This is a genomic window from Bacillus hominis (assembly GCF_030348325.1).
Lineage (GTDB): Bacteria > Bacillota > Bacilli > Bacillales > Bacillaceae_G > Bacillus_A > Bacillus_A hominis.
In genome coordinates, this window is sequence record NZ_JAUCFS010000005.1 from 2266752 (window position 1) to 2382094 (window position 115343).

The 115343-nt window shown below is 32.4% G+C and carries 104 protein-coding genes and 10 pseudogenes (1 of these 114 only partly in view); 84 read left to right on the forward strand and 30 right to left on the reverse strand.

All coding sequences use genetic code 11. The annotated features are described in order from the left end of the window. Nucleotides 1–37, reverse strand: the 5' end (the start) of a protein-coding gene (locus tag QUF93_RS14205; RefSeq protein ID WP_289375487.1) for a LysR family transcriptional regulator substrate-binding protein. 302 nt of this gene lie to the left of the window's left edge; 37 of the gene's 339 nt are visible here — the first part of the coding sequence; it begins with the start codon at nucleotides 35–37; its stop codon lies off the left edge, out of view. A 202-nt stretch (nucleotides 38–239) separates the two neighbouring features. Between QUF93_RS14205 and QUF93_RS14210 the strand changes: the two genes are divergently transcribed. The 4 genes and pseudogenes from QUF93_RS14210 to QUF93_RS14225 all read left to right on the forward strand — a co-directional run bounded on the left by QUF93_RS14210 (nucleotide 240) and on the right by QUF93_RS14225 (nucleotide 5052). Then, a complete protein-coding gene (locus QUF93_RS14210) occupies nucleotides 240–1124 on the forward strand; it encodes a GNAT family N-acetyltransferase (RefSeq protein ID WP_289375488.1) in 885 nt (294 codons plus the stop codon). A gap of 19 nt (nucleotides 1125–1143) precedes the next feature. Further along, nucleotides 1144–1257: pseudogene (locus QUF93_RS14215) on the forward strand (DUF1349 domain-containing protein); the annotation flags it as partial. Between the two features lie 251 nt (nucleotides 1258–1508). After that, a complete protein-coding gene (locus tag QUF93_RS14220; protein ID WP_289375489.1) occupies nucleotides 1509–3263 on the forward strand; it encodes an ABC transporter ATP-binding protein in 1755 nt (584 codons plus the stop codon). Next, on the forward strand, nucleotides 3256–5052 hold the full coding sequence (locus QUF93_RS14225) for an ABC transporter ATP-binding protein (protein WP_289375490.1): 1797 nt from the start codon (nucleotides 3256–3258) through the stop codon (nucleotides 5050–5052). The genes QUF93_RS14220 and QUF93_RS14225 overlap by 8 nt, the downstream gene beginning before the upstream one ends. 68 nt (nucleotides 5053–5120) lie before the next feature. Here the strand turns inward: QUF93_RS14225 and QUF93_RS14230 are convergent. Beyond that, nucleotides 5121–5348, reverse strand: a pseudogene (locus QUF93_RS14230) (tyrosine-type recombinase/integrase); the annotation flags it as partial. 42 nt (nucleotides 5349–5390) lie between these two features. Then, entirely contained in the window at nucleotides 5391–6614 is a 1224-nt protein-coding gene (locus tag QUF93_RS14235) for an ATP-grasp domain-containing protein (protein WP_289375492.1), read from the reverse strand. Nucleotides 6615–6737: 123 nt separating this feature from the next. On the opposite strand from QUF93_RS14235, the gene QUF93_RS14240 reads away from it, so the two are divergent. Further along, the gene (locus tag QUF93_RS14240) at nucleotides 6738–7835 is read left to right on the forward strand and encodes a YheC/YheD family endospore coat-associated protein (RefSeq protein ID WP_289375493.1); all 1098 of its coding nucleotides are present in this window, start codon (nucleotides 6738–6740) and stop codon (nucleotides 7833–7835) included. Nucleotides 7836–8116: 281 nt separating this feature from the next. After that, nucleotides 8117–8647, forward strand: coding sequence for a hypothetical protein (locus tag QUF93_RS14245; RefSeq protein ID WP_289375494.1), 531 nt, complete (start codon nucleotides 8117–8119; stop codon nucleotides 8645–8647). A gap of 680 nt (nucleotides 8648–9327) precedes the next feature. On the opposite strand, the gene QUF93_RS14250 is transcribed toward QUF93_RS14245, so the two are convergent. Further along, nucleotides 9328–10188, reverse strand: coding sequence for an exosporium protein D (locus tag QUF93_RS14250; RefSeq protein ID WP_289375495.1), 861 nt, complete (start codon nucleotides 10186–10188; stop codon nucleotides 9328–9330). A gap of 292 nt (nucleotides 10189–10480) precedes the next feature. After that, on the reverse strand, nucleotides 10481–11065 hold the full coding sequence (locus QUF93_RS14255; RefSeq protein ID WP_289375496.1) for a LysE family translocator: 585 nt from the start codon (nucleotides 11063–11065) through the stop codon (nucleotides 10481–10483). Between the two features lie 112 nt (nucleotides 11066–11177). Here QUF93_RS14255 and QUF93_RS14260 point away from each other — a divergent pair, with 112 nt between their 5' ends. Continuing rightward, nucleotides 11178–11735, forward strand: coding sequence for a helix-turn-helix domain-containing protein (locus QUF93_RS14260; protein WP_128280042.1), 558 nt, complete (start codon nucleotides 11178–11180; stop codon nucleotides 11733–11735). Nucleotides 11736–12258: 523 nt separating this feature from the next. Continuing rightward, the gene (locus tag QUF93_RS14265) at nucleotides 12259–13218 is read left to right on the forward strand and encodes an exosporium glycoprotein BclB-related protein (RefSeq protein ID WP_289375499.1); all 960 of its coding nucleotides are present in this window, start codon (nucleotides 12259–12261) and stop codon (nucleotides 13216–13218) included. Nucleotides 13219–13761: 543 nt separating this feature from the next. Here the strand turns inward: QUF93_RS14265 and QUF93_RS14270 are convergent. After that, nucleotides 13762–14394, reverse strand: a complete 633-nt coding sequence (locus QUF93_RS14270; protein WP_289375501.1) for a cupin domain-containing protein — start codon at nucleotides 14392–14394, stop codon at nucleotides 13762–13764. A gap of 280 nt (nucleotides 14395–14674) precedes the next feature. After that, nucleotides 14675–16063 carry an HD domain-containing protein gene (locus QUF93_RS14275; RefSeq protein ID WP_289375502.1) on the reverse strand — a complete coding sequence of 463 codons (1389 nt, stop codon included), beginning with the start codon at nucleotides 16061–16063 and terminating at the stop codon, nucleotides 14675–14677. A gap of 205 nt (nucleotides 16064–16268) precedes the next feature. Between QUF93_RS14275 and QUF93_RS14280 the strand changes: the two genes are divergently transcribed. From QUF93_RS14280 to QUF93_RS14290, 3 genes are all read left to right on the forward strand, one after another. Further along, entirely contained in the window at nucleotides 16269–16574 is a 306-nt protein-coding gene (locus QUF93_RS14280) for a luciferase domain-containing protein (RefSeq protein ID WP_000010324.1), read from the forward strand. A 93-nt stretch (nucleotides 16575–16667) separates the two neighbouring features. Then, nucleotides 16668–17978, forward strand: coding sequence for a phytoene desaturase family protein (locus tag QUF93_RS14285; RefSeq protein ID WP_289375503.1), 1311 nt, complete (start codon nucleotides 16668–16670; stop codon nucleotides 17976–17978). Beyond that, a complete protein-coding gene (locus QUF93_RS14290) occupies nucleotides 17956–18825 on the forward strand; it encodes a sigma-70 family RNA polymerase sigma factor (RefSeq protein ID WP_289375505.1) in 870 nt (289 codons plus the stop codon). Before QUF93_RS14285 ends, QUF93_RS14290 begins: the two co-directional genes overlap by 23 nt. 34 nt (nucleotides 18826–18859) lie before the next feature. On the opposite strand, the gene QUF93_RS14295 is transcribed toward QUF93_RS14290, so the two are convergent. Beyond that, nucleotides 18860–19018, reverse strand: a complete 159-nt coding sequence (locus QUF93_RS14295) for a hypothetical protein (protein ID WP_002085567.1) — start codon at nucleotides 19016–19018, stop codon at nucleotides 18860–18862. Between the two features lie 313 nt (nucleotides 19019–19331). On the opposite strand from QUF93_RS14295, the gene QUF93_RS14300 reads away from it, so the two are divergent. The 6 genes from QUF93_RS14300 to tdcB all read left to right on the forward strand — a co-directional run bounded on the left by QUF93_RS14300 (nucleotide 19332) and on the right by tdcB (nucleotide 25873). Next, nucleotides 19332–19916 carry an O-methyltransferase gene (locus QUF93_RS14300; RefSeq protein ID WP_289375507.1) on the forward strand — a complete coding sequence of 195 codons (585 nt, stop codon included), beginning with the start codon at nucleotides 19332–19334 and terminating at the stop codon, nucleotides 19914–19916. Nucleotides 19917–20263: 347 nt separating this feature from the next. Beyond that, entirely contained in the window at nucleotides 20264–21376 is a 1113-nt protein-coding gene (locus tag QUF93_RS14305; RefSeq protein ID WP_070142708.1) for a toxic anion resistance protein, read from the forward strand. Between the two features lie 24 nt (nucleotides 21377–21400). Continuing rightward, nucleotides 21401–22234, forward strand: coding sequence for a DUF3974 domain-containing protein (locus QUF93_RS14310; RefSeq protein ID WP_105587415.1), 834 nt, complete (start codon nucleotides 21401–21403; stop codon nucleotides 22232–22234). A 308-nt stretch (nucleotides 22235–22542) separates the two neighbouring features. Then, the gene (gene plsY, locus QUF93_RS14315) at nucleotides 22543–23091 is read left to right on the forward strand and encodes a glycerol-3-phosphate 1-O-acyltransferase PlsY (RefSeq protein ID WP_289359174.1); all 549 of its coding nucleotides are present in this window, start codon (nucleotides 22543–22545) and stop codon (nucleotides 23089–23091) included. A gap of 91 nt (nucleotides 23092–23182) precedes the next feature. Beyond that, the gene (locus QUF93_RS14320; protein ID WP_002119472.1) at nucleotides 23183–24766 is read left to right on the forward strand and encodes an aminotransferase class V-fold PLP-dependent enzyme; all 1584 of its coding nucleotides are present in this window, start codon (nucleotides 23183–23185) and stop codon (nucleotides 24764–24766) included. Nucleotides 24767–24871: 105 nt separating this feature from the next. After that, entirely contained in the window at nucleotides 24872–25873 is a 1002-nt protein-coding gene (gene tdcB, locus QUF93_RS14325) for a bifunctional threonine ammonia-lyase/L-serine ammonia-lyase TdcB (RefSeq protein WP_002119473.1), read from the forward strand. Between the two features lie 115 nt (nucleotides 25874–25988). Here tdcB and QUF93_RS14330 read toward each other — a convergent pair whose 3' ends face one another. Both QUF93_RS14330 and QUF93_RS14335 read right to left on the reverse strand, forming a co-directional pair. After that, entirely contained in the window at nucleotides 25989–26318 is a 330-nt protein-coding gene (locus QUF93_RS14330; protein WP_289359177.1) for a YkvA family protein, read from the reverse strand. A gap of 169 nt (nucleotides 26319–26487) precedes the next feature. Then, nucleotides 26488–27246: pseudogene (locus QUF93_RS14335) on the reverse strand (hypothetical protein). A gap of 90 nt (nucleotides 27247–27336) precedes the next feature. On the opposite strand from QUF93_RS14335, the gene QUF93_RS14340 reads away from it, so the two are divergent. The 4 genes from QUF93_RS14340 (at nucleotide 27337) to QUF93_RS14355 (ending at nucleotide 30585) form a co-directional block, all read left to right on the forward strand. Next, nucleotides 27337–27606, forward strand: coding sequence for a hypothetical protein (locus tag QUF93_RS14340; RefSeq protein ID WP_289359179.1), 270 nt, complete (start codon nucleotides 27337–27339; stop codon nucleotides 27604–27606). A 73-nt stretch (nucleotides 27607–27679) separates the two neighbouring features. Continuing rightward, nucleotides 27680–29032: a DEAD/DEAH box helicase gene (locus QUF93_RS14345; protein WP_289375508.1), complete on the forward strand. Its 1353-nt coding sequence runs from the start codon at nucleotides 27680–27682 to the stop codon at nucleotides 29030–29032. Nucleotides 29033–29336: 304 nt separating this feature from the next. Further along, nucleotides 29337–30047 (forward strand): class I SAM-dependent methyltransferase, encoded by a 711-nt coding sequence (locus QUF93_RS14350; protein WP_088058913.1) that lies wholly within the window; start codon nucleotides 29337–29339, stop codon nucleotides 30045–30047. 124 nt (nucleotides 30048–30171) lie between these two features. Further along, a complete protein-coding gene (locus QUF93_RS14355; protein ID WP_289375511.1) occupies nucleotides 30172–30585 on the forward strand; it encodes a VOC family protein in 414 nt (137 codons plus the stop codon). A gap of 251 nt (nucleotides 30586–30836) precedes the next feature. Here the strand turns inward: QUF93_RS14355 and QUF93_RS14360 are convergent, their stop codons facing one another. Next, nucleotides 30837–31469, reverse strand: coding sequence for a type 1 glutamine amidotransferase family protein (locus QUF93_RS14360; protein ID WP_002119482.1), 633 nt, complete (start codon nucleotides 31467–31469; stop codon nucleotides 30837–30839). Nucleotides 31470–31738: 269 nt separating this feature from the next. Here QUF93_RS14360 and QUF93_RS14365 point away from each other — a divergent pair, with 269 nt between their 5' ends. The 5 genes from QUF93_RS14365 (at nucleotide 31739) to spoIISB (ending at nucleotide 34522) form a co-directional block, all read left to right on the forward strand. Beyond that, on the forward strand, nucleotides 31739–32215 hold the full coding sequence (locus QUF93_RS14365) for a MarR family winged helix-turn-helix transcriptional regulator (protein WP_289359180.1): 477 nt from the start codon (nucleotides 31739–31741) through the stop codon (nucleotides 32213–32215). Between the two features lie 153 nt (nucleotides 32216–32368). Continuing rightward, nucleotides 32369–33106, forward strand: coding sequence for a 2,3-diphosphoglycerate-dependent phosphoglycerate mutase (gene gpmA, locus QUF93_RS14370; RefSeq protein ID WP_289359181.1), 738 nt, complete (start codon nucleotides 32369–32371; stop codon nucleotides 33104–33106). Between the two features lie 186 nt (nucleotides 33107–33292). Next, a complete protein-coding gene (locus QUF93_RS14375; protein ID WP_289359182.1) occupies nucleotides 33293–34033 on the forward strand; it encodes a type II toxin-antitoxin system SpoIISA family toxin in 741 nt (246 codons plus the stop codon). A gap of 112 nt (nucleotides 34034–34145) precedes the next feature. Beyond that, nucleotides 34146–34271, forward strand: coding sequence for a hypothetical protein (locus QUF93_RS14380; RefSeq protein ID WP_002119488.1), 126 nt, complete (start codon nucleotides 34146–34148; stop codon nucleotides 34269–34271). Nucleotides 34272–34345: 74 nt separating this feature from the next. After that, nucleotides 34346–34522, forward strand: coding sequence for a stage II sporulation protein SB (gene spoIISB, locus QUF93_RS14385; RefSeq protein ID WP_002119490.1), 177 nt, complete (start codon nucleotides 34346–34348; stop codon nucleotides 34520–34522). 208 nt (nucleotides 34523–34730) lie between these two features. Here the strand turns inward: spoIISB and QUF93_RS14390 are convergent, their stop codons facing one another. Next, the gene (locus QUF93_RS14390) at nucleotides 34731–35495 is read right to left on the reverse strand and encodes a hypothetical protein (protein ID WP_289359183.1); all 765 of its coding nucleotides are present in this window, start codon (nucleotides 35493–35495) and stop codon (nucleotides 34731–34733) included. Between the two features lie 231 nt (nucleotides 35496–35726). Here QUF93_RS14390 and pepD point away from each other — a divergent pair, with 231 nt between their 5' ends. The 9 genes from pepD to QUF93_RS14435 all read left to right on the forward strand — a co-directional run bounded on the left by pepD (nucleotide 35727) and on the right by QUF93_RS14435 (nucleotide 46832). Then, nucleotides 35727–37196: a beta-Ala-His dipeptidase gene (gene pepD / locus QUF93_RS14395; protein WP_289375513.1), complete on the forward strand. Its 1470-nt coding sequence runs from the start codon at nucleotides 35727–35729 to the stop codon at nucleotides 37194–37196. Nucleotides 37197–37575: 379 nt separating this feature from the next. After that, entirely contained in the window at nucleotides 37576–38235 is a 660-nt protein-coding gene (locus QUF93_RS14400; protein ID WP_289375516.1) for a CatB-related O-acetyltransferase, read from the forward strand. Between the two features lie 437 nt (nucleotides 38236–38672). After that, entirely contained in the window at nucleotides 38673–39986 is a 1314-nt protein-coding gene (locus tag QUF93_RS14405) for a D-alanyl-D-alanine carboxypeptidase family protein (RefSeq protein WP_289375970.1), read from the forward strand. Nucleotides 39987–40542: 556 nt separating this feature from the next. After that, nucleotides 40543–41652, forward strand: a complete 1110-nt coding sequence (locus tag QUF93_RS14410; RefSeq protein WP_289375518.1) for an acyltransferase family protein — start codon at nucleotides 40543–40545, stop codon at nucleotides 41650–41652. Nucleotides 41653–41826: 174 nt separating this feature from the next. Further along, nucleotides 41827–42447: an SGNH/GDSL hydrolase family protein gene (locus QUF93_RS14415; RefSeq protein ID WP_289375519.1), complete on the forward strand. Its 621-nt coding sequence runs from the start codon at nucleotides 41827–41829 to the stop codon at nucleotides 42445–42447. A 307-nt stretch (nucleotides 42448–42754) separates the two neighbouring features. Next, nucleotides 42755–44722: a penicillin-binding transpeptidase domain-containing protein gene (locus QUF93_RS14420; RefSeq protein ID WP_289375521.1), complete on the forward strand. Its 1968-nt coding sequence runs from the start codon at nucleotides 42755–42757 to the stop codon at nucleotides 44720–44722. 177 nt (nucleotides 44723–44899) lie between these two features. Continuing rightward, complete coding sequence (locus tag QUF93_RS14425; protein WP_289375522.1) at nucleotides 44900–45106, forward strand: hypothetical protein; 207 nt, start codon at nucleotides 44900–44902, stop codon at nucleotides 45104–45106. Nucleotides 45107–45481: 375 nt separating this feature from the next. Continuing rightward, nucleotides 45482–46015, forward strand: a complete 534-nt coding sequence (locus tag QUF93_RS14430) for an RNA polymerase sigma factor (protein ID WP_289375523.1) — start codon at nucleotides 45482–45484, stop codon at nucleotides 46013–46015. Further along, nucleotides 46005–46832 carry an SH3 domain-containing protein gene (locus QUF93_RS14435; RefSeq protein ID WP_289359195.1) on the forward strand — a complete coding sequence of 276 codons (828 nt, stop codon included), beginning with the start codon at nucleotides 46005–46007 and terminating at the stop codon, nucleotides 46830–46832. The genes QUF93_RS14430 and QUF93_RS14435 overlap by 11 nt, the downstream gene beginning before the upstream one ends. Nucleotides 46833–46843: 11 nt before the next feature. Here the strand turns inward: QUF93_RS14435 and QUF93_RS14440 are convergent, their stop codons facing one another. Further along, a complete protein-coding gene (locus QUF93_RS14440; protein ID WP_289359196.1) occupies nucleotides 46844–48604 on the reverse strand; it encodes a peptidoglycan D,D-transpeptidase FtsI family protein in 1761 nt (586 codons plus the stop codon). A 383-nt stretch (nucleotides 48605–48987) separates the two neighbouring features. Between QUF93_RS14440 and QUF93_RS14445 the strand changes: the two genes are divergently transcribed. The 15 genes from QUF93_RS14445 (at nucleotide 48988) to QUF93_RS14515 (ending at nucleotide 65321) form a co-directional block, all read left to right on the forward strand. Then, complete coding sequence (locus QUF93_RS14445; protein ID WP_289375524.1) at nucleotides 48988–51120, forward strand: peptidoglycan D,D-transpeptidase FtsI family protein; 2133 nt, start codon at nucleotides 48988–48990, stop codon at nucleotides 51118–51120. Nucleotides 51121–51341: 221 nt separating this feature from the next. After that, complete coding sequence (bla, locus tag QUF93_RS14450) at nucleotides 51342–52268, forward strand: class A beta-lactamase Bla1 (protein ID WP_289360980.1); 927 nt, start codon at nucleotides 51342–51344, stop codon at nucleotides 52266–52268. Nucleotides 52269–52532: 264 nt separating this feature from the next. Continuing rightward, nucleotides 52533–53375, forward strand: a complete 843-nt coding sequence (locus QUF93_RS14455; protein ID WP_289359198.1) for a metallophosphoesterase — start codon at nucleotides 52533–52535, stop codon at nucleotides 53373–53375. Nucleotides 53376–53591: 216 nt separating this feature from the next. Beyond that, on the forward strand, nucleotides 53592–53843 hold the full coding sequence (locus tag QUF93_RS14460; protein ID WP_002119518.1) for a hypothetical protein: 252 nt from the start codon (nucleotides 53592–53594) through the stop codon (nucleotides 53841–53843). A gap of 184 nt (nucleotides 53844–54027) precedes the next feature. Then, nucleotides 54028–54753, forward strand: a complete 726-nt coding sequence (locus tag QUF93_RS14465; RefSeq protein WP_289375525.1) for an ABC transporter ATP-binding protein — start codon at nucleotides 54028–54030, stop codon at nucleotides 54751–54753. Beyond that, nucleotides 54750–55769, forward strand: a complete 1020-nt coding sequence (locus QUF93_RS14470) for an ABC transporter permease (protein ID WP_212935694.1) — start codon at nucleotides 54750–54752, stop codon at nucleotides 55767–55769. Before QUF93_RS14465 ends, QUF93_RS14470 begins: the two co-directional genes overlap by 4 nt. A 23-nt stretch (nucleotides 55770–55792) precedes the next feature. Continuing rightward, complete coding sequence (locus tag QUF93_RS14475; protein ID WP_289375528.1) at nucleotides 55793–56446, forward strand: TetR/AcrR family transcriptional regulator; 654 nt, start codon at nucleotides 55793–55795, stop codon at nucleotides 56444–56446. A 527-nt stretch (nucleotides 56447–56973) separates the two neighbouring features. Further along, nucleotides 56974–57120, forward strand: coding sequence for a DUF1722 domain-containing protein (locus tag QUF93_RS14480; RefSeq protein WP_289375529.1), 147 nt, complete (start codon nucleotides 56974–56976; stop codon nucleotides 57118–57120). 200 nt (nucleotides 57121–57320) lie between these two features. Further along, nucleotides 57321–58466: an acyl-CoA dehydrogenase gene (locus tag QUF93_RS14485; RefSeq protein ID WP_002110003.1), complete on the forward strand. Its 1146-nt coding sequence runs from the start codon at nucleotides 57321–57323 to the stop codon at nucleotides 58464–58466. A 15-nt stretch (nucleotides 58467–58481) separates the two neighbouring features. Continuing rightward, entirely contained in the window at nucleotides 58482–59819 is a 1338-nt protein-coding gene (locus tag QUF93_RS14490) for an acetyl-CoA carboxylase biotin carboxylase subunit (protein WP_289375530.1), read from the forward strand. Between the two features lie 26 nt (nucleotides 59820–59845). Beyond that, entirely contained in the window at nucleotides 59846–60061 is a 216-nt protein-coding gene (locus tag QUF93_RS14495) for an acetyl-CoA carboxylase biotin carboxyl carrier protein subunit (RefSeq protein WP_001985297.1), read from the forward strand. 21 nt (nucleotides 60062–60082) lie between these two features. Beyond that, the gene (mvaB, locus tag QUF93_RS14500) at nucleotides 60083–60994 is read left to right on the forward strand and encodes a hydroxymethylglutaryl-CoA lyase (RefSeq protein WP_002119529.1); all 912 of its coding nucleotides are present in this window, start codon (nucleotides 60083–60085) and stop codon (nucleotides 60992–60994) included. Between the two features lie 4 nt (nucleotides 60995–60998). Next, nucleotides 60999–61787, forward strand: a complete 789-nt coding sequence (locus QUF93_RS14505) for an enoyl-CoA hydratase (protein ID WP_128280075.1) — start codon at nucleotides 60999–61001, stop codon at nucleotides 61785–61787. A 2-nt stretch (nucleotides 61788–61789) separates the two neighbouring features. Next, a complete protein-coding gene (locus QUF93_RS14510; RefSeq protein ID WP_289375531.1) occupies nucleotides 61790–63331 on the forward strand; it encodes an acyl-CoA carboxylase subunit beta in 1542 nt (513 codons plus the stop codon). Nucleotides 63332–63380: 49 nt separating this feature from the next. Beyond that, on the forward strand, nucleotides 63381–65321 hold the full coding sequence (locus QUF93_RS14515; RefSeq protein ID WP_289359206.1) for an AMP-binding protein: 1941 nt from the start codon (nucleotides 63381–63383) through the stop codon (nucleotides 65319–65321). 217 nt (nucleotides 65322–65538) lie between these two features. Here QUF93_RS14515 and QUF93_RS14520 read toward each other — a convergent pair whose 3' ends face one another. Then, nucleotides 65539–65775 carry a hypothetical protein gene (locus tag QUF93_RS14520; protein ID WP_002119551.1) on the reverse strand — a complete coding sequence of 79 codons (237 nt, stop codon included), beginning with the start codon at nucleotides 65773–65775 and terminating at the stop codon, nucleotides 65539–65541. A 220-nt stretch (nucleotides 65776–65995) separates the two neighbouring features. Beyond that, entirely contained in the window at nucleotides 65996–66232 is a 237-nt protein-coding gene (locus tag QUF93_RS14525) for a hypothetical protein (protein WP_002119554.1), read from the reverse strand. 457 nt (nucleotides 66233–66689) lie between these two features. Between QUF93_RS14525 and QUF93_RS14530 the strand changes: the two genes are divergently transcribed. The 4 genes and pseudogenes from QUF93_RS14530 to QUF93_RS29040 form a co-directional block, all read left to right on the forward strand. After that, nucleotides 66690–67046, forward strand: coding sequence for a hypothetical protein (locus QUF93_RS14530; RefSeq protein ID WP_002119556.1), 357 nt, complete (start codon nucleotides 66690–66692; stop codon nucleotides 67044–67046). Between the two features lie 125 nt (nucleotides 67047–67171). After that, nucleotides 67172–67696, forward strand: a complete 525-nt coding sequence (locus QUF93_RS14535) for a GNAT family N-acetyltransferase (RefSeq protein ID WP_289359207.1) — start codon at nucleotides 67172–67174, stop codon at nucleotides 67694–67696. Nucleotides 67697–67760: 64 nt separating this feature from the next. Next, entirely contained in the window at nucleotides 67761–68321 is a 561-nt protein-coding gene (locus QUF93_RS14540; protein ID WP_289359208.1) for a nucleoside/nucleotide kinase family protein, read from the forward strand. Nucleotides 68322–68334: 13 nt separating this feature from the next. Then, nucleotides 68335–68405 (forward strand): annotated as a pseudogene (locus QUF93_RS29040) (alpha/beta hydrolase); the annotation flags it as partial. 316 nt (nucleotides 68406–68721) lie between these two features. Here the strand turns inward: QUF93_RS29040 and QUF93_RS14545 are convergent. The 5 genes from QUF93_RS14545 to QUF93_RS14565 all read right to left on the reverse strand — a co-directional run bounded on the left by QUF93_RS14545 (nucleotide 68722) and on the right by QUF93_RS14565 (nucleotide 72937). Beyond that, the gene (locus QUF93_RS14545; protein WP_289359209.1) at nucleotides 68722–69144 is read right to left on the reverse strand and encodes a DUF1801 domain-containing protein; all 423 of its coding nucleotides are present in this window, start codon (nucleotides 69142–69144) and stop codon (nucleotides 68722–68724) included. 45 nt (nucleotides 69145–69189) lie between these two features. After that, nucleotides 69190–69453: a YolD-like family protein gene (locus tag QUF93_RS14550; RefSeq protein WP_289375532.1), complete on the reverse strand. Its 264-nt coding sequence runs from the start codon at nucleotides 69451–69453 to the stop codon at nucleotides 69190–69192. A gap of 443 nt (nucleotides 69454–69896) precedes the next feature. Next, a complete protein-coding gene (locus QUF93_RS14555; RefSeq protein ID WP_289359211.1) occupies nucleotides 69897–70913 on the reverse strand; it encodes a D-alanyl-D-alanine carboxypeptidase family protein in 1017 nt (338 codons plus the stop codon). A gap of 181 nt (nucleotides 70914–71094) precedes the next feature. Beyond that, nucleotides 71095–72252: a sensor histidine kinase gene (locus QUF93_RS14560; RefSeq protein ID WP_289359212.1), complete on the reverse strand. Its 1158-nt coding sequence runs from the start codon at nucleotides 72250–72252 to the stop codon at nucleotides 71095–71097. After that, entirely contained in the window at nucleotides 72242–72937 is a 696-nt protein-coding gene (locus QUF93_RS14565) for a response regulator transcription factor (protein WP_289359213.1), read from the reverse strand. The genes QUF93_RS14560 and QUF93_RS14565 overlap by 11 nt, the downstream gene beginning before the upstream one ends. 197 nt (nucleotides 72938–73134) lie before the next feature. On the opposite strand from QUF93_RS14565, the pseudogene QUF93_RS14570 reads away from it, so the two are divergent. The 8 genes and pseudogenes from QUF93_RS14570 to QUF93_RS14605 all read left to right on the forward strand — a co-directional run bounded on the left by QUF93_RS14570 (nucleotide 73135) and on the right by QUF93_RS14605 (nucleotide 81223). Then, nucleotides 73135–73579: pseudogene (locus QUF93_RS14570) on the forward strand (HAD family hydrolase). Between the two features lie 13 nt (nucleotides 73580–73592). Then, on the forward strand, nucleotides 73593–74267 hold the full coding sequence (locus QUF93_RS14575; RefSeq protein WP_289359214.1) for a DUF3885 domain-containing protein: 675 nt from the start codon (nucleotides 73593–73595) through the stop codon (nucleotides 74265–74267). Between the two features lie 24 nt (nucleotides 74268–74291). Continuing rightward, a complete protein-coding gene (gene mtnN, locus QUF93_RS14580) occupies nucleotides 74292–75002 on the forward strand; it encodes a 5'-methylthioadenosine/S-adenosylhomocysteine nucleosidase (RefSeq protein WP_289359215.1) in 711 nt (236 codons plus the stop codon). Between the two features lie 16 nt (nucleotides 75003–75018). Beyond that, complete coding sequence (locus tag QUF93_RS14585) at nucleotides 75019–75654, forward strand: SDR family oxidoreductase (RefSeq protein WP_289375533.1); 636 nt, start codon at nucleotides 75019–75021, stop codon at nucleotides 75652–75654. A gap of 14 nt (nucleotides 75655–75668) precedes the next feature. Further along, nucleotides 75669–76409 (forward strand): class I SAM-dependent methyltransferase, encoded by a 741-nt coding sequence (locus QUF93_RS14590; protein WP_289375534.1) that lies wholly within the window; start codon nucleotides 75669–75671, stop codon nucleotides 76407–76409. 27 nt (nucleotides 76410–76436) lie between these two features. After that, entirely contained in the window at nucleotides 76437–77285 is an 849-nt protein-coding gene (locus QUF93_RS14595) for a GNAT family N-acetyltransferase (RefSeq protein WP_289375536.1), read from the forward strand. A gap of 208 nt (nucleotides 77286–77493) precedes the next feature. Next, complete coding sequence (locus QUF93_RS14600) at nucleotides 77494–77976, forward strand: SRPBCC family protein (RefSeq protein ID WP_088058964.1); 483 nt, start codon at nucleotides 77494–77496, stop codon at nucleotides 77974–77976. Between the two features lie 76 nt (nucleotides 77977–78052). Beyond that, nucleotides 78053–81223: an ATP-binding cassette domain-containing protein gene (locus QUF93_RS14605; RefSeq protein ID WP_289375538.1), complete on the forward strand. Its 3171-nt coding sequence runs from the start codon at nucleotides 78053–78055 to the stop codon at nucleotides 81221–81223. A gap of 135 nt (nucleotides 81224–81358) precedes the next feature. On the opposite strand, the pseudogene QUF93_RS14610 reads toward QUF93_RS14605, so the two are convergent. Continuing rightward, nucleotides 81359–81502: pseudogene (locus QUF93_RS14610) on the reverse strand (DUF4158 domain-containing protein); the annotation flags it as partial. A 128-nt stretch (nucleotides 81503–81630) separates the two neighbouring features. On the opposite strand from QUF93_RS14610, the gene QUF93_RS14615 reads away from it, so the two are divergent. The 11 genes and pseudogenes from QUF93_RS14615 to QUF93_RS14665 all read left to right on the forward strand — a co-directional run bounded on the left by QUF93_RS14615 (nucleotide 81631) and on the right by QUF93_RS14665 (nucleotide 90489). Next, nucleotides 81631–82206 (forward strand): recombinase family protein, encoded by a 576-nt coding sequence (locus QUF93_RS14615; protein WP_289359222.1) that lies wholly within the window; start codon nucleotides 81631–81633, stop codon nucleotides 82204–82206. A 63-nt stretch (nucleotides 82207–82269) separates the two neighbouring features. Beyond that, entirely contained in the window at nucleotides 82270–83232 is a 963-nt protein-coding gene (locus QUF93_RS14620) for a helix-turn-helix transcriptional regulator (RefSeq protein WP_289359223.1), read from the forward strand. 74 nt (nucleotides 83233–83306) lie between these two features. After that, on the forward strand, nucleotides 83307–83939 hold the full coding sequence (locus QUF93_RS14625) for a type 1 glutamine amidotransferase family protein (protein ID WP_002147762.1): 633 nt from the start codon (nucleotides 83307–83309) through the stop codon (nucleotides 83937–83939). A gap of 500 nt (nucleotides 83940–84439) precedes the next feature. After that, nucleotides 84440–84781 (forward strand): PadR family transcriptional regulator, encoded by a 342-nt coding sequence (locus tag QUF93_RS14630; protein ID WP_016095396.1) that lies wholly within the window; start codon nucleotides 84440–84442, stop codon nucleotides 84779–84781. After that, nucleotides 84778–85290 (forward strand): DUF1129 domain-containing protein, encoded by a 513-nt coding sequence (locus tag QUF93_RS14635; RefSeq protein WP_016095397.1) that lies wholly within the window; start codon nucleotides 84778–84780, stop codon nucleotides 85288–85290. Before QUF93_RS14630 ends, QUF93_RS14635 begins: the two co-directional genes overlap by 4 nt. Continuing rightward, entirely contained in the window at nucleotides 85290–86741 is a 1452-nt protein-coding gene (locus QUF93_RS14640; protein ID WP_289375541.1) for a serine hydrolase domain-containing protein, read from the forward strand. The genes QUF93_RS14635 and QUF93_RS14640 overlap by 1 nt, the downstream gene beginning before the upstream one ends. A 116-nt stretch (nucleotides 86742–86857) precedes the next feature. Beyond that, nucleotides 86858–87544 (forward strand): annotated as a pseudogene (locus QUF93_RS14645) (MerR family transcriptional regulator); the annotation flags it as partial. Next, nucleotides 87534–87710, forward strand: a pseudogene (locus tag QUF93_RS14650) (winged helix-turn-helix transcriptional regulator); the annotation flags it as partial. The pseudogenes QUF93_RS14645 and QUF93_RS14650, both read left to right, overlap by 11 nt. A 146-nt stretch (nucleotides 87711–87856) precedes the next feature. Beyond that, the gene (locus QUF93_RS14655) at nucleotides 87857–88609 is read left to right on the forward strand and encodes a class I SAM-dependent methyltransferase (RefSeq protein WP_289375543.1); all 753 of its coding nucleotides are present in this window, start codon (nucleotides 87857–87859) and stop codon (nucleotides 88607–88609) included. Between the two features lie 136 nt (nucleotides 88610–88745). Continuing rightward, nucleotides 88746–89588: pseudogene (locus tag QUF93_RS14660) on the forward strand (alpha/beta fold hydrolase). A 100-nt stretch (nucleotides 89589–89688) separates the two neighbouring features. After that, nucleotides 89689–90489 carry a VOC family protein gene (locus tag QUF93_RS14665; RefSeq protein ID WP_289375545.1) on the forward strand — a complete coding sequence of 267 codons (801 nt, stop codon included), beginning with the start codon at nucleotides 89689–89691 and terminating at the stop codon, nucleotides 90487–90489. Nucleotides 90490–90674: 185 nt separating this feature from the next. On the opposite strand, the gene QUF93_RS14670 is transcribed toward QUF93_RS14665, so the two are convergent. Then, the gene (locus tag QUF93_RS14670; protein ID WP_289375547.1) at nucleotides 90675–91643 is read right to left on the reverse strand and encodes a phosphotransferase enzyme family protein; all 969 of its coding nucleotides are present in this window, start codon (nucleotides 91641–91643) and stop codon (nucleotides 90675–90677) included. 326 nt (nucleotides 91644–91969) lie between these two features. On the opposite strand from QUF93_RS14670, the gene QUF93_RS14675 reads away from it, so the two are divergent. Further along, complete coding sequence (locus QUF93_RS14675) at nucleotides 91970–93046, forward strand: helix-turn-helix domain-containing protein (RefSeq protein WP_289375549.1); 1077 nt, start codon at nucleotides 91970–91972, stop codon at nucleotides 93044–93046. Between the two features lie 68 nt (nucleotides 93047–93114). On the opposite strand, the gene QUF93_RS14680 is transcribed toward QUF93_RS14675, so the two are convergent. Then, nucleotides 93115–94806, reverse strand: a complete 1692-nt coding sequence (locus QUF93_RS14680; RefSeq protein ID WP_289375551.1) for a M3 family oligoendopeptidase — start codon at nucleotides 94804–94806, stop codon at nucleotides 93115–93117. Between the two features lie 17 nt (nucleotides 94807–94823). After that, nucleotides 94824–95762 carry a DMT family transporter gene (locus QUF93_RS14685; RefSeq protein ID WP_289375552.1) on the reverse strand — a complete coding sequence of 313 codons (939 nt, stop codon included), beginning with the start codon at nucleotides 95760–95762 and terminating at the stop codon, nucleotides 94824–94826. A gap of 127 nt (nucleotides 95763–95889) precedes the next feature. Here QUF93_RS14685 and QUF93_RS14690 point away from each other — a divergent pair, with 127 nt between their 5' ends. From QUF93_RS14690 to QUF93_RS14705, 4 genes are all read left to right on the forward strand, one after another. Further along, nucleotides 95890–97260, forward strand: coding sequence for an aminotransferase-like domain-containing protein (locus QUF93_RS14690; RefSeq protein WP_289375553.1), 1371 nt, complete (start codon nucleotides 95890–95892; stop codon nucleotides 97258–97260). Between the two features lie 242 nt (nucleotides 97261–97502). Next, a complete protein-coding gene (locus tag QUF93_RS14695; protein ID WP_289375554.1) occupies nucleotides 97503–97919 on the forward strand; it encodes a VOC family protein in 417 nt (138 codons plus the stop codon). Nucleotides 97920–98165: 246 nt separating this feature from the next. Then, nucleotides 98166–98927 (forward strand): glycosyltransferase, encoded by a 762-nt coding sequence (locus QUF93_RS14700; RefSeq protein WP_289375556.1) that lies wholly within the window; start codon nucleotides 98166–98168, stop codon nucleotides 98925–98927. Nucleotides 98928–99089: 162 nt separating this feature from the next. Then, nucleotides 99090–99968, forward strand: a complete 879-nt coding sequence (locus QUF93_RS14705; protein ID WP_289375557.1) for an SDR family oxidoreductase — start codon at nucleotides 99090–99092, stop codon at nucleotides 99966–99968. Nucleotides 99969–100050: 82 nt separating this feature from the next. On the opposite strand, the gene QUF93_RS14710 is transcribed toward QUF93_RS14705, so the two are convergent. Continuing rightward, nucleotides 100051–100704, reverse strand: coding sequence for a CPBP family intramembrane glutamic endopeptidase (locus QUF93_RS14710; RefSeq protein ID WP_289375558.1), 654 nt, complete (start codon nucleotides 100702–100704; stop codon nucleotides 100051–100053). A 366-nt stretch (nucleotides 100705–101070) separates the two neighbouring features. Between QUF93_RS14710 and QUF93_RS14715 the strand changes: the two genes are divergently transcribed. Continuing rightward, nucleotides 101071–101277 carry a YetF domain-containing protein gene (locus QUF93_RS14715; RefSeq protein ID WP_486877491.1) on the forward strand — a complete coding sequence of 69 codons (207 nt, stop codon included), beginning with the start codon at nucleotides 101071–101073 and terminating at the stop codon, nucleotides 101275–101277. 115 nt (nucleotides 101278–101392) lie between these two features. Here QUF93_RS14715 and QUF93_RS14720 read toward each other — a convergent pair whose 3' ends face one another. Continuing rightward, nucleotides 101393–102889 carry a multicopper oxidase family protein gene (locus QUF93_RS14720; protein WP_289375559.1) on the reverse strand — a complete coding sequence of 499 codons (1497 nt, stop codon included), beginning with the start codon at nucleotides 102887–102889 and terminating at the stop codon, nucleotides 101393–101395. A gap of 550 nt (nucleotides 102890–103439) precedes the next feature. On the opposite strand from QUF93_RS14720, the gene QUF93_RS14725 reads away from it, so the two are divergent. Further along, nucleotides 103440–104003, forward strand: a complete 564-nt coding sequence (locus tag QUF93_RS14725; protein ID WP_289375560.1) for a hypothetical protein — start codon at nucleotides 103440–103442, stop codon at nucleotides 104001–104003. Between the two features lie 80 nt (nucleotides 104004–104083). Here QUF93_RS14725 and pdxR read toward each other — a convergent pair whose 3' ends face one another. Further along, on the reverse strand, nucleotides 104084–105523 hold the full coding sequence (pdxR, locus tag QUF93_RS14730; RefSeq protein WP_289375563.1) for a MocR-like pyridoxine biosynthesis transcription factor PdxR: 1440 nt from the start codon (nucleotides 105521–105523) through the stop codon (nucleotides 104084–104086). A 148-nt stretch (nucleotides 105524–105671) separates the two neighbouring features. Between pdxR and QUF93_RS14735 the strand changes: the two genes are divergently transcribed. Continuing rightward, complete coding sequence (locus QUF93_RS14735) at nucleotides 105672–106589, forward strand: DMT family transporter (RefSeq protein WP_289375564.1); 918 nt, start codon at nucleotides 105672–105674, stop codon at nucleotides 106587–106589. A gap of 183 nt (nucleotides 106590–106772) precedes the next feature. On the opposite strand, the gene QUF93_RS14740 is transcribed toward QUF93_RS14735, so the two are convergent. From QUF93_RS14740 to QUF93_RS14750, 3 genes are all read right to left on the reverse strand, one after another. Continuing rightward, nucleotides 106773–107216 carry a carboxymuconolactone decarboxylase family protein gene (locus tag QUF93_RS14740; RefSeq protein WP_002119650.1) on the reverse strand — a complete coding sequence of 148 codons (444 nt, stop codon included), beginning with the start codon at nucleotides 107214–107216 and terminating at the stop codon, nucleotides 106773–106775. Nucleotides 107217–107297: 81 nt separating this feature from the next. Then, nucleotides 107298–108602, reverse strand: coding sequence for a preprotein translocase subunit SecY (gene secY, locus QUF93_RS14745; RefSeq protein ID WP_289375565.1), 1305 nt, complete (start codon nucleotides 108600–108602; stop codon nucleotides 107298–107300). A 454-nt stretch (nucleotides 108603–109056) separates the two neighbouring features. Next, a complete protein-coding gene (locus QUF93_RS14750) occupies nucleotides 109057–109524 on the reverse strand; it encodes a VOC family protein (RefSeq protein WP_289375568.1) in 468 nt (155 codons plus the stop codon). Between the two features lie 227 nt (nucleotides 109525–109751). Between QUF93_RS14750 and QUF93_RS14755 the strand changes: the two are divergent. From QUF93_RS14755 to pulA, 3 genes and pseudogenes are all read left to right on the forward strand, one after another. Next, a pseudogene (locus QUF93_RS14755) lies at nucleotides 109752–110212 on the forward strand (AraC family transcriptional regulator). 145 nt (nucleotides 110213–110357) lie between these two features. Then, nucleotides 110358–112061: a M4 family metallopeptidase gene (locus QUF93_RS14760; protein WP_289375569.1), complete on the forward strand. Its 1704-nt coding sequence runs from the start codon at nucleotides 110358–110360 to the stop codon at nucleotides 112059–112061. A gap of 485 nt (nucleotides 112062–112546) precedes the next feature. Continuing rightward, nucleotides 112547–115117: a type I pullulanase gene (pulA, locus tag QUF93_RS14765; protein WP_289375571.1), complete on the forward strand. Its 2571-nt coding sequence runs from the start codon at nucleotides 112547–112549 to the stop codon at nucleotides 115115–115117. The last annotated feature ends 226 nt before the right edge of the window (nucleotides 115118–115343 follow it).

Below are 115343 nucleotides of genomic sequence, written 5' to 3' on the forward strand. Positions count from 1 at the left end.
GTGCATTTCTAATATCGGAAAGATAAGTAGGAAGCACAATTTATTATATAATAAACATATTAATATCCTAAAATATCGATATTAGTTTATTCGACTTATTATTTGGTAATCAAAACATAAAATAAATTAAACCATTCTTAAAAGTTTTATGATACTATATTGATTTGAAAGGCCTATTTTTTGAGAGCAGGTCATATAAGTATATCTAAATTAATGGAATCGACGTATGGAGGGACAACATGGGGAATGTTGAAAAAATGGCAAACTTTCTATTAGAAGAACCGAGAAGAGAACAGTTATTTCCTTTATTTGAAGAAGTATTTGGGATTACGAGCCAAACATTGCAGGATTTTTCAGAGAAAGGGTATTGGGATTATACATATAAAACATTATCATTTTTACAAGATGATAAGGCGATTGCAAATGTTGCGGCATTTTCACTTCCGCTTTTAATTAATGGTGAAAAAATAAATGCAGTGGGTATTCAATCAGTAATGACACATCCGAATTATCGTAGACGAGGATTAATGAAACAATTGTTTAGTAAGATGATAGAGGAAATTGATGAGCGATGCGAGTGTGCGGTCTTGTTTACTGAAAATCCGGAACTATATAAACCATTTGGTTTTCAAATTGTGCAAGAATATTTGATGACAGTATCATACGAAAACAAGAGTGATAAAGATTCTCAACTTAAAAAGTTAGATTTTTATAATGAAGAGGATAGACAATTAATACATGAGATTATTGAAAATGGCCAAAGGCTTTCTAATAAATTTTCAACGTTAAATTACCGCTCTTCGTTTTATTTAAATATGTATGATTCAACATGGAATGAAAACCTTTATTATTCAGAGAAATTAGATGCGCTGATTGTTTTTACAGTAGAAAATCAAAAACTAAAATTATTTGGAGTATTTGCGCCGGTAATTCCGATTTTAGATGAATTATGTGAGGAAATCTCTGGGGAATTTACGGAGATTGAATTTTATTTCTACCCAGATCAATTAGGAATTGATGATGTACAATATACAGAATTACAGACTAGTAAGTATTTAATGGTTCGAAGTAATAAAGAATTAGATTTTAAAGGTTATAAATTCCCAGTATTAACTGAGTTTTAAATATTAATTTAAATACTTTTTGATGGAGGACATAGGTAATGGGCCTGTTAAAATTGGTTTTTATACGTGTAGTCCTTCTGAAAATAATGGATTCGAGACCAAAGTTTTCGATTTTACAATTGAACAAATATAGATGGGAAAACCGCATTCTTACTAAATGAGAATGCGGTTTTTATTAAGTTAAAGATTATTCACATCAACTGGCAGTGAAAATGCCTGGTAGATTAAAGTTCCATTTTATTGACTAAAAAGGATTTAAAACTTATCATTTAATAATGTTAAATATTAATTTACATAATATACTAGAAGTAGTAAGAAAAGATCAGTTAAATAGGGAGGGATTTGAATTTTTGAGTGATAATTTCATAAAAAAGGAGATTATGTATGAAATCATTCCGTGAGTTATTACAGTATTTAAAACCATACATGTTCTTCGCTATTATTGGACCGCTATTTATGGTACTTGAGGTTGCGATGGACTTAATTCAACCGACAATAATGCAACATATTATTGATGTTGGAATTGCAAATCGGGATTTGAATTATGTAATAAAAATGGGGCTTCTTATGATAGGAGCAGCAGCAATCGGTTTAGTTGGAGGACTTGGTTGTATGATGTATTCTACAAAAGCTGCTGTTAATTTCGCTACAGATATACGAAAAGATGTGTTTGCGAAAGTAGAAACATTTTCTAGCAAAAAGCGTGATTCATTTGGAACAGGTAAATTATTAACAATCGTGACAAATGATATTACATCTATTCAATCGGCAATGACGATGACGTTACGTGTACTTGTCCGTGGACCGTTATTATTTATTGGAAGTATCATTATAGTCTTTGTAACAGCGAGAGACCTATTTCCAATTTTACTTGTTGTGGTACCCGTTTTATTAGTTGCAATTATATTGATTGCAGGTCAAGCGAGCGGTTCATTTAAACGAGTACAAGAAGCATTAGATAAAGTAAACACAAAGCTACAAGAAAATTTATCTGGTGTACGTGTTATAAAAGCATATGTAAGACAAAAATATGAAATCTCACAGTTTGAGAAAGTTAATACAAGTTTAACTGAAATAAATATTCGTGCTATACAAATTATTTCATTGATGATGCCAATTATTATGCTAGTTGTAAATGGCGGGATTGTAGCAACTTTATGGATTGGTGGCGAAAAAGTTTTTAACGGTACACTCCAAGTAGGGGCCATTTTAGCTTTTATTAACTATTTAAATATCATTTTAATGTCACTTATGTCTATTAGTATGGTATTTATTCAAATTGCCCGTGCTTTTCCATCAGCTGATCGTGTACAACAAGTCTTACATACTGAAGTTGATATTATAACTGAAGGTGACGTATATGAACCAAAGCAAGTGGATGGTAATGTAGAGTTTAAAAATGTTAGCTATAGTTATACGAAAAATAATGAATATGTTTTAAAAGATATTTCATTTACCGTACGTAAAGGTGAAAAAATAGGGATTATTGGATCTACCGGAAGTGGTAAATCTACATTGGCGAAACTATTGCCACGACTTTACGATGTTGATCAAGGTGAAATATGTATAGATGATGTTAATGTGAAAGCATACGATTTGCAAAAACTTCGTGCTTCAATTGGTTTTGTTCCACAAAAGGCACTTCTTTTTTCAGGCAGTATAGAAGAGAATTTACGTTATGGCAAAGAAGATGCCACTTATGATGAATTGGAATTAGCATCTTCATCTGCTTGTGCGACTGAGTTTATCAATAAGCTGGACGACTCTTATCAATATAACTTAACACAAGGTGCAACCAATCTATCTGGCGGTCAAAAACAACGTATATCTATTGCAAGAGCCCTAGTGAGAAAGCCATCTATTCTTGTATTAGACGATTCTACATCGGCAGTTGATGCGAAGTCAGAAGCTGTAATACAAGAAGCGTTAAGGTCGAGATATAGTGGCACAACGACATTTTTAATTGCATCAAAAATATCTTCTATTATAGATGCTGATAAAATCCTCGTTTTGAATAACGGTGAATTAGTTGGAAATGGTACGCATGAGGCTTTATTGTCAACTTGTGAAGTGTATCAGGAAATTTATCTTTCCCAAGGTGGTAACCTGCAGCAAGAAGGAGGGGAAGGACGTGCGTAATTTTCAAGGGCAATTTGGAAATAAAGGTGGACGTAACAATCCGAAAAAGGGAGAAGCAAAGAATACTAAAGGAACTATAATGCGAGTATGGAACTACATGGGGTATCAAAAAGTATCTCTTATGTTCGTTATTATTCTTGTATTTATTACGACATTACTCGGTTTACTTGGGCCATATTATATGGGTGTCATCATTGATGAATACATTGTACCAAAGGATTTAAGCGGGACAGCGAGAATGTGCATGCTGCTTATTGTGATATATGGGATAACCGTATTGTTAACTTGGTTACAAACATTTGTAATGATTAATGTTGCATTAAAGACGATACAAAAAATAAGACAAGATATTTTCGAGAAAATACAAACACTTTCATTGCGATTCTTTGATGTACGTTCTCAAGGTGATTTAATGAGCCGTGTGACAAATGATATTGATAACTTAAATCAAGCTTTGACACAAAGTGTTGTGCAAATTATTTCATCAGCGTTAACGTTTATAGGTGTAACAATTGCGATGTTTTCATTAGATTGGATTTTAGCAATTGTCACTTTAATTACAGTACCTATTATGTTTTTTGTTACAAAAAAACTAGTTGCTTATAGTGGCAAAAACTTTGCGAAGCGTCAAAAAGATTTAGGGAAATTAAATGGATTTATCGAGGAAGCTATTACAGGTGCAGACGTAACTACGTTATACGGAAAAGAAAAAGAAACCGTACATAACTTTAATGAAATTAACGAACAGCTAAGAATTTCAGCAACGAAGGCTGAAACATTTTCAGCATTTATTTTTCCAAGTATGAACTTTATTAATAACTTAGGAATGGGGCTTGTAATTGGAACTGGATCGGTAATGGTATTAAACGGAATGACAACAGTAGGTGTCATTGCAGCTTTTATTAATTATTCTCGACAATTTTCAAGGCCACTTAGTCAATTTGCAACTTTAATGAATACGATTCAAGCGGCAGTTGCTGGAGGAGAACGTGTCTTTGAAATTATGGATGAAGTACCAGAAATTCAAAACAAAAAAGATGCATTAGTTGTTCAAAAATTGCAAGGAAATGTATCGCTTGAGAAAGTTTCATTTGGATACGTGGAAAATAAAACGATTTTAAAAGATGTGAGTCTCGAGGCGAATCCTGGGGAGACAATCGCTTTAGTCGGTCCGACTGGATCAGGAAAAACGACAATCATTAATTTGCTAACTCGCTTTTATGACATTCCAAAAGGACAAATTAACATTGATGGAAAAGATATAAAGGATTATGATATTAATTCTTTGCGGAGTAAAATAGGAGTTGTCTTGCAGGATACGTATTTATTTGCAGGAACGGTTATGGATAATATTCGGTATGGACGTTTGGATGCGAGTGATGAAGAAGTAGTTGCAGCAGCAAAAGCTGCATCAGCACACTCTTTTATTAAGCATCTACCGAATCAATATGAAACAGAAATCGCTTCAGAAGGATCGAATTTAAGTCAAGGACAAAAGCAACTCCTTGCGATTGCACGAGCGATTTTAGCAGATGCAGATATATTAATTCTCGATGAAGCCACATCTAATATTGATACGAGAACAGAATTACAAATTCAAGCCGGATTAAATAATTTAATGAGAGGGCGAACGAGTTTCGTAATTGCTCACCGACTCAAAACAATTGAAAAAGCAGATCAAATACTTGTAATAAAAGATGGTAGTATTTTAGAGAGAGGAAATCATGAAACTCTCATGGAAGATGAAGGGTTTTACTTTGATCTGTATACGAGCCAGTTTAAAATTTAACGGAAATATTGATGTGAAGCGGTTTCTCGTGGAAAGGGAAACCGCTTTTTTGTTGTTTGCAAACATTGCTATCCGAAGTGTCTTTCACTAAATATTTTAACAGCATCCTCTTGCATTCCCGGTAAAACATGTGAAAAGCGATTTAAAGTTATGAAAATGTCCTTATGGTTCAATCGTTCACTTACAATTTTTAGGTGTACTCCTTGTTTTAAAAGAAGCGTTGCATGGGTGTGTCGTAAATCATGAAATTTAATGTTTTTTAATCTGGATTTTTTCAAATAGGGTTTAAATGATTGGTTATCATTGACGCATAGCGCTTTACCGTGCAACTTTTCAAGTTATTCTTTTTGGATTTCAAATGAAATTTCTTGAGCTGCTTCTAAAGCTATTTTTTTAGCTTCTGTTTTAAAATGGGATGCTGCTAAAACGTATCCACATCGATGTCCCATTGATGTAGGTGGTTTTAAGATAGTTCCTTTTTTAGGTTTTATAAAAACTTTCTCTACACCAGGATATCTAGAACTACGATTTTTCCCTGTAACTCGAATTAGTTTTCCTTTAAATTTAACTGTTAGGTAATGAGCGTACACATATTTATAATGTTTTTTATTTAGTGAAGGTTTATTTCCTAACATTAACTGAATAGTCTCTTGCACTAAGTTGATTCCATGTCCAATTTCAATTATGTCATTCATTGCTCCACCTGATATTCTGGGGTTTATCTCAATTAATTTCCAAACATCATTTATTCTCCGGAGTTCTAGATGACAAGATCCATTTTTCATATTAAAAGCCTGAATAACAGAATTAATTGCATCGAAAAGACTATTGTATAGTCTTTTGTCTACCTGTCCTAGTAAAGAATAACCAGTAACAATAAAGCGTTCAAAAAGTGTAATTTCTTGTTCAATTATTGCTATAATATGGACTTTTCCATTTTGAACTAAAACTTCGACTAAGTACTGAGGTCCATCTATATATTCTTCAAGTAGAATTTCTTCATTGGGTAGTTTTTTTAAAAGACTTTTCATAGATAAAATTAATTGATCTTTATTTTTTATTAATAATACATCTTTTGAACCTGTGGATTTGGGGGATTTTACAATAAGAGGAAAATTCATATTTTTAGTTTCTTTAAGGAAAGATGATAATGATTCTGTTGGTTTATAAGTTAAATATTTGAGTGAGATTGGTAAATCTTTAAGTACATTACGAGTCAATATTTTGTTTTCCATATGATAGATTGCTTTAGTAGATACAATATTTGAACAGAAATTTTCTGATAAACGTGCAGCTACATAAACAAAAGGATCAATAAAACTAAAGATTCCTTTTATGTTTTTCCCTGATTTTATTATTTTTTCGATTATTGTAATTATATTATCATAGTCGTTTATATCAGTAAGAATCATTTGATGTACATCGGGGAATATATTTCGTTCTTCAATAAATTTTGTTTTGTTAGTTAACAAAACAGTAAAGAAATTAAGTTTTTCGGCTGCTTTGATTGCTTCCCTACTTGATCCGGATTTATTTGTTTCAATGAAAATAATAGTATCCATTTTATGTCACCCTAACCTTAATCATTTTTTAAAACCTCAGATTTATTATTTCTATAGGTAGAATATTAAAATGAGGTTAAGCTTGTTCTGGATTTTTCTAAAAATGGTTGAATGAGGGAAAACATGAATATATATATAATGAATTTGATATTTGATTTGAAAACAATCTTTAAAAAGAGGGGAAGAGGAACCAATATGACTATAATTGGGATGCTTCATCATAGAAAAGATCCGAATATGGTAAATAGAGCATATGCTTATGCTGCTGTAGCTAAAGCTGAAGGCGTGAACTTTTTTTATTTTACTTTAGGGAAAGTAAATATAGAAACTAAGAAGATTTTAGGTAAAACTTATGAAAATGGTAAGTGGATTGAAAAAGAATTTTCTTTTCCTGATGTTATTTACAATGCAAGTGTTCATGTTAGTGATAAAAATCAGCAAATCTTTGATTATCTATATGAAAAAGTTCCGTTTACAAGTCATTCAATTGGAGATAAATTAGGTGTTTATAACAGAATAAATAGAGCAAAAAAATTTAAGCAATATCTTATTCCTTTTTATGAATTAAAAGATGTTAATAAGTTTTTTGACATGATTAATCGTTATGAAAAACTTATTATTAAACCAATTTCTGGACATCAAGGTAGTGGTATTATTTTCATTGAAAAAAATGGGATAAATTACAGTATGAATGAGTCAGAACAAATTTCATCTATTAATAAAAAACAATTACGGAGCTTTATATCTGATAAGATTCAAGAGAAAGGTTACATAGTTCAACAGTTTATTTCATGTCAAATGAAATCTGGTCATGTTTATGATTTTCGATTGCATGTTCAAAGAAATGGAGAAGGAAAGTGGGTTATTACTTCTATATTCCCGAGAATAGGTCCATTAGGAAGTATTGTATCAAATATGGCTAGGGGTGGTTATAGTACTTATTTAGATGTTTTTTTAAAAGCGGAGTTTGATAACGATTGGTATAATATTCAAAGGTATTTAGAACGATTTGCAGTAACTTTTTCTAACCATTTTAATTCTTTATATAAGGATGTATTATTTGATGAGTTAGGAATTGATGTTGGGATTGATAAGGATCAAAAATTGTGGTTATTTGAGGTGAATTGGAGACCAGGGGTACCTAATATATTTAATCTTGAATTAGATGTAGCTAGAAATTTAGTTCACTATGCTAGATATTTGGCTGATAAATATAAATAAGAAAAGGAAAATAGAAAAATATAATGAAACCTAGAAACCTTTAGATACCAATGTTTCTACTAACCGCTCTTTCTATATCTCCTATAAGACTTTTCTCCATGCATTCCGAAATTCGGCGGATGCTGGACTGTCGTCAAGTCGACGTACCTAATACGAGCAAAATACCGGAACCTGATAATACACCCTTCATTGTGGGCGAGGGCACATATTTATAAAAAAAATACGCTTGTCCAATCCATTATCATTCTCCAGTCATTTAATATTACAAAGGGGGGGAGAACATGGAAAACAATGAAAAAATCACGTTTCGATTTGTAAAAAAAGATGGAGAAGAAATTAATTTGGGAAATCTTGCTGATAAACGAAAAATTGTCATTGTCATTAATAATCAGATTACATTAGCACCGAATACAACACAAATTGCCAGTGGGGCCGGACAAAACAGTGCAGCAGGAAGTAATGCAGCAATTGATTCATCGAATACCAGACAGCAACAAACGGTGGGCGCTGGAGGCGAAGCGATAAATAAAGGAATTAGTGGGGACCAGATTGAGCCGCATAAAATGAAAAAAGAAATTTCGGATGAAGAGGAAGAATTTGTACTTATCATCAATAATCAAATTAATGAAACCAGTAAGGAACAGGCTAGTGCTACTCAAGTGGCAAGTGGTGGTGGAGATGACAGTGCAGCTGGAACCAACGCTGCCATCGAAAGTTCTAATACTAAACAACAACATGCAGTGGGAGGCGGAACGGATAGTTCGGCAGAAAATGCAGGTGAAGAAGGCGACCAAATAGAAAAATGTGATTAAAGAAAAGGGGCTGTAATTATTTCGCAGCCTCTTTTTCTTATTATGGATTAATTGGTCTATTACTTACCCAACCAAATTTGGAATATATTAAATGTCTTGATGCATCATATACTGTCCATAATCCTATCCATTGATAAATATTCGGATTTTTATATACTGCGATTAACCCATAAGATCTTCTATGACTAGCTAAAGTATTGTCAAATTGATCTGATGCGGTTTCTCATGGAAAGGGAAATCGCTTTTTTGTATTTGCAAACATTGCTATCCGAACTGTCTTTTGCCACAGAAGCATGTGTTTTTGTTTTGAAGAGCTATTAATATTTGTACGGTTTCTAGTAATAAGTTTTGGATTATACATTCAAAAATAGAAAAATATATCTAGCCTAATTTAGCAATGAAGCTTAGTAAGAAGCGTGTGGATGTAAAAATCGTTATTGAATAAAAATCAAAAGAGCACGCCTATAAACGTACTCTTAGAAAGGTAAGAATCTTATGAGTGGAGGGGATCTCCATATAATAACATATGCTTGTCTAGTTTAAATGTGTAAAATTTATAAAAAAAAGTGCTATTTTATTAAGAAACGAGAAATGATAGATAAGTAAATACATAAATTATCGGATGTTAGTAGTTTTAATGAAAAAGAAACCTTTTTATAAAGGTTTCTTTTTCATTAAAACTAACAATCAAAATCATTGTCGTATTCATGGTAACATTCATCGCAAGGGTTGTTCTGGTCATCGCAGCAAATACAAAATGTTTTATTGATAAATATATCAATGAAATCAAATGTATCAGAATTATTTGTGAGTGTAAGGTTTTGGAAATCCTCTACTTGAAAAATCCTTGTTTCATTAGGAACTAAAGTTGCATTAATTGGTATGTTAGAGCTTCTTGTCTGAATTGTTACTACAATGGGGCCGGAATCGTTAGGTACAGATACTTGAAGTAATGTTTTGTTGTGATTAATAGTAAAATCTTCAAATACGGTTCTTGAGATATTAGGGGGTACGATAATATTTAGAGGTACATTTCCAGCTAAGGTAGTTCCCGAACCAGCAATCGTATGAGTTTCGACAGAACAGTTACTATCCTCGTTAAGAGAATCTGAATGCTCTTTATAATAATCATTTTGTTCATTGCAGCAGATGCAAAACGTTTTTTGGATAAAAACACCAATGTTGCTACTTGTATTATTATTATTTGTGAGAGTGAGGCTTTCAAAATTTTCCACTTGAAGAATTCTTGTTTCACCTGAAGCTATTGTAGCGGTAATCGGTCTACGAGAATTTCTTGTACGAATAGTTACAACAATTGGTGCAGAAGTACCAGGAACATGAAACTGCAGTAATGTTTTATTGTGATTATTAGTAGCATCTTCAAAAACTATTCTTGAAGTGTTAGCTGGTACAATAATATCTAACGGTATATTTGAGCCAGCAATCGTATGCGTTTTAGTGAAACAGTTCTCTGTTTTATTGTGAGAATATGAATAGTTTTTATAGTACTTTTTACCATGTTTATAAAAATAATCAGCCATTCCTTAATCTCCTATCTTTTATTTGTCTATATATTGTATTTAATGAGGGTAAGAAATGTTTGTACAAGGTAGAAAAAAGTTCTATTTAGGAGAATAAGAGAAAAAGCTTAAGATATACGTTCAGTAGCATTTGGTTCAGTTAAACAAAATATAAGAATTGGATAGTTAATCTTATTTCTAGAAGACTTCCACCTCAAAATCCTGCTGAAGCGAAGAAGGTAGATGGGGAATTAACTGTCCATAAAAGCCCGTTTGGTGAAATCTAAAATTAAGAATTAGAATGAGTATAGAACTAGCTAATAACAATTGAAATAGCGCTAAACACTAATAAAACTGCCATAATAATGTTAAATATTCTGTTATGTTTTAATAAAAGTTTTTGAAACATCGACCCGAATAGACACCAACTAAACGTACTCATTAAACCGACTATGCCTAAAAACAATGAAAAGAAAAGGTAACTAGAATATGAATGGTAGTAAGGGAGAATAAAAGTTGATACTACAGTCAGTCCGAATAAAATTCCCTTAGGGTTAACAAATTGAAGCATAATTCCTACTAAAAATAAGTTTTTATTACTTTTTTCATTTGTATCTGTATTACCTTTACTAGTGAGTATTTTAAAAGCTAAATACAGCATATAAGCTACACTTAAAATTTTTAAAGGGAATTCAATTGTTGGCAGTATGTTTATAAGTACAATATTAAAGAAACTACATAATGAAGTGATAATAAAAAAACCGAAAGCTACACCTAAGCAAAATGTAATGCTTCTTTTTAATCCATATTGCTGGGAATATGTCATAGATAAAAAATTGTTAGGTCCTGGTGTGAAGCTACTAATAAAGACGAATAATAAAAAAGAAAATATAGGCATTTCAAAACCCCCCTCTGATTCGTGTGTTATAATGACCGAAAAGAACAATATAACGTGTGCTTTTTATTATACATAATGGTCGTTATATTGTATATGGTATAGGAGTGTTTTTATGGAAGAAATTCAAATTACCCTTGCAAAAAATTTAAAAGCTATTCGTGAGAAAGAAAAACTGAGTTTGGAAAAGGTTTCACAACTAACAGGTGTGAGTAAAACAATGATTGGACAAATTGAAAGAGGAGAATCTAGTCCTACAATTACAACAATTTGGAAAATCGCTAATGGACTAAAGGTTTCCTTTACTTCTTTAATAAATGATCCACAACCAGATACGACTATAGTTTTACGGAATGATATCCAAATATTGTCCGAAGATAACGGGAGGTATAGAGTATTTCCTTCATTTTCGTTCCAAGAAAATAGACAATTTGAAATATATATGATTGAAATTGAAGAAAAGGGAAGTTTGAGTGCGGAAGCTCATAAAGAAGGGACGGAAGAATTTATAACCGTGTTTGATGGAGAGTTAACAATTGAAGTAAATAGGTGTAAATATAATTTGAAAAGTGGTGATTCCATTAGATTTAAGGCGGATCGACCACATGTTTATTACAATTTAGGAGAAACATTAACAAGAGTGAGTATGACTATTTATTATCCTGCTTCTTAATTAATAATTAATGAAAAACTGCCTCTAGTAAGGTAGTTTTTTGTTTTAAAAAACAATCAGATGGGGAACAAGAAGGTATTTCTTTTGTATATATAATTAGAGAAATCTTCTTTTTGATTAGAAGTAGTTAATAAAGATATTGATTATTTCTCTCTGTTTTTATGAAAGTCGAGCTAATTATAAAAATTCAATGGCGGGAGGAATCCATAGTGGGAAGTGGAGAAATCAGCTATTATATTTATAACTTGAAGGATTTTGAAGATAAATTTAAGGGGATAAACGTGGAAAATTAAAATAAGTCATTTAGTTTAGGTATTTAATCTAAGCAATAAGATTATGGGGACATATAATTTATATTAGAGTCGTGAAGATAATTAAAACAGCATTTTTAGTGTTTAATTATTAGTAGCACTTTCCTTTCTAAGAGGAAATAATAACGCAAAGTTAATAATATATAACTATGTATTCAATAGCTCTTAGAATAGCAAAGGACTCGGAAATTTTATAAATAAGGAGGAAAAATATGAAACATAATGATTGTTTTGATGACAAAGATTGTGATCCAATTATTATTACAGGTGCTTGTTGTGATCCGAAGACAGTTTGTCCTAGTAATTCACAATTAATTGAATTAGAGAAATTACTAATTGCTTTAAGCACAGCTATACCAACATTTTTGACGACTCCAAATGCTACAAATAAAACGACACTAAGCAATTTGTTTACTCAATTATTAGCTTTACTAGATTCATTAATACCTACTACAGAAGTAGATTATTTGAAACAATTAATTCAAAGTATTTTAGCTGTATTAACACCTATGACTCCAAACACGGGGCAATTGATTATACTATTACAACAATTTTATAGCGCTCTTGCAGATTACTTCTTCTCTATAAAGACTTGTTTTGCTCCATCAACTTTACGATTCTTATTCAACCTATTAACGCAACTAATTATTGTTACTTCAGGTCCAACTAGAGGCGGTGCTGTCATTCCGTATGCATCAGGAATACCAGTAACTTTACTAACACTTGCAAATGGGTTAGCTTCAACAGGTTCTGTAGTTGGGTTTGGAAGTTCATTACCTGGCATAGGGCTAGTTGGTAATAACATCAGTTTAGCATTAGGAGACTTTGCTTTTGTAGCACCAAGAGCGGGAACCATTACGTCATTAGCAGGTTTCTTTAGTGTAACAGCTGCGATAACTCTACCCGTTGGGGAAACAGCTACTGTTGGAGTGAAGTTACAAATATTTACTGCGCCTGGGGCAAGTACTACGTTTGTACCGCAGACACCACCTTTATTATTACCATTATTGACTACTCCGCTTAATATTGGCAATGCTGTGAGCGGTATACAGAATCTAAATATTCCAGTAAATGCTGGGGATAAAATATTATTATATGTTACAGCTGATACAACGTTTACTGCAGTTACTACTGTGTTAGGATTCGTAAGTGCGGGTATAACAATTGATTAATTCATTTTAAAGATGTAGTTTGATTTACTTTATATGCAGCTATTCTCTATATGGGAAAGGCTGTATATTTTTTTGTATATTCTTAATTTCAAATGTCGAGCAATTTTATAGAATTAACAATAAATGGAGTAAAAAAAGCCCGTAATTTAATGGGCTTTTTAATGAAGGCTAATATAACCGAAGTGTTATAAAGTTATAGAGGAAATGAATAAAAATAATTAAGATTTATTTTTATTACAGTTACACCCTTTTTTCTTTACATAGCCTTGTTGAGCTAAATCTCTTTGCGATTGGGAATTGGAAGATTGAGAATTCGAAGATTGAGAGGATGTTGAAGAGCTACTATTTTTATTATGAGAGTAGTTTTTTCGATAGTTATAATTACTCATAGTACTATCACCTCCAATTAATTATATAAATATTATATGAAAGTACTCTATTAATTGTTACGATTGAGGATATGTAATTGGTATATACAATAAAAAATCTCCAAGGTATTTTCCAAGGAGATAAATAATAGTTTTCTACTAAAAATGACTGGACTCAGTAGCCCCAATATGGAGGGAAATAGTATGAATCTTGGTAATAAAGATTTTGTTGTTGAGTAGGGGGTGGAGTTGCTTGATTTATTGTTCCACGGTTTTGATTACAGTTTGCTGGGGGACCAATTACCGTAGTGGATTGAATTGGCGATACCGCTTGTTTCCATTGTTGTTCATTTAGACAATAAGTATGGGCCATCATATTAGCCGGAGTCAATCTTAATATATCAGATCCAAAAATAACTTCTGGGGTTGGGGCGTCGAAAATAGCTAATAAATGAGTATTATCTACTGTAGCAATTTCATAATGCCACCATGCTTGTGGAATATTAGCAACTTGCCCTGGTTTTATCGGTAAGTTTAAAATTTGATTCGAAAATGGATTAAGTAAAGAAACAACAGCAGATCCTGAAATACAGTAAACAAGCTCAGCTGCATTTTGATGAATATGAGGTTCTACAACATTCCCGGTACTTAAATAAATATCTAATAAAGAAGTATTTTCTAAAGTATTTAATTGTTTAATGCCAAGTACGTTTATATAATTTTGGGCATCTTTCTTAAAAAAATTACTTTTACTTAAATCATGAGTGAAATTGGTTGAGGGGGATGTGTAGTCGATATTGGAAGTCAATTGTATTACCTGCCTTTCTATTAGTAAGTAAGGTTACATAATTAGGATATGTGTCTAGTGTTTGTTATGTGCAGTTGTTGGTATTATAATAAATTTGCCTATTCCATAAAGAATGTGGGTTGTATTTCGTATTTATAATAATATTAATATAGATACCTATATTAATAACATAATTAAGGGCCGGAATTATTAATGTTAGGTTAGGGTTAAAAATATAGAAATTTATTTCGTACATTATATTTACAGACCAATACTTTTTAGAGAGGTATTGGTCGGTTATTTAAGATAGTATTTGCTGAATAATTAATTGTGCTTTAGCGGTATTGGCGTAATTTAGCCAATCTAATTCCAAGTGTTGTTTTAAACCAAAATGGATTTCGATGACGTCAAAATGAGATACCTTTGTTTTAAGTGGAACGGGTATTCCATTTACTATTGCTTTTTTCATGTTATGTGCAATTTTTGGAAATGCAGAGAAAGAAAAATCAATAATTGTAGCACCCTCTGGTAAATAAATAGGTTGTAAATCTGTAGTATAAGCCGTAATGGTATTTTCAAATAGTTCATACGATACTAGATTGTGGAAAGCGATTGGATCTGTAGTTAATAAATTATTATTCACAATTGTATCATTCATTATTTTATAAGATATTGCTTGAACATCTACAATTCTAGTATTCAATAAAGAAAAAATACCATTGTTTTTTAATGTTTTTGCTAATTGTGTTTGAATGATAATTGTTTGTTCAGTATCATTCATATTGATTTTAGTTTTTAAATTGTTATTAAAATGTCTATTTTCAAGTGCTATATTATCTTCGAAATAGTTTATAGTTGGTTTGTATAATTGATGTATTATTCCAAGAATTTTATAGCAATCTAGTACACTTGTAGTTGTAATACAAATTTGTGAAATCCCTGATACGTTTTCTACTTCTTGTAATTGTGAGTAAGCAGTATAAATTGGAGGGAACTCATAGCTTATTTCAAATGAAAGGTTAACATCATAAAAAGAATGTATTCCTTTTCTTAAATGAGTTATATTTTTTTGAAGATGTGGCACATATCCGGTTAAAAATTTATGTACTTCGGTATATCTTTCTTTATGTAGATATTGAAAAGCAAGATTTTCTAATTCATGCTGGATTGTATATAACCCTAATCGTTTTGCAAGTGGCGCAAAAAGTGTTAATGTTTCATTCGCATAAGCTACTTGTTTTGCGGGTTTTTTAACACTCAATGTTTTTATATTATGAAGTCGATCTATAACTTTAATAATGCCAACACGTATATCTTGTTGAGAGGATAATAGTAACTTTTTAAAATTAATTGCTTCGTATAATACTTTCTTTTGATCTTGTTGTTTTTTTCCTTTTGTTAATCCATTTACAATATATCGAATAGTCGCACCAAAATGTGATTCAATGTCTTCTAGAGAATATTTGGTATCTTCTACAACATCGTGTAATAAAGCAGCAATCAATGTTGTAATGTCAGCTTTATAATTTAGTAGTATTTCTGTAATTGCGAAAGGATGAATGATGTACGTTTCTCCAGTTTGACGGTATTGTCCATCATGTGCTTGCTCTGCAAATTGTATAGCTTTTTTTAATAGTATTAATTCCTCAGATTGAAGATAATTTGCCTTTTGTAATAATACCTTGCTCATATAAACCCGTCCCTTAAAATTATTTTTAATAATAATTCTATATAATAGAATAAATACCCTTTGAAATTGTTTTAAGTGTGTAAAAAAATAAAGGTATTGAGATTAAACTATATTCGTATTCCCATTCATACTTTGGATTGATGGAAAAAAGTAATGAACGTGTTAATTTAATATTACATCAATCATTAATAAGGGGTGAAGGTTCATGTCATTTAGTGAAATGATTAGAAATGAAGTGCTCAGCTGGGCGGGTGTTTCTGAAAAACCGCATCGATTTGGTGGTATTGAAATAAATTATGGTAAGAAGGAACTTGGTCATCTGCATGGTGATAAGTTAGTTGATTTACCATTTCCGAAGTTAAAGCGAGATGAATTAGTGAATCAAGGATTGGTGAAACCACATCACGTATTACCTGAATCAGGGTGGATAAGTTATTATATAAAGAGTGAAGAGGATATTCCATTTGCAATTGAGTTATTTCGTATGCAATATGACCGAATAAAAAAATAATGAAATAAAGTAGATTAATAAAAATTTATTTTAATGTCACATCCTTCCTTTATCGTTCGTCTTGTATGTAGAACGTTAAGGAGGGATTTTATTATGAGAAAATTTGATGTAGCAATTGTTGGCGGTGGGCTTGCTGGGTTAACAGCATCTATATATTTAGCGAAAGCTGGAAGGAAAGTTATTGTATTGGAAAAATCCAGTCGCTTTGGTGGTCGAGGGATGACTATAAATAAAAATGGCATTTGTATGAATCTTGGTGCACATGCTTTATATAGAGGTGGAGCAGCATTTTTAACTTTTAATGAGTTAGGTTTGAATCTCCCAGGTGGAATGCCATCTACAAAAGCACATGGAATATGGAAAGGGGATGTATTTACCATTCCAACAGATTTTCGCTCCATTTTATCAACACCGTTACTTTCATGGTCTGCAAAAGTACAATTCTCTCGTCTTATGATTCATTTAGGGAAATTAGATGTAGGAAAAGTTCAAAAAATGAGTTTATCTACATGGGCAGAAAATGAAATAAAAGATCCAATGGTTCGAAATATATTTTATGCGCTATGCCGAACAACAACATATACGTTTGCTCCTACAATACAATTAGCATCTTCGGTATTAAAGCAAATACAGCTGTCTATGAAAGAAGGAGTACTTTATGTAGATGGTGGTTGGGAGACGATAATAACAAAATTAAGAGATATAGCGAATAATGTCGGGGTGCAATTTTCGGCTAATAAACATGTTTTGGAAATAGAGCATTACGAAGATAAACAAAGAATACATTGTTTTGACGATGAGTTATTTGAAGTAGGTACAGTCATCGTGACGACTCCACCAAAAGAGGCTTGTAAAATAATAAAAGGTGCAGAAGGAACAAGTTTGCATAGATGGAGTGAACAATCGGTATCGGTTACCGTCGCTGCATTAGATATTGGTTTAAGACGCTTAATCAACCCTACACATCAATTTGCATTAGGGTTAGATCAACCTATATTTTTCACGAATCAATCAAGAGCAGCCAAATTAAGTGAAGATGGAGCAATTGTAGTAAGTTTAATCAAGTACCATAATCCTATGCTAGAGATAAATCATTTTCATGATGATCAAGAACAGTTAGAAAATACGATGGAGTTGCTACATCCGAATTGGAAAAGAGAAGTTGTTGCAAAGCAATATTTACCGAAAATAACGGTAGTACATGATTTTCCTCATATTGATCGTGTTGAAAAACCGGGCCCTAATATACCTGAAATGCCAGGTGTTTACGTTGCAGGAGATTGGGCTGGGCATGATGAATTATTAGCTGATGCTGCGGTAGCAAGCGGGAAACGTGCAGCGTTACACATTTTAAAGCAATTAGAAAGTGAGGCAGTTCATCATGGAAACAGAGCGATTATATGAAGCGTATCAACCATTATTATTTTCATTAGCATATAGAATCCTTGGGAGTGTTATGGACGCTGAAGATATCGTACATGACGTATTTATCGCGGTAAATAATATAGAGGATGTTCAATCTATAGAAAATATGAAAGCATATTTGTGTAAAATGGCGACAAATCGTTCAATTGATAAATTACGTTCGGCAGCGCATAAACGTAATGTATATGTAGGGATGTGGTTACCAGAGCCATTTGTGGAAGAGACTGATGAGCCAGCAGAGTCATTTGTAATGAAAGAATCAATTTCTACGGCATATTTATTACTTTTACAACAACTGTCTGAGGTAGAAAGGGTTGTTTTCATATTAAGAGAGGTTTTCAGTTATGACTACGAGGAAATAGCTGCAATTGTTGATAAGAGTAGTGTGAATTGCCGGAAGATCTTTCAACGCGCACGAAAAAGTATTTTAGATAAGCCGAAGCAATCAACATTAAGTACGAAGAAAATGGCTGCCTATGTGGAAAAGTTTGTATCATCATTACATTGTGGGGATGCGCAAGGCATGTTAGAAGTATTAAAAACAGATGCGATATTTAAAGCAGATGGTGGTGGTAAAGTTACAACTGCAATTAATCCGATTTATTCTGCAGATAAAATTATACGTTTGTTCTTTGGAATTGCAAAACGATTGCCAGAAAAGTATAGTGTTGATTTCAAAATAGTAAATGGTGCACCAGGCGTTATAGTTACAATAAATAATAAAGTGACGTATGTACTTTCATTCGCATTTGAGGATGAGAAAATTTCAAACATTTATATGATGGTTAATCCTGAAAAACTTATGCACTTAAATGTAATAGTATAAAAAAGACGCATTTCTTTAGAAGTGCGTCTTTTTTTTATTTTTCTAACATTTCAAGAGGTACATCTTTTTCGCCGGCTACCTCAAATTTAATTTCCCCGTCTTCTTCATAAATGCGTTTAATAATCGGTATAGTTATCATTAGTTTTTTATGCTGCTTACGTCTTCTAGCAGCATCTAAGTTAATCACGTTCATGTGTAAGCATCCTTTCTCACAGAAATATATAAACAAAAGAAAATGCGTCCAAAAGGGCGCTTAGTCGAATTAGTAATACCGATTCATTTAAATGGGGTTTAGATTATTTTATAATTGCAAACGGATTGTAAAATAATGTGAATGAAATAATTGCACGTAGAAATTAACTTTACCAAAAAACGAAACAATATGCTATAAAAAAATTTAAATTTTTGTCATATAACGAGAAAAAGGTTTTCGTTTCGCATATAATGAAAAGTAGACGGGCAGCAAGAGCTTATTCATCATATTGCTTTTGAAAGGCGATGAAAAAATGGATACTTTAGATTCATTATTATCTCAACTTGAACAATATGGAGAAGAGCATGATCGAAATAAAAAAACGCGGGAAGAAAAATTACGGAATATTTCTCGTGAGATGGGGCAATTTTTATCAATTTTAGTAAAAGGATGTAATGCAAAAAAAATTTTAGAAATTGGAACTTCAAATGGTTATTCTACATTGTGGCTAGCAAATGCGGTAGAAGAAACAAATGGAAATGTTACAACGGTAGAACTTTCTTCAGAACGGGTGGGAGAGGCATTTAGGAATTTTAGGAAGGCAAATCTTACACAGCGAATCGATATTCACAATCAAGAAGCTGGGGCATTTTTAGATTCGCAATTAAATCATTCATTTGATTTTATTTTCCTAGATTCAGAACGAACGCAATACATGTGGTGGTGGGAACATATAAAACGTATTTTAGAGCCAAAAGGTTTTCTTGTTATTGATAATGTAACTTCTCATGCGGAGGAATTAGCAGAATTTATAAAGATGATTGAAGAAGATAATACGTTTGAAACCGTGTTATTAGCTTTTCAAAAGGGAGCATTTGTTGCGCGGAAGAATAATTAGAAGTGGGCTTAATGTAATTATCACATTGAAAGATAGCATATGTCAAAAGATAGAGCATTGTATGAAATTAAGAAAGTAACTAAATGGAACTTCAAATTAATATTCAGTGGTGATAAGTAAGGTGATTCGTAAAGAATCCGCCTTCAGCATGTTACTCTCTAGGTCTTAAGTCTGAGGAAAATAATGACGAGAACAAGTATACTTATACTATGAAACAGGGAATGACTGCATAAGCAGGTATTTCTTGAAAAATCGATTTCAAGCAAGCAAAATGTATATGAAATACGATATATTAGATGAAATATAGTGCACATAAATTCGCACATATAAATAAAGGAGCGATTTTGTTGACTGAACTCGAGAAAAAAGAACCTGTATCGATTGTGAAAGATAATAATGTAGAAGTAGTAGTTGATACAGTAATAAAAGATGCGGAACTTGAAGAACTGAATAAAGAAGCAGATCTTTATGTACAAAAGTTAAATAGCGAGCAAAATACAGATTTATCAAAAGTATTATCGCAGCTTGGAGACTTAGGGGATAAAGAGCAGCAAGCGGCAGGACAAACGCTATCAGCTTTAAAACGTCCTGTGACAGCGATGATGAATGGAAAGAATGAAGAAATTCCAAATACATTGTTAGAATTACGAAAAGTGGTATCAGAACTTGACCCAAACTCATTAAAAGCAACTGGTATGAAGAAACTTATGTTTAAAGTGTTCAAGAAAAATCCGCTTGAAAATTACGTGCATAAATATCAATCTATAGATAAGCAAATCGAGGAGATTATAAGATCACTTCTCATTGGCCGTGATAACTTGCAAGAGGATACGGTGGGTCTTGAAATGTTAAAAGAGCAATCACACGATAAAATTCACGCTCTTGATAAACAAGTATACTTAGGAAGAAAACTTGCTGGCATGCTTGAAGCTGAGAAACAAAATCCCGAACGTCAAAGGGATATTCCGTTAATAAATGATGCGTTAGAAAAAATTCTTGTACGTACACGGAATATGCAGCAAGCAAAAAGTGTATTATTACAATCTATCGCATCTGTAGACATCATTAAGAAAAATAATGAAAAGTTAACAGAGGCAATTCGTAATGCGATTACGATGACACAAAATGTTGTAACGGTTTCAGCTGCAATTCAGCTCGCATTAACAAATCAACGTAAAACAATTGATGCAGTAAATGCGACGAATGAAGCGATTGAATCAATGGTATTAAGTAACTCTCAAGCATTAAAACAAAATACAGAAGAAACAACTAAGTTGCTTGAAAACCCTGCAATTAGCATGGATAAATTGCGTGAGTCATTCCAAAATGTATTCGCTGCTATTGAAGCATCTGAGAAATCGTCAGAGCGTATTATTGAGTCTAGTAAGAAGTTTGTAATTGAACTTGACACATTTAATGATGAGATGAAGCAGAAACTCATTCAGCGTCCAAGGAAATAACAGATCATTAGAGGAGGTGAAAAAATGAGTTTCATTCAAGGAGTATTATTACTATTAGGGTCATTACTTTTAATCGCATTTACTGTCGTTGTTTTAGTTGTATACTTCGGACGTAAACTTTATTTTTCATGGACGAAACCATATAAGAGAGCGCAAGATTCCATTGAGAAATTATCGAACAAATCAACACCGTTTTTACAAGAATTTACGCAGCACCCACTCTTTTATCGCTGGATTCGTACAGAAGGGAAAAAAGAACAAAATACATTAAATACACTTTTCTGTACATCGGGCCAACGTACGAGAGAGCAAGTTTTCTCAATGTTACCGAAAGAAAAGCAGAAAAAAGTGCATGTGATGGCAAAAACAACGAAAAAGCTTACGAATGAAGATATTGATATTGCAACAATGAAAGTGAAAGATTTCTTGAGACAAGAATCACAGCAAACTGTTAAACCGACAGACTTATCGTTTTATAAATTGTATTTCTATGATCGATATCCAGATGCACTAAATACAATTCAAGCATATAAACGCTCGATTAATCCTTCACTACAAAGAACGGTTGATGACATTACAATTTCAGTATTAAATGCACTTCCGTACTATCAAGAACAACGTATGTTTGAACAACAACATAAACTTGAAACGTTCTTAATGAAAGATTTAACAGCGATGTTATCATTAGTTGTACAATTACCACCATCACAACGTCCAGAAAAAGAAGAAGAACTAAAAATATACTTGCAAAATTTCCAAAAAGAAATGGAAGTAGTAGAGCGTGATATTCGTGACTCCATTGATCACGATTTGAATGTGAAGATGAGAGCAGCGACAGAGAAGTTTAAGAATAAATAGAAAAAACCGCCTTAAAAGTTGAATATTTCGGCTTTTAGGCGGTTTTTTGTGAATTTGAGGAAGTTAAAAATTTGAAAAATTGTATGGGAGAAGTTACATTTGTATCACAATCAGAAATGGCAGCGAAAGGAACATATTATTTACTGAAGGAAATATACATTAAAGTACAAATAGCCGAATGAGATTTTTTGTATGATTTGTAAAAATATGATGTTAAAATATATAAAGGGATGTAGAGTCAGAAAAGTACAATGAGCATAGTAATTGAATATTGTATAAGTATTCCCATGTAGAAAGTGAATGATTACATGATTAATAGTATGCAGTTGTTGTATGTATTGGCTTCTTATTTGTTTGGAAACATATTGACCGCTTATATAGTAACAAAATGGAGACATAACGTTGATATTCGTGATGAAGGAAGCGGAAATCCTGGTGCAAGAAATATGGGGCGAGTATATGGAAAAGGGTATTTTGTCGCTACATTTATAGGTGATGCAATCAAAGGTGCAATTGTAGTTTATATAGCAAAATACCTTTTTGAAGATGCTACATTCGTAATGTTAACATTATTGGCTGTTATCATTGGACATATTTATCCGATCTTGTTTAAAGGTAAGGGTGGAAAAGGAATTTCAACATTTATTGGAGGATTAATCGCATTTGATTATTTGATAGCGCTTACTCTAATAGGTATTTTTATTGTATTTTATGTAATATTTAAAGGATTTACTAAGCCAGGGTTAATTACAATCGCTTGTTTACCAATTTGCATGATTTTTTATTCCTACTCTATTGGTACGACTATTTTAAGTGTACTTATTATTCTACTTATTCTATATGTAAATCGAGAATAAAGTTGAACTTTTAATAAGTGGAGTAATCTCCACTTATGATTTTTATTAAATAGATAGTGAGTGACAAGTAGAGAGAGAAAGGAGATATGATATGGGGTTAATTTATAAGGTTGCTGATCAAACTTGGGAATTTGAAAGTATACATAAATTGAACTATAAAACATTTGTAGAAGAGATTCCGCAGCATGAAGAAACGAAAGAACGTTTTCGTATAGATCGATTTCATGAAGAAAATACATATTTAATTTGTTTAGATGGTGAGAATTTAGTAGGTATGGTCGCGGTGCGAGGAAAACGACCATTTTCATTAGATTATAAAATTTCAAATTTAGATTTTTATTTACAAGAGCATGGAGAAAAAGTATATGAAATTCGTTTACTCTCAGTAGAAAGTGAATATCGAAATGGAAGAGCGCTGTTAGGCTTAATTCGCTTTTTACATCGTTATTTGCTTCTAAATGGATATGAATTGGCACTCATTTCAGCCACAACACGTGAGCTTCCTCTATATGAGCAAATGGGATTCAAACCTTTCTATACGTTAGTTGGTACAGAAGAAGCAGCTTTTCAGCCAATGTATGTTACACCTGCTAAGTTTGAAGAGTCGAGTGTTGGGGGAATTATGACGAAAGAATATACGTTTTTACCTGGCCCGGTAGATATCGAAGAGAATGTCCAAAAGGCATTTTCTACTAAGCCTATTTCCCATCGCTCTAAGTCATTTCAAGTGACGATGGAAAATGTAAAAAAACGATTACTTCAAATAACGAAAGCAAAACGTGTACAACTTATGTTAGGAACAGGGACGTTAGCGAATGATGCAATTGCTTTACAGTTACGTTCATTAAAAGGTAAAGGACTAGTTTTAGCGAATGGGGAGTTCGGTAATAGATTAATTGAGCAGGCAAAACGTGCACATTTAAATTTTGATACGTATAAAAAAGAAATGGCAGAGCCGTTTATTTATACAGAATTAGAAAAAATAATGTTAACTGGAGATTATGAATGGCTTTGGTTTGTTCACCATGAAACATCAACTGGAATGTTAAATAATTTAGAAGAACTAAACACCCTTTGTAAAAAGTATCAAATGAAACTATGTGTAGATTGTATAAGCTCAATTGGAGCAATACGAATAAATTTGAAGGATGTATATTTTGCAAGTGGTGTAAGCGGAAAAGCGATGAAATCATTTACAGGATTATCTTTCGTTTTTCATAATCACATTATAGAGAAAAACGAAGCAATACCCGCGTATATGGACATTGGTATGTATGAAATGAATGATAGTATTCCGTACTCCCATTCATGGAATTTAATTTATGCATTGCAAGAAGCATTGAAGAGATTTGAAGATGAAGAGGCATTTGAAAAAATAAAAGAGACGTATGCTTATATTGAACAAGCTATTACTACTATGGGCTTAAAGCTTGTTTCACCTAAAGATCATGCTGCTCAAATTGTTCTTACCATTCAATTAAATGAAGGGCAGTCTTCTAAGGAAGTAGGCGATGCATTAGCGTTGCAAGGATATATTGTTCATTATGAATCAGCATATTTACAAAAGAATAACTGGATCCAAATTGCATGTCTGAATCACTATAAAGAACGTGATATGAAGAGGATGCTGAATTGTTTGCAAATGTGTGTATTAAAGAGTGGGGTACATATATAAAACATTTTTCTTAACATAGTTGGTTTCGTATAAAGGGGTTATTACTTACGAAAACTTAGAAATGAGACAAACAGTAGATTATAAATCATTAGAAGAGGTGTTAGTATGATAACTAGAAAACTACCATTACATATAGCCGATATTAAAAAAGCTCAAAAAATTCTAGATAGAAATGCTCGTAAAACCCCATTAGTAAAATCTTTTTATTTGACTAGTAAAACAGGTGGAGAAATTCATTTGAAATTAGAAAATATGCAATTAACGGGTTCTTTTAAATTCCGTGGTGCGTTTAACAAAATGTCTCAGCTTACAGACGAAGAAAAAGAGAGAGGCGTAATTGCATGTTCGGCAGGTAATCATGCACAAGGAGTTGCTTTATCTGCTCATTTACTCGGTATTAAGAGTAAAATTGTAATGCCAATTTCTGCACCTCAGGCGAAAGTTGAAGCAACTAAAGGATATGGATCTGAAGTCATTTTATTTGGTGAAACCTTTGATGATGCAAAGGCAAAATGTGAGGAAATTATAAGAGAAACAGGTGAAACATACTTGCATCCATATGATGATGTAGAGGTAATGGCTGGTCAAGGAACAATTGGTTTAGATATTCTCGATGATATGTGGGATGTTGATACTGTAATTGTACCAATTGGTGGAGGCGGAATTATTTCTGGAATTTCTGTCGCATTAAAATCTTTTAATCCATCCATTAATATAATTGGTGTCCAAGCAGATAATGTTCACGGAATGAAGGCATCTTATGACAAAGGTACAATTGTAGAACATTATGAGGCACCTACTATTGCAGATGGTTGTGCGGTTAAAATACCAGGGGAATTAACATTTGAAATTGTAAAAGAATTAGTGGATGATATTGTAACAGTATCAGAAAAAGAGCTGGAAGTAGCAATGAAAGACTTGTTACAACGTGGAAAAGCTGTTGTAGAAGGTGCGGGCGCATTAGCAACTGCTGCTCTACTTGCAGGGAAAGTTGATAACTATATAAAAGGAAAAAAAGTAGTAGCGGTTATATCTGGTGGGAACGTAGACTTGCAACGTATTTCAAGTGTTTGTGAGCACTTTTTTGTAGCTAATGAAGTGAAATGATATTTGTAACAAAGTGAAACTTTTCACGGATTATTAGTTGTATAAATCAAAATTTCACGCAACAAATTAGTTTTATGAAAGAAGAGCTAAGGAATATTATCTTAGCTCCTTTTTATCATGCTTGTGCTGAAGTAAATAATGACTCCATTTTTAATTTACTCTTTTCTCTAATTTTAGCATCGGCATGTCGCATAACATATTTATGTGCTATAGCGATTGCTAAAACATCATCTAATAAGCCAATCCCGATAATAGCAGCTATATCTGGAATGAAATCGATTGTTAATACGTAATAGGATAAAGCGGCTAATATTAAGAGTTTCGCTTTAGTAGGTAACTCTTTCTTTTTCATTATATAGAATAAAATAATACTTTCATATACGCTGGATTTTCCGAGGTTTACTGAGCTTTTTTTGAATTTTTTCCAAAGTGTCTGTTTCTCCATATAAACACTCCTTTTACAAAAATATAGATTTTTTAAAAGGATGGACAAAGAAGCGAAAGAATAATCAATTTTATTATTTATTCTTATTGTATATTTCCATAAGAATAGGAAAGTACCTGTTCAAAATAATAAAAAAACAGATCTTTCCTATATCGAAAAGATCTGTTTTTCAATTCATTGATTCTGCAATTTGAATCAAATCATTAACATTGTATTTTCTTTTTATATGTAGTTTGTTACCAATGGCGATTTTATATTGAAAACCGTCCTTCTGAAAGATAAGCTCATATGCTAAGTCAAAATGAGGATTATATAATGCTTTTATATTATTTGTTAAATTGTAGAACTTAGTTCCCCTATGTACATATTGGTCTAATTTATTTTGAACTGGTGAAACAGTGATTTTTAAAACTCCATTAATATCTTCATTATTGTAATGGAGTTCCAAGTAATTGTTATAGATGTAACCGTAAAATTGCTGAATATCGAATGGGAATTTTGTGGCTGTTAGTATATGCTGTTAAAACTTCAATTCATATTCTTTTACAATAGTAGCTTCTTTCATAAAGGGATTAGTTCCATCATAAATTTGATTAATCCGAGATATTTTATTCTTTTTCGTTACTATTTCTAAAATGGAACCAATAGTAAATACATCATTAGTGTCTTTGACATAAGCAATAAGAATTGTAGTATCCTCTTTAGGCGACGGTACTTCTACAATTTCATGAAGATGTTTATCTTTTGGGAAAGTAGTTAGTTTAATCCCTTCTGTTACATATGACTGCATTAATTTCTCGTCATTTTTGAGTAAAGCATGTTTAAATTTACTTATTACATCGGTTTGAGATTTGGCCATAATAATTGAGGTGGATTGAAAATATAGTAAGAAAAATATGCAAAAAATCTTTATTAATTTAGTGTTCACTTTTATCACCCTCTAACTATATTTCCGTAAATTTTAAATGTATATGTAAAGGAACGTATATATTTAAAAGAAGTCATAGGAGGGAAGACTATGAGCTCTTTATTTGATGTAATATCAGATATTATTTTGTTTTATCCCCGAAATGACATGAAATTAAAATATCATATTGCGAAGTTAAGCGAATTAGAGTGGTTTCGAAATCTGCATGAAGATCCGAAGTATACAAGATTAATTTGGAGTAATAGAAAAATTAAAAAGTTCATTTTGTCTTCTATTAATATGGAAGAATTAATAAAATCTGAGGAAAAACAAAAAGAATTTGTGCATCTAGTACACGATGAATATAAAAAAAGAAGGTAAGAATTTTTTTATTTTTCATATTTGGCGAAACAAATGGTACAATGAAAGCTAATGTGAAAAATAAGGAAAAGAAGTGGTCTATTTGAAAAACTTTTTAGAATTAGGAATTAGTGAAACTTTTAATCATACATTACGTGAAAATGGAATTACAGAAGCAACACCAATTCAAGAGAAAGCGATTCCGGTAATACTGTCTGGTAAAGATATAATTGGTCAAGCAAAAACTGGAACAGGAAAAACACTTGCATTCGTGTTACCGATTTTAGAAAAAATTGATCCAGAGTCTAGTGATGTTCAGGCTTTAATTGTTGCACCAACAAGGGAACTAGCACTGCAAATTACAACTGAAATTAAAAAAATGCTTGTTCAAAGAGAAGATATTAATGTACTAGCGATTTATGGCGGGCAAGATGTAGCACAACAATTGAGAAAACTAAAAGGTAATACACATATTGTTGTAGCGACACCAGGACGATTATTAGATCATATACGACGTGAAACAATTGATTTAAGTAATCTTTCAACGATTGTACTAGATGAAGCGGATCAAATGCTTTATTTCGGTTTCTTATATGATATTGAAGATATTTTAGATGAGACACCTGATAGTAAACAAACGATGTTATTCTCAGCAACGATGCCAAAAGATATTAAAAAATTGGCGAAGCGTTATATGGAAGATCCGCAAATGATTCAAGTACAAAGTGAAGAAGTAACGGTAGATACAATTGAGCAGCGTGTCATTGAGACGACAGATCGTGCAAAGCCAGATGCACTTCGTTTTGTTATGGATCGTGATCAGCCATTTTTAGCAGTTATTTTCTGTCGTACAAAGGTTAGAGCAAGTAAGCTTTATGATAATTTAAAAGGACTAGGTTATAATTGTGCTGAACTTCATGGTGATATACCTCAAGCGAAACGTGAAAGAGTTATGAAGAGTTTCCGCGAAGCTAAAATTCAGTACTTAATCGCAACGGATGTAGCAGCTCGTGGACTTGATGTAGATGGTGTAACGCACGTATTTAACTTTGATATCCCTGAAGATGTAGAAAGTTATATTCATCGCATTGGCCGAACAGGACGTGCAGGTGGATCAGGTCTTGCAATTACGTTCGTTGCAGCGAAAGATGAAAAACATTTAGAAGAAATTGAAAAAACGCTTGGTGCACCAATACAAAGACAAATAATCGAACAACCGATGATAAAAAATGTAGATGAAAATGGAAAACCGGTACAAAAGCCGGCTCCAAAGAAATCAGGTCAATATCGTCAAAGAGATAGCCGTGAAGGTTCAAGAAGTGGTTCAAAAGGTGGTCCAAGAAACGATTCAAGAAATAGTTCGAGAAATGATAACAATCGATCATTTAATAAGCCAAGTAATAAGAAAAGTAGTACAAAACAAGGTCAGCAAAGACGTGGGCGTTAAATTATGAAGTTGTAATCGAGTTGAAGAGATATGTCCGTTTGTTGTTAGGGAAATCGATATATAATAAAAAATTCTGATACAATTATTACTGTAGAAGGAGTCACAAAAATTTGTGGCTCTTTTTTGTATTCTATGAGTAGGTTGTTACGTATTTACGTCATAAGTGTAATTCTAATAATTTCATTTACCGTATTTAAAATAATTTAAAAAATAAAGAAGAAATAAAATGTGGGGGTTTTCTTTTTTTGAAAGTTCTAAAAGATATATAATAATTTTCTGACTATTGAAATGTGGAGGGGTACAAATGAAAAATGAAACGTTACACACACAAGAAGATATTTTAAAAATGCTTGATTCATTATTAAGATCTGCTGAACCATTTTGGAATGAATTTTATGCAAATAGAGAAAAGGATGTTCCGTTTTTTGAAAATATTCCAGATGAAAACCTAGTTTCATATTTACAAAAAGAATGGGTTTTCAAAGGGAAAGTGTTAGAGCTTGGATGTGGTCCAGGAAGAAATGCAATTTATTTAGCGAAGCAAGGGTTTGATGTAACAGCAGTGGATTTATCTGTAGAAGGTATTAATTGGGCGAAAGAGAGGGCATTAGAAAAAGGAATAGGAGTTCACTTTATTTGTGAGTCAATTTTTAATTTAGATGCTCAAAATGAATTTGATTTTGTATATGATTCGGGTTGTTTGCATCATATTCCACCGCATAGAAGAATGAATTATGTGGATGTAATTAAAAACTCATTAAAATCAGGTGGCTATTTCGGATTAACATGTTTTGCAGCGGGCGATTTAGATGAGCGGAATGGATCAGAAATAACAGATTGGGACGTATATAGAGGCTGGAGTTTACAAGGTGGTCTTGCGTATTCGGAAGAAAAATTAAGAGAGATATTTAATGAATTTGAAGTAATTGAAATTAGAAAGATGAAACAAATTGAACAACCGAATGATATGTTTGGAGAGTCGTTTCTTTGGACAGCATTATTTAAAAAGAAATAAAAAAAGTAGGTAATTGACAAACTCATAGTTTTTATAGACAATACAATTATAAGAATATACGTTCGGTTAACTGGTTATCCGGACTTATATTAAGTATTAATACATAACGAGAGGATGTCTCTAAATGAGTAACACAAATCAAAAAATTACTACGTTTTTAATGTTTGAGGGTAAAGCTGAGGAAGCAATGAACTTATATACAACACTGTTTAATCAGTCAGAAATTATAAGTATCTCTCGTTACGATGAAAATGGACCTGGAAAAGAAGGAACTGTAATTTATGCAACTTTTACGCTAAATGGCCAAGAGTTCATGTGTATCGATAGTTATGTAAAGCATGATTTTACATTTACGCCAGCTATGTCTCTTTATGTAACTTGTGAGACGGAAGAGGAAATTGAAACAGTTTTTCATAAACTAGCACAAGATGGAAAAGTTCTTATGCCTTTAGGTTCATATCCGTTTAGTAAAAAGTTTGGCTGGTTAAATGATAAGTATGGCGTATCTTGGCAGTTAACGCTTGCTGGAGATGAATAATTAAAATAATATGGTCACATTAACGGCACAACAAAAGGGATGATTCAAGACTAATATGTATCATCCCTTTTTTGTTTTACAACTGTCATCGATTCTTAATGACGTTTCATCATTATTACCAAAGAAGAAAGACCGCCGTTATGCAATAAGATTTAAAAGAGATTTAGTTACCGGTTGTATTTATAACAAAACTGTAGGGGTGCTCTTTAAGTTTTTTATATAATATAAAACTGCTAATTTAATTTTTCAGCTTATCTAGTAATGGAATTCATTAACTGGAAGAAGTATTCAGGTTTATAAGTTGTATTTAGCTTATACCATGAATACAATGTATCTGGTGTAAATACATCAATTTTTTTCAATACTTCCATTGCAAATTCCAGAGGAGCTACTCCTGATGCAGTAATCAAATTTTTATCATATACTGCAGGTTCCATCTTATAAAATTGTTCTCCTTTATAATTAGGACAAACCATTTTAATATATTCTAAATCATTGCTTGTATGTTTTCTAGAATCTAGGTATCCAAAATTCGCTAAACCCTCAGTTGCACCACAAATGGCAGCAACAATAGTGCCAAGTTTTAACGCTTCACCAATTTTTTTCAAGACAGGGTGATGAATGCTTTCTCCCCAAGTAGTCCCTCCAGGTAACACTAAAAGATCGTTACTCTCAAGAGTACATTTATCCAGAGAAATATCTGGTTTTATGCTCAGTCCTCCCATCGTAGTAATAATTTCATTATTAGCTCCTACTGTAACTACCTTTAATGGGGCTAAATCTTTTTTGAAATATCTTCCTGAGTTTAGTTCTGCAATTAAATGTCCATATTCCCAGTCTGACATCGTATTAAATACATAAAGGTAAACTTTTTTTGTTTGCATAAAATAACACTCCAATCACAATTGGTTTTTTAAAATATTAATAAATAAATTTTAAAATATTTATCATTTGAATTTAACCTATTTCCTTAAGAAGTTTTTAAAAAGTAATTTGGAAACTTTATTTGAAGGTATAGTGTGCGAATTAAACAAACTTCAAAAATACAATAGTTGAAATTTGTTGGTTTTAGAATGAAGAAATTAGGCTCAATATCCCAACTAAATTATTCATAAGTGAATTGTGGTATAATTTACATGTAGGGGGAAAGTAGATGACACAACATAAAGAAGAACAAATGAATGAGGCATTAGCATTATTTTACTTTGCATATAAAACTTTTACAGAAAAACCAGATGAAATTATAAAAGAGTACGGTATACAGCGTGTGCATCATAGAATTCTGTTTTTTATTGCTCGTTTTCCAGGGCTTAGTGTAAATGAGCTGCTATCACTTTTAGAAATAAGTAAACAAGCTCTTCATGGACCGTTGCGCCAACTGTTAGATAAAGGACTTATTGAGAGTAATGAAGCTGCACATGATCGTCGTGTGAAACAGCTGTCTTTAACAGAAGAAGGAACAGAATTAGAGAAAAAACTGAGCGATGTTCAAAGAGAACAAATGGGAGCTATTTTCTCACAGTTTGGCGAATCATGTGAAGAAAGTTGGCATCAAGTTATGAATGAAATGGCAAATAGCCGTTCAGGATTTGATGCATGGACGTCTAAGCGTGAAATACCAGTAAAATAAAAGATAGAAATAGTATCTTGTTTTGTAGTTTGAAAAATCATAAATTTTTATCTGTATATTTGGCAACTATGGATAAAAAAATTACATTTCCAAAAACTTTATATGTGTACGTATTGGAACATTAAAACTCATATTTCCGAGAGGGGAATTATAATGATAAAACTTGTACTCATTCGTCACGGACAAAGTTTGTGGAATCTTGAAAATCGATTTACAGGATGGACAGATGTAGATTTATCAAAGAATGGATTAAGTGAAGCGAGAGAAGCAGGGGCAATATTAAAAAAGAATGGATATACGTTTGATGTTGCATATACATCAGTATTAAAACGAGCAATTCGGACATTATGGATTGTACTTCATGAAATGGATCTCACTTGGGTCCCTATACATAATTCATGGAAGTTGAATGAACGCCATTATGGTGCACTACAAGGATTGAATAAAGACGAAACTGCAAAAAAATATGGAGATGAAAAAGTTCATATTTGGAGAAGAAGTATTGATGTGAGACCGCCTGCTCTTACTAAAGTTGATCCTCGATATGAAGTGAACGATCCAAAATATAAGAAACTTAAAAAAGGCGAATTTCCATTAACTGAATGTTTAGAGGATACGGAGAAAAGAGTTGTTGATTATTGGCATTTAGAAATTGCACCATCATTAAAAAATGGTGAAAAAGTAATAATTTCATCGCATGGCAATACAATTCGTTCGTTAGTGAAATACTTAGACAACCTCTCAAGTGATGGAGTAGTATCATTGAACATTCCAACTAGCATTCCGCTTGTTTATGAGTTGGATGAAAAATTACGCCCAATTCGTCATTATTACTTAAGTATGGACGGAGAAGTACCTGAAGGGGAAATTCCGAAACATATTTCTTTTTAACATGAAAATTTGAAACGTATGCTTGTCTACATATACAATGTAGATTCATAACAAAAGACGTGGCCTCCTTTTAATGTATATGCGATGTAGCTAAAATTAGAAGGTTGTCCACGTCTTTTGTCATAAAGAGGGCTGGTTACGCATGTAATGATATCGTGAAGAGTTTTTGAATGGAGGGTGATGTGATTGACGATCTCTAACATTCGAATCGGCTTATTTATTCTAGCAATCGCCTTTGTAGTTCTCGTTTTCTTTTATTGGAAAAATGAAGAATTGTATGAGGAGAAGAAACAACGAATTCGAAAAGCTTGGTATGGTTTGTTTATAACATCAGTCACAGTTTATTTCATGATTAAAGGAATAGATTTAACCCTCTGGAAAAATCTTTTAATGTTTACTGCGATGGTGATTTTCGTTGATATTGCATTCATTTTGACACCTAACATTTCAGAAATATGGGGCGCCAAATTCAGTGATATCGGAAAGACGGTCCAATCAATCAAACGGTCATTAATTGCTTCAAAAGCAAGAGGAGAAATATATACGACAATTATTCAAAATGTGAATTCAGCAGCATTTGGGACAATGGAATGGAATACGGAAGAAGAATATACAAAAAGTTTAAATGCATTTCTTGATTCGTATGGGGAAAAAGTAGGTGCAAAAATTGTTGTATTTGAAGCAGCGAGCGAATTAAATACGAATTTCCGTGGTATTCGCTCTCAATTTAGTATTACAGTATCCGTAGAACATATGGAGCAATTGAATGGCCAGCAAGCGGTTCAAGTAGAAAATGTCGGGATAATACCGGCAAAAATAGTGAACGATGTTTTTATTGTTATTGATGGAAAGAAGAATAATCTACAAGATCGAGACTTTGAAAACGTATATAACTTAACAATACATCATAGTTATTTTAATAAGTAAGGACAGAATCTTTTTCTGTCCTTTTCATCTATACATAATGTTGAAACAAATTCGGACAAAGTTGTATAAAATAGGACAATCATTCCTACACTAGCACGTAGAGGTGATTGTAGTGATAAAAGACTATGACAATGATTTTTTTAAAGAAGAAAATGAAGATGCAACAGATTTTTCTTTAATAAAAGGAGATACTTTGCAGCAAGTAGAAGAGTTAGAAGAAGAATTAAAAAGAAAATGATAAGTGTACACTCTGTCTACATTTGCTATATAATATAAATAAAAGGTTGTATCTTTTATAAAGGGGGAGAAGAGATGGCAGAATTAAATGTACAAAAATCTTCGTTTTTTAAAGGTAAAAAGGAAGAATCAAATACAGATTTCTCTCTTGTGAAAGGTGCATTAACGGAAAATATAAATCGGTTAGAGAAATTAATGAATAGAAAAAAAAATAGATATATGCAAGGGACAAACATTAAGAAAAATGGCTAGTTTTCTTTTAAGTAGACAGTTCAATCCTATTGCTCGTAATTATATTCTTATTTGAAATATTTTTAGTGAATCACACTTCATATTCCGTAAATGATATGAAGTGTGATTTTTAACTTATAAAAACACTTTATTTTGTCTGATATTTCAAATTAATCGTTACTCCTACATAAATATTATGTTAAATACGAATTTAACCGGCGTATGATTATTATTTTTTATGAGGTTTTTCTTTCGTAAATAAAATCCGACTCGTTTTGGCTTTTGTCAGTTGATCTTGTTCTAATAATATGTTGTTGTCAGGTGTACCAAACATGACATTATTGGGGTCATTGCTATGAGTCTGTGGTGTTCCCTGAATACCTAACTGAACTGTAGTAGGGTCTACACCTGGATTAATTGGAGAGGTAAAGAAGAAAATATGCCCGAATTCATGCGGGACAAGGCTTAAATTCAAGTTGGAGGCAGCATCATTTGTAATAATAATATGTTGCATTGGGAGAGATAATCCGTGACCAGGAATAAATACTGTTTCATCATTATATGCGCATCCAATAGTGGTGTTATTAGGGTAAATATCAAAAGGAACATACCATAAAGTGATAACGTTTGAAGGGATATTTCGGAGGATACCATCTTGAACTCTTCTTAACTTCATCGCTTCAAATGCGGCATTACTATTTGGTGGATCAAATTTGCACTGTAGTTGATCTTTTGTAAGACCAAAATCAGTATCAAGATCTATGGGTTCATAATCGAAAACTGGAATACCCCATAGATTTTGAGTACGCTGTATATCAAATTGGTAACGATTAGAACCATCAGCAGCAGTTTTTACAGCTCCTGGGAAAAAATAAGCTATAACACGGAAGTGCTTTTCACCTGGCTTTTTACTACTTTTTTTGTTTGGTGGAGCCTTTATTTTTTCGATGCTGATTTGATTCTCGGATAGATTTTCTTTATTGGATTGACTCAACAAAAACTTCCTTTCCATAATTGATTTTTAATAGTATCAATTATAGTTTATTAAAAGTATAGTAAAATGCTTGTATAAAAAACTAGTTATGGAAATTTAAGAGAAGTATTCTATTGAAAGTCTAAAGAATAGATGTTTTTTCGTTATTATTAAGTTTTAAATAATAGAGTATTGAGCATGGTATAATAACACTGTAATAACTAATGCTTATTTTTTGAGAGGAGCTTAAAAATGTATTCTACTTTAGAACAATTAACAAAGCACCCTGTATTTTATCATTTTGCAGAAATTTCAAAGATTCCTAGAGGATCAGGTAATGAAAAAGAAATTAGTGATTATTTAGTGGGTTTTGCAAAAAAGCGTAACTTAGAAGTTATACAAGATGAAGCATTAAATGTCATTATTAAAAAAGAAGCAACTGATGGCTATGAAAATGTACCAGCTATTATCATTCAAGGTCATATGGATATGGTGTGCGAAAAAAACCAAGCAACAGTTCATGATTTTGAGAAAGATCCAATTGAACTACGAATTGTTGGAGATATGTTATATGCGAATCAAACAACGTTAGGTGCTGATAATGGCATTGCAGTTGCTTATGCATTAGCATTATTAGATTCATCAGATATTCCGCATCCATCTTTAGAAGTGGTTATTACTACTGAAGAAGAAACGACAATGGGCGGAGCTTTCGCAGTTGATGCAAATCACTTTGATGGAAAGATTTTTATTAATATTGATTCTGAAGAAGACCATAAATTACTTGTAAGTAGTGCAGGCGGTGCAAAAGCTGTTGAAACAATTCCAGTAATTTGGGAAGAAGCACCAGTAAATATGGATACATATCGTCTATATGTTGGCGGACTTAAAGGTGGACATTCTGGCATGGAGATTGATAAACAACGCGGGAATGCGAACAAAGTATTAGGACGTGTTTTACGTGATTTATCAGTCGATATTCACTTTGATATAAGTGAAGTTCACGGCGGATTAAAAACGAATGCAATTCCGCGTGAAAGTGTAGCTACAATTTTATTACGTCAAGAAGATGTAGAGCAAGTAGAAGAAAAGCTTCAGTCATGGACAAGAGTATTACAAGAAGAAATGCGTGCTGTTGATCCGGATGTTCATGTTACAATTACAAAATTGGAAGAGAAAGTAGAAAAAGTATTTGCTAAAGAAACACAAAAGCAGCTTATTTCATCATTATTCTTAATTCCAAATGGCATTCAAAGTATGAGCATGGATATTAAAGGCCTTGTAGAAAGTTCAACTAATTTAGGTGTTATTGAAACACTGCAAGATGAAATTAAATTACGAAACGAAGTAAGAAGTTCTGTAAGTAGTTTGAAAAAACATATTGCAGATGAGATTAAATATATTGCCGAATTAGTTGGTGCGAGATTTGAATTAGAGTCAGCATATCCAGAGTGGCCATACAATCCAAACTCACAAATTCGAAATTTGTTTGAAAAAGTGCATCAAGAAAAATATAACAAAGATGTTGAGATTTTCGCTGTACATGCTGGAATTGAGTGCAGTGTATTCGTTCAAAAAATGCCGGAGTTAGATGCAATTTCATTCGGTCCAGACATTTTTAACGTTCATACACCAGATGAACACATCAGTATTTCTTCTGTTGTAAATAACTGGGGATTCTTCGTGGATGTAATGAAGGGTACGAAAGAATTAGCTAAGTAATAACCGATGAATTTAAGGGTAGCCTATAAAAATTTATAGGCTACTTTTTTGTATTGAATTTTTTATAAGTTTTGAGTATGTAAAATATAATGAACTTACACTACGTATATGAAGTGAAAATTTCATATACCGTATTTTATATAAAAATATTAATAATTTCAAAAGAAATAAAATATAACAAACCCGTGTTTATAAAAACAGATTTGTTATACCTTTCTCTATTTGACTTATATAATTTACTACGTTATGATTTTTTATTATAACTGAAAGGCTTGAAGATAATGAATCGTCGTTTGAGAAAGCTAAAAAATGTGGCAGTCGCATTAAGCTTCTAAGTGAATTGCAAAATCTACACTACTTAGAAGCGAGGAATAAAGTTATGAATCATCCATTTTATAATCATTGGTCTGAAACAAAGTACTTAAAAGATATAGTAACAAATCCACTTATTGAAGTAGGAGAGTACTCCTATTATTCGGGGTATTATGGTCATCAAAATTTTGAAGATGGCTGTGTAAGATATTTGTGGGGGGATGCTAAGTCCCAAGCACTGTTCAATCCAATTGAACAGATGGGTTGGCATCTTGATAAACTCATAATCGGAAATTATGTTTGTATTGCAAGTGGAGTAGTCATTTTAATGGGTGGTAATCATAACCATCACTCAGAATGGATTACAGTATATCCATTCGCTGAGCAAATAGAACAATCATATGAACCGAAGGGTGATACAGTCATTAAAAGCGATGCCTGGATTGGTATGAATGCTATTATAATGCCTGGCGTTACTATTGGTGAAGGTGCAATTATTGCAGCTGGATCTGTCGTATGTAAAGATGTTCCGCCTTATACAATAGTAGGTGGTAATCCTGCTAAGGAAATAAAGAAACGGTTCACTGATACAGAAATTAATATGCTAATGGAAATGCGTTGGTTTGATTGGGATAGAGAATTGATTGAGAAGGCAATTCCTATTTTATCTAGTTCAGCCATTGAACCATTATTTGCTTTTTATAAAAATGAAGTAAAAAATAAATAAATCAGCTAGAAAAACTACATCCAGTATAGGGTGTAGTTTTTTTATTACAAAAAACTAATAGTTTAGACTAAAGAAAATTTATCTCTAATATAAGTCTAGCAAATAGCTGAATTGAATAATTAAAATCCTTGATAGCTAATAAACGAATGCTTGATTACCAGTGTGTCTCGATATTTAATCGGGACACACTGGTTTTATTTTTTTGTAAATGTGGAACAAATGTATTATTTAGATTGTCTATTAATTGTAATCCTAAAAAAAGGGATATGTGTGGGAATACAAAGTATCAGTGCACCTAAAAGTGTCGGATGAGATGGTCTATATGAAAGTTATCCTAACGTCTTATATGTATATAGAATTTGATAACACTGTCTATTTTTTTGAGGATTATGTTAGAAGAACGTTTTTTGAGTACAAAGATATTGGAGGTAACAGAAGTGAAAGGTATGTTTTGCAAGAGATTTATTGCAATAGTAACAGTGCTTGCACTATTTTGTAGCATTGTTGTTACATCTGGAAGAGCATCAGCGGAAACAGTTCCTGCTATAGACGTTGAAGCAGGATCAGCAATTTTAATAGAGGAAAATTCCGGAAAAATTTTATATCAAAAAAATGCAGATGAATCATTGGCAATTGCTAGTATGACAAAAATGATGAGCGAATACTTAGTTCATGAAGCGGTAGATAAAGGAAAACTTAAATGGGATCAAAAAGTTAAAATCTCTGAATATGCACATAAGATTTCGCAAGATCATTCATTATCAAACGTTCCATTAGAAAATGGTGGCTCTTATACGGTAAAAGAGTTATATGAGGCAATGGCAATTTACTCTGCAAATGGTGCAACAATTGCTTTAGTTGAAGAGATTGCTGGTAAAGAAGTCAATTTTGTAAAAATGATGAACGATAAGTCAAAAGAGTTTGGAATGAAAGATTATAAATTTGTAAACTCTACAGGCTTAACAAATCAAGATTTAAAAGGATATCACCCAGAAGGGACAACTCTAGACGAGAAAAATAAAATGTCTGCAAGGGATTGTGCAATTTTAGCACAACGTCTTATTCAAGATTTCCCCCAAATATTAAATACAGCAAAAATCCCTAAAAAAACATTCCAAAAGGGTGGTAAATATCCAATTGATATGGCGAATTTTAACTGGATGTTAAAAGGTTTAATTAAGCAATATGAAGGTGTAGATGGTTTGAAAACAGGAACGACTCCAGAAGCGGGAGATTGTTTCACGGGTACAGTAGAAAGAAATGGTATGCGTCTAATTTCTGTAGTGATAAAAGCAAAATCTCATACGGCACGTTTTGATGAAACAAAGAAATTATATGATTATGGATTTGCGAATTTTGAAGTGAAGAAAGTCTATGGGAAAGATGCAGTAGTAAAAGGGCATGAAACAGTGCGAGTAGCAAATGCAAAAGACAAAGATGTAGTTGTTCAAACGAAGCAAGCTGTTGCACTTCCAATGCCAAAGGGCAACAATGACATTTATAAAAAAGAATTTAAAGTATCGAATAAAGAACAAGAAGCGCCTATTAAAAAAGGTGTAACAATTAGTAAAATGATTATCTCGCCTAAAGATAATACAGATCCTGGGTTCTTATCAGGTAAATCATTACAAATAGACCTTGTAACAAAATCTGATGTAGAACAAGCAAATTGGTTTACACGTTTTATGCGCCAAATCGGATCTTTCTTTAGCGGTATGTGGGATAGTGCGGTTGATATAGTAAAAAGCTAACTTTATAGGATAAAACTAAATAGTAATCTGAAACAAAAAGTTTCAAAGTACTATAGATTCTTATGAGGATAGCTTGGAATGGAAGATTGTATTAATTCTCAAATTTGGTTCTTCGGAACTTTTCGTATTGCAATCAAGCTAAAATAAATTTGTATCCATATAATCAAAAAACGCTATTCTTTTTGTAGAAATATACAGGAAGGATGGCGTTTATTATGAATATTTCGATTCAAAGGGTTCTGATGCAAGGTTAGTTTAATAAAGTTACATGATGAAAGAACATTCATTATTCCATCAAGTGAAAATGAAAATTGATACCTGGTACTTATTTCTGTTATCAAATTTTATAAAAATTTAATAAAATCTTTTCTTTCTATTAAATATTTTGTTTTAAATTAATTATATAAAGAAATGGAGGCTAGAAAATAGATGCATAGATTGAGTTTGTACCGTTTATATTAGGGATTTAAAGAAAGAATATGTACGATTCTCCCACTACACTAGTATAGTGGCCTTTATTAACAGCAAAATTTACAATTTACAAGGAGAATATTTTATGAGTAAGAGAATAAAAGAATTAGATTCCATACGAGGGTTAGCGGCACTTACAGTGGTATTTGGACATTTTTGTTTAATGCTACCATCGTTGCCTAATTCTATTAAATTTTCCCCGCTTAGGTTTTTATGGGCGGGTGGAGAAGCTGTAATCGTTTTTTATGTACTGAGTGGTTTTGTGTTATCTATGGCACTTTATCATTCAAAAACAAATTATTGGGGATATTTAATTAAGCGATTTGTAAGAATCTATATTCCTTACTATTTTTGGATAATCATTACCTTTGCGCTATTTATTTTGTTTTCACCGTATGAAGTGGCAGGACTACGGGATTGGTTCTATGATAGGTGGCAAGGATCTATAACAAAAATAGATATTATAAACCACATTGTGCTTCTTAATAATTTTTTTACGGAAAATTATAATCCAGTTATTTGGTCATTGGCACAAGAAATGCGTATATCTATTGTGTTTCCTTTGTTATTCCTTCTTTTTTATAAACTGAGTTGGAAGAAAACGATACTAATTGCTTTGAGCTTTTCTTTAATTAGTGTTTTCCTTAATATGTTGCATATTGGGAAAGCAGAGGGATTTTATAATGGTTATGCCGATACACTGCATTTCACATCTATGTTTATGGTTGGAATGTTACTTTTTAAGTATCAGGAAAAACTTATTTACTTATATCAAAATATGAAAAAATTTAAAAAAGGAGTTCTTATTGCATTAGGGATTATTCTATATTTATATTCCATTTTAATTTATGGTTTTTCCCGTAATGATACTACTTTCTTATTAAAAGATTGGGGTGTCGTAATTGGTGTTAGCATATTTATTATCATGGCCATGAGTAACCTAAAAGTAAAAGCATTTTTAAATAAGAGTGTATTTGTATACGTAGGGGAAATTTCATATAGTATCTATTTGTGTCATTTTCCAATCATGATGGTACTATTTAAACTTTTGTATACAAAGATACCTATTTTTTCCCTTCTCACTTTGTGCATTATAATGACACTACTTTTTTCTATAGTTTCGTATCATTTAATCGAAAAGAAATGTATCAACTGGGCAAAAAAAAGAACAACAAATTTTTTGAAAAAAGTATAATTCCTAGAGAGATTTTATTTCTTTAGTAAATATACGAATATGACCGATTCCTAAGCATATTGGGAATCGGTCAATTTTGGATTCTAAATGTAAATATAGTAAAGTGGAATATAATTGAAATCGAAAACCACTTAGAAATAACAATTACGGTGTGAGCTATTGTATAGTATAGATATGGTTAATAATAAAGGGGGACTATATATGTGGAAGCGATTTGTAGCGATTGGTGATAGTTTTACAGAGGGGATAGGGGATGAAGTTGAGGGAATAGCATTAAAAAGCTGGGTAGACCATTTTGTTCAACTGTGTGTAAACGATTTAACGTATGCTAATTTTGCAAAGCGTGGGTTAGTAACTAAAGAAATTCGCTCGCAGCAATTGGAAAAAGCATTAACTTTTAATCCAGATTTGGTTAGTTTGATCGCAGGTGCAAACGATGTTTTAAAAGGCCGTTGGAATCATCGTGCATATAAGAATGATATGGAATTTATGATAGATACATTAAGTAAAACAGGTGCCGATATTATTATAGCAAACCTTCCAGATTTTACAGTTAGGCTTCCTTTTTCTTCTGAAAAAAAACAAGTATTAAAAGAACAATTATTGGAGGCAAATGAAGTTATACTTTCACTGAGTAGAGAATATAAGCTTCATCATGTTGACTTTTGGAATCATCATTTAGTTAATGACAATACGCTTTGGTCTACGAATTTAATTCATCCAAACTCAAAAGGATATGTAAAAGTTGCTGAATTGATTTTTAGTAGTTTACCTGTACATGACTCTTCTAAATAAGCTGTAGAATAAACTATGATGATACCGTCAGAAACCCCTGTCGCATACAGCGCAGGGGTTTTTGATGAGAAAAAGAAGGATATAGGGCACCTATAAATTATACTTATTGTTTATATTTTTGTTATTCTCTGTTAAGGAATCCTTGCTATAAGGATTCCTTTTTTGAATGCAGCTTAACAATAAAGTTAATTCTTTTTGCAAATGTGGAACTATTTCATTACTTACACTGTCTATTAAGCGTTAAAACATTTTTTATTAAATATAACAAGGAAGGAATAATCATTTTTAACTAAGGGAGAAGATTGAATTGAAAAAAATATGGATGCTGCTTTTCTTTTGTTTCGGAGTTATGTTGGTAGGATGTAATAAAAACGAACCGCCAAAACAAGCATTTGAAGAATATATTAATTTATGGAATGATAAAAAATTTACAAATATGTATGATCGTTTATCAGAACATGCAAAAAAGACGATTTCTAAAAAGGATTTCATAGAGAAATATCAAAAAATCTATGAGGGTATTGGAGTTAAGAATTTAAAAGTTAAAACGAAAGGAGAGAATGCTAAAGATAAAGAACTTCTTCTTTTTGAAGTTAACATGGACACGGATGTAGGAACAGTTTCATTCATCCATGAAGCAAAACTTGTGAAAGATAAGGAATCTTGGAAAATAGATTGGACACCAGATTTTATTTTCCCAGGTATGAAAAAAGATTACAAAGTACGCATGCAAACAGAGCAAGGAAAACGCGGAGAAATATATGATCGAAATGGAAAAGGGCTTGCAACGAATGGTAAAGCGACTGAGATTGGAATTATTCCAGAGAAACTAGGTGAAACGGCAGCGCAAACGAAAGAAACAGTAGCACAATTACTTGATATGTCTACAGAAGAGATCGATCAGAAGCTCACAGCGAAATGGATAAAACCAGATTCTCTTGTACCAATTGGTATTTTAAAAGAGGGAACTAGACAGAATGATTATATTGAATTAGAAGGAGTTTCATCTCGCCCAGTAAATGTTCGTACCTATCCATTAGGAGAAGCAGCCGCACACTTAACGGGATATATAGGAAAGGTAAATGCAGAGGAGTTAAAATCGCTTCAAGAAAAAGGTTATCAAGCAGATGATTTAGTAGGTAAGACAGGTTTAGAGAAAGTATTAGAGAATAAATTGCGTGGTGAAAAGGGTGGACGCGTATTTATGGAAGATGAGAACGGGAAAGAGATTAAAAACGTAGCAAAAAAAGAAGCAAAAGAAGGGGAAAATGTTACGTTAACAATTGATGCTGCAATTCAAGAAAAAATCTTTAATGAGATGAAAAATGAAGCAGGATCTAGTGCAGCCGTCAATCCTAAAACAGGTGAAACAATCGCACTTGTAAGTAGCCCGGCTTATAATCCAAATACAATAGTTAGAGGAGCATCAAAAGCCCAACGAGAAGCATGGAATAACGACTCGAAACTGCCAATGATGAATCGATTTACACAAGCATTTGTACCAGGTTCCGTATTTAAAACGATTACAGGTGCAATTGGTTTGGAAACAAACACAATAAATCCTAAGGAAGAATTTAAAATTCAAGGATTAAAGTGGACAAAAGATTCATCTTGGGGAAATTATTATGTAACACGTGTGAAGGAAGCTAGTCCAATTGATTTTGATAAGGCAATGAAGTACTCTGATAATATTTATTTTGCTCAACAAGCTTTGAAAATGGGGAAAGATCAGTATGTAAGTGAATTTAAGAAATACGGATTTCATGAAAAATTACCAATCGAATACGAATTTCCTATTTCAACAATTGCAAAAGATGGGATAAAAAATGATATTCAGCTAGCAGACACAGGATACGGACAAGGACAAGTATTAATGACACCACTTCATTTAGCGTTAACATATGCACCGATTGTGAATGAAGGGAATATTCCATCGCCTCATCTTTTAAAAGAAACAAAAGTAGCGGGGAATTGGAAAGAAAATGTGGTTTCTAAAAAGAATCAAGAGATTTTAAAGAGTGCATTAATAAAAGTCATTAATGACTCTGATGGTGCGGGGAGAATTGCTAAAGTTGATGGTGTAACTCTTGCTGGTAAAACCGGTACAGCAGAATTGAAAGAGTCGAAAGAAGCAGACGGAAAAGAACTTGGATGGTTTGCAGCCTTTGATGCAAATGCGCCAGACATGATTGTTACCATGATGATTGAAGATGTAAAAGGAAGAGGTGGGAGTAATGTTCCAGGCGAAAAAGTAAAACATGTTTTTCAGAAATAATACCTTATTATTAGGTGAAATCTTCTAGCAAATTCATTATATGTTTGCTTAACTCAAAGGTATAAATTGGGCAAACCAAAGAACAATTAAGTTTCAAAAAAAGCATTCTCCTAATTGAGAATGCTTTTTCTATTTTGTTGTGGCTCTAGAAAGTTGATACCTCATCATATTCATTATTTGCATGTACGGGCTGTCCTAAATATTGATTTAAAACCAGAGGATTCAGTCGGAAGTGTAAAATTACATAGTTGGGGGGCAGGTCCGATTGGAGCAAGTGTTAATGCAGCTGATGATAGAAAACTTGTTCATTTTTATTTTATATCTGAAGTCTTTGCATTGCTGATAGTAAATAGAAGAGAAGAACAAATTGAAATGGACAAGTGAGGGTAGTTTTAAACTTTAACAAAACAGTTATTTAGTAAAAAATAAATAGAGCACACAAATAAGTATGCTCTTAGAAAAAATAGGTGATATAAGTGAAGTGTTGCGTGAAATTCAAAAAAAATAATCAGATTTTTATGAGTGAATTTTTTAGCATTGTATGCTTTACTTGTTTTTTAGGAGCCTGTCATAAAAGAGAATGTATAGGTGAATATCTAATAAAATTTATTGCTTATCTTTACATTTTTCAGGAGGATTCTTCTATCGAAAAAAAGATAAACAATGGAACAAATGAAACTTGTATCTTGTCTATATATTGAAACCATAATAAAAGCGAGGGCAGCTTTATGTTTATTCAAATAAGTTTGAGGTGTGGAAATGGAACAGACGTTTATTGAAAAGTGTAATCATGATGAGCTTGACTATGTTATAAAAGATTATTGGCAAGATGTATGGAATTATTCATTTATTATTACAAAAGATCCACACTTATCAGATGACATCACGCAAGATGTATTTATAAAGGTTTTTAAAAATTGGTATTCGTTTCGAAAAGAGTCATCTATTAAAACGTGGATATTAAAAATTACAAGAAATACAGCAATAAACTATTTGAAATCCTCTTATTTTAAAAGGATATCTTTAGTGGGATTTTTTAGTGACGACAAGCAATCTTCATCGGCAGAACAAGAATTTTTTAAGAAAGAGGAAATGAATGATGTGTGGGAGGTTGTATTAAAACTACCTAAAAAACACCGTGAAATACTAATATTGGACGCAAAATATGAATTATCTTATGAAGAAATGGCTGAAACATTAGGAGTGTCAATTGGAACTGTAAAATCTAGATTAAGCCGAGCGAGAAGTAAGGTTTCAAAATTAATAGGGGAGGGTAGAAGTGATGAACAATAAAAAAAATCCCGACTGGTATAGTAAATTAAAAAACGGTCCAATGGAGAATCGTAAAGATGAAGAAGAATTTATTTATAAAATAAAGCAATCGATAGACCAAAAAAGTGAAGTGAATTCTGCATCATACAAAAGACCATTTCGTAGAAAAGTATTGCCTATTGTAGTTGTTTTGGCTTGTACAATGTTATTTTTTATTGTTCAACAACCTTGGCTTGATGATAATAAATCACCGGTACAAAGTAGTACTCAAATTAAGCCTAAAACAAAAGATGAATCTGCTCAAGATCCTTCACTAAAACAATTTATAAATGACTTATATCGAAGTACAAATTCTAAAAATGAAAATGATTTGTATAGAGCATTAAATGATGAAGTTCTATTTAAAGGGAAGAGTTATAAGAAGGATGAATTGCAGTTTGATGAAGATATTTTTCATGAGTTACAAGTCGCCCTTACAATGGGCGGAGAATTTGCAAATGATACAAAGAAAGTATACAAAGTACCAAGTGGATTGACAGAAAGTAATCAATCAAAGCAAGAACATTTTATATATGCAACTGTTACTGGAAACAAAACGAAAATTTTAGCTGAACCAAAACGAGAATCAAAAGTTTTATATGAAGTATCTAATGAAATGGTAAAAGCTTGGATCCCGAAAAAAGTGCAAAATGATGGATATATAAAAATATCGACTATTAACGGTAATACTGGATATGTACAAAAAGAGTATGTTTTAAGTGATATTAAATATTCTTTCATGTTCGAAAAGAATGATGAAGGTATATGGAAAATAAAGAATATAGAATCTATATGGTAAAAGAGGAAGGTTCACTTTAATGAACCTTCCTCTTTGTTTTTATTTTCTTTTTGAAGAGTATTCCAGGACTCTAAAATTTCTGATGTAACGAGAGCGGCAATGTTTTTTTCTGAATTGCTACCAGGAATAACGACAGAAATAGCAATTCGTGGATCTTCGGTAGGAGCATATGCAATGAAAAGAGAATGATTTATCATTCTTTCTTGCTCATTCGGAGAACCTGTAATACCCGTTTTACCCGCGACATCAAAAGGTAAGTTTTTAATCTCCTCTATATTTTGACGCATTCCACCTTGCACGACACTCCAAAATTTCATAGGATAACGATTCGAACTTTCTAATATTGGTTTGAAAGTTCTTGTTTCCTTACCGTCCTGACCAATAATAGTACTTACGATTTGAGGTTTATATTTATCACCTTTACTTGCCAAGGTTGCTGTATATTGGGCGAGTTGAAGAGGAGTGTGCACTTCATTTCCTCCCCAAGAAGCATTTAATAAAGCGGAGATTCCATTTTCAAACTTATTAGATGGATGAAATTCATATTTTCCGTCTTCTTCAAAGGGTAGATCGATCCCAGTTTTAGAGCGAAGGCCGAATTGTATTAAATAATCTGTCCATATATTTGCCACTTTTTCTATATTCCCATTATTTTGGTTGAATAAGGGTAGAGCTACTTTTGCGGTCATAAATGTATTAGATGAATTAATGATAGCCTGACTTGGTGTAATTTCACCTGTTGGCGTTCCGGGTGCATTTGTAATGTTATTTTGATTATCATACTGAAAACTACCTTTATCTAAATAAGTATCTTCAGGTTGAAAAAGCTTTTCATTTAATCCAATTAAAATAGTAAGAGGCTTTATAGTAGAGGCCATATTTACATAAGATTCACCATACTTTAATTTTTGAATTGTTTTATTTTGCGACAATGATTTGATGTTTTCTTTTTTAGATGATACATGTGTATGTAATGTATTTGGATCAAAAACTGCCGAGTTGGCCATAGTTAAAATTGCGCCAGTTTTTACATCGGTTACTACTGCATAACCAGCATTAGCATCATGTATTTTCTTAATTTGAGATCTTAATGCTTCCTCTGTTTTTTGCTGCAGCTTAGAATCTAAAGTTAGCCGGACATCTTCTCCCTTTTGTACTTTTTGGATGTTCCAAAAAAACTTCTTATTATTAATTTTAAAAATAAGAGTTTTTCCTGGTTTTCCTTTTAAATCATTTTCATATTGAAGCTCAATCCCACTTTTCCCAACAGGTACATACTTAGAATTAAGGTCATTTTCTACATACCCAATTACTTGTGAAGCAATTTCGTGCTTTGGATAAAATCGGATCCATTCATCTTTGATTATTACATTATTGGGTTTGTTTTTGTTTATGAATGCAAGTTCATTCTCAGTTATGTCAGAGTATAGTGGTATTTCATTCATAGTCTGTTTTTTACAAGATTGTTGTAAATGTGATTTTATGTCCTCTGCAGAAATGTCATGTTGAAACTTGGTTGAAAATTGATTGAAAAAAGCTAATGTGTTTGATGTATCTTGATTCGATAGATTTTCATCATTAGAAGTGCAATATAGAGACTTAACTTTCTTATTTGTAGCTAGTATTACACCATTTTGATCAAAAATTTTTCCTCTTTCAGCTGAAGCAGTTGCGATAGTAATTGAAATGAAGTTGATTGTTAATAAAATTATTAAAATCAAACCTACAATAGAAAGAACCGCAAAAAATCTCCATCTTTTTGTATGTAACATATAACCCTCCCTTATGTAGCCTATTTCATCTTATATTTAATTATTTTTTTTGTAAATGTGGAACAACTTTATTGTTTAGGTTGTCTATTAAGTATTAAAGCATGAAGAAAGGAATAATTAGCATGAAAATTTACTATCAAGTCTATATGTAAGTTTAATTAGAGTCATTATACAGTTTAGCACTTCTAATGCAAGCGGCAAAAAAATAGAGAGAAAACAAGAAGGGAGAGTTATTAATGCCGTAGCTAAACGAAAAGGAATGGATGCTTACAAGGATTAAGCAAAAAATTGAGGCGATATTTATAACCGATTATCGGTATCTAATATATAAGAAATGCTATTAGTATTTGTAGCAATTCCTGAAAGGATTAAATGGAGGATTTATGAAAGAACAAAAAGGCAAGAAGCAGCAGACATATATATCTATCCGATTAAATATAATGTTCCTTTGCATATTTGTACTATTCTCAGCTATTATTATGCAGCTAGGAAAGGTACAAATCGTTGAGGGAGAGGCTTATAAGAACCAAGTGGAAAACAGTCAAAATGAAACAACTAGTATACCGGTTCCACGTGGACAAATTCTTGATCGAGAAGGGAAAACAGTCGTTAATAATCAATCTCTTCGTACGATTACGTATACAAGGGTGAAGGGGATTACGAGTGAAAATATTTTAAAAACAGCAAAAGACTTGGCAAAAATACTTGAAATGCCTGAGCAAGATATAAATAAGTTAACTGATATCGATAAAAAAGATTTCTGGATGCAATTGAATACAAAACGTGCGGAATCAAAAATTACTAAAAAAGACATAGGAAAGTTTAAAGAAAAGGGAATAGAGGGAAAAGAACTAGACAAAAAAATTCAAGACTTAAGACGAAGTCGCGTTACAGAAGTAGAATTGGCAGAATTAACAGCACAAGATTTAAAGGTGTTAGCTATTAAAAGTAAAATGAGTTCAGGTTATCAACTGACACCACAAATTATTAAAAAAGATGTGACAGATCAAGAATATGCGCGCATAAGTGAAAACCTTGCGGAGTTTCCAGGAGTAGATACAACAGTTGATTGGGAACGTAATTATGTAAATGGTAATTTATTTCGTTCCGTGTTAGGTAATATTACAAGTAGTGAAGAAGGACTACCGAAAGAAAACTTAGATTCTTATTTAGTACGTGGATATAACCGTAATGATCGTGTTGGAAAAAGTTATATTGAACAACGATATGAAGATGTATTACACGGCACAAAAGAAGAAGTGAAAAATATTACTGATAAATCAGGAAACATTATAAACACAGAAATAATCTCTAAAGGAAAAAGTGGTAATAGTTTAACATTAACGATTGATATGGAATTACAAAAGAAAGTGGAAGAAAGTATAGAGAAAAACTTGAGAGCTTTTAAGAGTTCAGAGCCACTGCTCGATCGAGCTTTTGTTGTCATGACGAATCCAAATAACGGACAAATTTTATCTATGGCAGGCAAAAAGATTGTAGAAAAAGAAGGGAAAATAGAGGTTGAGGATTTGGCATTAGGTAACATGACAACTTCGTATGAGCTAGGGTCAGCTGTAAAAGGTGCTACTTTATTAACTGGATATGAGACAGGGGCAATACATCCAGGAGATCAATTTTATGACGCGCCGATGAAGTTTAAAGGTACACAAGCTAAGAAATCGTGGAATGTATCCGGATTTGGTAATATTAATGATTTACGGGCTTTACAAGTATCTTCGAATGTATACATGTTCCAGACAGCTTTAAAAATTGCCGGAGTTAATTACGTACCAAATGGCTCATTGGATATTAAACAAGGAGCATTTGATACGATGCGCTATTATTTCAAGCAATTTGGTTTAGGTGTCCCAACAGGTATTGATTTACCGAATGAAATAATAGGACAAACGAGAAAAGTAGATAGTCAACCTGGGTTTTTACTAGATTTTTCTATCGGTCAGTATGATACGTATACGCCGTTGCAATTAGCGCAATATATTTCAACGATTGCGAATGGTGGTTATAGAATGCAACCTCAAATTGTACAAGAAATACGAGAACAATCAATAAAAGAAGAGGTTGGAAAAGTTATACGTTCCATAGAGCCTGTCGTATTAAATCGAATTGATATGAAGAAAGAACATATTGATCGGATAAAAGAAGGGTTTAGATGGGTATTCCAAGAAGGTGATGGAACTGGCGTGAAGTATTTCAAAAACGCGCCATATAAACCAGCAGGAAAGACAGGAACAGCCCAAACTGTATATGGTGGAGATGACCCGATTGGCAGAAATGCAAAAGGAGAACGTATGGAATGTTACAACTTAACATTAGTTGGATATGCTCCATATGATAATCCAGAAGTAGCATTTTCTGTAGTAGTTCCATGGCTTCATGATGATAAAAATGGAATTAATTCTATAATTGGAAAGGAAGTTTTAGATGTATACTTTGATTTAAAACAGCAACGTATACATGGTGAAGCTACTAGTACAGGTAGTTCTAAGCAAAGTTAGAGTACTTTTCTCAGGGAAGAGACCCTGTTTATATAAAGCCATTTATAAGTAAAAAAATGAAATGTGAAATAAGAGATAGCGGCGATCATAGCTACTATCTCTTATTTTGTTAATAACTCTCATACTAGCTATAAATTTTTTTCAGTTTATGGAACAAATTTGGTTCGGTGATTGTCTATTATGTGTACGTATAAAAAGGTGCTAAAAATTTGGAAGGAATGATGATTTTGAAAAATAAGAGGATGCTAAAAATAGGGATATGCGTTGGTATATTAGGTTTAAGTCTTACAAGCCTAGAAGCTTTTACAGGAGGGGCACTGCAAGTTGAAGCGAAAGAAAAGACAGGGCAAGTGAAACATAAAAATCAGGCGACGCATAAAGAGTTCTCTCAACTTGAGAAAAAATTTGATGCTCGATTAGGTGTATATGCGATTGATACTGGTACAAATCAAACAATCTCTTATCGACCTAACGAAAGATTTGCCTTCGCTTCAACCTACAAGGCTTTAGCGGCAGGAGTATTACTACAGCAAAACTCAATTGATACATTAAATGAAGTAATCACATTTACGAAAGAAGACTTAGTGGAATATTCACCTGTTACAGAGAAACATGTAGATACTGGAATGAAACTAGGAGAAATTGCTGAGGCTGCTGTTCGTTCCAGTGATAATACTGCAGGAAACATTTTATTTAATAAAATAGGCGGACCTAAAGGATATGAAAACGCGCTTAGAAAGATGGGGGATCGGGTTACTATGTCTGATCGCTTTGAAACAGAATTAAACGAAGCTATTCCGGGAGACATTCGTGACACTAGTACAGCAAAAGCAATTGCTACAAATCTTAAGGCTTTTACGGTCGGAAATGCGCTTCCAGCTGATAAACGTAAAATTCTTACAGAGTGGATGAAAGGAAATGCTACAGGAGACAAACTTATTCGTGCAGGCGTACCAACTGACTGGGTAGTTGGAGATAAATCGGGTGCTGGCAGTTACGGGACAAGAAATGATATTGCTATCGTTTGGCCGCCAAATAGATCACCAATTATCATCGCAATTTTATCTAGTAAAGATGAGAAAGAGGCTACCTATGATAATCAACTAATTGCAGAGGCAACTGAAATTATTGTTAATGCTCTTAGGTGATAGTATTTTTGTTTTGGCATTTCTTAACATGATGTTTTTGAAAGTATAAAGTTAGAAAACGATTCTTTTTCGTGTGAAAAGAATCGTTTTTTTGTATTCTTATTATTAAAAGGATAAAAGTAAAAATATAATGAACATATATTACGTATCCGGAATGAAAATTTTATGTACTGTATTATTTTATTGATATAAACAATTTCGAAAAAGTATAATATAATTCAGTTAACATATATAAGTGTTTTATGAAAATAAAAAGGAGAAACTATGAAAAAAAATATTAATAGAGTCATTTTGATTATTAGTACAATAGTTGGTATTAGTATATTTTCATATTTGCAGAACAATTTAATAAGTGTAAGTGAAATTAATATCTCATCTAGCAAAATTCCTGCCTCTTTTAAAGGGTTTAAAATTCTCCAACTTTCAGATTTACATAATAAAAAATTTGGTGAAAATCAAGATGTTTTAATTAAAAAAGTAAAAAACTTGAATCCTGATATCATTGTTATTACCGGTGATTTAATTGACAGTAAATCATATGATGCAGAAATTAGTTTGCAAGTAATACGAGAACTTGTGACGGAGTATCCAGTATATTTTGTGACAGGGAATCATGAGAAGTGGTCAGGGAAATATAACAGTTTGGAGAAAGAATTGAAGAAATACCATGTTACTGTTTTAAGAAATGAGTATGTAAGTATTCAAAAAGGTGAGCAAAAAATATACTTACTAGGTATTGATGATCCTGATTTTACTAATGAAAACGGTGGCGAAGGAAGTATTGTAAAAGCTGAAATTGTAAAAGCAAAGGATAAAACGCAACCAGATGGATATAAGGTATTGCTATCTCATAGGCCTGAATTTTTAGAAGAGTATGCTGACGAGCAAGTAGATTTAGTTTTATCGGGTCATGCACATGGGGGACAAGTTCGGTTACCTTTTATCGGGGGATTAGTTGCTCCTAATCAAGGAATACTGCCCAAATATACAGCGGGTTTATACGAAAAACAAAATACGTCTATGATAGTTAGTAGAGGATTAGGCAATAGTATCATTCCTCAAAGAGTTTTTAATAGACCCGAGATTGTAGTCGTGCAGTTAAATTAATCTGTACGGCTTTTTTGTTCAGGTGAATAATTTAAAGGTAGTTTTTCTTCAGTACAAGTTTCCATTACAATTTTGTTAAAAATTTTCAACGTTACATAAAGTAACAAAATTTGACCTATTGAGTTTGTTATAGTGTAAATAATCAAAAAACTTTAAAATTAGTCGAGTTAAAATAGTTATTATTAAACGATATTAAAAATATAAAGGGGTGTACAAATGCATAAAGAATTTGAAATTGAAGAATATACGGCGATCGAGGAGCAAATTCATTATTATAGTACGTCTTTATTAGTAAGTCATCCTGAGCAAATTGTAAAGTATTTAGAAAAACGGTTGGAAAAGTATGCAGAAACGTTACAATATGCACATTTATATCCGAAAACGGTTATATTACCAATACAGCAAATAGTTATCGAATATTCTTTAGATGTTGCTAGAATTAGAAGGTATTTAAATTTAAAAACATAACTAAAATCGAATAATTTAAAATGAAACAGAGTCGACTTTAAGAAAAGATATTCTAATGTCGACTCTGTTTCATTGTTTTAGTAAATAACAGAAAAAATATTTATTTGTAAAGTTGGACATATAATAATTCGAGAGTAAAATAAAAGTGAGTACTCACTCATTTTAAAGAAAAGGGGGATTTTTAATGCAACAATCTTCAATTATTTTACGAGATGTATCAAAAAGTTTTGGGAAAAAAGAAGTTGTGCATAACCTTTCGCTGCAAATAGAAAAAGCAGAAATTTTTGGCTTGGTTGGACCTTCCGGATCAGGGAAAACAACACTCATTAAAATGATTGCAGGTATTAATGAGTCAACTACAGGGGATGTAATGGTTTTTAATACAAACATGCCTAATCTAAATGAAATGAAAAGAATTGGTTATATGGCTCAGGCTGATGCATTATATGAAGAACTATCGGCATATGAAAATGCAGATTTTATTGCAACGATGTATGGGTTAAAAGGTAAGCGTAAGAAAGAGAGAATTGAAAAAGTTTTTGAACTTGTACAATTATCAGAGCATATGAAAAAGCAAGTACAGCATTTTTCAGGTGGAATGAAAAAGCGTTTATCATTGGCGATAGCACTCCTTCATGAGCCAGAAATATTAATTTTAGATGAACCAACAGTTGGGATAGATCCTCTTCTTCGAAAATCGATTTGGGAGAAGTTTTATGATCTTAAAAAGAAAGGCACTACTATTATTGTAACAACGCACATTATGGATGAAGCTGAGTTTTGCGAACGTTTAGGGCTAATTAGAGAAGGGAATTTAGTTGCGATTGGCACACCGGAGGAATTGAAAAAACAAACATCTTCTGGACGAATTGAAGATGTCTTTATGTTAGAAGGAGTGATTGAATCATGAGAGTTAATGGTGTAGTCATCCGTATCATTCGTCAATTTTTTCGAGATAAGCGTTCTTTAGCAATGATGTTTGGGGCACCAATGTTATTACTTTGGTTATTGTCTTTAGTATTTACACAAAAAGACTATATACCGCATATTGCTGTAGTCGATGTACCTGCTCCTATAGTAAAAGCAATGAAAAATCAAGAAGCATCAATTTATGAATATAGTAAAGACAAAGCAATTTCGGAGTTAGAAAAACAAAAGGTAGATGCAGTAATTCATTTAGAGAATGGAAAAATGAATCTTCTATTGGAAGGCAGTGATTCATCAAAAAATCGTGCGGTACTTCAAGTATTGCAAAAGAGTACAGAGAAGAATGATGTATCAATGATGAAGCCTGAAGTCGATTATTTACATGGTTCTAAAGACATTACAATGTTTGATGGGCTTGGTCCCGTATTAATTGGTTTCTTTACATTTTTCTTTGTATTTATATTGTCCGGGGTTTCTTTCGTAAGAGAACGTTTAAGTGGTACATTAGAGAGATTATTGTCCACACCAGTGAGAAGATGGGAAATAGTCGTAGGGTATATTATTGGTTTTGGAATCTTTGCATTTATACAATCTATTATAATTGTAAGTTTTTCAGTTTATATTTTAGATTTATATGTAGCTGGCTCAATATGGCTAACGCTACTTATAACATGTATGCTTTCTTTAACTGCACTAACATTAGGCACATTTTTATCTGCATACGCAAATAATGAATTTCAAATGATCCAGTTTATACCGCTTGTTATCGTGCCACAAATCTTCTTTTCTGGGTTGTTCCCAATTGAATCTATGAATAAGTGGCTACAAATGTTAGGGAAATTATTTCCGCTCACATATGGTGCTGACGCAATGAGACAAGTGATGATTCGAAATCAAGGGTTTAAAGAAATTGCATTAGATCTTACTGTTTTACTTCTTTTTTCACTATTATTTGCAGTAGGAAATGTATTTGCATTAAAGAAACATCGAAAAATATAATGATGATAAAAGGAGCTCTATAAATGAAGAAGGATTGGCTTGAAGAATTAATTGGTACAACAAATACGGATAAACGAAATGAACGTCAAATGCGTATATTAGAGGCGGCTGTTGATATGTTTGGAGAAAAAGGATACGCTTCAACTTCAACTAGTGAAATTGCAAAGCGTGCTGGTGTAGCGGAAGGAACAATCTTCCGCTACTATAAAACAAAAAAAGATTTGTTGTTAGCGGTCGTCATGCCAACTTTAACAAAGTTCGTTGCACCATTTTTCGTACAAGCCTTTGCAAAAGAAATATTTAAAACGGATTATGAATCGTATGAAGGGCTATTAAGAGTAGTAATTCATAATAGGTTTGAATTTGCCAAAAAACACTTTCCAATGATTAAAATATTAATTCAAGAAGTACCATTTCAGCCTGAACTAAAAAGTGAAATACAACAATTAATAGAAACAGAACTGCTTGTACATTTTAAAAAGTTGATTGTAAAGTTTCAAGAAGAAGGAGAAATTATTAAACTTCCACCATCTTCCGTATTACGTCTTACTTTATCCGCTGTACTAGGGTTACTCTTAACGAGGTTCTTATTATTGCCTGAAGAGAAATGGGACGATGAAGTGGAAATTGAAAATACGATTCAATTTATATTGTATGGACTAACGCCACGGAGGTAATGAAATAAATTATGTGAAATATACGCACAGTTTATGAATTTAATTGGATTAATTTTTAGATAATAGTCGAATTGATAAAGGTACTTTTATACGAGGTGAAATGAAATCGAAAAAAATCGATTAAATTAAACGTTAAAATTAGGTGATTAAGAAAGAAGATTGTCGAATTTTATTATTCGGGAACATTTCTTTAAAAGCCTTTTAACAATCGCACATTTTAAAACGTTAAAAATTAATTGAAGTATGAATGCCATTTAAATTTATAACTTGATTAAAGGTCTTTATTTATGGCATATAACAAAGTGAAAGATAAAGAATTAGGATGTAATGTTACTAACGTAAAAGGTAGTGTTTGAAAATCATGGGAAGATTTTTTATTAGTTATTAATGCATACGCCGCGCTATTTATCAAATTGAAATGTATGTGAGCATATTTTCGGGTATTATAAAACACAGTTTAAAAATAACATGAGCATTGGCTAGAGGTATTTCATAAATATGCAGGGAAGAGAAAAATACTTAGTCGTTTGATTACTATTTTAAAATCGTGGATAATGCGATTTGATGAAAACTATGTAATAAAACAAACATATTTCGAACCATCCCCTGAAACGATAGTGAAAATTTCTGATTTAGGAAAAGATAAAGATATTATTAAACAAAAAAATACATAATTCGACACAAAATATCCTATGTTGTTGTAGAACAATGTAGGAATTTTTTTGTGCAATAGTACAGAATCTGTTTTAAAATTAAGTTATGACAGAATTGTAGCAATTGTCTAACTAATATTTTTGTCTTTTAAGAAGTAATGTTTGTAGTACAAACTCGCATGCTGTCGAAACTCAATATTCGATAAGGGGTGTGTAGCGGAATGGAATTTACTCTAACTCGCGAAAAACAAATGATTAAAGAAATGGTACGTGACTTTGCTGAAAAGGAAATCGCACCGAAAGCTGTATATTATGACAAAACTGCGGAATTTCCATATGAAACATTTCAAAAAATGGGCGAACTAGGATTATTAGGCATCCCATTCCCGGAAGAGTATGGAGGTTCAGGTGGCGATACAGTATCGTACGCGTTAGCAGTTGAAGAAATTGGTCGCGCTTGTGGTGGTACAGGCTTAAGCTACGCTGCAACAATTTCATTAGGTGCTTCTCCAATTTATTATTTCGGTACAGAAGAACAAAAACAAAAGTATTTAGTTCCAATGGCATCAGGTAAAACATTAGGTGCTTTCGGATTAACAGAGCCAAACGCTGGATCTGATGCAGGGGGCACACAAACGAAAGCAATATTAGATGGCGATGAATATGTTATTAGTGGCGAAAAGTGTTGGATCACAAATGCAGAGTATGCAAATACAATTATTGTAACCGCTATCAACGGTGTTGAAGACAATGGTAGGAAACGTATTTCTGCATTTATCGTACCGACTACTAGTGAAGGGTTAACGATTTCAAGCCCTTACGATAAGATGGGTGTTCGTGCTTCTAATACTTGTGAAATCGTACTTGATGGTGTGCGTGTACCGAAAGAAAATATTCTTGGTGATGTAAATAAAGGATTTAAACAATTCTTATATACACTTGATGGAGGACGTATTTCAATCGCAGCATTAGCAGTAGGTATTGCACAATCTGCATTTGAACGTGCATTGCAATATGCGAAAGAACGTCAACAGTTTGGAAAAACGATTTCTAATTTCCAAGCGATTCAATTTAAATTAGCTGATATGGCGACTGAAGTGGAATTAGCGCGTAATTTAGTACATAAAGCAGCTTGGTTAAAAGATAACGATAAACCTTTCGGTAAAGAAGCGGCTATGGCAAAGTTGTTTGCATCTGAAGCAGCTAGTCGTATTGCGAATCATGCAGTACAAATTCATGGTGGATATGGCTATATGCGTGAATATGAAGTTGAACGATATATTCGTGATGCAAAACTTTTAGAAATTGGTGAAGGAACTTCTGAAATTCAACGTCTCGTAATTGCTAGACATTTAGGATGTAGATAAAAAGGAGGAATCACTATGTTTCAAAAAATATTAATTGCTAATCGCGGGGAAATCGCAGTTCGCATTATGAAAACTTGCCAAAAACTTGGCATTCGCACAGTTGCTATTTATTCTGAGGCTGATGAAAGTGCTCTTCATGTAAAAATGGCAAATGAGGCTTATTTAGTAGGTGGGCCACGTGTCCAAGAAAGCTATTTAAACCTTGAAAAAATTATTGAAATTGCTAAGAAAACAAATGCTGAAGCAATCCATCCGGGGTACGGATTATTATCAGAGAATCCATCTTTTCCGATTCGCTGTAAAGAAGAAGGAATCGTATTTATCGGTCCTTCAGAAGAAATCATTACTAAGATGGGAAGTAAAATTGAGTCACGTATAGCAATGCAAGCAGCAGATGTACCAGTAGTTCCAGGTATTACTACAAATATTGAAACTGCTGAAGAAGCAATTGAAATTGCAAAACAAATTGGTTATCCATTAATGCTTAAGGCATCCGCAGGCGGCGGAGGCATTGGAATGCAGTTGATGGAAACTGAGCAAACGCTCACCAAAGCATTTGAAAGTAACAAAACAAGAGCTCAAAATTTCTTCGGTAATGGAGAAATGTACTTAGAGCGCTATATTGCAGATGCACATCATATTGAAATTCAGCTTTTAGCAGATACACATGGTAACACAGTGTATTTATGGGAACGCGAATGTTCAGTACAGCGCCGAAATCAAAAAGTAATTGAAGAAGCACCTTCACCATTTTTAGATGAAGGTACACGAAAAGCTATGGGAGAAGTTGCTGTACAAGCTGCTAAAGCTCTTGGTTATACAAATGCTGGTACAGTTGAGTTTCTTGTAGATGATCAAAAGAACTTTTATTTCTTAGAAATGAATACGAGATTACAAGTAGAACATCCAGTTACAGAAGAAATTACTGGGTTAGACCTTGTTGAACAACAACTACTTATCGCATATGGTGAGAAACTATCATTTACACAAGATGATGTAAAACGTAGTGGTCATGCCATCGAGGCTCGTATTTATGCAGAAGATCCGAAAACTTTCTTCCCATCACCTGGGAAAATTACAGATTTAACATTACCGTCAAATGTACGTATCGATCACTTCTTAGAGAATAATGTAACAATTACACCTTTCTATGATCCAATGATTGCGAAAGTAATCGCTCATGGAGAAACTCGTGAAGAAGCGATTTCAAAATTACAGGATGCGTTGCAAGAGTTAAAAGTAGAAGGTATTAAAACGAATACATCGATGCTACTACAAGTATTAGAAGACGATGTGTTCAAAAGTGGTATTTATACAACGGGTTTCGTAACGAAACAACTTGTTAAAAAATAAGAGTTATGAATATTAAGGGGGAAAAAATGATGACGAAAGTATATGCATCGATGGCAGGAAATGTTTGGAAGATTGTTGTAGGAGTAGGAGACACAGTAGAGGAAGAGCAGGATGTCGTCATTTTGGAATCTATGAAAATGGAAATTCCAATCGTTTCAGAAGAAGCCGGAACTGTTATGAAAATTAACGTACAAGAAGGCGATTTTGTAAATGAAGGAGATGTATTACTAGAAATTGAATAGGGAGATATAGGGGGAAGCGAATTGAAACTACCTAATTTTGCTGTCATTAAAGAAGTCGGGCCACGTGATGGCTTACAGAATGAAAAAAAGATTGTTGGCACAAAAGATAAAGTAAAATGGATTCAACTACTTACAGAAGCGGGAATATCGTACGTTGAAGTTTCCTCATTCGTTCACCCTAAATGGGTTCCTGCATTAGCAGATGCAAGTGATGTGTTTTCTGAGCTAAAAAGGGATCCAAATGTTACATATGCAGCGCTTGTTCCAAATCAAAATGGTTTGGAACGAGCTTTTTTGCAAAATGTAGATGAGGTGAATGTTTTTTTATCAGCAAGTGAGTCTCATAATAAAAGTAATATTAATAAATCAGTTAAAGAAGCATTAGCTGTAATTGAGGATATAACAAAACAGGCAACATTCGAAGGGAAAAAGGTAAGGGGCTATGTTTCTACTGTATTTGGATGTCCTTATGAAGGAGATATAAGTGCCACAGCAGTTGACGAAATATGTAATCAACTATTTTCATACGGCATTTATGAAATCTCTCTTGGGGATACAATCGGTGTAGCAAATCCGTTACAAGTAGAGCAAGTATTAGAGCATTTATTAAAAAAATACGATGCTTCTCAGTTTGCGATGCATTTTCATAATACGTATGGAATGGCACTTGCAAACGTAGTTAAGTCTTTAGAACATGGTATTACAACGTTTGATAGTTCTTGTGGTGGACTTGGAGGATGTCCTTATGCACCAGGAGCATCGGGCAATGTTGCTACTGATGACTTAGTACATATGCTCCATAAGTTAGGTATCCAAACAAATATAGACGAAGAAAAGTTATTGAGAGCTAGTCAATTTATTCAAAGTAAGTTAAATATCCAATTACCGAGTCATGTGTATAGAGCGCTTCAACATAAAACGATAAGTAGGTGAGAAGATGCTACAATTACAAAACATTTCCGTTGACTATGTTACACCGCACGTTGTAAAGATTTCGTTAAATCGTGAACGACAAGCAAACTCATTATCTTTGGCATTATTAGAAGAATTACAAACTATATTAACTCAAATAAACGAAGAATCAAATACGCGCGTTGTTATTTTAACAGGGGCTGGCGAAAAAGCATTTTGCGCTGGTGCTGATTTAAAAGAGCGAGCTGGCATGAATGAAGAACAAGTTCGCCATGCTGTGGGTATGATTCGTTCTACTATGGAGATGGTTGAACAATTACCACAACCAGTTATTGCTGCTATTAATGGAATCGCACTTGGTGGAGGTACTGAATTAAGCTTAGCTTGTGATTTTAGAATTGCTTCTGACACTGCAAGTCTAGGTCTTACTGAAACCTCCCTTGCAATTATACCTGGGGCGGGCGGAACTCAGCGCTTACCTAGATTAATTGGAGTTGGTAGAGCGAAAGAATTAATTTATACAGGAAGACGTATTTCGGCGCAAGAAGCGAAAGAATATGGTTTAGTAGAATTCGTAGTACCAGCTGATTTACTAGAAGAGAAAGCAATTGAAATTGCAGATCGAATTGCTAATAATGGTCCAATTGCCATTCGATTAGCAAAAGAAGCAATTTCAAATGGTATTCAAGTAGATTTACATACCGGATTACAAATGGAAAAACAAGCGTATGAGGGCGTAATCCATACGAAAGATAGATTAGAAGGATTACAGGCATTCAAGGAAAAACGCAAACCAATGTATAAGGGGGAGTAAGTATGTTAGATCAAAAACAGCAATCTAATTCATTTGAAGAACGAGTTGAAACAATTAAGCAAGGCGGGGCACCGAAATATCATGAACAAAACAAAGCAAAAGGAAAACTTTTTGTTCGAGATCGTTTAGCTCTTTTATTTGATAATGGTGAATATGTGGAAGATGCATTATTTGCAAATTGTGAACAAACAGGATTACCAGCGGATGGTGTTGTAACTGCAACTGGTAAAATACATGGTCGTACTGCTTGTGTAATGGCAAATGATTCAACAGTCAAGGCTGGATCATGGGGATCACGTACAGTTGAAAAGATTTTACGTATTCAAGAAACGGCTGAGAAATTACGTGTACCGTTATTTTATTTAGTTGACTCTGCTGGGGCACGTATTACAGATCAAGTTGAAATGTTCCCTGGGCGCCGCGGTGCAGGAAGAATCTTTTATAATCAAGTAAAATTATCAGGTAAAGTTCCGCAAATTTGTTTATTATTTGGACCTTCAGCGGCTGGTGGTGCGTATATTCCAGCATTTTGTGATGTTGTTATGATGGTTGAAGGAAATGCATCTATGTATTTAGGATCTCCTCGTATGGCTGAAATGGTTATCGGCGAAAAGGTAACTTTAGAAGAAATGGGCGGAGCACGTATGCATTGCTCAGTATCAGGATGCGGAGATGTTTTATGTAAAACAGAAGAAGATGCAATTACGCAAGCAAGACAATATATTTCTTATTTTCCAAATAACTATTTAGAAAAGACTCCTTTGATTACACCTCAAGAACCGAAACAGTTCGATAAAACATTAGAAGAAATCATTCCAGAAAATCAAAATGCTCCTTTCAATATGAAAGATCTCATTAACAGAATTATTGATGAAGGTTCTTTCTTTGAAGTGAAAAAATTATTTGCTCAAGAGCTAATTACAGGTTTAGCACGTATTGATGGTAAGCCAATTGGCATTATTGCAAATCAGCCGCGTATGAAGGGCGGCGTATTATTCCACGATTCAGCTGATAAAGCAGCGAAGTTTATAAATTTATGCGATGCATACCATATTCCATTATTATTCCTTGCAGATGTACCTGGATTTATGATTGGTACAAAAGTAGAACGTGCCGGAATTATTCGTCACGGTGCGAAAATGATTTCTGCAATGAGTGAAGCAACTGTACCGAAAATTTCTATTATCGTTCGAAAAGCGTATGGAGCTGGCTTATATGCTATGGCAGGTCCAGCATTTGAACCAGATTGCTGCTTAGCATTACCAACAGCTTCTATTGCAGTAATGGGTCCAGAAGCAGCGGTCAATGCTGTATATGCAAATAAGATTGCAGCTTTACCAGAAGAAGAGCGTGCAAGCTTCATTGCTGAAAAACGTGAAGAGTATAAGAAAGATATTGATATTTACCATTTAGCATCAGAGATGGTGATTGATGGTATTGTTCATCCAAACAATTTACGTGAAGAGTTAAAAGGACGATTCGAAATGTATATGAGTAAATATCAAGTATTCACGGATCGTAAACATCCTGTATATCCAGTTTAAAAGCCCTATTTAGGGCTTTCTTGCTCAAAAAGTCAAGGAGGGGAAAACATTGAAACAAGCAGTTTGGTTTCCAACAGAAGAGTATAAAGAAAAAACGCGTTTATATAGTTGGATGAAATCATTAGGCTATGAAGATTACGAAGATTTTTATAATAAGTCAATTGAAGAAACAGCGTGGTTTTGGGGAGAAGCTGAGAAAGCAGTTGGTTATCAGTGGATGGAACCATATACAGAAGTGTTAGATTTAGGAAATGGTACACCGTTTGCACAGTGGTACACTGGGGGAACTTGTAACGTTGTAGAATCTGCTTTATCTCGCTGGCTTGCTGATGACGAAACGAAAAGACAGCCAGCACTTATGTACGAAGGAGAAAATGGAACTTCTAAATCATTTACATATGAAGAGCTTGACAGTTGGGTAAGCCGTGTTGCGAACGGTTTGAAACACGCTGGTATTGAGAAAGGTGATCGTGTAACAATTTACATGCCAATGATTCCTGAAACAGTTGTTGCTATGTTAGCAGTAATGAAAATTGGAGCGATTATTTCACCGATATTCTCAGGTTTTGCGTCTGATGCAGTAATGACACGTGTACAAGCAGCGGGTTCAAAAATGATTATTACCGCAGATGGATTTTCACGCCGAGGCAAAATTGTTTCTTTAAAAGATGAAGTAGATAAAGCTTGTGAACATTGTCCAACTGTTGAAAAGGTGGTAATTGTTCGACATGCAGGAAATGATTTTACACCGCATAATTACGATTTTTCATGGAGTACGTTAGAAAAAGAAAAACCATTTATACATGCTGAGGAAATGCATAGTGATGATCCATTAATGCTCATTTATACATCAGGAACAACTGGTAAGCCGAAAGGAACAGTACACACACATGCTGGTTTTCCGCTAAAATCTGCATTTGATGCAGGATTTGGAATGAATATAAAACAAGGCGACCGCGTATTATGGGTAACTGATATGGGCTGGATGATGGGACCATTTTTACTATTCGGCTCTTTAATTAATGGCGCAACGATGGTTATGTACGAAGGTGTCCCAGACTTTCCAGAAGCAGACCGCTTATGGGAGACAGTCGATAAATATGAAATTACACATCTCGGTATTTCACCAACATTAATTCGTGCGTTAATGGCAAAAGGTGATGAATATGTAAATAAACACTCGCTCAAGAGTTTAGAAGTATTCGCATCAACAGGAGAACCTTGGAATCCAGACCCTTGGATGTGGCTATTTGAAACAGTTGGAAAAGGAAAAGTCCCAATCTGTAACTATTCAGGAGGAACTGAAATTTCTGGAGGGATTTTTGGAAACGTCCTTATTAAGCCAATTGCACCGATTAGTTTTAACGCATCTTTACCAGGAATGGCAGCGATTGTACTTGATAATCAAGGTAAACCTATTCGTGATGAAGTCGGAGAATTATGTTTAGAAAAACCTTGGGTAGGTATGACGAAAAGTTTTTGGGAAGATGATGAGCGATATGTAAATACTTATTGGTCACGCTTTGAAAATAAATGGGTTCATGGTGACTGGGTTATTTATGACGGTGAGCAATATATTATTACAGGACGTTCAGATGATACGTTAAATATTGCAGGTAAACGAATTGGCCCTGCTGAATATGAATCTATTCTTGTAAAGCATAATAATGTAATAGAAGCAGCAGCAATTGGTGTGCCTGACGATGTAAAAGGTGAAGTTTGTCATTGTTTTGTAGTACTACGAGATGGTGTAATGTTTACAGGAGAATTAAAGAAAGAATTAATGAGTTTAGTAAACTCACATATCGGAAAAGCATTATGTCCTAAAGATATTCACGTTGTAGAAGATTTACCTAAAACACGTAATTCTAAAGTCATGCGACGTGTCATTAAAGCAGCTTACTTAGGAAAAGAATTAGGAGATTTATCGTCACTTGTAAATCCTGAAGTAGTTCCATTTATTCAAGGGTTACAGTCTAGCAAACTATAAAATTAGGTATGAGCTCTATTTAATTAGAGCTCATTTTTTTTATGAAAAAATATAAGAGCCAAGCAGAAAATGAAAACAAGAAGGGAGACGGTATTGAAATAGAAGGTGGAAGTTAAACTATGACGCTTTTTACTGAAATCTGATTATATATAGGTGTATACCTTAAATCGAAAAATACAACGTGCATTCCACTTCTCTAAAAAATTTATAGACCTAATTAAGGTTGAGTTATGTTCGTTGTAATGCAACTAGCTAAAAATTTATCATTAAATGTAAGTGAACCCTGGACGGTGAATGGCATTACAATTGTTAGATTCTTACTCACATAATCAAATCCAATTTCTTGTTCGCATTCACCGCAATTAACTGAAGAAGATATAAGTGTGCCAGATAAAATGTTATAAACAATGGTTAAACAAACTGGTTGAGTTAATCCTGGTAAGACACAAGGCATTGTATTTCGACCTCCTTTTCTATTAATAGGAAATGTAACAGATTCGATCTTTGGAAAGGATGAAGAGATTAGATAATAGTGTAGAAATAAAAAAATGTACAACATGATTTAAATTGTAAATTTATAATGAAAACAAAATGTAGGTTTTGTTTGTTAATTTAGGAGGGAGAGAGGGGAATTAGAAGTTATAATTCTATTTTCCCCTGAAAAATTACTTAGATTAAGGTTGAGTTATATTCGTTGTTACGCAAGTTGCTTGGAACTTATCAGTGAATACAAGTAGACCTTCGCCAGTAAATGGTACTCTTATAACTAGATTCTTACTCGTATAATCGAATTCTGTTTCTAAAGTACACTCCCCGCAATCAACAGTAGAAGATATTAGTACGCCCGATGAAATATTATAAACAAGTGTTAAACAAAGTGGCTGTGTTAATCCTGTAATTATACAGCTCATAGTAGTATTACACCTCCTATGCTACTTATTAATAATAGTAAATGTAAATGTGATAACTTTTGAAACGGTATATGCGGAAGAATTAAAATGAATAGATAGAACATTTATTTCGTTGTAATAGAAAGAAAGTTTCGAAGTGGATTTAAATAGCAAATTGATAGGTTTTATTAAAATATTAATTTAAATGATAATTTTTACAGATATAAACTGGCATCTAATTATTGGAGGTCAGTTTTATATTTTTATCTAGGACTACAATTATTAAAGGAAAAACTTTTATTGTAATTGCAGATATCTCAAGGATTTAAATTAGAGATTGATATGACGATGAATCTGTTTTTAAGTAAATAAAAACATTTAGTACAAAAGTTTGTTTTTTTCTTTCTATGTTTTTGTCTCGTACACTTTTAAGCTATTGGACATACTTTACTAATAGAAAGGATTAGGGGGTGAGGTTTTGGGTTCTCGATTTAATAATTGTAGAAAAAAATGTACGTGTAAACAGGATGATTGCTGGGATATTTTTGAAGAGTGCAAAAAGGAAAAGCATGAGAAATGTGACAGCTCTTGTGTACAAGGAATTAGAGATGAGCTAAAAAAATTAGTTGATAAAACAGTGCGAATTAATACTGAAGGACGTACTTATATAGGTACTGTTTCTTCGGTAACTTGCGATGTTGTTAAGCTAGCTGCTATTCCTGGTTCAGTCGCAGCAATTATATCTCTTTGTAAAATTGAAGCGATTTTACCACCGGCTACAACTGTTACTGCTGAGTTTGATTTTAACGGTATTGACGTAGCAAACAAAGCATAATGATGCTGTTATATTTGTAAAGCCATTCTTATGAATGGCTTTTTATTTTGTACAAAAGGGAATATATTTTTCATATAGAAATAAGCTTGAGTGTAAATATAAGCGTGTATGAAAGGAGAATGGGAATGATAAAACTTGAAAAATTTACAAGGTCCGATTTCAAACAATTAATAAATTGGATCGATTCCGAAGAATTTTTAATACAATGGTCAGGAAATGCATTTACATATCCTTTAGATGAACAGCAATTAGAAAGATATACCGACAGTGCAAATTATGAAAAGGCAAATACACTCGCTTTCAAAGTAATAGATGAAGAGACTGCAAAAGTTATTGGACATATTTCGCTTGGGCAAATAGACAATATAAATAAGTCTGCTAGGATTGGTAAAGTATTAGTTGGAGATACAAATATGAGAGGACGTTCTATAGGGAAACAGATGATGAAAGCAGTACTTCATATTGCATTCAATGAATTAAAACTACATAGAGTTACTCTTGGTGTTTTTGATTTTAATTCGGCAGCCATTTTGTGTTATGAAAATATAGGATTTGTAAAAGAAGGATTATTAAGAGAGTCAAGAAAAGTCGGTGATAAATATTGGAATTTATGGGAAATGAGTATGTTAGAATATGAATGGCAACAATAATTAATAATAGGTTTTTATAATTATATTATGTTAACAAAAATTAAAAAGGTTTGGTGGAGAAATCATGAGTAAAAAAACAAAAATAATTGCAATAGCAGCCGTTTCAGGGGGAGGGAAAACTACAATTACAGAAAGATTAACGCATGAGTTAACGAATTCAAAAGCTCTATATTTTGATAGTTATAAATTTGATAACTGCCCTGCTGATATTTGTGAGTGGATTGATGATGGAGCGAATTATGATGAATGGCTACTTACACCATTAGTTCATGATATTCAGCGTCTTATACGAGATAGTAATTTGGACTATATTATTGTAGATTACCCTTTTGCATACTTAAATAGAGAAATGGGAGAATTCATTGATGTAACTATATTTATCGACACACCTTTAGATATTGCGATGGCTAGAAGAATTTTGCGAGATTTTAAGGAAGATACAATGAGTGAAATACATAATGATTTGAAATATTACATGAGACATGCGAGAAAAGCATATTTAGAGGCGATTCATACTGTTAAACCAAATTCAGATATTGTCTTGGATGGATCTTTATCTGTAAAAGAAATAATTGATCGTACACTAGAGGAACTTAATCGAAGAAAAGTGATTGTGAATGGTTAAATGTATAGAGGAATATGTACAAAAGGATGAGCCGCATTATATTATAGATGCTGTTAAGTGTGGATCATTGGGGTAGAGGAGAGATTAGTGTGTACACTTTATTTCAACTATAATTGGCAAGTCAGAGAAGAATGGTTTAAGTGGTGTGAACAACTTAATTAGTATAGATTTTAAAAGTAAATTAGCAATATAAATGGTAAGCGAAAACGCTCAGGTTTTTCTGAGCGTTTTTAGCGTAATATGTTATCAACCTAATTGAACTAATACTACCCGTTAAAATAATATAATTTGCTTCACAAACAAATAGAGGGAAATCGATAAAGTCAGAACCTTAAAGGATTTTGGAATCAAAATGGAATTAGCCCAACTGTTCACAGCTCCTTAAAATCAAGCAATAACTTTATTCGTTCGGATAAAGGTTCTGATATGTTTTTACTGTATGTTTAATTAAATCCTTTAAAACATCGATATCAATATTAGCTAATTTATTAACATAAATACAAGCCTTACTTTTCGTGTGTTTACCAAAGTTTTCTAATAATTTTTCTCTTTCCTCACTTTCATAGGTCAAATAAAGACTAATTTTCGCCCTTCTTGGTGAAAAACCCACTAAAGGCGCATCGCCTTCACGTCCTGATGCATACTTATAGTGATAGCTACCAAAGCCAATAATACTAGGGCCCCACATTTTAGCATTGTAACCAGTTACTTCTTCAAAAATTTCTAATAACTGATAGGCATCTGCCTTCTTCTTCTCACTTTCCACACTTTCAATAAATTCAATTACACTATTTTCAGTTTCTTTCATCTTCGGTTCAGACATATATGTACCCTCCTATTCTCTGAATAAATTTATTTTAACATAAAACTAAAACTCGGTATTCAAATCAAATGCATCCGTACAATACACAGTTCTCGTCATCGGATCGATATGTAATACATTTATGTACATGTCGTGTACTATCCGGTTACGATAATATGAAATCAATATTTCCTCTTTGTTTTGTATTGATTGCACAAGCCATATTTGCAGTTTTTCTTTCATATCTTCAGTTACTATTGGTCTCGGTACTTTATTCCAATCATTCAGCATTTCTCTAATTCCTTCGTATTGTTCCAGCATATTGGCCATTCGTTATCAAGACCTAAATCGTAAAAAGCCATAAAAAATAAGAGATGATACATATTATACATGACTAATTCATGGTCAACAGCATCCAATATGGTATGGCAGGCTGGAAGTGTTGGAAGTACTACGGGCATGGTTGGGCATTATTAATAAGAGACCAACAAAAAATTCTCTTGGATGCAAAAGAATTTTTTTATTGGGAATAGTAAGGGGAGGGAGGTGCATTACATATGGGAAAAGGTAGAAGTAATAATGCTGGTAAAAAGCAACCGAATTTCGATGATTCATCTAATTTCGCTAAACAAAGCCAACCGACAGAAAAGAAGAAGAAATAAGAAAAGGAGCTCTCTTGATAAAGAGAGCTCTTTTTTAAGGTATATTGACATTTCAGCAAAACATATCGATCGCTCAACCAACAAGTCGGTTCTTATATATAAGAGGAATTCTTAGTTAAAATCCTCTGATTTTTTCTGACGTATATGTAAAAACATTAAGGTGGTAATGATTAAAAAGATCATAATCGTTTGCATAATTAAATTTTTAAACTGAAGCAAAATGGTCCAAGATGTAATAGCGTCTTTGAAAGCTTGGAGTGCAGAATATGAGGTAGGTTCAAAACCGTATTGAAGTAACTTTTTTGTTTCAACAAAAGCTGTGTTTTCTTCATTGGCGTCTAATACTACGGAAATAAACCTTGTGTCTCCTTGTTTTGCTGTACCAATAAAACTATAATTACCGTTAGTTGACAAACTAGTTTGCAAGCCATCAACACCTTTTAATTTAATGTTTTTATCAAGAGAGTACATCATTTTATTTGTGTTGAGAACTTGAAAATCTTTGAAGGTAAATTGGTAAGAGGTTAGTTTAGTTATATTTAATACATCTGGATAGTCTTTTATTAATTGTGTAGCTATTTCGGCTGCGTCTATTGCTGTTGTAATCGATTGTTTATTCTTCCCACTATTTATTCCAGTGGAATTTAAAAATGGAGATTGTTGTGATAACTTTAGTTGTTTTGCTTTTTCATTCATTAACGATGTGAAATTATCTTCATTTCCAGCAATGTGTTCTGCTAGTTCAAGTGCAGAACGATTATTTCCGGTTAAAAGCAATGTATTTAGTAAATCACGAACAGTTGTTTTATCCTTCGATGTTACATGTATAGGACTCGTTTCGGTTTGAAAAACGTCGTTACTTATTTTTACAGATTCATCTAATTGTATTTTGCCATTATGAAGTTGCTCCATCACAATATATTCTGTCATTAATTTAGATAAAGTGGCCGACTGAATGGGAGTACTTTCATTTTTTTTATAAACAATTTCACCCGAATTAGTATCTATTAAAATAGCTGATTTAGCTTGAATAATTGGACCATTTACATAAAGATAAAAATATAAAACGATAAGTGCAGTAATAAGAAAAGATAATAATAAAATTGTTATTTTTTTTAAGAATTGCATAAGCGATCCTCCTACTCTTACATCAATAGTACTATTGTAAGAAAGAATGCTTAATTAGGAAGAAAGAAAAGGTAAAGAATTTCTAAAGAATTTTAAGGAATTCTTTAATTTTGGATTTTGATGGAAAATTAAAGGTTCAATTTCTTATTAGATAAGAAATTGAACCTAAAAATATGTCTTATTAACATTTGTATGGAAGTAATTTTACAGTGAAAGTTGTCTTTTTATCATCACTATATACTTCAATTGTTCCTTTATGCAGTTCGACAATACTTTTTGCAATTGCTAATCCGAGCCCAGATCCACCGGTGTTTGTCGATCGTGATTTCTCCACGCGATAAAAACGTTCAAAAATATGAGGTAAATCAGTACTTGGAATAGCTTGTCCGTAATTTGCTATATCAATAGCGATCGTATTATTGCTTTCGTAAGCTGTAATATCAATATGATTTCCATCATTTCCATAAGTAATAGCGTTTATGATTAGGTTTTCAAACACACGTACTAATTTATCCCCATCAGCTAGTACCATTAGCTTTTGAGCTGGGAAAGAAGGTCGACATTCAATATTAGCTTCTTGAAGCTGTATCCGAAATTGGACAGTTAATTGTCCAAGCAATTCTACAATATCAATAGGAACAGAATTTAAACTTAACTCTTTATTTTGAACACGTGTATATTCAAACAAATCATTCATTAATGCGTTGAGACGGGTTACTTTATCGTAAATGACTTGTATGTAATGACGCAATTCCACTTCATCTCTATAATTATCATGATGGATTAAATTCACATATCCAACTATAGATGTAAGAGGCGTTCGTAAGTCATGTGATACATTCGTAATAAGTTCGCTTTTTGCTTGTTCCGCCTGTCTTTCTTCATCAATTGATACTTTTAACTGTTCAACAATTTGATTAACGCCAGTTGCTAATTCTTCTAAATAATTATGGTGTACAATAGAAACTTTATGATTAAAGTTTCCCCCCGCAATATATCGAATTTCTTCAATCATTTTTTTAATACAAGTTTCATAGTAAAGCTTTCTTTCATGACGATAAAAAATGTAAAGATAGGATGAGAAAATAGAAAATAAAAACAAATAAGAAACGATCATCATCCATAAAGATTCCTTTATCCCTCTATACTTTTCATAACCAAAAATTCGAATGAATTCTTTACTTAGTTCGCTTAGAGTAAGTGAACTCTCAATTACACTCGTAACGAGGCGATATATAATTAATTCGGTAATAGGTGTAAGAGTGATAGCTAATAAAAGCCAAAGAATCATCTTCCATTTTGGAATATCTTTTAATATATCAAATGCTTCATTTCTCAATTTTATAGCCTACTCCCCAAACCGTATGAATCAGTTTTTCACCATTCATTACTGTTTCAAGTTTATCCCGTAAATTACTAATATGGACCATTACCGTTTTATTAGAACCATAACCATCTTCATTCCAAACACGTTCGAATATTTCTTCAGAACTAAATACTCTGCCAGTATTACTCGCAAGTAAATATAAAATATCAAATTCAATAGAAGTGAGTTTAATATACTCACCATTTACTTTAACGGTATGATTATGTTTATGTATTTCAACTGTACGAATGCGAATGATACCATCTTCATTCTTTGGTTTAGCAGCGTTTTGGAAAGAAGATCTTCGTAACAAAGCTTTCACTCTAGCGACTAATTCTAGTGGATTAAACGGTTTAATCATATAATCATCTGCGCCTGTCATAAGTCCTAAAATTTTATCCATATCTTCAGCCTTTGCGCTAAGCATAAGGATAGGTACAGTATTATGTTCACGCACTTCTTGACAAACTTCTAATCCGTTTCGTTTTGGCATCATAATATCCAAAATCATAAGGTCAATTTCATACGCAGATATCATTCGTAATGCTTCATCACCATCATAAGCTTTATAAATGTTATAACCTTCATTTCGCAAATAAACAGCGAGTAATTCTACAATATCTTTATCATCATCAATAATTAATACATTTTTATTCATTATATAGTTAGTTCCTTTCCTTACAATTAATCAACATTACTATAATATCAAACATTTATGTATTTTATAGTAATGTTTCTACATAAAATTTCATGTAACGTACTAAAAAGGAATTAAACCATTCATAACGAATTAAAATAGAAGGGTTATTTGAATTTCATATTATATTGAAGAATAATAATCAGGAAGAGATTAACGTGCTATATAATGAAATATGTTCATTTACCCCAACTGGGAAAATAGAACATGATATAAAAGAGTTTCTATTAAAATACAATAAAGAATTTACATATAAACATTCAATTCGTGTGGCAAATGAGGCGAGAAAAATTATCGAGAGTAATTACAAGAGAGACATTTAAAATAGAAGACGAAGAAGTTTTAAATGCAATCAGTTGCCACACTACTTTGCGTAAACATGTAATAAAGATGGATTTAGTATTATTGGTTGCTGATAAATTAGAATGGGATCAAATAGGGACACCATCATATTTAATTGAGGTGAAAAAAGGTTTAGGAAAATCTTTGGAACACGCTGCGTTTGTATATATTTCGTATTTATGGGAAAGAAAAGAAATATTGAAAGTTATATATCCATGGCTAGAAGAAGCATATTGGCATTTAAAAGAAATTGTAGAGTAGAAAGGATATAAAAATGCAATTAAAAGAATATATGAATCAAACATTTCCGGGAGTTACGTTAGTGCCATACATATACTCTCAGTGGGAAAATCATCTTCATTTTGATTTTGGGAAAGGTGAATATCAATTTAGAGAAGATGGTAACACTTATAATATGGAATATTTCACACAACTATATAGGTATAATAAAAGTCTATTTGAGGATATATTTTCAAAAGAAGATACTGTCTTTTTAGTCACAAATGTTTATCGATTTAAACAGGAAAATATAAAAAATCCGCAGAAAATAAATGTATATAATAGATTTATTAAAAAGAGGGATTTAAAGTTTCATATAAGACAAGAAACATTACCATTTTTATTTGAAGATGAAGAAGCTGATTTATATTGTACATATCAATTTTCTTTAAAATGTTTTGCTGAAGATGTTAAATATGAACCGCTTATTCAAGCAGCTAATCATGAAGATTTTCCTGACCTACGTCCACGCCTAGGACGAAAAAAAGAAATTGCATATCCAGATGTATTTTTTATAAATGTAACAAAGGATATTATCGTGTTTATTTATGATGATAGAGGATGTGAAGTAATCGCGAAGAATAAAGAAATGATACGGAATTTATATAAGAAGTATAAAGAGTGGATACCAGATTATGAACGAAAGAGTATAGATGACTTATTTAAATGAAAATAGGAGGAAGTGAAGTGTGTAATGAAAAGGATAGCAATTGTATCTGCATGGGAACCAGAGCTTACGTATTTGCATCAACATTATCCAAGTGAGCGTGTAGAGAAAATAGCAGCTTGGGAATTTCATTTTCATTCTATTAATGAATTAGAAGTTATTTCAGTTGTAACTGGTGTCGGTAAAGTAAGTTGTGCTAGTTGTGTACAACTATTAATAAGTGAATTCCAGCCAGACCAGTTATTTATGACAGGAATTTGCGGGAGTTTATCAGATAAAGTGAAAAATGGACACATCGTTGTAGCTCTTAATACTTTGCAGCATGATGTTACAGCGGCTGGCTCAGGAGAAGATAGTTTTAATCTATATGATGGTAGAACAGCACCTATTGAAACAACTAAATCACTTGTAAAACGGATGAAGAAATTGCGTTCGTATGACCCGGTCCATTTTGGTACATTTCTATCTGGAGATCAACGTATTCGAAGTTCAGAAATGAGATATTTACTGCATACTGTATACGGTGCTTTAGCCGTCGATCAAGAAGTGGCAGCATTCGCTTATGTGTGTCATGTAAATAAAAAACCATTTTTATGTTTAAAAGCTGCTTCAGATCAAGCGAATGATAAAACGAAAGAAGAACAAAAGGTTTTTAAAATGTTAGCATGTGAACGAGCATGTGAGCATTTAATTACTTTTTTACGTGTTTATGAGATTACTGTAGTAAATAATGGATAGTAAGAGGGTTCTAATAATGGAAAATACAAATAAAATAGCGATTCTTGGCGCGAATGGAAAAGCCGGAAAATTCCTAGTAAATCAAGCGTTAGAAAAGGGCTATCAAGTGCGAATATTAAAGAGAAATTCTAAAAATATGACGATAACTAATGAAACTATAGAGACTATCAGTGGAGATGCTCGTGATTTTTCAGCTATACAGGAATTACTTCAGGGGTGTAAAGCTGTGATTAATGCGGTAGGTCAGCCGAGAAATGAACCTTATATTTTTAATACAGTTACGAAGCATATTTTAAAAGTAATGAAGGAATATGAAATTAAGCGCTATATTCTTATTTCTGGAGGCTCCTTAAATGTAAAAGGAGATCAGAAGGGAATTGTAAATAAAATAGGAGCTAATTTATTTCGATTATTTCTTCCAAAGATGATGCAGGATAAATATAAAGAATTGCAAAGTATACAAAATAGTGATGTAGATTGGACAATTGTTAGATTACCATTTGTTATAGAGGGGAATAGTATTGGAAATATAAAAGAAAGTTTAATAGATATGCCAGGAATCAAAATTAAGAATGGAGATATTGCACCGTTTGTTATAAAACAAATAAATAGTGAGACATATGTAGGGAAATGTCCACTCATTTCAAATTAAGAGGTGAATTACAATTGCATACGTATTATGGAGAACTTTGTACAAAGATATATGAAAGTGATAAATCAATTGCGAGTGGAAAAGAATTGGATTTTTATCTTTCTTTTGCAAAAGACAAAAACATGACAGTGTTAGAACCGATGTGTGGAAATGGTAGAATGTTAATTCCTTTTATGCAAAATGGTGTGAATATAGAAGGATTTGATATTTCGAAAGATATGCTTAAAGTTTGTAAAAATAAAGCAGAAAAATTAAACTTAAAACCGGTTGTGACACAAGGAAGAATAGAAGAATACCATAGTGATAAAAAATACGATCTTATTATGATTCCTATAGGTTCATTTTCACTTTTACCAAATAATTTAGTAGACAATAGTCTTCAAAATATGAAAAACAACTTAAAGGAAAATGGCAAATTCCTTCTTACAGTTGTACAAGGTGGAAGTGAAACAGAACAAATTCTAGATTGGATAGAGACAAATAGAAAAGAAATTAACAATGAATTAATTGTTGAGTATAGAAAAGTATCATATGATGAGGCACAAAAACTTTTAAATATTAAACTAAAATATGAAGTTATTCATGATGAGAAAATAGCAGAAACTGAGATTATGGATTTTCCTATAAGACTATATGATTTGAAAGAATTTGAAAATATACTTATTGCTAATGGATTTAGTCAAATTGTTGTTCATGAAATAAAGAATGGGTATGGTGAAGGGAATTCATTTCATGTGTTTGAATGTAGTAAATAACAAGCCAAAGCGGAGGATTATACTTATATGATTCAATACAAAAGATGTAGTGAAGTGAGTATAGATTTAGTATATGAAGCTTTTAAGGACGGGTTTTCAGATTACATTATTAAAATGGAAGTTTCAAAAGAAGATTTTATAAAAAGGTTTTTTGGGCCAGAAGGCAATTCGTTAGAACACTCCTTTCTTGCTTTAGATGGTGATAAATCTGTTGGTGTAATACTTGGTGGTATAAAAGTTTATGAAAGTATAAAAACAATGCGCTGCGGAACTTTAGCTGTTCATCCGGATTATCGTGGCATTGGTGTAAGTCAAAAGTTATTCGGGCTGCATAAAGAAGAGGCGATTCAAAATGGATGCAAGCAACTTTTTCTTGAAGTAATTGTAGGTAATGATCGAGCGATTAATTTTTATAATAAATTTGGTTATGAAAAAGTATATGAACTTTCTTATTATAATTTAAATGATTTAACTAAAATAATTAATAAGGATGTTAAAGGTATTGAAGTAAAACAAATAGAATTTCAACCATTTAAATTCGAAATTCAGAAATGGCTTAACTTCCATATAAATTGGCAAAATGATATGGATTATATAGAAAAAACAAATAATACATTTTACGGGGCATATATCGATAATGATTTAAAAGGCTCTTTATGTGTAAATGAACAAGGAAAAATTAGCTTTATATTTGTAGATAAAGACTATAGAAATAATGGTATGGCGACGCAATTATTACAATTTGCAAGTAAAGAATTGAAGTTATCAAGTTTATCAATGGGGTTTCCTAATAATGGGTTAATTCAGGGATATTTGAAAAAGTGTCGATTTGAAAAAAACTCTTTAGCACAATATGAAATGTACCATTTATTATAAAAAGCAGAAAATATTCTTTCTGCTTTTTATTTTGTCAAGGGGGAGAAATTAGATTAGAGTTCTCGTATATAATAAGCCAATCAATTTTGGAGCTAACAAAAACTTCTTAAATTAATTGGAGTGTAATAGAGATTTCTTTTTCAAATGAAATCATGTAAAATAAGTGCAGAACGTACATTCGTTTTGGTGAAAAGGAGGTTAATTAATAATGTTAGCTGTAATAGATAAGCAAAGTAATGAATACGTAGTACAATTTGAACGCCATTTTTCACATTCGATAGAAGAAATTTGGTCTGTATTAACAGATAATAATAAGTTAAAAAAGTGGATGTCTAACTTACAAATTGAAGACCTTAGGACAGGTGGAATTATAAAGTTTGATATGATGGACGGTACATTTATAAATATTGATATCTTAGAATGTCAAATGAATTCAGTTTTAGAATTCACATGGGATAAAGATCGTGTCCGATTTGAAATGCATAAAAAAGAAAATGGAATCCTATTATTACTTAAAGAATTCATTCATGAATTAACAGATCATACACCGAAAGATATAGCCGGTTGGCATATTTGTCTAGATCTTTTTTCTTCTGTTTTACAAGGAGAAGAAAAAGAATTTTCAAAAGATGAATGGAAATATTGGTTTGATAAATATAAGGTTAAGACCGATGAGTTGAAAGGATATTGATTATATAATCGATATTTATTATGTAATTATTACCTTATAAAAAGGGTTTTTAAAAACAATAAGAATAGAGGCTAATATGAAGGTAAATCAATTAATTGCGAACAATATAAATAAATTAGACGCAGAAATACCGGTAAATAAATCGTTTGGAATTGCTGGTTTGTCTGGATCTGGTAAAACTACATTTTGCCAAACGATTGGCGAAGAATCAAAAAAACGATTAGTTTCTTTATTACCAAAAGCTGAATATCAATATTTATTTCCTAACATTATGGAAACGAATTTTAGTGCTATTAAGATGGAAGAAATGCCATTAGTACTTTTTCTAGGAAAATCATCGATTTCTTCTAATCCACGTTCAACGATTGGTACTCATACAGGTGTTTTTAAAGAGATACGTGAAAGACTTGCTGAAAAATATAATCTTTCTCCTGAGGTCTTTTCATTTAATAATCAGTTAGGTTGGTGTCCAGGTTGTAAAGGCCGAGGTACAACTAAAAATATTGAGTGTAAAAAATGTGAGGGCAGACGTTATAGTCAAGAGGTTGAACAATATACAATTGAATTATTTGATAAACCACATACAATTTCAGATATTAATGATTTAAGTGTAGAATCTATTCTTTCATTAGCCGCAGTTTTAAATATTAGTGAAGCGAAACAACATATTCTTCAAAACATTGCTAATATGAATATTGGTTATTTAACATTAAATCGGATTATGGGTACATTGTCAGGTGGAGAAATTACACGACTATACTTGGCAGAATTTATGGCAGTAAGTGAAAATACTGTAATTATTATTGATGAAATTTCAGTAGGGCTGGATCATGAAACACTATTGAAAATTTTAGAAGAGATTAAACAATTAGGATGTAAGAATCAAATTTGGCTTATTGATCATTCAGACACAGTGCTTGATACAACTGATAAGCAATTGTTCTTTGGCCTAGGTAGCGGGAAATATGGCGGAACAATTGTTGAAGAATCGCCAAGGCCAGACCCAATAATTTGGGAAATAAATCATGAAATACCAACAGAATATTATGCATTCCATGATTTATATTGCCGTAACATCCAAATGACTGAATTTCAGATTCCTAAAAATAGACTTGTAACTGTTACAGGTGAATCTGGATGTGGTAAATCAACACTTGTTAATGAATGCATATCCAAAGATTTCCTGAAACGATATCCAAAAGATAAACTAGTAATGGTAGGACAAGATCGAAACCAATCAATTACAAGTCGGTCAACCGTTGCGACTTTCCTAGATATTAAAAAGAAACTGTCAAAGTATAGTGAAGACATTGATGATATTTTTGAACGTTCGATTGAAGATATTATTGATGAACTTCCAAATGAAGATATCGCTTATAAACGTTTGAGTTTATTAATCAAACTTGGACTTGGTTATTTGACATTAGAACGAAAAACACAAACATTATCAACAGGCGAGTTTCAATGTGTTCATTTAGTTTCGGAGTTATTTGCAAACTCAAGAAACCCACATACACTATTTATTTTTGATGAGCCTTCAAAAGGTTTATCAAAAAATATTTTAAATCAATTCATCGATAGTGTTAGAGGGATATTGCAAGATGAATCAGTCTCAATCATTATGATTGAGCATAATAGTTACATGCTTGAAAGCTCTGATTATATCGTTGATTTTGGGAAAAGACAGTTTGAATCTGTAGAGCATCTTGATGTAGTTAGTCATGGGGATTATTATCGTCAAAAAAATGATATAGATAAAGTTACTCCATTACATATTTCTTCAACACTGAATCAACAAAATGGAATTAACTACTTAGCAGAAAATCATATTTCTTATTTTAAAAATGCAGAAAACATCTACAAGGGTGGCATATTAAAAAGCTTATCATCAATGGCTCGTTTAATTTACGGTGAATACGAATCTGATACAATTGCGCCTGTTGTTGCTATTGATCTCGAAAGACATTTGTATAGTCAATATAGTTTCTTATATGAAATTGGTGGATTGATCAATCATATTGTAGCCGCTCATCCAACTAATAAAGATACGAGAAGTTTCGATTTCTATTCTCAGGATAATCATTGCCCATCATGTTCAGGACATCTTAAGATAGAAATCTTTGATAAGGAAATTGTAATTCAAGATAAAAACATTCCATTTTGGGATGGTCTATTCTATCCGGAAATCATGAAAGTATTAAAGTTTTATCAGTATGAAAAAATAGAATTTCTATTTGAAGAAATTAAAAATGAGCTTGGTCATGATTTGTCAAAGAGCTACAATGATATGTCAGAAGAAGAAAAACATACATTTTGGTACGGATATTTTGAAAAATCATTTTATGATAAAAAAGGGAAGACACGTAGAACGTGGGTAGGATTTAATACGATCATTGGTGGATATATTGTTATTTCAAAAGCAGCTATTAAAGAAGATATTAAGAATTCTAAAGAAATGATGACATGTCCAATTTGTGAGGGGACGGTTTTAAATCATCATAAACCGCTTAAATTTGAAAACTCAGATATTCGCGAAATAATCAATCAGCCTATAACTAAAGTGTTGAAAACAGTTGGTGATTTACCAGCACTCGTTAAATTGAAATCTATTGTTGGTGGCGATATAAGATTGACAGAAGATGTTTCTTTATTGCCAAGAAAAGCACAAGTTGCACTGAAAATGTTCGAATTAGAACAAGTAAGCTTTTCAAACTATGAAATGGTATTACAAAATGTATTACCATTCTGGGGCGAAATTAAAGGTAATGTCGAATCCATCAGCAATAATAATAAGGTAACTATTTGTGATTTTCAAAATATCAATGAAACAAGAGAAACTATCATAGATAAGTATTTCACAAATGGAAAATATAAAAAACTAACATATGTGTATGAAGCATTTGGGTATAAAAAATTAGTTACCCAAATTAATAAAATTAAAAAAAGCAACCCATGTCCATTCTGTAACGGAAAGAAAGTAATAACAGAAGATAACCTGCATGACGGCGTGTTTAAATTAACAATTCCATGTGTAACTTGTAATGCAAGTGGTATTAACGATGAAGGACGTAAAGAAATCGTCGATGACATGGACGTGCAAACATGGTTAACTGGAAAAGTTAGTGATGTTGTGGATGAAAGCTTACGAACTGAGGATGTTGCAGACATTCTAATATTTAATCGAATTCGTGAGTTGAATAAACGAGAAATGATGGCAGTTTATGAATGTCTTGAGAAAAATAATTAAATTAAGAAGAATAAAAATAGTGGTCAGTTAGGGATTAAAAACTCATTTGCAATAATCTGCAAATGAGTTTTTATGTTGAAGAAGAGTTTCTTTAACATAATATAGCGGTACCTAAAACCTCAAAAGCGTCTAATTTTTCCTCCTTCGCTTATTTATAATTTCTAAATCTTGTTTGGAAAAAGTGTAGTAGGTTCCTAGCACCCACTCATCTTCAGAAATTTGTATAAAGGCTTGTCGCTGTTCCGGTGTAAGTAATTCGCTACCTCTCGCCATTTTCATACAGTATCATCTCATTTCTGTAATTATTCAGTTAATTAGTTCAATTATGTATCAATAGAGTGTAGAAGACTGATAAAATCATAGTTAAGAGCGTCTCATAAGACTTGTCTCAAAAACGAGGTGATATTTTGCGAAAAATCGGTTATATACGTGTCAGTTCAACTAGCCAGAATCCTTCAAGGCAATTTCAGCAACTGAACGAAATCGGAATGGATATTATTTTAAAAGAAAAAGTTTTCGGAGCAACAAAAGATCGTGAGCAACTTCAAAAAATGTTAGAGGATATACAAGAAGGTGACATCATTTATGTTACGGACTTAACTCGGATTACTCGTAGTACACAAGATTTATTTGAATTAATCGATAACATACGGAGTAAAAAGGCAAATTTAAAATCCTTAAAAGATACATGGCTAGATTTATCAGAAGATAATCCCTACAGCCAATTCTTAATTACGGTTATGGCGGGTGTAAACCAATTAGAACGTGATCTTATCCGTATGCGGCAGCGTGAAGGGATTGAACTGGCTAAGAAAGAAGGAAAGTTTAAAGGTCGGTTAAAGAAGTACCATAAAAATCATGCAGGAATGAATTATGCAGTAAAACTTTATAAAGAGGGAGATATGACTGTAAATCACATTTGTGAAATTACAAATGTGTCTAGGGCCTCATTATATAGAAAGCTATCGGAAAGGAACAGTTGATGAGTTATACCAAAAATCAGAAATATATAATAGAAAATAAATTCCATATAGAGGTGGAATTATATGCCTAAAATTGACAATATGTTAGCAATTCTATGGATGCTTCGCTCAGGTAAAAAAATTACTGCAAAACAAATTTCAGAAAAGTTAGAGATGAATATAAGGACTGTGTATCGTTATATTGATACAATTTCAACAAGTGGCGTACCTATAATTTCAGAACCAGGACATAACGGTGGATACACTTTATTGAACAATTTTATTGAGGCTCCTCTTTTTTTTGATTTTGAGGAGCAAACTTCACTATTTCACGCTGCTGTTTTTGCGGAAGAAGCCGGATATTATGGAGGTGAAGCACTAAATAGGGCCATTTCAAAACTAAGTAAATACTCAAATCAAGAGCAGGAAGCAAAGATAAACCAACATTTAACTAGTCTAGAAGTAATAAGTCGATTAAGTTCACTCTCTATGGAACCTTTTTTGAAGGAGTTGGAGCAGGCCGTAGCTGACGGGTACTCAGTAAAAATTCTTTACTATAAAAGTGGCGAAAAGCAATTAAATCATAGATTGGTCGATCCGTACAGAATTATCTATTGGAATAATAAGTGGTATGTAATTGGATTTTGTCATCTTAGGAATGATATCCGTAGTTTTAGAGTAGATCGAATTGAAAGTCTAATGCTAACCGAAAATAAATTTAACCGGCCAGAAAATTTTTCAGCACGTGACTTTTTTATAAAAAATCTTCTTCCAACTATAGAAGATAAGGAAGGGATTATTTCTTTGGTTATTAATGGGGATAAAAGTGTATTGGCTGATATTTGCCAACATTGGTTTTTAGGACATTATTTACAAGAACGGACTTCAAATCAAGCAGTTTTTCTTCTTGAAAAAGATATGATACATACATATGTACCTTATTTACTTTTACCGTACAATAAATCTATTAAAGTTATTGAGCCAATAAGTCTTAAGAAAAGACTTATTGAAGTTCTGTCGGAATTAATAAAATTTCATCAAGTATGATAACTTCCCTGACGTTAACTGTCAGGGAAGTTATATTATAATAGCTATATCAATTGTGATTGGAGTGTTATTGGATGCAAACAAAAAAAGTTTTTCTATATGTATTTAATACAATGTCGGACTGGGAATATGGATATTTAATTGCTGAACTAAACTCAGGAAGATATTTCAAAAAAGATTTAGTACCTTTAAAAGTAATTACAGTAGGAGCTAATAAAGAAATGATTACTACTATGGGAGGACTGAGCATAAAACCAGACATTTCTCTTGATGAATGTACTTTTGAGAGTAAAGATCTTTTGATTTTACCAGGAGGGACTACTTGGAGTGAAGAAATTCATCAACCTATCTTGGAAAGAATTGGCCAAGCTTTAAAGCTTGGCACTATTGTTGCTGCAATTTGTGGTGCAACTGAGGCCCTTGCGAATATGGGATACTTAGATACTAGAAAGCATACAAGTAATAATTTAGAATACACTAAAATGGTATGTCCTAACTATAAAGGAGAAAAGTTCTATGAGTTGAGATCTGCGGTATCTGATGCGAATTTAGTTACTGCATCAGGAATAGCTCCTCTGGAATTTGCGATGGAAGTACTGAAAAAATTAGATGTATTTGCACCCGACACATTACATTCATGGTATAACCTAAATAAGACTCATAAACCTGAATACTTCTTCCAATTAATGAATTCAATAAATAGCTGAGCTAAAAAATAAACTTAGCAGTTTTATATTAGTTCAAATAAAAATAATGAAGTAACTGAAAAGCTCCCTTTCTCTATTTTGTTTTGCAGAGAAGTGGGGCTTTTTAATTTGGAATTTCCTTAACGTTGTAAATCCGCATTTTCCTGACGCTACCCCATATAGCAAGAAAAATCTATTTGTAATATTAATATAAATTATTCTTAAATTATTAAATTTTAAACTGAAAGGTATTACAGGTTTGCATTTATGTTTAAGGTTTTTAGTCTTTCTAAGATATAAATGCATTTGTCCGTGAGAGTTAGTTTAAAATCATTAATTATAATTATTTATTATGTAATTATTGACGTATAAAAATGTTTTTTGGGGGATAATAATTTAGGTTATTTGGATAATACAAAAAGAATATGTTGCTTTTTTAGTGATTGTATAATTATTAGAATTTTTAAATTTAACAGAAATATATACTTGAATGAAGTATATATTTCTGTTAAATTTATCCTATGGACAAAACAAGTTTAATTAAAGGTCATTTAGAAATGTGTGTGTTATCTATTTTGTCGAAAAAGAAAAGTTATGGTTATGAAATTATGAAAGAACTTGAAGTACACAATTTAAAATTGAAAGGAGTAGGAAGTATTTACCCTATTTTAACTAAGTTAAAAAATCAAGAGTGGGTTAATACTTATCAAGAAGTAACAGACAGTGGTAAAGTTAGAATCTATTATGAAATTAATGAAAACGGGAAAATACGTCTTGAGAAAAAAATTAATGAATGGTTAGAATTGCAATCTGATATTCAAATATTATTAAAAAGCGGTTTGAAAGGAGACCTTCTGAAATGAGGAATGAATTAAACGGTAAAGAAAAGCAATTTTTAACTGACGTACTTAAGGAATTAGAGCAATACGATATCAGCTTAGAAGAAAGGGAAAATATTAAGCAACAAATATTAGAGCATATTCAAGAATGTCGTGAAAATGGGGAGGATAGTATAAATGATCTAGGTACGCCTCAATTATTTGTTCAAGATTTTTTAGAAATAAATGAAATTGACCTACAAGCTAAAATGAGACAACTTCAAAATGAAAAGGGAAATTCGAGCACATTTATCTTAGGTGGCATATTCATCGCAGTTATTACTTACCTCATCTCACAAACTACACTTTCACTATTTTTAACTGAATCATTTAACGGAGCTAATAGCAAAAATACATTTAATTATAATCTTTTATATCGTATAGCAGAGAATCAATGGTGGAACTATGTATTAATAATGTTTAGTTTTACGCTCTCTATATTAGTATTTATTAGCCTAGTAAGTTATAAAAAAAGAAAGCTATCTAAAGTATAATGAAGAAAACCATCTATAAACTATTTCAAATTTGTATTCTTTGTAATGTATTAATATTATGTATCGTACATCCAAAGGTTTATGCTGAGCAAAATATTAAAGTTACTTTAGATAAGTACATTGAAAAATTTATAAAGGAGCAGAACATACCAGGAGCTTCTGTTGCAATTGTACATCATAAAGATGTATTCTTCGCAAAATCGTGGGGAATTACTGGAGAGTCTGAAAAAAAGGTAACAAGTAAAACGCCGTTTGCAATCGGTTCAATAAGTAAATCTTTAACAGCTTTAGCTATAGTCAAGTTAATAGAAGATGAAAAAATAAAATTAGAGGATTCAGTTCAACAACATCTTCCTTCGTTTAAACTAAAAGATACACAATCAACTTCAAATATAACAATCCAACATCTACTAACTCATACAAGTGGAATAAATACATATGAAGGCTTAGCATTATCAGATAAACAATTAAAGAGTTCTAAAGCATTAAAAGAAAATGTAATGAAACTTTCAAAAGTAAAATTAAATGCCCCACCAGGGGAAAAGTATCAATATAGTAATGCAAATTATATGATACTTGGTGCCCTTATTGAGGCAGTCACAAATGAAACATATTCTTCATATATAGAAAAGCATGTTTTTCAGCCTTTAAAAATGAATGGCGCAGCGGCAAATAAAGATAGTGCATATGAAAAAGGCTATTTAACAGGTTATCAGTCGTGGTTTGGTATACCAAGAAAAAGTGTAGTGTCTTATGATAATGCTGGAGCACCGTATGGTTATATTACCGCGAATTTGGAAGATATGATTCAATTTATAATGTTTTTGAATCACCAAGAGCACACTCAATTTTTAAAGAAAGAAAGCATGGATCTTTATCTATCACCGCTTTATAAAATAAATTCAGAAAAAAGTTATGGGTTTGGATTAAGAACAACAAATATAAATGAAGGCGAAACGATGGTTTGGCATTCAGGATCAACGCCCGATGCTCGTGCAGAAATGTTTACTTTAAATAAAAGCGGCTGGGCTGGTGTGATTTTAACGAATAAAAATCATGTATTAGAAGAAACAGCACTAACGGTATTGAAAAAGGGGATTATTAGTATTTTGAATGGGGAAAAACCTGGTGATATCCCTAAAAACATACCATTTACACAAATTGTTATGTCGATAGTCACACTCTCACTCATTATTACATCAATTATGTTAGTGAAAAAGTATAAACGTAAGAAAACTTGTAAAAAAATAACTAGGCTGTTCGTTGGGAGTATATTTCTACTATTATCTATTATTTTGATCCCAATTCTTATTTATTGCACAAATTCACCGTGGCATACGACTAAATTGTTTGCAGTAGATGTAGCTTTACTCGCTAGTATTACAGTAATTTTATTAGCTGTGAACGGACTAATATCAATATTTATAGCCTTGAGGAGTAAGAAAGTATAAGGGTAAATAATTGAAGAAATATAATTTAAGTTGTTAAAAATAGTTGACTCTCACATAATGTCATTGTTTAAGCTAAAGCTGAGCTTCGAAGTAGATAGAATTTTTAGGAGGAAACCATGTTTAAAATTGGAGATTTTTCAAAACTATCTTCCATTGGTATACGTATGTTGAGACATTACGATAAAGTGGAGCTATTACAGCCAGTAAAAGTTGTTGAGCAAAGTGGTTATCGATATTATTCAGCAGCTCAATTAAAGAAAGTAAATCGAATCCAAACGTTAAAAGATATGGGGTTTAATATCGCTACCATTAAAGAAATAATAGAATGCGATAATATAGATAGTATAAAGGAGCAATTTCTAAATCGTAGTACTCAAATTAAAGAAGACATGAATAACCTCCAAAAACAATTACGTCTCCTCGAAGACTCAATGAAAACGATGAGAGAGGATGTTGTTGAGATGAACTATCATATTTCAATAAAGGAAATTCCAGAAAGAAATGTAGCTAGTGTTAGAAAGGTTATTCCATCATATAATTGTGAAGGGGAATTATGGAGTATATTAATGAAGGAAATTCATTTTAGAAATATTAGTATAGCTAATCCAATTAATAGCATTGCTGTCTTCCATGATCAAGAATATAAAGAAAATGATGTAGATGTAGAAATACAGCTAAATATTTTAGGGAAGTATGAAAATACAAAAGATGTTCATTTTAAAAAGATAGAGCCAATCAAGGTAGCATCTATAACAGTAAACGGAAGTTATGAACAAATGAAAAACGTAAATGAAGCAGCTTCGTGAATTAGAGCACGATCAGCTAATAAAACGCGAAATTTATCAAGAAATACCACCTAAAGTGGAATATAGCTTATCTGAACATGGTAAAACAGTCAGTACTGTTTTAGATAGTATGTGTGGTTGGGGAAGAGGACATTTAGAATATATCGATAAAAACAAACTATAATATTATTATGTAAACTAAATGTGGTGTGTCGAAACATATCGTTTTAATAATTTGTATTTTATAATATATAATTAAATAGTGTTTTGAGTCTATTTCGAGGATCATCATAAACATTTAATACATTTTTGCAAAGGGGAAATAATAAAATGAATGAATTAGAGTACAAAAACTTTTATGATAAAGTGGGAAATGAAAACGGCTGGGATTTTAGTAAGCTAAAATGTGAGACTGTAGGTGACACTTGGGACTTTTATGGCGAAGTGCAAGAAAGATGTAAACCATCACATATTTTACTTGATGTTGGTACAGGTGGAGGAGAAAATGTACTTAACATAGCATCTTCAGCTACATCACTGATTGGCATAGATAATTCTAATGGAATGATCAAAACAGCACATTCTAATTTGAATAAAGCAGGTGTACAAAACGTTGAATTTCTTCAAATGGATTCTGAAGCTTTAACGTTTCCGCATGCTCATTTTGATATTGCTTCAAGTTGTCATGCGCCGTTTGTAGCATCTGAATTGGCAAAAGTAATAAAAAAAGGTGCTTTTTTCTTAACACAACAAGTTAGCGAACATGATAAATTAAATCTTAAAGAAGCATTTGGTAGAGGGCAATGTTTAGGTGAAAGAGATGGTACGTTAAAAGATAAGTATATGGGTGAACTTATTAGTGCGGGATTTGAACTCGTACAAGTACGTGAATATGATGTAACCGATTATTACAGTACTCCTGAGGATCTCATTTTCTTATTAAAACATACGCCTATTATTCCTAGATTTGGAGAAAAAGAAGAGGACTTTAATATTTTACAAAAGTTCATTGACGCTAATAGTTCTGAAAAAGGTATTCGTACGAATTCAAAAAGGTTTATGATTATTGCTGTTAAATCATAGTGTATTTTAGCGTAAAAGCTGATTTTCTTTAAAAGAAAATCAGCTTTTTTTGTGGAAAAGAATGCAGGGGAAACTTGGAAATCATAGAAATAGGTAAAGTATTAATCAAAAAATCGAAATATGGGGGATAATTGTTTTGAAACGTTACTATATTAACAACGAAAAAATAAACGTACATATTACTGAGTGGGGAAATAATGACAAGCAAGTTATCTTTTGTTTACATGGATTAGGAAGTACGAGTTTAAGTTTTATAGAAATCGCAGAAGAATTAAAGGAAGGGTATAGATTCATCTCCATTGATGCACCTGGGCATGGTAAAACACCACCCTTTGAAAGAACAGAAGATTATGAGATGCAGAATTTAGCAAATTGATTAAATGAAATAATAAATGAATTGAGAATTGCACATTTTTATTTTCTATCACATTCATGGGGAAGTTTTGTAGCGCTATTTTATTTATTAAATAATCCAGAAAAGGTATTAGGAAGCATTTTAATTGATGGAGGGTATCAAACGAAAAGGCTTCAAGAAGAAACGCTTCAAGAGGAAATCGCTTATTACAAAAAAGACTTTGATGAATACGTTTTTAATAATTGGGATGAGTTTTTCAAAAGTGAAAAAGAAGCTTATACTAGATGGTCTCCATTATTAGAACTTGCAGTAAAAGATCTTGGCATCGAAATGAATAATAAAATATGTTGGCATGCGAGGGGGACAACAGCTAGTGGTATAATAAGAGGTATGCATAAAGATGAAACGATTGATATATATGAGAAATTACCATCTAATATTGTTTTACTTCGAGCTACAGTTCCGCATATAGGGGATGAATATAGAGATAAAACAGTGAATATTTTCAAGTTGAAAACTGGCGCGAAAGTAAAATTAATTCCTGATACTACACATTTGCTACACTGGGATAAACCAGAAGTTGTTATTGAGGAAATAAAAAGTAATTGGAGCTATTCATACTAAAGTTGTAGCTTCTATATGAAAAATCCATCCTTAGGTTGATTTTATCTATTTATAAGTGTAATACAATACGAATAGATAGAATAAAATAGGGGGATTTAATATGATTACACATATTTCAGATATAAAACTCCAAACGGTTTCTATAGAAGGGGTAAAACAAATTTATAAAGACATATTATCTTTTCCAATAAAAAAAGAAACCGCATCATATATTCAATTTGAAATAACGCCGTATACAACAATTAGTTTTCAAGAAGTGTATGAAGCAATTACACCTGCGCATTTCGCTTTTGAGATTCCATATTCAAAATTTCATGAAACAGCAAGATGGCTTGAAGGATCTGGATTACTTATTGTGAAATGGAAAGATGGTCATACAATTGACGAGGAGAGCGGTCGATTCAATTTATACTTTAAAGACGGTGATGGAAACCTTCTCGAAATTATCGCACATAGTTATGTTCAAGAAAAAGTATTAGTCCCGCATTCACCGTTAAACATTTTATACGTAAGGGAAATTGGTCTTCCGGTTAAAAGTGTACCTGTATTTACGGAATGGTTGAAATCAAATCTAGACATGGAAACGAAGGAAGATGGGGATATTTTCAACTTTGTAATAGGCGGCACTGCATATATCGTCGCAACCTGGTGGCAGCGACCTTGGATTCCCATTGCGATGAAAGCTTTACCACCGAAAGTACATGTTTCACTCGGAACACCGGATCATGCATTTTTACAAAAAATCCAAAATAACTTTAAGAAAAATAGTGTTCCATTTCAATGTAAACATAATGAAGTATCATTTATTCAACAGGGATATTCATTTTCTATTGTGCATACACCAGAATTTCATTCCAATATTCCGAGTAAATTAAACTTACCACTTTCTATCCTTAAATAGAAAGTGGTAAGTTTTTTGCATATTCATGAAGAAGGGTTTCATTATGATTACAGTGAATTTATAGAGAAGTGTAAGGCGTTACTCTAATTTATTTTAAGGAGAGAAATAATTTGAATCTAGTAAGTAATCAACGTATAAGTGATGTTGTTCAATTCAAGTTTCCTTGTAGTTGAACAACATCCGTTTTATATATTGATATAGGCATGCTTATTTTCTATCTTCATTCTATAAAGATTCATTATCCGTACTTGTTCCTCAGTTAATTCTTCTTTATTCCAATACATATGCATTAAACTATATTCAAATACCTCCTTTAATTTAATAAACAATGGAAGCTTGTCTATCATTTCTTTAGGTAGTTCATTTTCTTCTTGATACCCGTCAAGTATTGCCTTTGTAATAGAGTTCTCATAGTCAACAATATTCCCATTTCCAACAAATGAATATTCTATCGCACTATAGACTGGAACTGCTAAATCGAATATATAAAAATGTTTTTCACAGTCTTGAAAATCAATCATTGTTAAATTTAAATCATTTTCCACTAATATGTTTTCTAACCATAAATCTCCGTGTATTAAGCCGTAATTTGAAGGATTCTTTGGAAGTTCCTTTATAGAAGTTAAAACGTCAGATGCAATTTCTCTTATAGTAGTTTCTTCTTTAGGGATATAGTTAAGAAAATTATACTCTTCATTTTCATACCAGTCGTTTATATGATTTACCGGTTGAATTCTTTCAAAGTCTTTAGATATACGATGTAATTTTCCAATTTGTTGACCAAGCTTTTTAAATACATTAGAATTCCATTCGTTTCTTGGTAAATGTATACCAGGAGCAGCTTTATATAATACAGCAAAAACTTCTTTGTCTAATGTTATTTTCTCTACTAAATTCCCCGTTAAAGAAGGTATGATTGGAGGGACTCCTAAGCCCTTTTGATATAAAAAGTTCGTATATGTAACTTCTTCTAATTGCTCTTCATATGTTTTATAGTTTGTAATTCTAACGAAGTAAGTACCTTGTGCCGTGAGACATTGATATATTTCATTTGTTACTGGTGTCATTTCAATAAAATCCAATGGATATAGTTTATTAATTAGTTTGAGTATCTCTTTTTCTATTTTATTCATTTTAACTTCCTTTCCAAACATAAATTTTCCACTCACAAAACTACTAATTCCTTTACTTACAAATTTCGTGTTTTATTTGGTAGAATCCTTTAAAAAAGATTTATCCCATAAAATCCCGATTAGTATGGGATAATAATCAGTGGGGAGGAACAAACTCCCCACTGATTAAAGTTTCACTTTATTGGAAAGTTAAGTAAATGTATGACAAAATAAGATAGCTAAAAAAATATGAAATGAGTAATTACATATGATATTTAAAGGTACTAGAGAGTAATGTTATAAACCACAAGAAATATCAAAAGAAAGAAGTGGATACTTCTTATAATTTTTAGTGAGGAGGGAGATAAATGAATGAACATATACAGATAATGATTGATTGGATTGAGGGGAATTTAAAAAGTGAATTTTCATTAGATGAATTATCTAATTATATGGGATATTCTACTTATTACTGTTCTTTTAAATTTCATCAAGTAACAGGGATAAGTATTAGACGATATATTCTTCTCAGAAGATTGTATTTATCAACGGAAGATTTGGCGAATGATAGAAAGATAATTGATATCGCATTTGATTACGATTACTCTTCACAAGAGGCTTATAGTAGAGCATTTAAAACTGTTTTTGGTATAACCCCAAGAGAATTCCGACTTAACAAAATACCGGTTCAATCATTTATTAAACTCTCAATCAATGATGGCAAGGAGTGGTGTAAAATGAATTTTTCTAGAAAAATTGAAGTTGAACAGTTACGAAATGAAAAGAGTGAGTTGTTTGATATAGATGTACTTAACATATTAAATGGTCAAGTTATGTATGAAGAGTTTAAAAGTGAAAAACTAATGGGGGAGTCTGATTACGCTCCATTTAATGAAGCTATGTGTGTAAACCCGGCTACTACACAGGTTTTTGATGATGAGTTTATTAAAACAAGAGTAGAAGGACACCAAGGTACTGTAGAAAATTATATAAAAAAGGTTATTCATCCTTTAGAGAATCTTTTTAAGAAAGAATATAAATGTATCGTTTTATGGTTTGGTGAAGATATGTTTTGCCAAATGAATCTACTTACAGTACTTTCTTACCTTGAACAGTCTGATTATAAGGGCAAAGTATACTTAAATAGCTTCAGAGAGGATGAATTTAAAGTAAGTCAAATTGAACTTGAATTAGGAAACTATTTTTCTGTTTACAATGAAGTTCTAGTAAATCATAAAAAGCCATCTCATGAGGTACTACCTGTAATGTATCAGGCAATAGATTTATATTTAGAGATGCTAAAAGAAAATAATGTAGTAGTAAAGTATATCTCCAAAAATAAAGGTTTACCAACACAAGAGTTATTAAAAAGGTTGTTTAATCTTTTTCCAACAATAGGATATGGGGACCTACAATATATAGAGCTTATTAATAAAGCGAGATAAAGATTCAATTTGATTTGAATAAAAAAACAATAAAAAATGCACCTATAAGGACAGATGCATTTTTTTATTTATATTTGTTCAAATAATTCCAATTCCTCTTCTACAAATGCCATTAATTCTTTTATTGTCTCACTAGAAAAATCAAAACGAATTCCAGCTGCTTCATATACTTCTGTTAAGGATTTAGAGCTACCTAGAGATAATGCTTTTTTATAATTTTGTAGTGCTTGTTTAGGATTCTCTTTATATTGTTTATACATTTGCAATGCACCAAGTTGCGCGATTGCATATTCGATATAATAGAACGGTATTTCGAATATGTGTAGTACAGGTAACCAGCCAGTTGCTATCCAGTTTTCATAACCTTCAATATTTACCACATTCGATTGGTAAGTGTTATGTAATTCTAAATATTTTTCATTTCTTTCTTTAGCAGTATGATTTGGATTTTCATACATCCAATGTTGGAATTGATCAACGATAAGCATTTGTGGTAAATACTTAACAATATCTTTAAAGAAATCTAATTTTGCTTTTATAAATTCTTCTGTATTCTCATAAAATGTATCCCAATACTCCATCGAAAACAATTCCATTGTCATGCTGGCTAGCTCAGCTGATTCTGAAGGGATTTCTAAATATTTTTGCAGCTCTAGTTGCTTCATACATTCATTATGAATACTATGGCCCATTTCATGGAGGAAAGTAGTAACATCATAATGTGTATGATTGAGATTCATAAAAATAAAAGATAATTGAGAAGCAGGTAAGTGTTCGCAAAATCCTCCAGGTGCTTTTCCTTTACGACTTTCTAAATCTAAGCAATCATTTTTATGCATACGGCTCAATAATGAAGAAAATTCAGGGTCTAGTTTGTGTAAAATATGAGAACTTTTTTCGATTAAATCACTCTCGTCTTTAATAGGTTTTAATACTTTTTGATTTGGTGCGGCTGCTTTTAGATCCCATGGACGAAGTGTATCTACTTGAAGTTCAGCTTTTTTCTCATTAAATATATTATCAATAAGTGGCACAACGTATTTACGAATGGATTCTGCAAGTTCATAGCAATCTTCAGCCGTATAATCAAAACGTTCGTATTTTTTGAACATATAATCACGATAATTATCTAATTGAATGTTTTTTGCCTTTTGGTGACGGATTGTAATTAATTCATTTAAAATGGTTTGTAGTTCTTTTTCAACGGATAAGTACCGTTCAGAGATAAGTGTTTTTGCTTTTTTTCGTATATCACGATTCGGATCTTGTAAGTAAGATTGTAGTTCAGTAATTGTTTTTTCTTCGCCATTCCATGGTGCATTCAAACCGCCTGTAATTTCGAAGTACTCGGTTACTAATTTGTCTTCTTTTACTTCTAAATCAATGTTCTTTTCACAAAATAATGTTTGTGCATTCTTTATTTTTTTATCTAGTATGCTATAAGTTTTTGGATCAAGTAGCATTCGAAATGGTGATTCTAAATATGTATTATCAAATGAATTTTGATAACGTTTCAAAAGAGGCCTTACATATTGTTGATCATATTCAAACGTATCTTTTATTTCTTTGTTATCTGTATTACATTGAAAAGCAATATAGTGTAATCTTAATTGTTCTTCGATTTCAGATATTAATTTTGACTGAGCTTTTAGCCAGTTTTCTAAATCTTCTCCAGAAGAAATAGACGTACTTAATAAAGTAGACAATTCTTTTTCAAGCTCATGTAAATTACGAATATCAATCGTATTAGAGTTCTGCATTATTTACCCCTCACTTTTTATTTACTCAAGGAGATATTCTTCTTTTTCGCTATGATTCCTTTTTTGCCTAGAAAATTTGTGCCTATTACTCCAAAAACAATCATAAGTGTACCGACAATATGATAGTAGGCGATTTGCTCGTGTAAGAATACAAGGCCTGCGATAATGGTAATAAGTGTAGATAAGTTGCTAAAAACACTTATTTTAGCTGCTTCAACATAAGATAATGAATAGTTTAATAATAAGGCTGTTAGTAAGGATGATAGTAATCCTAAATATAAAATGGATATAAGAAATGTTCCGTTTGTAAATGGCTTAAAGTATACAGTTATTGTGCCTTTGTTTATATGACTGGCGATTGCGATGAAATTAAAACTAATAAAACCGAGTGCTGTCATTGTGTAGGTTAAATCAATTAGCTTGAATTTCTTTGTCATTTTTCGAGCTAATACATTGTAGCAAGCAGATGATAATGCCGATAATAAAATGAGAATAACACCGATGAAGTTAGTTTTGTGAGCCCCTATACCATTCATGATAAATATATAAATGACACCGATGACGGAAATGAGTACAGATATTTTTTGCCATGTATTCGTATACTCTTTTAAAAAATAGGAAGCGAGTATCATTGTAAATATAGGAATCGCCGCTTGTATAATTCCAGCTTCGGATGAACTTGTATACACTAAGCCAAACGCTTGGAAAGCAAAAAATAGTGCTGGATAAAATATTGCAAGTGGTAAAAGGGCAAGTATGTTTTTGAATGATATATTTAACTTTACAAAACCGAAAATAACCGGAATGCTTGCTGCTATGAAAGCAACTGTAAAACGGTGAGCAAGAGTATCAAGAGGGCTCGTAATGGTTAGTGCTAGTTTCACAAACATAAATGAAAATCCAATAATAAATGAATAGAGTAATGCTGATATATATGCTTTTGTTGTATTTTTCATAATTTCACCTCATAGTAGTTGATTTCTTACTGGCCAGTATACGTACATAGTAATCTTTCTGATCTAGTGCTACAATGTGAACAAATGCAAACTGTACCGGTACAAATTAAATATGGGGGTGGTAATGATGTATAAGTATTTACATGTTTTAAACGATTTAGAAAGTATGATTCAAAATGGAGAGATAAAAGAAGGAAAGAAATTACCGTCTATACGGTCACTCGTCACGCAATATGAATGTAATAAGGCCACAGTGATACGAGCGTTGCATGAATTAGAAAAGCGCCATATTATTTATTCTGTACCTCAAAGTGGATACTACGTTGTTAAGAAATCTGGGAGTTACATAGAAAATAACGAGATGATTGATTTTGCTTCCTCAGCACCAGATCCAGATGTTTTTCCATACTTAGATTTTCAACATTGTATTAATAAGGCAATTGATACATATAAAAATGATTTGTTTGTATACGGAATACCGAAAGGGTTACCATCATTAATTCCAGTCATTCAAAAACAACTGGCAAACTATCAAGTTTTCACAAAAGAAGAAAATATTTTTATAACTTCAGGTGTGCAGCAGGCGCTTGCTATATTAACTTCTATACCATTTCCAAATGGACATAGCACGATACTAATTGAACAACCAAGTTACCATTTATATATTGAATATGTAGAAACAAATAACATTCCTGTAATCGGAATAAAGCGTACACATGAAGGAATAGATTTAAATGAACTAGAGAGGATATTCCGAACAGAAAAAATTAAATTTTTTTATACAATACCGAGATTTCATCATCCACTTGGTACTTCGTATTCTAAAAAAGATAGAGAGAAGATTATTCAACTTGCGAAGAAATATAATGTATTTATAGTGGAAGACGACTATTTAGCTGACTTAGAAACTAATTCAAAAGTAGATCCGTTTTACAGCCAAGATAATAGTAATCATGTTATATATTTAAAAAGTTATTCGAAGATTATCTTTCCAGGTTTACGAGTCGGTGTTGCAGTCATCCCGCAATCTATTGCAGATGCCTTTTATAAGTATAAGAAGATATTAGATATCGATAGTCCTATGATTTCGCAAGCTGCTTTAGAAATTTACATAAAGAGCGGAATGTTTGATCGGCATAAACATAAAATTAAAGCTTCGTACTACAATAGGTCAAAAAAACTAGCGGAAGTAGTAGAAAGTGTTCAAAATGAAAACCCACATTTGTTTACTTATAGAACAGTAGAACCAATTGGGATACACACTTGTTTACAGTTGAAAAGAAATATAGTCACGGACACATTTATTAAAAATTTAAGCAAGAGTCAAGTAAGCATAGATTCAATTGATAAAAATTATTTAAGTAACTTTCATAAAGAGAGATTGTTAAAGTTAAATGTATCTAATGTAAAAGAAGAAAAGATTGAAGAAGGAATTGGCAAAGTGATTGAGGAAATAGAACGAGTGAACCGCGTGGATTTTCAGTTTAAAAGAGAATAATGCTTATGAGGGAGCTTAATTTGAATAGAATAGCCTTGTTTGTATATATTGCTCTTGTTGATTCACAATATTATTGTTTAATTACAAAAAAATAGTTACGTTCATGATATGCCATTAAAAGGGCATTTTCTTGAATATGAATAAGAAAATGGGTTATTTATATGTGAATTAAAGGTAATTCAGAAGGTGTTATTTCGTTTAGTATGTGGAAGTATTACTCAACATTATGGAGGAGATCGATTATGAGCGATACACAGACATTACGAGGGCTAACCACAGTTAGTTTTTGGACAGATAATCTAGCAGCTGCGAAGAAATGGTACGCTGACCTATTAGGAAGCGAACCATACTTTGAACGTCCTGGATATGCCGAATTTCGCATTGGCGACTACCAACACGAGCTAGGTTTAATCGATAGCCGTTATGCGCCAGCTGGTTCAGTGACCGGCCCAGCTGGCGCTATAGTGTACTGGCATGTTGATGATGTAACAGCAACTTTCAATAAGCTACTGTCTATGGGAGCGAAAGAGTATGAGACACCCACAGAGCGCGGCGTGGGATTCATCACCGCTTCCGTAGTTGATCCCTTCGGAAACATATTAGGCATTATGTACAATCAGCACTATTTAGATGTGCTGATTTCGAACAAAAAAGCGTGAACCTCGCTGTTGTACAACGAGGCATAGGGTGCAATGCTAATCAAATTTAATTAATATTATTTTAACCCCTTCTTAAAATCAGAACGGGGTTATGCTTGTTTTAGGTTCGTAAACGTAAAGTAACTCCAAGATATATAATAACAAATACTCCAGAGTAAGTTTTTAAATAACAGTTTTATATAATACAACCTAATAACTATTAATATATATAGTAGATATTTACTTTATAAAATTAGGGGGAATATTATGACTGAAACAAACGAATCTTCAGGAGTTAATTTTAAAAAAGATGTGAAGTTTTCTATTATTATCCCTGCACACAATGAAGAAAAGTACATTGAAAAATGTTTAGATTCAATCGCAAAGGCATCAGAGGCATATAAAGATCAAACTGAAGTCATAGTTGTTTTAAATCGCTGCACAGATAACACAGAAGAAATAGCAAAGTCTTATAACTGTATTACATTAAAAAATAACGATAAAAACTTATCCAAAATCCGAAATGCAGGGGCCGAAATAGCTAGTGGAGAAATAATCATTACTATAGATGCTGATACCAAAATGACAGAGTTTATGTTGTCTAATGTAGACAAATATTTAGCTTCAGGTAAATACATTGGTGGTGGGGTAACTGGGAAGTTTGAAAGGATGTCTTTAGGAATATTCGTTTCCGCAATGTTAATAATAATCCCCTTACTTTTTAAGTATGGAGCTATATCTGTAGGGGTTTTTTGGTGCTATAGAAAAGACTTTATGGCAATCAATGGATTTAATGAAAACATGCTTATGGCTGAAGATGCAGATTTCGCTAAACGATTAAAAGAATGGGGAAAGCAAAATAATAAGAAATTCGGTACAATTAAAAATGGAATGATAACTTCATGCAGAAGATTTGATAAATATGGAGACTGGGCTTTACTTAAAAATCCAAAAGTAATCTTAGCGTATCTAAAAGGAAAGGATAAAAAATACGCAGATAAAACATATTATGATAACCAAGAAAGGTAACTGTGAAGATTCCTAAACAAATCACCCTCAAATGAACTGGTGAATCAAGATAAATAACTGCAAGTTGAGTTTGTGGTTAAATTTACTTTAAAATGTATTACTCTAACTACCCATAATTCTTATAAAGAATTAAACTTGATCATAACAACTAAGGAGAATCACATGAAACCATTACAAGGTAAAGTAACAGTTGTAGCAGGGGCAACAAGAGGTGCTGGAAGAGGTATTACGATGATGCTTGGAGAAGCCGGAGCAACTGTATATGTAACAGGAAGAAGTACAAAAGGGAATTTATCCTGTATGGGGAGAACTGAAACGATTGAAGAGACTGCAGAGCTTGTTACAAAGCAAGGTGGAATCGGAATCGCAGTCCGTGTTGACCATACAATAGAAGAAGATATTAAAGCATTATTTACAAGGATTCAGGAAGAACAAAATGGACAGCTTGATATTTTAGTAAACGATGTTTGGGGCGGCGATCCTTTAACAGAATGGGAGAAACCTTTCTGGGAACACAACCTACATAACGGACTACTTATGCAACAAAGAGCTGTACATTCTCATATAATGACAAGTCATTACGGTGTACCCTTAATGGTAAATAATAAAAAGGGACTTGTAATTGAAATTACAGATGGTGTCGACTATCAATACCGAGGCAATTTATACTATAGTTTAGCAAAAATTTCAACTATTCATTTAGCAGAAGCAATGGCGAAAGATTTAGAACAACACAATATTACAGCTGTCGCAGTTAGTCCGGGATTCCTTCGTTCAGAAGCGATGTTAGATATATTTGGTGTAACAGAGGAGAATTGGCGAGACGGAGCAAAACAAGATCCTCATTTTATCGCATCTGAAACGCCTTTCTTTGTTGGCCGAGCGATTGCAGCTATAGCAAGCGATCCAAATATTCATGAAAAAACTGGCCGAGCGCTAAGTTCATGGGAATTAGGAAGAGAGTATGGATTTACAGATATGGATGGAAGGCGACCAGACTGGGGAAAATATTTTGAAGAAAATGTTTTAAATCAAAATTAATATTTTTAGAGCACTCCATAGCTGAGTGCTCTTGTTCTTTATACAGTACGCAAATAATAAAGTCCTTTTAAAAATAAAATAGTTACTTAAAAAGCATTGGTACAAATGAAATACAGTCAAAAATAAAGTGACAAATCCAACTTACCCAAATACTTTTTGAATTTTTCCATATATAATTTAGTGCTAATCTAACTGGGATTATAGTTATTAATAACTGCATTGGCACAAAACCATAAGCTGGAATATGCCACAAAGCGAACAACACACTACATATTAATGATGCCGTGCCAAATTTTAATCCTAATTTTTGTAATGCGATAATTATATTAGTGCAAATCAACTCTTCACCCATTAACATAAAGGGCACACGGAATAAAATCATAGAAATACTTATTACTTCAGCAACGGAATTTTTAGTTGCTGGTTCAAAAATGTAACTGAATATTAAGCTGGAAGCCGTACCTACGATAATTGTTAAAGGCACACCCCAAAGTAATGTCTTAAAATTAAAATGTTTAAATTGCTCTAACGATATTTTCCCTAAAAAATAGTATCCAATAATTGCACATAATACAACATTCCATAAAGTTTCAAGAATCATTCCCAATACTTCAGGTATATTTCCCCCTAAAACTGCGAAAAGTTGATATACAATCCCGGAAATAATTAATAATCCAAAAGCTAAAAGAGATTTTGAATCAATTTTCTTCTCTGTTTCTATAATCTTTGTTTCCACAACAACCCCTTCTTTCTTATTATTTCATTGATTACGAATATATAATAGCACATCATTCTCCAAAATAATGGTAATTGAGACGGACATAATAATATTATTTTTCCAAATCAGTAAGTCCAAGATTAGGAGATTCCTTGCAAGAGTCATTTACACCAAAACCTATTATTGATATCGTGATTGAATTAAAGCATTTTGAAAATGGTGTGAAAAGCAATTATTATTTTTCTAAGAACAAAATTAAAAAACCTTATTATCTCTACACATATATCGCATGAAATATTATTTAAATTCTATTAAATGAATAGGGGATAATTACCAAATTAATAATATCCTTAAAGTATAGTTTTTATTTTGTATAGGAGGGTGATGGAGTCTATGGCGGTACGTATAGTCGATGATTTACAACAATTATTTATGCATCTGAGAGAAAAAGGTATACATGAAATCAATAATTTACAACAAGCAATCGTAGGAACGAACGGACGGATTGGGTATCAACTAACTACTAAGGCACAACCAGTTACTTTGGAAATGCTAGAGAAGTTTCTAGAGCAATACAATCTTAAAAAATAGTTTTAGACTGAAAAGCGTTTCCTGTACATAAAGGCACTTTTTACAAACATGTAAAAGCCCCTTCAGGATTACTGAAGGGACGTTAGTGTTAGCGGTAATTTGTCTCACGTATCTATCAATTTAATTTGTGTCCATTAAGATTGGAAGGTATGATTTTTAACGGTCTCATCATGTCATGGTCTTCATGCTCTAAACGATGACAATGCCATACATAATCTCCAGAATAGGGCTCAAACTTCATTATGATTCGGACGGTTTGTTCACCTGCTACTAGAACGGTATCTTTTAAACCGAAATCAGCTGGGAGAGGTGCTAATAAGTTCCCATTCAAGTCATGACGATCAAGAACTCGAAAATTAACTAGATGTATATGAATAGGATGAATACCAACGGTCAAATTTACTAACTCCCATATTTCAACAGAATTAAGTAAAGGTGTTTCTGTCACTGGATCGTCCCATTCTTTATCATCTAATAAAAGCATAAGACGCCCAAATTCATCTTCTGAGTCATTTAATGTTAATCGTCTTACTTTCTTTACTTTTTCTAATGGAATAAAGTTAATGTTACTTAATTTGCATGGGATTTTACTTTTATCTGGGCAGGATAATGGTTTCGTTACTTGGAACTCCATTATTTCACCAGTTGGATTATCTAAGTCAATTCCATTTTGTAATACTACTTTTTTTCCTTCAAATCTTGAAAAATCAATAATAATATCAATACGTTCAGCTGGTGAGACATCTAAACTTTGTACTTTAATCGGCCGTTTAAGAAGGCCTCCATCAGTTCCTATTAAAAAGAATGAACTAAGGTCACCTAATTGGAACTTGTATGTGCGAGTATTGGAAGCGTTTAATAAACGAAATCTATATTTGCGGGGCTCCACTTTTAAAAATGGCCATACTTTCCCGTTAACTGTAATTGTATTTCCTAAAAATAGAGGCACGATAGAAGGGTATGGTAAATCTGGGGATGGGTCTTCTGGTTGAGCAGGATAAAATAGGGAACCGTCTGGATTAAAGGATTTATCTTGAACGATAAGCGGTATTTCATATTTCCCCTTAGGAAGAGGTAGTGATTTTTCTTCTTTATCACGAATCAAGTAAAGTCCTGCAAGACCCGCATATACATTTAAACGAGTAATCCCAAGTGCATGGTCATGATACCAAAGGGCCGTTGCTCGTTCTCGATTCGTATAATGATAAATCTCTTTTACGAAACTAGGTCCTGTTTGTTGAAAGTTTTTCGTAAACCATGCTTCAGGATGACCATCGCTATCTGGTTCACTTGGGCTTCCATGTAAATGTACAACAGTTCGTACTTCTGGGTTATCATGGATCCCGTGAACGGTTGTATCAACAGGTAAGAAGTGTTTTTTAGGTAAATCGTTTGACCATCTCACATATACAGGATGATCTTTTTTAACCTCAAACGTTGGACCTGGTACCATTCCATTATAGCCCCATACGTTCGTCTTAGGTAAATCACTATGAAACTTGTGTAGCGTTTCAATCATACGTACATCATAAAATGGCTTACCTTTATATGTTCCTGTTGGTTTTATTGCAGAGGAAATCGGAAGGGGATCAATAAATTTTTTTAATTCCAAATATCGCTATCTCCTTTCATCTAATATAGTATATTCTATTACGTGAATGTTATATTGTTTGTATACTTGACCAATAAAATCATTGTTATATCCCTTATACATGTGAAGCAAATATAAGTTACAATAATATACATAAAAAATTAGTGGTCTAACTGAAGAGACTCAGTTGGTTCCCAATTTAAATACGAGTATTATATGTTTTGATAAACTAAATAACGACAGAAGATTTTTATTGAAAAGAATGTGAAGATACTTAATAAAAATAGAGTACATATGAAAATTATTGCGATTCATTCTATTGGTGTATTAAAACTAATTTGTATTAAGAGATGCACAAATAAAAAGGACAAGCATATACTATTAATATCCAATTAACTATTTTAACGTGAATTTTCGTTAATAGAGAACCTCAAAATCCCCAAAAAGAGTGCTTGCGGAAACAAGCGCTCTTTTTATGTAATGATATACATAAAATTTTTAGTTTGTCCAATCTTTCCTAAATCAACGTAATAGTATATATTATTACATTTATTTAGAAAGGGAGATTTCATTGTATTATTACTGCAAATATTGCGATAGCTATGAAGAGAAAAATCACAAGTGCTGTAAAGGGAAATATAAGTATTATAATGATAGCAAAAAAGATGAGGGATGTAATACTGATTGTGATAGTAACAAGAAAAAAAGTAAGCTAGTAGGATTCGCTTATGATACATCTTCTTCAATCATCAATTTACCACTAAGTAATAGTATTGTGGTGTCTGAAGAATTAACTACAGTTGCAGAAGTAACTTTACAACATGCTAAAGCTGGGGATTTAGTATGGCTGAATGGTCTTTTCCACATAAATAATAATAGTTTAACACCAATTGACCTTATAACGGCAATTTATCGTGTAAGTGGTTTCAATAGAAAGCTTATATATCAATCTATTATTGAAATTGATGCCGAATTTCATGATGACGTAACACAAGTAGTGGCACAACACGTTGATCAAATCGGCTCTTCACAAGATGAAGTATCATATATTTTAACAGTGCGCACTAACTCTCCAACTGCAGAACTTTTTGTAAATGGCCCAATTACTTTCACAGCAGCAGAAATTAGTTTGTAAGTAAATAAAGAACCAACACATTTTAAATGTGTTGGTTCTTTATTGTATGAATAAGAAGTAATTCGTTGTTGTTTTGGAGTTTAAATCATTGATTTAAACTTGGCAATTGTATCATGTAATCTTTCTAATCCAATCAACATATCTTTTTCATTTAACATTGAATAACTAATTCGTAAATGATTATATTGAGTTTCATGGCTTAACAGACAAGCTGTGCCGGGTAAAAAAGAAACATCTACCTCATTCGCTTTTTGTAATAATGTAAAAGGATCGATTGACTGAGGGAGTGTAACCCATAAGTTAAATCCTCCATTAGGTATTTCAAATTCTAATTCTTTTAATGGAGATAATATATCAATTGTTAAATCGCGTCTAATTTGTAAAGCAGTACGTAATTTTTCTAAATGATTTTTCATTCGTTCCGCTCGTAAAAAAGGAAGTAGTGCTTTTTGTGTCAATAAGGGACTACCTATATCCATCGAAGCTTTCACGGCATATAACCATTCAAAAATAGGACCTTCAGCTGCAAGCGCCGCGATGCGAAGACCTGGTGCTAACGTTTTACTAAACCCTTTTAAATATATAACATGACCATTTGTATCAAAGCTTTTTATTGGAGGAGGAATTTTAAAATCCTCAAAATATATCTCTCCGAAAGAATCATCCTCTAAAATGAAAAATTGATATAGCTCTGCTAGTTCTACAAGTTCCAGTCTTCTTTCTTTACTCATCACAGTACCTGTCGGGTTCTGAAAAGTGGGATTCACATATAACAAAACAGGATTCTTTCTTTGGCAAATATCATCAATTAAATCTGATCGAATTCCGTTGTTATCAAGACTGACAGGGATAATTTGAACTCCTTTATTGACAAACACATCAAGTGCAGCTCCATAACATGGACTTTCTACTAACACTATGTCTCCAGGCTTTAATAATGTTTGGGCGATTAAATCGATTCCTTGCTGGGCTCCACTTGTAATTAATAATTGAGATGGATCTGTAACTAATTGTTGTTGTTCTTTTAAGTAATTGGCTATTTCATTTCGGAGCTCACTATCGCCTTGAACAGGTCCATAAGTAGCTAGTATCATCGGGTCTTTATTAAGTAATTTGTGCATTTCATCGGATAGAAATGGATTTGGTAATAAACGTGGATACAAGATTGCTTGTGAAAAATCATAATATTTACGATGTTGATTCATTACATATTGAGAACGCATAACATTAATGGATTTCGTTTGTTGCCATTGATACGGAGTCTGTTTGAAATTTCCCCGTACCTGTTTGTGTATATAAGCACCTTTTCCTTGTTCGATGCGTATATAACCTTTCGTTTCTAACTGTTTATAAGCTTTACGGACAGTTAATAAACTAATTTGTAAATCAGCGGCCATAGAACGTAAAGAAGGGAGGTAATCACCATTAAAAAGCATCCCGCTTTGAATGCGCTCAACAATTTGCATATATATTTGTTGATAATACGGTATGTTGGATTCTTTACGTAGTACAATCTTCATAAATTCACCTATTTTTCGTTTTAATTTAATTAAAACGAAAAACCTGCTGCTAATCAACTACATATTGGCTCAACTGTTATATACGTTGATACACTGTTATACACCATTTCTTCTATACTCATTTCAAGAGTAAAAAGGAGGAAACACAATGGTTATTTTTAATTACATTTTGGTATGTATCATCTTTGGAACAACATTTTTAACGATAAAAATCGGAATTGAAGCAGGGGCACCGCCGTTATTTTCAGCTGGAATTCGTTTCTTTTTGGCAGGTCTTATTCTCATTACTATTTTTAAGTTGAAGAGAAAGGATGTTATGCCCTACTTATTATCGAAACGTATTATATATGCTGGTTTTTGTTTAACATTTATGACGTTCGCAACACTATACTGGGCGGAACAATATATTTCTTCTGGATTAGCAGCAGTGCTATCTGCTACGGGCCCAATGATGATATTGCTATTGCAATCAAAGAGAAATAAAACAAAATTGCAAAAAGAACAACTTGTCGCTTTAGTTATAGCACTCCTTGGTGTTTTTTGTATTGCTTTACCTAGAATGCATCAAGAACTCACATTCATATGGAGCATCGCTTGCCTAGTTATATTAGTAGGAGAGTTGTTTTATGGAATAGGTTCTATTCGTTCAAAAGAAATACTTTCAGATTTATCGGATGTATCACCATTTCTCATTAATGGTATTCAAATGTTTTATGGGGGAATCTTGCTGTTAATTGTATCTGTTGTAATGGAACAGCCAAATCTGGCTGTATTAACATCTTGGAATGTACAATGGCCAATTTTATATCTCATATTTATAGGATCTATCGGTGGACACGGTTTATATTACTGGCTCTTATCAAAAACAAATCCAGTATTTCCATCGACATGGTTATATGTATCTCCGTTAATCGCTGTTATTGTAGGTTATTTTGTATTAGGTGAACCATTAAATCCAGCAACGGGTATTGGAGCTTGTTTGATATTAATCGGTGTATTTTTAGCAAATCGTACTACACTTGGAGTTTATTTCAAGCAAGGAAGGTTATTAAAAAAAGAGATGTAGTTAAAGTTTAATGATGTGGAAAACAGCGGAAAACGTATTCAAACTTTAGAAGAAAATGATTAACACATTAGAGATAGTAAAATCAAAAACACAGTTGGGGAAATAACCAACTGTGTTTTTATATAGGGTGTATTTAATTTTACACTTAACTAAATCAATCGCATATTGTTTGGTGGATGCATGCTATTTTTTTATTACGGTATTGCCCATCGAAATAGAAATTCGATTCCAACTGTTTATTTGATTAATGATTAACACAAGATCAACATATTGTTTTTCGTCAAAGTATTCACGTACTCGGTTGTATAGATTTTCAGGAACTCTTTTAGTAGGAATGAGAGTAATATGCTCCGATAGTTCCAGAGCAACTTTTTCTTCAGGAGTATAAAAATCACAATCATCCCAAGCATTTAAACAATAAATTCTTTGCTCGGTTTCACCTAATTTTCGGGCGTCAGAAGTATGCATATCGATACAATAAGCACAACCATTAATTTGAGAGACTCTAATTTTTATAAGCTCTCTAACAGCACGATTAATTGAGGATTTCTTCGTGTATTTCTCCATATCCATCATAATTTTCATACCATCAGGCGAAATATCATAGTAGGCAATTCTTTGACTCATAAGACAAAACCTCCATAATAATAAGTTTTTATAATAAAAACACACTAGGTCGCTATTGGGACTACTAGTGTGTTTTCGTAACTAATTTGCTTTTTTAATAAATCCTTTATAATGACGCTTCACAAGCTGACTTTCGAGTGTCTTCATCGTTTCTAATGCTACACCTACGATGATAAGTAAGCTTGTGCCACCGATTTGGGCAGAAGGTGGTAATGTTGCGATTTTCGTGAATACGAGCGGTAATATTGAAATTGCGCCTAAAAAAATGGCACCGATAAATGTTAAGCGATATAAAATCTTTGTTACATACTGTTCTGTAGATTTACCTGGACGAATACCAGGTACGTATCCATTTTGCTTTTTCAAATTCTCAGCCATTTGTTCAGGGTTCACTTGAATGAATGCATAGAAATATGTGAAAGCAACGATAAGACCCACATAAAGTGTCATTCCAAATGGATGTGCAAAATCAAGATTCGCAATTATCCATTTAGATACGCTTGAATCAGGGAAGAGCTGCGCAATTGTACGCGGCGTCATTAAAAAGGCAGAAGCAAAGATAACAGGAATTACACCTGCACTATTTACTTTAAGAGGTAAATGAGTATTTTTTGCTCCTTGATATTGATTGTTTCCTGAAATAGCTTTTGCATATTGAATCGGTATTTTTCGAACTGCTTGTTGGATGTAAATAACACCAACAACAATCGCTAAAATAACAAGTCCAATTAAGACCATTTTTATAATGTGCATAAATAATTGATCGCCTGCGTTTTGGAATTGTTGTAAATAAATTTGATTTGCAACATTTGGAATAGCTGCAACAAGTCCTGCGAAGATAATCATTGAGATTCCATTACCAACGCCATTAGCGGTGATTTGTTCACCTAACCAAAGTAAAAATGCAGTACCAGCAGTTAATACTGTCGCAATAAATAAGTATGTAGTCCAGCTTGGATCTGTTATTAATTGTCCGCCTGCTATATTATTAAAGCCATAAGACATCCCAATGGCTTGTATGAATGCGAGAATGATTGTAAAGTATCGAGTAAATTGAGCTGATTTCTTGCGGCCCATTTCTCCTTGCTTTGCCCATTCTGTAAATTTAGGTACAACGTCCATTTGTAGTAATTGCACAATGATAGAAGCTGTAATATATGGTGTGATACCTACAGCAAAGATTGAGAAGTGTTGCAGTGCTCCTCCGCCAAATACGTTCAGCATGCCTAAAACGTTGGCTTGATCTTGTACTTTTAATACCTCTGCGTTAGTATGAGGAACTGGAATAAACGTGCCAATTCGAAAAACAATTAACATCGCTAGTGTAAAAAGAATTTTGTTTCTTATCTCAGCTACTCTCATAAAGTTTGAAATCGTACGAAACATCATGTCGCCTCCTGTATTTTTATCAGTTCAATAAAACCGATTATTATATCCCGATGAATAAACCACAAACCTCCTTCCGCATTAAATTCATTTGACAAATGGAATTTCATACATTTTGTAGTTTTCACGGATATATAAATACATGAGTTTTATAAGCGATAGATTATCTTCGTATTCCTTCAATACCCATAATATAACTAATAAATAAAGAAATGTACATACATATGCATGTGAAATAGACGAAAAGAGTGACTTTTTACATTTTTTTAACGTTAAATTGATTGGACAGGTTATTAATTAAGGACAGACCAAAAAATAATGATTAAGTAATGAAGTGCACCCCAACCGTTAGAGAAAATTAACAATTGAGGTGCACTTCATTATTATTTGGCTTTAATATACATGTTATAAAATAAAGATGAATGAATGATTATAGTTTATAGCTAGTATTTACTCATTTAAATGTGGCAGCTAATAGTTTCTCCCAATCTTTAAAGGATAATTTATCGGTTATATGTTTTAATTCATTAGGCACAACGATATGACACATTAGTTCTAAGCTATTACCATCAGGATCATAAAAATAAACAGATGCATTACCTTGATGTGGACGAACAAATGGTTCAATAGATTCATTCATTCCAAATGGAACAGCTTTAATGTGAAGTGAATCTAACCATATTAAGGATTCTTTTAAATCCTCGTATGATACTCGAAATGCAATATGTCGTAAAGAAGGATGATACTTTGTTTCATATTCAGAGCCTTCCCATAACCCAAGCCAACTTTTCCCTTCCTCAATCCAAAAGAATGCGGTCGTTTCATCACTCCATGCTAATTTCAGTCCTAATTTTCGATAAAAATCAATAGAATTTTGTAAATTACTAACTGGTAAGTGTGCTTCGCATAGTCCTTTAATCAATTAAAATCCTCCTTCATATTTGTGTATTCTTATTATTAATATAGCGATTTAAGTAGAATATAAAATCAGATGAAAGTATGAAAGTATATACAACTTTAGTGGTAGTAGTAAACTATCATATTTCAATTAAGATTTATACAATTAGAGAATTTGTTTTATTTTTGAAGAAATATTTGTAAATGCAGGGTAAATAAATTGAGTGTAAATTTATAAAGGGGCTAATGTAAATGAAAGTTGTTATAAAAAATTTACCATCATTCGAAGTGGCATTTATTAGACGGATTGGAAGTTACTGAACTGGTCAAATGAAAATAAACTTTATACACCAGAGCAATCATTTATCGGAATTTCACTAGATAATCCCGAAATAGTTGAAAGGCATAATTTTCGGCATGACGCCTGCGTTACCATTCCGAAAAACTTTGATAAAGAAAAACATCATGATGTGCAATTCAAAAGATTGGATGGAGGTTTATACGCTCTATACCATTTTTATGATAAGCCAAATAATTTGAAAATAGCATATCAATACATATATGGAGAGTGGATAACAAATAGTGAGTATGATGTAGATGATAATAGAGATAATCTGGAATTTTGCATGAATAATATTGCGGAAGATATAGAAGGGAAGTTAAAGAGCACCTTAGGGGGCTCTTTTTTTATTGAAATTAATGCACTTATATGAGTTGTTCTTTATTTATATCATCGTCCTTACAGCATGTAATTTTGCATAATGTTACATAAATTGTGTATTTTCTCTTTTTTTAGACAGTAATTGTAAGTATACTTTGTACAAGCTTTTTATTTCAAAAATTATACGAGGTGAAAAAATGAAAAATACAAAAACATTAACTAAGGTAGCATTAACAACAGGATTAGCTTTAACAGCTGTGGCACCATATGGAATAGGTCATGCAGAGGAAACAGATCAATTACAAGTTCAAATTCAGGAGGAATCGTTCCGTTCGGGTGAACTTACACAACCGTCACAAAAGGCACCAGAAAATGTAGTAAAGGATGCACTTAAGGAGGAAACTGAACAAGCTCTGTCCCAAAAACAAGTCAATGGAGAAACAGGAGTAGATTATAAAGTTCTTCAAAAACGTGATTCGTATGATGGGACTACACTTGTGCGTATACAGCAAACATATGAAGGAAAAGAAGTATATGGCCATCAATTAACTGCACACGTAGATAATAAGGGTGTTATTAAAAGTGTTTCAGGTGATAGCGCACAAAATTTAAAACAAGAAGATTTGAAAAAGCCTATTAAGCTATCAAAAGAAGAAGCAAAACAATATATTTATACGAAGTACGGGAACGATATCAAGTTTATTTCTGAACCAGAAGTTAAGGAAGTTATTTTTGTTCATGAAAATAATGGACAAGCTTCAAATGCATATCAAGTTACATTTGAAGCGGCAACACCAAACTATGTTTCTGGAACTTATTTAGTAAATGCCCAAAATGGAGATATGTTAAAAAATATGGTACAAGAATCTAACTTAAAAGCAAGTGAAAAACTAGTTGGAGCCTTAAAGGAAAGTAAAAAAAGCAGTCTTACATCATTAACTGGAACAGGAAAAGATGACTTAGGTATTTCCCGTTCATTTGGTATTTCTAAACAAAGTAATGGTAAATATGCACTTGCTGATTATACAAGAGGGCAAGGAATTGAAACTTATGATGTGAATTACAAAGATATTGCTAAAGAAGAAAGCTATTATCCTGGTACATTAGCAACTAGTACTTCGACAACATTTAACGATTCAAAAGCAGTAAGTGCTCATTACTTAGCGACAAAGGTATATGATTTTTATAAAGATAAATATAAGCGAAATAGTTTTGATAATAAGGGACAAAAGGTAGTTTCAGTTGTACATGCTTGGGATTCTGAAGATACGAACGATCCGAAAAATTGGCAGAATGCATTAAGTGCTAATAATGGAAGTATGCTTGTATATGGTGATCCTATCGTTAAGGCATATGATGTAGCTGGACATGAATTTACACATGCGGTTACTTCTAGCGAATCTAATCTTGAATATTACGGTGAATCTGGTGCGATTAATGAAGCGCTATCTGATATTATGGGAACATCTATTGAGAAATATGTAAATAATGGAAGTTTTAACTGGACAATGGGAGAACAAACTGGATCTGTTTTTCGTGATATGGAAAACCCAGCTTCTGTTCCATCTTCACTTGGAGTACCTTATCCAGATGATTACAGTGAATTTAACGATTTTAATGGATGGGATCAAGGCGGCGTTCATTTTAATTCAAGCATTATTAATAAAGTTGCGTATCTCATTGCAAAAGGCGGAACTCATAACGGAGTAACTGTTAAAGGAATTGGTGAAGATAAAATGTTTGATATTTTCTATTATGCAAATACAGATGAGTTAAACATGACTTCTAATTTCAAAGAATTGAAATCAGCGTGTATTCGAGTGGCAACTAATAAATATGGAGTGAGTACAGCTGAATTTCAAGCAGTGCAAAAGGCATTTGATGCAGCAAAAATTAAGTAAGTTAGAAATATAGTTTTCATTCATATATTAATACATTATGAAAAACAGCTAATGTCATTTTAAGGATATTAGCTGTTTTTTTACACAGCAATGCATTAGTGAAAATAAACTTACTAAGCAATAATCAGGCTGTCTATCTTCAATAAGTTGCGAAAAATATATAAGGTTAAAAGTATATAAAAACAGAAAATTAATAATATATTGACCTCTTAATAGAAAGTGCTATAAAATGAAAGCGATAACAAACGATTGCTTTAAAATGATTTCCCTGATCTTTTAGTATTTACAAATATATGAAGGCAAAAACAAATCTATTTTTTTAAGCATTAATGCAAACGTTTTCGTATTAAAAGATCATTGAAATACATACGTGAAAATAGTCAATATGGGGGTGAAGTAAAAGAGATTTCTACATTAATTTAAGCAGTGTAATTTAGTACGAGCATAATAAATCGCTCGTACTATTTAAAGAAAGGGTGTATGTGGTGCAAATGAAAAAAAGATTAATTAACAAATCATTTTTATTACTTGCCATAATCGTTATGTTATCATCTGTTTTTTCTTTTCAGAATGTGAAGGCAGTTTCAAATTCGAAAACAACTGAAGTTATCATTCATTACAAAGAGCAGTCTGGAAATACAAAAGACTGGAACCTTTGGATTTGGGGAGAAAACGCAAATGGTAAATCATATGAATTTACTGGTGAAGATGAATTTGGAAAGTACGCTAAGATGAATATAGATGGTGACTATAATCGTGTAGGATTTATCATTCGTACAAATGAGTGGGAAAAAGATGGTGGCGATCGTTGGATTGAAAATATAAAGGACGGTCGTGCTGAAGTATGGATTCTTTCGGGTGATGAAAAAGTATATAATTCTAAGCCTTCTTCGGATCTATCAATTCAAAAAGCAACTATTGATAGTTTCAATGAAATTACTGTAACGACTAATGTCCCGTTTAATATTAAGGAACGGAAGATTGAAATTGAAGGCATTAAAATTAAGAATATTAGTCCTTTCGATATAAACAGTGGAAATGTTACTAATAAGGTTAAAATAATTACGGAGCAGAAAATTGATTTAAAACAGACATACAAAGTTAAAATTGAAAACTTAGCAACTACGAATACTGAAATTGGTAAAGTCATTCGTAGTGAGGAGTTTGATAATTTATTTTATTATGGTGGTAACGATTTAGGTAATGTATATACACCACAACATACAAAGTTCCGTGTATGGGCTCCTACTGCAAGTGAAACGAAGTTAGTTACATATAAAAAATGGAACGATAAAATAGGTACTGAAATAAACATGCAACAAGGTGAAAAGGGCACTTGGAAAGCAGAACTTAAAGGGAACCAAAAAGGTCTCTTTTATACGTATAAGGTGAAAATTGGTGATAAGTGGACTGAAGCCGTTGATCCGTATGTGCGTGCTGCTTCTGTAAATGGAGATAAAGGTGCGGTTGTTGATTTGGAAGAAACAAATCCGAAAAAATGGAAAGCAAACAAAAAGCCAAAATTTAAAAATCCGGAAGATGCTATTATTTATGAATTGCATGTACGTGATCTTTCTATCCAGCCCGAAAGTGGCATTAAACAGAAAGGGAAATATTTAGGTGTAGCAGAAAAAGGAACAAGAGGGCCTGAAGGTTTGAAAACGGGACTTGATCATATGAAAGATCTTGGTGTTACACACGTTCAGCTTTTACCGATATTTGATTATGCTTCAGTAAATGAAGAGAATTTAAACGAACCACAATATAACTGGGGATATGACCCGAAAAATTTCAATGTTCCAGAGGGATCCTATTCTACAAATCCATATGCGCCAACTGTTCGAATAACTGAATTAAAGCAAATGATTCAAACACTGCATGAAAATAATCTTCGTGTTGTTATGGATGTAGTTTATAACCATATGTATAGTGCTACTGAATCTAATTTTCATAAGTTAGTTCCCGGTTATTATTATCGTTACAATGAAGACGGAACATTTGCAAATGGAACCGGTGTAGGAAATGATACTGCTTCAGAACGAAAAATGATGAGGAAATTTATGGTCGATTCTGTAGCATATTGGGCAAAAGAATACAATTTAGACGGATTCCGTTTTGATTTAATGGGTATTCATGATTATGAAACGATGAATGAAATACGTAAAGCTGTTAATCAAATTGACCCTTCTATTATATTGCATGGAGAAGGCTGGGATTTAAATACACCTCTTGAAGCTGAGTTGAAAGCAAATCAAAAAAATGCAGAGAAAATGAAAGGGATTGCACATTTTAACGATAATATACGTGATGGATTGAAAGGTAGTGTATTTGAAGAGAAAGAAAATGGATTTGTAAATGGAAAGGAAAACATGGAAGACCGTATTAAAAAAGGGATTACGGCAGGTATTGACTACGATACAAATTCGTCTACTTATCAAGATCCGGAACAGGTATTAACTTATGTGGAAGCACATGATAATCATACATTATGGGATAAACTTGAGTTGACTAATCCAGGTGACAGTGAAGAAGTGCGAAAACAAATGCACAAATTGTCTTCTTCGATTTTATTAACATCACAAGGCATTCCATTCTTACATGCAGGACAAGAGTTTATGCGTACGAAATATGGTGATCATAACAGTTACAAATCTCCAGATTCAATTAACCAGATGGACTGGTTGCGCCGTGCATCGTTTAATAATGAAGTAGATTATATGAAGGGCTTAATAGAATTACGCAAAAAGTACGCAGCCTTTAGAATGACATCTGCAGAACAAACTAAAAAACAAGTATCTTTTATTGATGCTCCAAAAAGTGTTGTGGCTTATTCAATAGATGGAAAGGGCAATGGAAATAAAAACGAATACTTTATGGTGGCTCATAATGCAAATAGGGAATCCGTTGAAATCGCGCTTCCATCGAAAGGTCCTTGGAAAGTGTTAGTAGACGGTAAACAGTCAGGTAGTAAAACACTTTACGTTGTCCGTGATAATAAAATTAAAGTTCCTGCGTTAAGTTCATTAGTTTTAAAAACAGAGAAACCGATTAAATAACTTTAAAAGCGAAGTGAAGGTTGTTTTCACTTCGCTTTTAAAGTTAAAACAGTATAATTTCACATACTGTAATTATATTACAATTTAATAAACAAAAAGAGAAGAACTCACCAAGGTTCTTCTCTTTTTTATGTGTAATTATGGTTTCCATAATTGTAGATATAAGAGTTTTTGACAATAGCAAAAGATAAGACGGTGAACCGATTTACAAAGTGACGAGAAAATG

Coding starts and splice junctions, on each gene's coding strand:
- QUF93_RS14585 (WP_289375533.1), top strand. CDS start 75,019: ATGGAAAATACAAATAAAATAGCGATTCTTGGCGCGAATGGAAAAGCC.
- QUF93_RS14355 (WP_289375511.1), top strand. CDS start 30,172: ATGAGTAACACAAATCAAAAAATTACTACGTTTTTAATGTTTGAGGGT.
- QUF93_RS14735 (WP_289375564.1), top strand. CDS start 105,672: ATGGTTATTTTTAATTACATTTTGGTATGTATCATCTTTGGAACAACA.
- QUF93_RS14715 (WP_486877491.1), top strand. CDS start 101,071: ATGGAGTCTATGGCGGTACGTATAGTCGATGATTTACAACAATTATTT.
- QUF93_RS14255 (WP_289375496.1), bottom strand. CDS start 11,065: ATGCCTATATTTTCTTTTTTATTATTCGTCTTTATTAGTAGCTTCACA.
- QUF93_RS14435 (WP_289359195.1), top strand. CDS start 46,005: ATGAACAATAAAAAAAATCCCGACTGGTATAGTAAATTAAAAAACGGT.
- QUF93_RS14410 (WP_289375518.1), top strand. CDS start 40,543: ATGAGTAAGAGAATAAAAGAATTAGATTCCATACGAGGGTTAGCGGCA.
- secY (WP_289375565.1), bottom strand. CDS start 108,602: ATGTTTCGTACGATTTCAAACTTTATGAGAGTAGCTGAGATAAGAAAC.
- QUF93_RS14655 (WP_289375543.1), top strand. CDS start 87,857: ATGAATGAATTAGAGTACAAAAACTTTTATGATAAAGTGGGAAATGAA.
- QUF93_RS14470 (WP_212935694.1), top strand. CDS start 54,750: ATGAGAGTTAATGGTGTAGTCATCCGTATCATTCGTCAATTTTTTCGA.
- QUF93_RS14665 (WP_289375545.1), top strand. CDS start 89,689: ATGATTACACATATTTCAGATATAAAACTCCAAACGGTTTCTATAGAA.
- QUF93_RS14640 (WP_289375541.1), top strand. CDS start 85,290: ATGAAGAAAACCATCTATAAACTATTTCAAATTTGTATTCTTTGTAAT.
- QUF93_RS14235 (WP_289375492.1), bottom strand. CDS start 6,614: ATGGATACTATTATTTTCATTGAAACAAATAAATCCGGATCAAGTAGG.
- QUF93_RS14320 (WP_002119472.1), top strand. CDS start 23,183: ATGGGGTTAATTTATAAGGTTGCTGATCAAACTTGGGAATTTGAAAGT.
- QUF93_RS14690 (WP_289375553.1), top strand. CDS start 95,890: ATGTATAAGTATTTACATGTTTTAAACGATTTAGAAAGTATGATTCAA.
- QUF93_RS14210 (WP_289375488.1), top strand. CDS start 240: ATGGGGAATGTTGAAAAAATGGCAAACTTTCTATTAGAAGAACCGAGA.
- plsY (WP_289359174.1), top strand. CDS start 22,543: ATGATTAATAGTATGCAGTTGTTGTATGTATTGGCTTCTTATTTGTTT.
- QUF93_RS14275 (WP_289375502.1), bottom strand. CDS start 16,063: ATGAGCAAGGTATTATTACAAAAGGCAAATTATCTTCAATCTGAGGAA.
- QUF93_RS14485 (WP_002110003.1), top strand. CDS start 57,321: ATGGAATTTACTCTAACTCGCGAAAAACAAATGATTAAAGAAATGGTA.
- QUF93_RS14240 (WP_289375493.1), top strand. CDS start 6,738: ATGAATATATATATAATGAATTTGATATTTGATTTGAAAACAATCTTT.
- QUF93_RS14290 (WP_289375505.1), top strand. CDS start 17,956: ATGGAAACAGAGCGATTATATGAAGCGTATCAACCATTATTATTTTCA.
- QUF93_RS14340 (WP_289359179.1), top strand. CDS start 27,337: ATGAGCTCTTTATTTGATGTAATATCAGATATTATTTTGTTTTATCCC.
- QUF93_RS14565 (WP_289359213.1), bottom strand. CDS start 72,937: ATGAATAAAAATGTATTAATTATTGATGATGATAAAGATATTGTAGAA.
- QUF93_RS14595 (WP_289375536.1), top strand. CDS start 76,437: ATGATTCAATACAAAAGATGTAGTGAAGTGAGTATAGATTTAGTATAT.
- QUF93_RS14490 (WP_289375530.1), top strand. CDS start 58,482: ATGTTTCAAAAAATATTAATTGCTAATCGCGGGGAAATCGCAGTTCGC.
- QUF93_RS14705 (WP_289375557.1), top strand. CDS start 99,090: ATGAAACCATTACAAGGTAAAGTAACAGTTGTAGCAGGGGCAACAAGA.
- QUF93_RS14505 (WP_128280075.1), top strand. CDS start 60,999: ATGCTACAATTACAAAACATTTCCGTTGACTATGTTACACCGCACGTT.
- QUF93_RS14245 (WP_289375494.1), top strand. CDS start 8,117: ATGGAAAACAATGAAAAAATCACGTTTCGATTTGTAAAAAAAGATGGA.
- QUF93_RS14330 (WP_289359177.1), bottom strand. CDS start 26,318: ATGGAGAAACAGACACTTTGGAAAAAATTCAAAAAAAGCTCAGTAAAC.
- QUF93_RS14575 (WP_289359214.1), top strand. CDS start 73,593: ATGCAATTAAAAGAATATATGAATCAAACATTTCCGGGAGTTACGTTA.
- QUF93_RS14260 (WP_128280042.1), top strand. CDS start 11,178: ATGGAAGAAATTCAAATTACCCTTGCAAAAAATTTAAAAGCTATTCGT.
- QUF93_RS14740 (WP_002119650.1), bottom strand. CDS start 107,216: ATGAGTCAAAGAATTGCCTACTATGATATTTCGCCTGATGGTATGAAA.
- QUF93_RS14555 (WP_289359211.1), bottom strand. CDS start 70,913: ATGCAATTCTTAAAAAAAATAACAATTTTATTATTATCTTTTCTTATT.
- QUF93_RS14465 (WP_289375525.1), top strand. CDS start 54,028: ATGCAACAATCTTCAATTATTTTACGAGATGTATCAAAAAGTTTTGGG.
- QUF93_RS14300 (WP_289375507.1), top strand. CDS start 19,332: ATGGATACTTTAGATTCATTATTATCTCAACTTGAACAATATGGAGAA.
- QUF93_RS14625 (WP_002147762.1), top strand. CDS start 83,307: ATGCAAACAAAAAAAGTTTTTCTATATGTATTTAATACAATGTCGGAC.
- QUF93_RS14600 (WP_088058964.1), top strand. CDS start 77,494: ATGTTAGCTGTAATAGATAAGCAAAGTAATGAATACGTAGTACAATTT.
- gpmA (WP_289359181.1), top strand. CDS start 32,369: ATGATAAAACTTGTACTCATTCGTCACGGACAAAGTTTGTGGAATCTT.
- QUF93_RS14265 (WP_289375499.1), top strand. CDS start 12,259: ATGAAACATAATGATTGTTTTGATGACAAAGATTGTGATCCAATTATT.
- spoIISB (WP_002119490.1), top strand. CDS start 34,346: ATGGCAGAATTAAATGTACAAAAATCTTCGTTTTTTAAAGGTAAAAAG.
- QUF93_RS14475 (WP_289375528.1), top strand. CDS start 55,793: ATGAAGAAGGATTGGCTTGAAGAATTAATTGGTACAACAAATACGGAT.
- QUF93_RS14635 (WP_016095397.1), top strand. CDS start 84,778: ATGAGGAATGAATTAAACGGTAAAGAAAAGCAATTTTTAACTGACGTA.
- QUF93_RS14520 (WP_002119551.1), bottom strand. CDS start 65,775: ATGCCTTGTGTCTTACCAGGATTAACTCAACCAGTTTGTTTAACCATT.
- QUF93_RS14630 (WP_016095396.1), top strand. CDS start 84,440: ATGGACAAAACAAGTTTAATTAAAGGTCATTTAGAAATGTGTGTGTTA.
- QUF93_RS14550 (WP_289375532.1), bottom strand. CDS start 69,453: ATGGCCAATATGCTGGAACAATACGAAGGAATTAGAGAAATGCTGAAT.
- QUF93_RS14675 (WP_289375549.1), top strand. CDS start 91,970: ATGAATGAACATATACAGATAATGATTGATTGGATTGAGGGGAATTTA.
- QUF93_RS14605 (WP_289375538.1), top strand. CDS start 78,053: ATGAAGGTAAATCAATTAATTGCGAACAATATAAATAAATTAGACGCA.
- QUF93_RS14295 (WP_002085567.1), bottom strand. CDS start 19,018: ATGAACGTGATTAACTTAGATGCTGCTAGAAGACGTAAGCAGCATAAA.
- QUF93_RS14525 (WP_002119554.1), bottom strand. CDS start 66,232: ATGAGCTGTATAATTACAGGATTAACACAGCCACTTTGTTTAACACTT.
- QUF93_RS14310 (WP_105587415.1), top strand. CDS start 21,401: ATGAGTTTCATTCAAGGAGTATTATTACTATTAGGGTCATTACTTTTA.
- QUF93_RS14680 (WP_289375551.1), bottom strand. CDS start 94,806: ATGCAGAACTCTAATACGATTGATATTCGTAATTTACATGAGCTTGAA.
- QUF93_RS14445 (WP_289375524.1), top strand. CDS start 48,988: ATGAAAGAACAAAAAGGCAAGAAGCAGCAGACATATATATCTATCCGA.
- QUF93_RS14440 (WP_289359196.1), bottom strand. CDS start 48,604: ATGTTACATACAAAAAGATGGAGATTTTTTGCGGTTCTTTCTATTGTA.
- QUF93_RS14670 (WP_289375547.1), bottom strand. CDS start 91,643: ATGTTTGGAAAGGAAGTTAAAATGAATAAAATAGAAAAAGAGATACTC.
- QUF93_RS14620 (WP_289359223.1), top strand. CDS start 82,270: ATGCCTAAAATTGACAATATGTTAGCAATTCTATGGATGCTTCGCTCA.
- QUF93_RS14350 (WP_088058913.1), top strand. CDS start 29,337: ATGAAAAATGAAACGTTACACACACAAGAAGATATTTTAAAAATGCTT.
- QUF93_RS14540 (WP_289359208.1), top strand. CDS start 67,761: ATGAGTAAAAAAACAAAAATAATTGCAATAGCAGCCGTTTCAGGGGGA.
- QUF93_RS14510 (WP_289375531.1), top strand. CDS start 61,790: ATGTTAGATCAAAAACAGCAATCTAATTCATTTGAAGAACGAGTTGAA.
- QUF93_RS14760 (WP_289375569.1), top strand. CDS start 110,358: ATGAAAAATACAAAAACATTAACTAAGGTAGCATTAACAACAGGATTA.
- QUF93_RS14365 (WP_289359180.1), top strand. CDS start 31,739: ATGACACAACATAAAGAAGAACAAATGAATGAGGCATTAGCATTATTT.
- QUF93_RS14695 (WP_289375554.1), top strand. CDS start 97,503: ATGAGCGATACACAGACATTACGAGGGCTAACCACAGTTAGTTTTTGG.
- QUF93_RS14220 (WP_289375489.1), top strand. CDS start 1,509: ATGAAATCATTCCGTGAGTTATTACAGTATTTAAAACCATACATGTTC.
- pdxR (WP_289375563.1), bottom strand. CDS start 105,523: ATGAAGATTGTACTACGTAAAGAATCCAACATACCGTATTATCAACAA.
- QUF93_RS14535 (WP_289359207.1), top strand. CDS start 67,172: ATGATAAAACTTGAAAAATTTACAAGGTCCGATTTCAAACAATTAATA.
- QUF93_RS14700 (WP_289375556.1), top strand. CDS start 98,166: ATGACTGAAACAAACGAATCTTCAGGAGTTAATTTTAAAAAAGATGTG.
- QUF93_RS14280 (WP_000010324.1), top strand. CDS start 16,269: ATGTCATTTAGTGAAATGATTAGAAATGAAGTGCTCAGCTGGGCGGGT.
- bla (WP_289360980.1), top strand. CDS start 51,342: ATGATTTTGAAAAATAAGAGGATGCTAAAAATAGGGATATGCGTTGGT.
- tdcB (WP_002119473.1), top strand. CDS start 24,872: ATGATAACTAGAAAACTACCATTACATATAGCCGATATTAAAAAAGCT.
- QUF93_RS14415 (WP_289375519.1), top strand. CDS start 41,827: ATGGTTAATAATAAAGGGGGACTATATATGTGGAAGCGATTTGTAGCG.
- QUF93_RS14250 (WP_289375495.1), bottom strand. CDS start 10,188: ATGGCTGATTATTTTTATAAACATGGTAAAAAGTACTATAAAAACTAT.
- QUF93_RS14285 (WP_289375503.1), top strand. CDS start 16,668: ATGAGAAAATTTGATGTAGCAATTGTTGGCGGTGGGCTTGCTGGGTTA.
- pepD (WP_289375513.1), top strand. CDS start 35,727: ATGTATTCTACTTTAGAACAATTAACAAAGCACCCTGTATTTTATCAT.
- QUF93_RS14430 (WP_289375523.1), top strand. CDS start 45,482: ATGGAACAGACGTTTATTGAAAAGTGTAATCATGATGAGCTTGACTAT.
- QUF93_RS14360 (WP_002119482.1), bottom strand. CDS start 31,469: ATGCAAACAAAAAAAGTTTACCTTTATGTATTTAATACGATGTCAGAC.
- QUF93_RS14400 (WP_289375516.1), top strand. CDS start 37,576: ATGAATCATCCATTTTATAATCATTGGTCTGAAACAAAGTACTTAAAA.
- QUF93_RS14545 (WP_289359209.1), bottom strand. CDS start 69,144: ATGTCTGAACCGAAGATGAAAGAAACTGAAAATAGTGTAATTGAATTT.
- QUF93_RS14495 (WP_001985297.1), top strand. CDS start 59,846: ATGATGACGAAAGTATATGCATCGATGGCAGGAAATGTTTGGAAGATT.
- QUF93_RS14685 (WP_289375552.1), bottom strand. CDS start 95,762: ATGAAAAATACAACAAAAGCATATATATCAGCATTACTCTATTCATTT.
- QUF93_RS14460 (WP_002119518.1), top strand. CDS start 53,592: ATGCATAAAGAATTTGAAATTGAAGAATATACGGCGATCGAGGAGCAA.
- mtnN (WP_289359215.1), top strand. CDS start 74,292: ATGAAAAGGATAGCAATTGTATCTGCATGGGAACCAGAGCTTACGTAT.
- QUF93_RS14455 (WP_289359198.1), top strand. CDS start 52,533: ATGAAAAAAAATATTAATAGAGTCATTTTGATTATTAGTACAATAGTT.